Below are 115343 nucleotides of genomic sequence, written 5' to 3' on the forward strand. Positions count from 1 at the left end.
AAAGAGAGCTGCAGACGCGTGAATTATTAGACAGTCGCAACCATATTTTGGCGCAAGACATCACCTCGACATTTGACGTGCCCAGACAGAATCTATCTGCGATGGATGGCTATGCGATAGCTAAAGGTAGCGAGCTATCAATGGACAGCGCTATCGACATTATCGGAGAGTCTCAGGCTGGCTGCGCTTATGTAGGTGAGCTTATAGCAGGGCAAGGTGTCCGTATCTTTACGGGTGCAGTAGTGCCAGACAGCTGTGATACGGTCATTATGCAAGAGAACACCAATTTTGCAGATATCAAGGCTACTGTAGACAAGTCGCGCCCTTATCCCATAACGCTGACGCAAACGGCTAAAGTTGATAACAATATCCGCTCGCAAGGCGAAGAAATTGAATCGGGTGAGGCGGTGTTGAAAATAGGCAAGCGTATTAACCCTGCCGATATCAGCTTGCTAGCAAATTTAGGTATCAGCCAAATCCGTATATTTGAGCCGCTGACGGTAGGCGTTCTAGCCACTGGCGATGAGCTTGTGGCGATTGGCAATGAGCTGACCAGCCTAGCGCAAATATATAACTCCAATACCCCAACGCTCAAAAGCCTCTTATCAGACTTACCTATTACCATTCGTGATTATGGCATTGTTCCTGATAACTTAGAGCAGACGACCGCTGCTGTTCATGATGCCATGCAAGACTGTGATGTCATTATCTCGACCGCGGGCGTATCTGTTGGTGATTATGACTTTTTGACCACTGTGATTGAGCAGTTAGGTCAAATCAATCACTATAAAGTGGCGATGAAACCAGGCAAGCCTTTTGTGTTTGGTGAATTGAACAAAAATCTCGATAAGCCAGTATTATATTTTGGTCTACCAGGTAATCCGCTATCTACAGTCGTTGGCGCGCTACAGTTTGTGATACCAGCGCTGTGGCAGATGTCAGGCGCGGACGTTTTAGAGCAGCCTATGCAGTTGAGTATTCAAGCCACGCTCACTAATGACATCAGAAAGTCAGCAGGTCGTAAAGACTTTCAGCGCGGTGTGCTGTCACAGGATGCAGTAGGCAGTTATGAAGTCGAGAGCTTCACCAGTCAGCAGTCGCATAGAATAAAGCAGCTTAGCCGTGCCAATTGTTTTATTGTACTCGATAAAGACAGCGGCAATGTCTCCGCAAATAGTACGGTCACGGTGCAGCCTTTTCCTTGGTTATATAATTAATTTTCTATGTGTTAACTTACTATAAGATGAGTATTAAACCACTGATAATAATTTCTATAACAGTATGCCAAACGCAAATAATAAAGTAATGCTTATAGATAGTAAGCAAGACTGACGGTAGTAAAATATGAGTGATAATAACGGCAACATAGGCAGTGCTCAACAGTACTCGCCACTGGAAAACTATGAATCCCTGACGGATGGGTTTTCACGTCGTCTGACTTATCTGCGTCTATCTATCACTGATTTTTGTAATTTTAGCTGTGAATACTGCCTACCAAATGGCTATCAAGGCAAACGCCCTGATGACGAATTGAGTGTGCCTGAGATTGCCACCTTGATACGCGGCTTTGCCCAAGTAGGGACTAAAAAAGTCAGAATTACTGGGGGTGAGCCTTCTATTCGCCGTGATGTTGTTGAGATTATAAAAACGATTAAGCAAACTGATGGCATTGAGACAGTGGCGATGACCAGTAATGGTTATAAGCTCGGCAAGCATTTAGCCAGTTGGCAAGCTGCAGGACTGGATCAGCTTAATATCAGTATGGATAGCTTTGATGCCGAGACCTTTCATAAGATGACGGGCTTCAATAGTTTGCCGCAGCTGCTCATCGATATGGATACGCTACTAGAAACAACGGATATTAAACTCAAAATAAACGGTGTTTTGATGGCAGAGACAGCCTTTGAAAACCTCATGGATGCTATCGACTATGTAAAACAAAGAAAAGTCACCTATCGTTTTATCGAGTTTATGCAAACCAGTGACAATAGCGACTTGTTTTTTGCCCAGCATGCGCAGTCTGATATCATCACGGACTATCTATTGGAGCACGGCTGGCAACCACATGAGCGTGGGAGTAGCGATGGCCCAGCGGTAGAGTACAGTCATCCTGACTATGTAGGCCGTATCGGTATGATCGCGCCTTATGCCGCACATTTCTGTGATACCTGTAACCGCTTGCGAGTCAGTAGTCAGGGTAAAGTGCATTTATGTTTGTTCGATCAAGGTAATTATGATATTCGTCCGTATCTGCAACAAAATGATGTGCAAGGACTGGTAAATACCTTACATGACTTTATGCCGATCAAGCCTGAGCACCATCATCTGCACGACTCTAACAGTGGCATCATGCACAATCTATCAATAATTGGTGGTTAAGGTGTATAACCATTAAGCATGGCACACGACATTGAATAGCTAGAGTGCCAACGACATTTTTGAACATACTATAAAATCATATGTATAAAGGACTTCTTATGAGTAAACCTGCTGCAGAGTTTATCCCACTTAATATAGCTGTATTGACCGTATCGGACAGCCGTACGCTAGCACAAGACACCTCGGGGCAGTATTTAGCCGACAGTCTAGAAGCAGCAGGCCACCATCTGGCAGACCGTCAACTTATCACTGACGATATTTATCAGATTAGAGCGGTAATTAGTGGTTGGATTGCAGACCCGAAAGTCCATGCAGTGGTCACGACTGGCGGCACAGGTTTTTTCATTAGAGACAGTATGCCAGAGGCGGTAAATGTACTGTTCGATAAGTCTATCGATGGCTTTGGTGAAATGTTCCGTCTCATCTCAAAAGATGAGATTGGTATGTCAACAGTACAGTCACGGGCAGTGGCTGGCATGGCAAATGGTACAGGTATATTTTGCTTACCTGGCTCATCAGGTGCGTGCCGTACTGGTTGGGAAAATATCTTAAAAGACCAGTTTGATAGCCGTACGCGTCCATGCAATTTTGTGCCACACTTCTTGGCACAGAACCCAAGTCACGACTGATGTTATCAATGACGACTACTGCAAATCATTTAGATGGCTTGGCAGGCATTGTTATTTTGGCGGGCGGTGCCTCTAAACGTATGGGTACGCCTAAAGCGGAGCTCATTCTGCCGACAGGGGAACGCCTGCTCGACTATCATGTCCGTCATGCGCTTGAGCTAAATACGGCTGATACCAATCTGCCTATTATGATTGCAGACAATGGTCGCGGGTTTGATATTGATGCAGATTTAATGCGAAGCCGACCGCATTCGGCTGTTTCTCATATCCCTGATTATACTTCTAATGAGAGTGATGAACAGATTGATACGGCTGGTGCATTGGCCGCTATTGAGTCTGCCATGCAAACATTGATGAAGTTAAATGGTTCAGCGGCTGATTCAGCGACTATAAATAACAGCGAGCCATCATGGCTAATGGTCATTAGTTGCGATAGTTTGATACCGGCAACTGACTTGTGGCACGAACTGCAACGGGCGAGTGCTCAAGCCGCTGATAAAAATGTCATTTGCTTAACAGATGACAGTCACTTGTACCCACTATTAGGACTTTATCAGTTGAGTATTGAGCCTGACTTAAAAGCCTATATTGATAGTGGTCAGCGCCGAGTAATGCCATTTATCAAGCCTATGCTGCAGTCCATACCCTTTGCAGATAGCTGGCAGCACTTGACCAATTTTAATACGCCTGAAGATTTTGCACAGGCATGTACGGCTTTAAATAATTTATAAAAAAGTCTATCGAGAGAAATAATAAATGAATATCAGTAGCCAAGAAAACAGCCAATCTACCTTGTCTCATTTAGACAGTGACGGTGATATCACTATGGTTGATGTCAGTGGCAAGACCGCCACGACACGTGAGGCTCATGCTGTTGGACAAGTGCGTTTCCCAAGCGAGATTTATACCCAAATTAAAGCCGCTGATGGTATGACTAAAAAGGGCAGTATCACGCAAACGGCACATATCGCAGGTATCATGGCGGCCAAGCGTACGCATGACCTCATTCCACTGTGTCATCCATTACCGTTAGATAAGATCGGCTTGAGCTTTGAGTATGACGATGCCAGCCACAGTATTAGTGTGAGCGCGACGGTCAAAGTCACCCACAAAACAGGGGTTGAGATGGAAGCGCTAACCGCAGTCAGTGTGGCTTGTTTGACCATTTATGACATGACCAAAGCACTGTCACATGATATTGTTATTGATGGTGTTCGTCTGATTAAGAAGACAGGTGGTAAATCCGATTATCAGCATAAATAGCATCATCAGATTTTGTTTGAACATTTAGCCGTATAATAAATATGAAGCTCGATAGCTTGTAATAAATGGAAGGTTTTATGAGTACTACTGATGTTATGGATAATGTTGACGTAGAAAAAAACACTGAATCCTTGATGACTATTAACATTCTGTACTTCGCCAGTCTAGCTGATGAAGCGGGCTGTCATGAGGAAAAAGTGAGCATTGACTCATCAATGTCGCTTATTGATTTATATACACAGTTGAGTCAAACACATCGCTTCAGTCGTCCACAATCAGAGCTGCGAGTGGCGGTGAATGATTATTTCGCTAAGTGGACAGACCCTATTTCTGATGGCGATAGTGTGGTGTTTATCACGCCAGTCGCTGGTGGCTAAATAAATGGATAGATAGATGTATAGGCGTTCATAAGTATTTAACAGACAGTAGAATAAACAGAGAAAATACATGACAGATAATGTTCATAGCCATTCGATGACGATCAAGCGTAGTGTGAATGAAGTATATGCAGTCGCTGAGCGTGATGGTTTTGCTTTATTAGATGTAGCGATTGATGAAGACCGGCTCAAAAAAACGCTTGATGACGATAGCTGCGGCGCGTTTGTATGCTTTGAAGGTCGAGTACGCAATCATAATAATGCCACTAGTGTTGACCGTTTGACTTATTATGGTTATGAAGATTTGGCGATCAATCAGGGACGCGCGATCATAGAAGAAGCCAAAAAACGTTTTGAGATTACACATGCTATTGCGATACATCGTATTGGCGCTCTAGAAGTGGGCGATGTGGCCATATGGGTAGGCGTGGTTTCTGCCCATCGTTATCCCGCTTTTGATGCATGCCGCTGGATACTAGACACGGTAAAGTCAGATATTCCTGTGTGGAAACAAGAGTATTACGAGGATGACTCATCTAAATGGTTGAGCAATAATGGGTAAGTTAGCGGTTAAGTTATTGGTTAAGCCATTAGCTACTGTCTGTGCCTCCGCTTGTCTATTATTGACACTAAGCGCTTGTACACAAGACAAAGATATTGATATAGAGTCTGCTACCCACTCATCTGAGCATACGCTACGTATCGCTGCTGCAGCCAATTTGTCTGATGTACTGCCTAGTATTATTGATGCTTATCAAGCAGATAACCATTTAACTGAATCTGATATTGATGTGACTTATAGCTCATCAGGTAAGCTATACGCCCAAATAATTGCTGGTGCGCCTTATGATATATTTTTATCAGCCAATCAAGAATTTCCTGCCAAGCTTGCAAAAGAGAAAGAGGGTAGTCATTTAAATAATATCACACACCCTCCGTTTAGCTATGCGCAAGGTCAATTGGCGCTATATAGTGTCACTAAATTATTGAGTGAGCTCAATATAGAATCACTGGCTGATGTCTTTACGAATGATGCAAACGCTAAAATCACCATCGCTAATCCTGAGCTTGCCCCTTATGGCGCGTCTGCAAAAGCATATCTGCAGTCACAAAAGATATATGATAAATTAAATGCCGAAAAGCGCTTGATACAGTCAGAAAATATCGGTCAAGCCTTTCAATATGCGCATACTGGTAGCGTGGATTATGGATTTGTGGCGCAGTCTCAGCTCATCGCGATTAAAGCCAAGCCTGAGCAGTTTATGACGTTAAAGCCAGACACTTATCCTGCCATTTTGCAAGATGGTATCGTGATCAGTGACTCAGACATGGCCGTAGATTTCACTGACTATTTACGCTCAACAGCAGGGCAACAGCATTTCTTACAAGCTGGCTATCTGTCCATTGAGTAATTTGCTAGATTGCCTCTTATACCCATAGAACGAGCCGTGACATTATATGATAGACCCATCGCTCATGTCAGATATGCTCAGCCCACTTTGGGTCAGTATTAAGCTTGCTAGTGTCACTACCTTATGCTTACTATTATTTGCTACGCCTATAGCCTATTGGCTGGCTAAGCCAAGTCGTAGACGATCCATCGGACGGCTCAAAATCGTACTTATGGGCATCATTGCTATGCCTCTTGTGCTACCACCTACCGTTATTGGTTTTTATCTCTTATTGCTGCTTAGCCCTAGTATGGGTATCGGTAAATGGCTAAGCGAGCATAATATCAGCCCATTGATATTTACCTTTGAAGGGCTGGTGATTGGCTCTATCATTTACTCACTGCCTTTTTATATACAGCCTGTATATGCCCAGTTTTTGCGTATTCCGCAAAGCGTCGTAGAAGTGTCTCAGTTATTAGAACCCAATCGTATCAGACGTTTTATGAGCGTGGCCTTGCCGCAAGCTCGGGTAGGTATCATCCTTGGTGCTTTGGTGAGCTTTGCCCATACGATTGGTGAGTTTGGTGTCGTGCTGATGATAGGGGGGAGCATCTCTGGTGAGACTAAGGTGGTATCGATTGCGATATATGAGCAAGTAGAAGCGCTCAACTACGAAGCCGCACACATGATGTCTGGAATCTTGGTTATTATAGGTGTGATCATGGTAGCGTTGATTGCCAGTGTGAGCCGACTGAACCAGCGCACATAGTATGCGTTAAAGTCTCTTTTTGAGGTGTATTGTAAAGTCTATATATAAAGATGATGTATGCAGATAAATACTAGACAAAATCTATAGGCACAAAAAAACCTCAAGTAAAATAATACTTGAGGTTGAAACTTTTGTATTAAAACTAAGTTTTAAATATGGCGCAGCGGACGGGACTCGAACCCGCGACCCCCGGCGTGACAGGCCGGTATTCTAACCAACTGAACTACCGCTGCTAGTCGCTTTAGCATTTTACCTTTATAAAAGGTCCACTTTGCTAAAAGAGTGGTGGGTGATGACGGATTCGAACCGCCGACATTCTGCGTGTAAGGCAGACGCTCTACCAACTGAGCTAATCACCCTAAAATAAATTATATATAATTTATTTTTTACTGTCTCTAAAGCTGTCACCCTTTAGTTAAGTATTTTATTCAGTAAGAAGCTGTTTAAGTCCCCTTGCTGTGGGTGTGTATTATATAGATTTACAGATGGCTGTCAAACACTATTTTAAGTTTTTTCTAAAATAATTAGAAATTCCTTTTTGATATCTTCAATATTAATCTGTTAAGTCAATAATGACAAGGTGTTGCCAAGAATCTGCTAATTATTGTTATCTGTTGTTTGATAGTGAAAAGCTACTATACTATGCATACTTTGTTCGTTGATAGGGCTGATGGAGGCCAATATAAATACTTTTACTATTAGACAGACCTTTACCAACTGGTCATGGGGAGACCTTGCTGGTCTGGGTTTAGGACTGCATATTATACTGATGATAGTAATGACGCTGCGCATTGTTTCGGTGCAGCGTAATATTGGCGTGTCGATAGCTTGGATTGCGGTGCTCTATACCGTTCCTGTGTTTGGGTTTGTCGCTTATATACTGCTGGGCGAGCCTATGATTGGGCGCCGCTACCGCGATCGCGTAGATCAAGTAAGCACCATGATGAATGACATGGCACGGCGTGAGCATTTGGTTTTTGATAAAGGGCAAGAGCTATTGGCCACTCATTATCGAGGTGTTAGTCACATAGGAACACGCTGGACAGGGTTTGGTGTATTTCCCAATCATCAAATGCAGCTATTGACGACGCCTGCTTCGATTTTTCAGCATTTGATTGATGATATTCATGCAGCTCAGAGCATTGTGTTGATGGAGTTTTATATCGTATATCCCAAAGGTCAGGTATGGGAGGTGATAGAAGCATTGGCTGTGGCCGCGCAGCGCGGGGTCGAGTGTCACATATTAGCCGATAGCGTGGGCAGTCTCAGTTTCATTAATAGTAAGGCATACCATACCTTAGAAAAGGCAGGCGTGTTTGTTCATCAGTCGTTGCCAGTAGGACTGTTTAAAACCTTGTTTAAACGTTCTGATTTGCGCAATCATCGAAAAATGGTGGTCATTGATGAACACATTGGCTACATCGGTAGCTTTAATCTGGTTGATCCGAGGTTTTTTAAACAAAATAAAAATGTCGGTCAATGGATTGATGTTGCAATAAGAACGACCAGTCAGCATCCTATTAGTATCAACACCGCGATGGCTAAGGTGATAGTTACTGATATCGGTGCTGAAAATAATGACAATCTGGCTGAGCTGCATCTGCGCGTCAACAATTACACCCGTAAACTGTATGTGATGAACCCCACCATTAATGATTTGAACAGCCGAGTAAAAGTGCTGAGCGATGATATGGAGCATCACGATCAGCCAGATATCGGCGCGACCTCGATTGTGATACCGACCATGCCAGTCGTGAATAAGGTTCTCGCGCAGCTGATTCCTTCGGCACCGCAACTGACCGCTCATGTCATTTACAACACGCTGGTGACGGTGATTCATCGTGCCAATAAACGCATTCGTATTACCACGCCTTATTTTGTCCCTGATGAATCGCTATCAGGGGCGCTAATGATAGCGGCTAAGCGCGGGGTGGAAGTAACGTTGATTGTGCCTGAAAAAGTGGATTCATTTCTGGTGCAGCATGCCTCACAGGCTTACTATCAAGAGCTGTTAGACGCTGGCGTCACCATTGCCCTGTTCAAAGGCGGTTTGTTGCATGCCAAAACCGTGGTCATCGATGATGATTATTGTCTGTTTGGCACGGTCAACATCGATATGCGTAGCTTTTATTTAAATATGGAGGTCAGTTTGGCTATTTATACACCAGAGATGGTCGCTCAAGTGGCCTATTGCCAAGACATCTACTTACAAAACTGCCGTATCTTGAGTTTAGAGAATTGGCAGCAGCGCCCTGGGTCAAAACGATTGTTCGATAATGTCGTGCGATTGTTCAGTCCTTTATTGTAGCGCCTGAGATTTTGAGTTAAGGTAATTGGTCAGCAGTGCTCTATTATCGTGATGGACGCATCGCTTTTATGGTCAACTCATTTGCAAAAAGGACAGGCCCATTTATGTCTGCATCGCCCTTAACACCCCTTGATTATATTGCAGCAGGCTACTGGCAAGATTTTTTAGCTGGGCGCGCCATAGCAGGCGGTATCGCGTATGAAAAAGAGCTACGTGCTTGTGTATTGGACGAGTCGCTTGAGAGCTTGCAGCGTGTAGACACATTGTTGTCTCAGGTACGCCGTGATCTGATCAGAGGAGCGCTATGGGACGAGGTGACACTGCTGGCTGATGAGTATTATCGTAACTTTATCGTGTTTTTGGGTATTTATGCGGGCCGTGTGTTGGCATCTCAATGGCAGAATGAGCCGCAGTGGTACGGTCAGTTTGAGCTGCGTAAACGCTATCCTGATTTATCATTGACTAACGATGATTTTTATCAGCATATGGCAGTGGTCTATGGTGATAGTCATCATGATACCGCGGCAAAATCATTGTTTTTCGCGTTAGAACCCATCGGTCTGCGCCTGTTTGGTCATATCGATCGTCAGTTTGATTCGTTACAAGGCGCTCAGGTAGCGAGCGGCCTATATCGAGCAGTGATTGAAAGACTGCCAAACCTATCCAGCCACTCTAATGATACATCTGCCAATGTAGCTACACAGAATATTGCTGAAAGTAATGATGCAGATGTACACCTGAATACGCATATAAGCACCAGCCAATCGACTCATATGCATCAGCCAACACAACAGACCCTGAGCAATCATGATATCAGTAAGTCCAGAGAATCTATTGCTGTAGAAAGTCCCTCGATTGCCGCTAACGCCTATGAGGTACTGGCCATCCAAACGGCTATGGACGCAAAAACCCTCGTTCAGCCTGAATTGTCCGAAGCAGAGCCAAAACCAGAACGCACCGTCACTGATAATACGCCTCCTATCAATATAAAGTCGTCGCCAATAGAGCCACTACTAACGAAGCCGTCGCCCATATTAGATATGTTTGCGCAGCTACTCATAGAACTGGACGAGATTGAGGTAACACAAACATCTGGGCAGGATAACTATCAGCAAGCCTGTAAAGTGCTAGATCAGTTTGAGCAGCACATTGACAAGCAAGATAAGCCACGTGACCAGATTGTATTTTCAGATAAACATATAGTGGCAACAACCCAAGCACTGCAAAAACTACAGTCATCTGCCGAAGCTGGGCATACCGCGGCTATGCTGCGCCTTGCGATGTATGAGCTGCTTAATGAAGGATTGGTCACAGATAAACATGCTGCGATAGAGTCAGGGACAGCGTTGGTCAAACAAGCAGCGAGCAAGAATGACAGTCGTGCGCAGCGTTTGCTCAGTAAGATGTACTATCAAGGGATAGGGGTGGCGCAAGACATTGACAATGGCAAACATTGGTTAGAGCAAGCGGCAGACAATGGTCACACAGCCGCGGCGAGTTTGGTGCAGCAGTGGCAACAAGCAGAGGCCCTCATGACGACACGAAAGCAAGAGCAGCACAGTACCAAGCGTTATCTATGGTTATTTGCTGCAGTGATTGTGGTCGCATTATTGATCATAATTATTTTCTGATTGTTTTAGGGCATATTTTATTTAATGCATTCAGATGACTGTCGATTTTAAATAGGGCTATTAAATTAATGATATACCTTAGTTCGATGATTTTGATTCATTAACGTTTTAAAAGATTATTGTTACGCGTTAAATTCAGGTAAAATTGGCGCGTTTTTATACTTACTCTCTTATTGCTTGATCCATTACTAAATTGGGCTGCTTCATGCCATCATCTCATGTGCCATCTGATGTTTCTTCAAAATTGACCGACCCTTCGTTAGAGACTGGTCAAACCGTGCACGATACCCCGCTGTATTATCAGGGCTTAATCAGCATAATAAAGCCACTATATCGCCTGCAAGTATGGCGTCGATCTCATAAGCGCGATAATTATCAGCAAGAAATCGATCAGCGTTTTGGTAAGCAATATCCGCCGCGACCAGTGGTACAGGGTAATGGTCATCATAACAGCAGTCATAAAGGCGTTATTTGGTGTCATGCCGTCTCTTTGGGTGAGACCAATACAGTCGCGCCTTTGCTAGATGTGTTATTGGCTGAGGATTATCAGATATGGCTGACCAATACCACGCAGACCGGTTTTGCCCGTGGTGCCAGTCGTTTTTCAAATGAGATTGCCACAGGACAGATGAGTCACAGTTATGTGCCAGTTGATAGTCCCGCAGTGATTGAGACGTTCTTGTCCCATGTACAGCCTATTGCTGCCTTGTTCGTAGAAACGGAGCTATGGGCAAATATTCTGACCAAATTGTCCGAGCACCGTATCCCAAGCATACTCGTCAATGGGCGACTGTCGCTGTCTTCTTTTCAAAGTTATCAGAAGATTGGTGCGGTGAGTGCCAGCATGATGAAAAACTTGACGCTGATAATTGCTCAAGACAGTGACTCGGCCAAACGCTTCAGGCAACTGGGTGCTCATAGCGCACAAATCCGTGTGGCAGGTTCGCTCAAATGGGTGATTAATACCCCCAAGTCTGATGAAGAAACGGCAGATAAGAAAAAGCCTGTAGCACTGCAAAAATCCAAGCTGGCAGAGGAGTTTGGTACAGCATCTCGACCAGTATGGGTAGCGGCAAGCACTCATGATGGGGAGGAGGCGATAGCACTGTCATGGCAACAGCAGATATTGTCTAGCCCGGCGCTAGCAGATTCGTTATTGATTATCGTGCCGCGACATCCTGAGCGTTTTGACGCAGTTGCAACGCTGATCGAAAAGACAGGGTTAAACATGGCAAGGCGCAGTGATACAGACGCTATCAGTGCAGATACAAACGTCTATCTGGCGGACAGTATGGGTGAGATGATGACGTGGTACGCTCTGGCAAACGTGGCATTCGTAGGTGGCTCATTGGTCGATGTCGGTGGTCATAACCCTGTCGAGCCTGCGAGTGTCGCGACACCTGTTGTCATGGGAACGTATACCCAGTCTTGTCAAAACGTGGTGAATACATTGTCTGAGGTCGGGGCGCTGTATCAGCCAAACAATGACTGGTATCGTCCAATTACGATAGACAATCCAAGTAGTACATATCAGCAGGCATCTGAGCAATATGAGCCAGAGCCGAATAAAAAACGTTCTCGCAAACGCTCCGCTGATGATAATGCACGCCTCTATCAGCAATTGCATAACTGGCTGAGTGATTTGCCATTGTCGATTCAAGCAGGACAGGCGGGTGCGCAAATGACCATGCAGCAGCAAGCTGTATTGGTTCGGCAGTTCACGATGATCGAAGATGCGATTGAGCAGCGTTTGACTCAGAAGCCAAGCCAAGAACAACATCTGAGCCAAGAGCGGCACCTAAGCCAAGAGCGACTATGAACTGTATCTTATTGCCAGTTGAAAATATCTCATCAGGTATTGCCCATATCACTGCAGTGATGCAGATCAATCATGTGCAGACAGTACTGAAAGCCGCGGTTGGTGACACACTTAAAGTTGGGCAACTGGGTGGTAATCTGGGTACGGCTGTCATCGATAGCATGACGGCTGAGTGTATTCAGCTGATTAATGTGAAGCTAGACATCTGCCCACCAGCCAAACTGGATTTGACGGTGGTCTTGGCACTGCCGCGCCCTAAGGTGCTGCGTCGCTTAATCATGGATATGACCGCGCTTGGTGTGCGGGATATTATTTTGATTAACAGCTATCGAACCCAAAAAAGCTATTGGCAAAGCCCTATGCTCGAGCGTCTTGATGAGTTTGTGTTAGAGGGATTGCAACAAGGGATTGATACCATTACGCCTACTATTACGTTAGAAAAACGCTTTAAACCCTTTGTCGAGGACAAGCTGGCAGGCTGGATAAAAGGTAGCGCCATCGCCGCGCACCCTTATAGTTCGCAATCGTTTTCGCAGTTTTTGCAGCAGCAGCCGTCACTAGGACTGCCCAGCTTGGTCTGTATCGGTGCTGAAGGCGGGTGGATTGATTATGAGATAGCGCTGCTAGCCGCACAGCACTGTGATGCCGTACACATAGGGCCTCGCATACTACGCACAGAAGCAGCGGTCAATGCTATCTTGGGACAGTGGCTACTATAGACTGAGGTATCCAAAGCAAATCTTATTGAGTAATGGCAAAGGCTCAGCCCAAAGAAAGCGTTGATTAATCAAAATGATGCGTCGATTTGTGGGTTAAATAAATGGATTGATAATTAATCTCATTTCCATTAGTATGTGGCTTTGATATGTTACGGTCTTACTAGCGCTGATCATTGGTGTTTTGGGAGCTGTTTTGTGTCACCATCTATCTTACCTTTTTTTTATAGCACCATTATGGGGAAAACCATGTCATTGAACGCTATGAGCGCGACGCTAACGTCTACTAAGCTTATCTTACCTGTTGCCGTATTTGGCATGATGTTGGGTTTGGCGGGTTGTAGCAATTCATCTACCACAGAAGAAAGCGCAGAGACAGACACCACAGCGGCTGGCACTGAACAAGCTGCTATTGATGATGGTGCTACTAGCGCAGATGGTCAAACCATAACGATTTATTCATCACGTAATGAGCAATTGATTAAGCCATTACTTGATCGTTATACCGAACAGACTGGTGTCAAGATTGAGCTAGTCACAGACCAAACTGGTCCATTGATGGCACGTCTAAAAGCTGAAGGCCAAAACACGCCAGCCGATATGCTGTTGACCGTTGATGCTGGTAACTTATGGCAAGCAGCAGAGCAGGGTCTATTGCAGCCTGTGTCTTCTACCATATTAGAGGCCAACGTGCCTGCAAAATACCGCGATCCAAAAGGTCAGTGGACAGGCTTGTCATTGCGCGCCCGTACTATCTTTTATGACCCAAGCAAAGTCAGTGCCGACCAGTTATCTACGTACGCAGATTTGGCCGATCCAAAGTGGAAAGGTAAGTTATGCCTACGTACGTCTAAAAAGGTCTACAACCAGTCACTTGTGGCCAGTATGATGGAACATTTGGGCGAAGAAAAAACTGGAGAGATCGTTCGTGGTTGGGTCGATAATCTGGCCACTGACGTGTTCAGTGACGACGTGGCGATGCTAGAGGCGATCGCGGCTGGTCAGTGTGAAGTCGGTATTGCCAACAGCTACTACTATGGTCGCTTGCTTGATGAAAAACCAGACTTCCCAGTCAGTATATTTTGGGCAAACCAAGGAACGACTGGCACGCACGTAAATATCTCGGGCGCTGGTGTGGTCGCAGGGTCAGACAATCCAGACGGCACATTGAAGCTGATCGAATGGTTGTCATCTGATGAAGCACAAGGTCTCTATGCCAGCTCAGACAAAGAGTTCCCAGTGAAAGAAGGTATTGATGAGTCAGAGATGCTCAGATCATGGGGCCCATTTAACAAAGATGACATCAGTGTGCAGAAGTTTGGCGAATTGCAAACCCAAGCGATTCAATTGATGGACAAAGCAGGTTATAAATAAGCGTCACTGCCAATAATACCAATCTCAAAAACGATAGTAATTGAGAGGCGAGCTTAGATACTAGTCTAGACATTAGCTTAGATACTGGAACAGTAAGTTGATAAGTTGACTGGCTAAGTTCGACATGGCTCATCGTGTTTTTGAGGTTGGTATGACGTAAGGTTGCTATACGTATGACACGGTAATAATTTATGAGCATAACGCCAGACGCGTCTGTACATCAAAGCGATACAGTCGATGCTGCTATTAATACTACCCGTAGTAATAAGCATCAGACAGTCAGTCAAGACCATGCCGTGCGTAAACGTATCTTTTCAAAATCAGTCTTAGGGCTGATTTCGTTGTTTATGCTGGTGCCAATTTTAATCGTGCTGCTATCGTGGACACAGCCTGTTGCTGATATCTGGACGCACATGGCAGAGTATGTACTGCCACAAGTGCTCAAAAATACGGCAATTTTATTGGCGATGGTGACCATTATTGCAGGCACGGTTGGCACCGGACTTGCTTGGGTGACCAGTATGTACCGGTTCCCTGGGCAGCGATTTTTTTCGTGGGCGCTGATGCTGCCACTCGCGATACCAGCTTATGTGCTGGCATTTGTCACTGTCGGTATTGTTGATTTTAGTGGGCCGTTACAGACAGGGTTACGTGATTTTGGCATCAATACTGCGATTCCCTCCGTACGCAATGTATGGGGCGCAGGGCTAGTATTGTCGCTTGCCTTTTATCCTTATGTTTATCTGCTGGCGCGTCAAGCGTTCTTATCACAAGGCAGGCGAGCGATTGAAGCAGGGCAGATGCTGGGTTTAAGCCGCCGCCGTGTGTTTTTTCGATTGGCATTACCGCAGGCACTGCCGTGGATTATCGGCGGATTGTTATTGGCCAGTATGGAAACCTTAGCTGATTTCGGTGCGGTATCGGTATTCAATGTTGACACTTTTACTACTGCTATCTACAAGGCATGGTTTGGCTTTTTTAGTTTAACCACAGCCGCACAGCTTGCCGCATTGTTGATTGGTGTGGTTTTTATTGTGGTATTATTTGAGCAGTATTGGCAGGCCAAGCGTGGCAGCTCTATCACCCAAGGCAGCAACCAGCGTTTTGAGGTCAGCAAACCTGCCAAGGTTGCCATGACACTACTGTGTACGTTCATCTTTGCGATTGCTTTTTTGATACCGTTTTTACAACTGATTTATTGGACAGCATTGAATTTCAGGCAAGATTTTGATGCCCGTTATATTGATTTTGTGACCAATAGTCTGATGATTGCTGGTATGACCACGCTGTTTATTGCCTTTTTGGCGATTATTATTGCGTGGATTAAACGGCAGTACCCTGATAAATCGACCAAGCTGATGACCACTTTGGCCAACTTAGGTTATGTGGTGCCGGGGACAGTATTGGCTGTAGGCATATTTATTCCTATTGCATGGATCGACAATCAAATGATTGCGTTCGGTCTTACCTCGCATCAGATACTATCAGGCAGTGTCATCGTCATGTTACTTGCCTTATCGACACGTTTTATGACCGTCAGCTTTCAACCAGTGGATCGTCAGCTACAGCGACTAACAGTCAATCAGGAAGCCGCAGCCAAGCTACTCAGTGACAGCCCTTATCAGCGCTGGCGTCATGTGATGCTGCCTGTGCTCAGTCCTGGAGTTTTAACAGCATTGCTCATGGGTTTTGTTGAAGTCATGAAAGAGATGCCGATTACCTTAATGACCAGACGTCAAGGCTGGGACACGCTGGCAGTTCGAGTATTTGAGATGACCAGTGAAGGCATGTGGGGGCGAGCGGCATTGCCAAGCCTATTGATTGTGCTGGTTGGTCTACTCCCTGTTTGGATACTATTACGTCAAAGTGAGAAGCATGTCTAAAAAAAACCTTTGAGTATCTAGCTTGTTTGTCTATCATTAGCGCGTCTGTCTCTTTTTTCCTTACTGTATTTTGCACTGTTTTATGTATGATGCATTCATCAATAGCGAACGGGTACCGTCTATGTATACTGATTTAATAAACCCTCCATCAGATGCCAAGTCGACACAATCACAAGTGCCTCTCAATCCTGTGACAAAGTCGCCAGTTAAGAGACCGCAAAGCCCGTCCAAAAATGCCTTGAATCAAACCGATGCCTCATATCAAGACAGTAATCAAAGCAGCAATCAAGATAATAAGAAACACACTCACAAACAGACTGAGAAACCTATCGCTACCCATCCATATTTTAGTATACAAAATTTAGTCGTAGGCTATGACGATACTGTCGTCGTCAATGGTCTATCGTTGATGCTGGAGCAAGGAGAAATAGGTTGCTTCTTGGGCTATAGCGGCTGCGGAAAGACCACTGCATTACGTGCCATTGCAGGGCTAGAACAGAGTCGCGGCGGCAGCATATACCTAAACAATCAGCGCCTCACTGAACAGACAAAAAACAGCTCATTTACCGTAGCACCTGCCAAACGCGGTATGGGTATGGTGTTCCAAGATTATGCGCTGTTCGGTCATTTGAGCGTGGCAAAAAACATCGCCTTTGGCCTAAACAAATGGTCATCTGCTGACAAAAAAGCCCGTGTAGCTGAGATGTTAAGCCTTGTTGAGCTGACCGAGCATGCGGACAAACGCCCAAATGAGCTATCCGGTGGTCAGCAGCAGCGTGTGGCGTTGGCAAGAGCATTGGCCCCAAAGCCCGAGCTGCTGTTGCTCGATGAGCCATTTTCTAACTTAGATGTGGTGCTGCGTGAGTCATTGGCTATGAGCGTGCGTGATATTCTCAAGCGCACCAATACTACGGCTATTTTGGTCACTCATGATCAAAATGAAGCGTTTGCATTAGCAGATAAAGTGGGAGTGATGGATCAGGGCAAGTTGGTACAATGGGCGACGCCAAGCGAGCTGTATCACGAGCCTGTCAGTCCGTTTGTCGCGGAGTTCGTCGGTGAAGGCGCTATGATAGATGGCACCATCAAAGAAGGTCATGTCGAGACAGCACTGGGCAATATTTATCGGCGTATGGAAGTCTACGGTGAGTCAGGCGAACCAAAGTACTGCGAATACGATTATCCAAACGGCACACCAATCAAAGTACTGGTGCGTCCTGATGATATCATTCATGACGATGATAGTAAGCAGACGGCATTGGTTATCGGACGTGTGTTTCGGGGCGCCAACTACTTATATCGGTTGCAGTTAGATGACGGGCAGACCGTCTTATCGTTGGTTGCCAGCCATCACAATCATGAGATTGGCTCGCATATTGGTATCTTGCCGCTGCTAGAGCACGTCGTGGTCTTCGACGAAAAAGACATCAATGCCACCACGTGGTCAGAATACGACAGATCTGAAAGAATAGACGAGCATGGCTAATGGCGCTTAACTCTAGTCTGATGCTGAGCGAGTGGCTAATATATGCAAATAGCGTCCTAACCACTTGTATGGCTCTAATTGTGAATAGCGTAGCTCCATTCTGATCACAGCAACAGGGTCGTTATTACCACCGCGCTTGAGCGGGGTATAATCATGAAAGACGCGCAGACCGCTGGTGCGTAGGGTTCGGTATTGATGGGCAATGAGCCAAGATTCGACTTCTTCTTTAGCGACAGGATAATTAGGCGTTAGGCTTTTTTGGTTATCAGCTTTGTAGCCAGTATTATCCAACAAGTTAAAATTGCCCATTATCAGGTTACGATAATCGAAACTCGCAGGATTATAAAAGCACAGTGACAGCGCGCCATTATCAGTAAGATGCTGATCGAAAAAGTCCATGACAGCCGCAGGCTCAGCCAACCACTCTAGTAGCGCATGACAGAGTATCAAATCAAAATTAGCCACTTCGCTTTCAGACAGCTTTCCTGCAAGATCTTGATACGGGCAAACATGCCATGTGATATCTAACGCTTGATCACTCTTTTTTGCACTGGCTTTTGCTTTTTCTAGCATATTCTCAGAAATATCATTGATAGTCAGCGTATGACCAAAAGTGGCCAGTTCAACCGAAATCTGAGCCAATCCTGCACCCACATCTAAGATACGCAAAGGTCGACCAAGGTCTTGACTCATCTGTGTACAATATTCAAAGATATCACGGCGTAGCACTGCCAGTCGGATGTCACCCTTTAGACCACCATAGACTTTCTTTTCGAAATGATCCGCAATGGCATCAAAGCTGCGGTCAGTACGTGTGTCTGCTTGATGGACTTCTGCTTGATCAAATTCTGCTGGTATGGAGTGGTTTGAGTCAGGTTGGCTGTCTTGATGTTTCGTTGGCATAAGGTATTCAGATCAATAATTAAGAGGGTTAGAGTATAGTCAGCGAAATACCAAACCGCTACGGTGTTACTCTCCCTAGAGGTACGATATGTACAATCTGCGGTCGGCTGCCTTGTAGCTGTTTTAGATTTCTTTGACTATCAGAAAATAGTTAGTATTATCTATTTTTTCAAACGTCTGTTAATGACCCATTTGAAGATGATTTTCGCTAAAACAATAACGACAAATACGACGATAACAAACACCCACATACCATTGCCTTGTAGGTTTTCTTGGTAGGCTTTTGACAAGTATGCTGATAAAGCCATAGCGGCTAAAAGTGCTCCCCAACGGACATAAGGGACAGCGCGATTGTTATGGTTAGGAAAGCTAGTAACATAATCGCTCGAAAAGCTGTATAGCACCATCGCTAAAATCCAAACAATCGCAAGAATGATATCCATAATAAGAGTAGCCTGTTAGGTAGTGATGTACGTATCGTAAAAGATGAGTTAGTGTAGCGGTTAGAAATTTTTTGTCTAGTGTCACCAAAAAAATAGCATCATCGACGTGGTTTAAATCATAATATAATCATGAAAAAAGTCAGTCATTTATTTACACACCCTCTCAAAAGACGGTACTCACTGGATACTATTTTTTGAGGTTTTACGCTGTTATACATCAAAGGATATGATATGAAATCAATCAGCACAGTACTGCTAACCGTTATTTTGTCCCTGTCATTTTCTGGTCAAGTGCAAGCACGTAATACACCCTGTTCAGGAAAAATGGGCGGCGTATCACATTGTTCAGCAGATGGTAAGTTTGTCTGCAAAAATGGCAAAATCAGTCAATCAAAACAAACGTGTCAGTAGTGTTTTTTGGTATGAATTTATTGTGGCAAATATGACAACTAAGAAGCTGTATTGCTTGATTTTAATGGCAGTCAAAGCCCCCTAAATCAGCAAATTTGTGCTAAAATAGTTTCTTTTATTTACTATCAAAAATATCATCATTTTCCCAGTATTTTTCACGCTTTATCGTGCTGCTTTGCTCGCCATACAAATTGATTTTTATCAATGTTTATGGGGGACAATAATCTATCTATAAAGCCTGCAAAATGAATAACGGGGATATGAATGAAGGAGTGTATATGAGCGAGTCGGTCAGTCCTATTGGCATCGTAGATGAACTGAAGCAGTCCTATTTAGACTATGCGATGAGCGTGATTGTCTCGCGTGCACTGCCTGATGTGCGTGATGGGTTCAAACCTGTGCATCGCCGCGTGATGTATGCCATGCATGTGCTATCTAATGATTACAATAAGCCATACAAGAAGTCAGCACGTGTGGTCGGTGATGTCATCGGTAAGTACCATCCGCATGGTGACAGCGCAGTATATGATGCGATTGTCCGTATGGCGCAGGATTTCAGCTTGCGTTATCCTATGGTTGATGGTCAAGGTAACTTTGGCTCGATCGATGATGATCCTCCGGCAGCCATGCGTTATACCGAAGTACGTATGACCAAACTGACTCATCAAATGCTTGCTGATTTGGACAAAGACACGGTCGATTGGGAAGACAACTACGATGGCTCTGAGCGCATGCCAAGCGTCATGCCAGCGCGTATTCCTAACCTGTTGGTCAATGGTGCAACGGGTATTGCTGTCGGTATGGCGACCAACATGGCGCCGCATAACTTGACTGAAGTGATCAATGCTTGTTTGGCGTATGCCGAAAACCCACAAGTTTCAGCTGAAGAGCTGATGTCACATATCTCAGGTCCTGACTTTCCTACAGGCGGTATTATCTATGGCCGTGCAGGTATCTTAGATGCTTATCGTACGGGTAAAGGTCGTTTGCATATTCGTGGTCGTTACCATATCGAGCCGATGAGTAATGCTGGCGTCAACCGTGATCGCGAACGTATTGTATTCACAGAAGTACCGTATCAAGCCAATAAAGCCAAGCTGATTGAGCGTATCGCAGAGCTCGTACGTGATAAAAAAATCGAAGGCATTAGCGAAATTCGTGATGAGTCTGACAAAGACGGTATGCGTATCGCTATTGACTTGCGCCGCGGTGAGACGGCTGAAGTTATTGTTAATAACTTGTTTCTACAAACGCCACTTGAATCAAGCTTCAGTATCAATATGGTGGCGCTCGATAATGGTCAGCCAAAAATATTGACGTTGCGTCAGCTAATCGCTGCTTTTGTCCGTCATCGTCAAGAAGTGGTGACACGCCGTACGATTTATGAATTGAACAAAGCGCGTGTTCGTGGTCATTTGCTCGAAGGCCTAACGGTCGCACTTGCCAATATTGACGAGATCATTGCCACAATTAAAGCCTCTGCAAACCGTGGATTGGCACGTGAAAGCTTATTAAATAATACATGGGGCTCAGGCAGCGTCGTTGCGATGTTGACGGCTGCTGGTAGTCAATCAGTACGTCCTGATTATATCGAAGGCGAAGATCCTAAAGCACCGTTTGGCCTAATCGAAGGCGAAGCGCGTTATCGCTTGTCTCTTGAACAGGTCAATGCCATTTTAGACATGCAACTGCATCGTCTGACTGGTCTTGAGCAAGACAAATTGACTGAAGAATACCAAGACCTATTGCGTGAAATTGCGCATTTAGAGTCTATCTTAGGTGATTTCGATAAGCTAATGACCATTATCTCAAATGAGATGATTGAGATTCGTGATAACTTTGGTGACGAGCGCCGTACGGACATTATTGACTCACGTACTGACTTTAGCCGTGAAGACCTTATTCCAGAGCAAACGGTCGTTATGACGGTATCGCGTACTGGCTATGCCAAGACTCAGCCGATTGACGACTATGTCGCGCAAAAACGTGGTGGTAAAGGCAAGTCTGCCACGGCGATGAAAGAAGATGATGTCATTGATCATCTAGTCGTGACATCCACGCATTCTACCGTATTGTGCTTCACGGATAGTGGGCGTGTCTTTAGCTTACGTGGTTTTGAAGTGCCGATCGCCAGCCGCGGTGCTCGTGGTCGTCCACTCGTTAATTTAATTGGCTTAAATGGTGATGAAACCGTTACGACGATATTACCGATTCCAAAAATCGTAGAAGACACATCGGTCACAGGTGAGATATCAGACGCAGATATCTTAATAGATAGCGATGATGACTCATTAGATGGCAGCAACCAAGCAGAAGCGCCTTTTGTCTTCTTTGCAACGGCTAATGGTACTGTGAAGCGTGTTGAGCTTAAGCAGTTTGCCAACATCCGCTCGAACGGTCTCATTGCAGTTGGTCTAGAAGACGGCGATAAATTGGTCAGCGCTCGTATCACTGATGGTAGCCAAGAAGTCATGTTGTTTGCCTCAAGCGGTAAAGCCATTCGTTTCGATGAAAATGATGCACGTGCGATGGGCCGTACTGCAAAAGGCGTCCGCGGTATGCGTCTGGCTACTGACGAATTTATCAAATCATTGGTCGTTATCGAAGACGATGTACGTGAAATTCTGATTGCTTGTGAAAATGGCTTTGGTAAACGTACATTCATTGATGAGTTCAATACGCAAAATCGTGGTGGTGGCGGTGTGATCGCGATCAAGACCAGTGAGCGTAATGGTGCGCTGGTTCGTGCCACTAAGGTTGATCCTGAAGATGACATCATCTTAATCTCTGACAAAGGCACGTTAGTTCGTACGCCAGTTGAGCATGTGGCCAGTTCTGGTCGTAATACTCAAGGTGTCACTTTGATTCGTCTGTCAAAAGATGAAAAACTGGTCGCTATGGCGCGTGTCGAGCACCAAGAAGGCGATGATGAGCTTATCGATGCCATGAAAGAAGACGGTACGTTCGATGTAGAAGGTCAAGAGCAGATAGACATCGATGCAGCGACTGGTGACGCAGTGTCAACCAACGTTAGTGATGTTATTGATATTGCAAACAGTGATGAATTAGACGGCGAGTAAGTGTCTCAGTAGTTAGCTTTTTGATCTAGTCTTATATGATTGTTCTAGAAAAGCCTCTGACGTTGTCGTCGGAGGCTTTTTTGTTTTTCTGAGGATTATTAATTTTGAGGTCTGCTGTTAGCTCTTAAGTTATATAAACCCCAGCTTCTATAATTTTTTATAAATTACGCCCATAAAGTTATATTTTTAAGGCTGTTGTTATGTTTACGACCAATCAAACCTTTCAAGGTACCCTTGCATCGATATCATCGAGCTTTTTATTCGCGATGATGTTTCTATTCGGGCTTTTTATGCTGCCCCTAACTGGCACACAAGTAGCGTCATGGCGTGTGTTGATGATGCTGTTGAGTCTGATGTTACTAGTCAGTTTTACCAAGCAGTGGCAGCATGTTTTTGACTATATAAAGACGCTAAAAACAATCAAGGAATGGGCAATATTTATATTGCCAGCGCCAATCCTAGGCGGACAGATTTGGCTATTTATGTGGGCACCGGTGAATGGCTTTGGTTTGGATGTTACTTTGGGCTACTTTCTATTGCCGCTAGTGATGATAGTGCTAGGTCGGTTTTTTTACCATGAGTATATGAGCGTATTACAGTGGGTCGCCGCGATATTTGCAGCACTTGGCATCGGTTACGATATCATTCAGTATGGATCGGTCTCTTGGGTGACGATGTTTGTGTGCTTGGGTTACCCACCATATTATCTGCTTCGTCGCACGCTTTCTGTCCCGCCAATTACTGGCTTGTTGTTTGATTTGACATTATTAACACCAGTGGTGCTTATCCTGCTTTATGTGACTGATGGTTTTAGTGTGGCCGCTGAGGACATAAAATTTTGGTATTTATTGCCATTGCTGGGTGCTTTTAGTGCGCTTGCGATGTCATTGACAATGATTGCTAGTAGTAAGCTGCCCGTGTCATTATTTGGGGCATTAAGCTATGTAGAGCCTATGCTGCTATTTGTGTTATCTATTACCGTTCTCAGTCAGAGTCTTGAGGAGGGCGGTTCTCTCTTTATGTACGGCATGATTACGCTTGCGCTACTGGTTATGATGGCGGATAGTGCGACAGGCTATATGGTTCGTCGCCGTGATGATCATTTGCATGGTTATAGAGAACCGCAGATAGGGGGCTTTCCTCCACGGCGTCATTTTATCAATCAGCGTATCGATGGCGTGCTAACAGCCCATCGTTTTCGTAAGAAACGCCGCTATCAAAAAAAGATGAATAAGATACAGCAAAAAATAGAGAAACTTGATTTAAAATAATCAGTTAGGTGCATTTAATTTACTCAATGAAGAAGTTGAGTCAATAGGTGAACACTGGCATTGCTTATCTGTTTTGACTTTGACATAATGCCTACCATGATGTAAGCACCATACATTTAAAGCGTTTATCTTAGATTGCGCGACGACCTTATTTGCAAAAGCCTCAGACGTTCTCGTCTGAGGCTTTTGTTTTTTTTAAAAATTGCCAAGGATGTGCACCAATCGTTAAAGGCCGCTGCCATGATGACTACTAACCAAACCTCGCAGGGTACAATCACTGCCGTGGCTGCAAATTTTTTATACTCATTGTTGTTTCTATTTGGCTTACTACTGCAACCATTATCAGGGACGCAAGTCGCGTCGTGGCGCGTGCTAACGATGTTTTTTAGCTTGGTGTTGCTAGTCACTTTGCTAAAGCAGTGGCAGCATATTTTTGATTATCTAAAAACACTAAAAAACGCGAAAGAATGGTTTTTATTCATACTACCCACACCGATTTTAGGTGCACAAATCTGGATATTTATGTGGGCACCCGTGAATGGGCTAGGGCTAGAAGTAACGTTAGGCTACTTCTTATATCCGATGATTATGATTGTGGTTGGTCGGTTTTTCTATAATGAAGACATGAGCCTACTCCAGTGGGTTGCCATCGGATGCGCAGGCTTTGGTATTGCTTATGATATCTTTCAATATGGTGCTATCTCTTGGGCGACGTTGTTTGTCTGCTTGGGTTACCCGCCTTATTATTTATTGCGTCGTTATTTAGCAGTGCCGCCCATCACTGGTCTTATATCGGATCTTGTGTTGTTGTTACCAGTCGTATTGGTTGCGCTGTACATAAATGGTGGCTTTGAAGTCGCAATAACCAACCATAAGCTGTGGTATCTGTTGCCTTTACTTGGCATTATTAGTACCGCTGCGATGTCATTGACAATGATAGCGAGTCAGAAATTGCCAGTCTCATTGTTTGGAACGTTGTGCTACCTTGAGCCGATATTCTTGTTTGTATTTTCGATCGCAATTTTAGATCGCAGCCTACATGATGGTGGTTCTATGCTGATGTATGGCATGATTTTTGTCGCACTGCTGATTATGATTGTAGACAGTGCACTGGGTTATATGGCGCGCAAACGTGAAGACCGTTTACATGGCTACAATGAGCCACAAGTGGGTAGTTTTCCACCACGTCGTCGTCTCAAAAATCGCCGTATCAAGGGCGTACTAGTCGCACATAGATTCCGCCAAATTAAAAAATATCAGCAAAAGATAGATAAGATGACGCGTAAGATTGAAGCGTTGCATCTAGAATAATGCTGATCAGGTTAGCGTCATAATCGTTGATGGAGGTGACTTGGTAGGCAATGTTTTTCGTCGCAGTTCTACAAACTTGCTGTGTCAAAGGGATATAAATTAGGCTATTATCGAGGGCAGTGCTATCACGCTTTATTGAAAGCGAGGCATCCTCTCTAAGAGACTGTCTCTAAAAAATTAGGGCTGATTTAAAATAATATATGACTAGGACGGTTTATGTTACATCTTCATCATTTAGCAAACTCACGCTCGTTTCGTATCATCTGGCTGTTAGAAGAATTGAACGCCGATTATAAACTGACCTGTTATGAGCGCAACAAAGTATATCGTGCGCCTGATAGCCTAAAAAAAGTGCATCCGATTGGTCATGCTCCGATGCTAGAAGTGGATGATCGCGTACTGATTGAATCAGGTTTTATCATCGAGTATTTGATTAAACACTATGATAAAGAAAAGCAGTTCAAACCTGATGATAGTAATGAATCGGCATGGGAAGCATATACTTTTTGGCTACATTTTGCAGAAGCCTCGTTGATGCCACTATTGGTCATGCGTCTGGTATTTACCAAAGTCGTATCCCAATCACCGATGCTCATCAGACCCATTAGTAAAAAAATCCAAGGCCAAGTCGAGAAAAATATGATTGGCAGTGGTTTAGAAAAAATGCTGGGCATGATGGAGGCGCATTTGAATAAAAACCATTGGTTTGCAGGCAGTGAGTTCAGTGCCGCAGATATTCAGATGCATCTTGCCGTGATCGGGGCCAATGCTGGTGCAGGGTTAGACAAGAATAAGTATGCCAATATCCTAAACTGGCTCAAACGCTGTGAAGAGCGAGATGCCTTTAAACTTGCAGAAAAAAAGGGCGGTCGTCTAAATTTTTAGCCAATACTGGTATAATTACTGACCAATGCTCAAGCAGCCATATAAACCTAAGGCTTTGTTTATCCATAAACAAAGCCTTTTTTAGGATAGAACAATGACAGACTTAAAAAAATCGCATAATGAAACATCAGAGACAGACAATGATGCAAATCGCATTGCCGTCCATAGCATAGACGACAGACAAAAAATCGATAGCCAGCAGGTGTCTATCAAGTCTTGGTCACAAAAATTGCTCGTGGTTATACTATGCGCAGCGAGCTTTTATGGTGGTTGGAAATCTTATGAGTCCAATATGGTCAATGAGTGTACGGCCAATGGTGGGCAGATGGTTGAAGCGCAAAAAACCATGATGTGCCAATTGTCATAGCAGATAAATATCATGTGTAAGGGAGGTAATCTATGTTGAGGTTGACTTTTTTGGGTACCTCTGCCGGTGTGCCGACCAAACAGCGTAATGTAACCGCACTGGCGATTGAATGTCTGAATACGCATGGTACTCAGCCAAATGGTCAATCACGGGCTGCCAATCACAATAATCAGAACAAAAAGTCGCGTCCATGGCTACTGATAGATTGCGGTGAGGGGACGCAGCAGCAACTATTACATACCAAGCTCTCTTTGCATCAACTAGCCGCCATCTGTATCACTCATGTGCATGGCGATCATTGCTATGGCCTGCCAGGTCTATTGGCGAGTGCAGCCATGTCAGGCCGCCGCGATCCGCTGACCCTCATTGCCCCAAAAGCAATCGCGATATTGCTCGAAGCCATTACCTTAACCACGGAATTGTATTTACCCTTTGCTCTTAATTTTATAGCGATTGAAGAGGTGCTGTCTGAGCAAGGTAACACCAATAAGGTTAATATTCGCTTGAGCGACCAGCATCAGCTTGATATCGATATCACACCGCTATCACATCGGGTTGTGTCTCATGCATTTGGTATCACGCAGACCATCCATCATCGTACGCTTGATACAGGTAAACTGCTAGCGAAAGGCATCCCAGCCAGTGCATTGTGGGGTAAATTGCAGCAAGGTGAAGATGTCAAGACTGAGGATAATAGACAACTGTGCTCAGTAGACTATGTCGATAATGAGGTGCAGCGAACGCGAGTAGTGGTAGCTGGCGATAACGATACGCCAACGTGTCTCACGGATGCACTGGTTGATACGGATTTATTGGTGCATGAAGCGACGTATACGCATGATGTATTGACTAAGATTCAAGCCAAAAATCCAGAGTTTGATCCAATGCATAGTAGTGCGCAATTGGTGGCGGATTTTGTAGAAAAAAGTGGCGTAAATAATCTAATTTTGACACACTTTAGCGCTCGTTATCAGGGTTTTGATAATCCCAATAGCAAGACACCAAATATGGCATATATTCGTTTAGATGCTGAGAGCGTTTATAAAGGCAATCTATGGTTAGGCGCAGATTTTGACCAATATATGGTCGATGGTGCCGTTGACTTGGCAGGTAATCAAAAGGGCAGTCAAGAGGGCTGTCAAAAGAAAAACTGCGTGCAGTATATAGGTTCTGCACGCAGTGATTAGATATGGCTGAGCTTAGATATGATTTAGCGTTAAATATGACTTAGCGCTTACTGTCTTCAATTTTCAATTGCGTTATACCACTCCAGTATCGACTGAACTGGTATGCAACCCGTCCTGAGCGACCACCACGTTCAGAGGCCCAACGTAGCGCATCCTTTTTGATCTTGTCAGGCATGGTCTGACTTTCCAAAGCATTTTTAGCATCACTATCCATATCAGCTGATATTTTCTGCTGTTCTAAATTCAGATAATGCTGAACGATATGCAGATAAGTCTGCTGATCCATAGGATGGAAAGTGAGTGATAAACCGAATCTATCTGACAATGACACGGTCTCATCAATAGCCTCATAAGGATTAACTTCATCCGTCTGACCATTATAAATATTGACATTGTCTTTCATCATTTGCGGTAGCAGACGACGGCGATTACTGGTGGCATAAACTAGTAGCTTGTCTTGCTCAGAGTCTAGCGAGCCATCAAGCACGCTCTTTAGCGTACGATAGCTTTCATCTTGACCGTCAAAAGCTAGGTCATCACAGTATACGATGTAGCGACAATCACAATCTGCTGGTAGGGCATTAATGGCAGCGCGAATCTTATCTAATATTTGCAGATCGTCGCGAGCAACTTCAATAATACGCAAGCCTTCACTATGATAGGCTTGAAGCAAGGCGCGAATCAATGATGATTTACCGGCACCGCGTGTCCCCGACATTAAGACGTGATTGGCAGGATAACCTTTAATAAACTGACGGGTGTTTTGTACCAGTTTAGACTTTTGCGTATCGATACCATGCAAGTCATCTAAGCTCAAAAACAGGTTGACCGACAAAGGCTCTAAATTGCCAGTACGTCCACCAACCCAGCGATAAGCAAGTTGGTTCGGATCGATTTCAATCGTCGGTGTAACCTGCTCTTTTAAGTACTGACTGAGTAAGTCTAATAACGGTTGAGGTAGGGCATAAGTAGGCTGATTAGAGGGCGAGGTTGGGATTATTGGTTGTGACATAGTGGCTCTAGTAATTAAGGTTGTCTTTAATACCATACCCAAAAATATCATTAACGTGGCTAAACTTTTGGCGCCTACTGAGCGTAGTATTAGGGTGTGTCATCAATTAGCACATTAATACATTTAGTGGCCTTAAAATGGCTAAATTTTGCTAAACATCGTCAGAAATTTTGTCAATATGTTCATATTAACGGCAATTTTTTCCTTGTTTATCTACAATTTTTCTCATTTTAAGTCTCACAATCTAATTGATGACACGCCCTAGTCAAAATTATTCGCGCTATTATTATTTTTGGAAATGATACGAACGGGAAGGCAGTGATCTCACTATATTATGAGAAAAAATACCATGAGAAATAGTGCCAGTAATTTATTTACTATACAAGCGTTGCAGAGACAATTTCAGCAATTATTGCCCATTATTACGCAAGAGTTAGTCGCACAACATTTTAGTGAGATAGTACACCAGCGGATTGCTCAGCAAAGCACAGAACAAACGCAAGATGAGCATATGCAAAACATCGACAATACTTACTTCCAAGGTCTGACACGCGCACAACATCCACAGTTTGGTCATGTCATGATCAAATGGCAGTTTAGTGCTGACGCTTATCCTATCTCTCTCGATTTAACTCATGAAGCAGAGGTTTTAGTTGCTGTAAATGCTTCATCGAAAATCAAAGATAATGCTATTGCACCACCACTATTGGCTCATCATTGTGTAAATGTTCAAATACTAGAGAAGCCTCAAAAGCTGGTAATAGTAGTCATGGCTTATTATCCTAATGGTAGCTTGGCGAGACAGTTGAGTGGGCGAAAATATTTGACACTGATAGCTTCACAAAAGCATCATTTCATCACTCAATCCGCACACTTGATAGCCAATTTGCATCAGGCTAGCTGGCTACACAATGATATTAAACCTAGCAACATTTTGATTGAAGGTTCTGATAATGAGTTGCCATCAGATATCATGAGTAATAGTCTAACGCCTAATTTATTATTGACTGATTTTGCCTTGGCAGAGAGGTTTAACGAGCTAAAAGAAGGAAGCCCTGCTGGTACACCCGCGTATCTCGCACCTGAGCGCTGGCAAGGACAGAGTGCAACTATGCAAAGTGATATCTACGCTTTTGGCGTAATAATGGTTGAGATACTAACAGGAAAACGCCCGTTTCAAGTAAGTGACAATAGCAATGAGAAATCGAAAGCGTGGGCGATTCAGCATTGCCAACAACCCATTCCAACGTTACCAACAGAATATAGTCACTATCAATGTATTGTCGACAAAGCATTGGCGAAGCGTGTAGAGAGACGGTATCAGGAGATGGATAAGATATTGATAGATTTAAAGTTATTAGAAAATAGCTGAATTTATTATTTTATTTTAAAAAGTGATTGTTTGTAGTATTCACATGTTACCCAGTCGTTGTTTTTTATGTTTGAATGGATATTCAGGCTCATTTTAAGCGAAGTCGCTATAAACTAATTTGGGTTTCCGTATTTCATTACAATACAGTGAGAATATCATGGCTAAAGTACTTATCATTACCGGTGATTTTGTTGAAGACTATGAAAACATGGTGCCGTTCCAAGCGCTTCTAGCGATGGGACATGAAGTTGATGCGGTCTGCCCAGATAAGGTGGCAGGTGATAGCATTGCTACCTCAATACACGATTTTGAAGGTGACCAAACTTATACCGAAAAACGCGGTCATAATTTTGTCCTTAATGCATCTTTTGCCGATATCAATGTCGCAGATTACGATGCTTTGTACTTACCAGGTGGACGTGCGCCAGAGTACTTGCGTTTGAATGCTAAGGTCATTGCAATGATTCAGCATTTCGCAAATACTGATAAACCGATTGCGTCGGTTTGCCATGGACCACAAATGCTGACGGCTGCTGGCGTATTGAAGGGTAAAAAAGTATCTGCTTATCCTGCGTGTCAGCCAGAAATAGAAATGGCTGGAGCCGAATATGTCAAGTTACCTATGGATGGCGCTATTACCGATGGACAACTGGTAACAGCTCCTGCATGGCCCGCCCATCCAGCTATGCTAAAGCAGTTTGTTGCCTTGTTATAAGCTTTAATGAGTATCGAGAGAGGATGTTATATGTGCCAATTGTTTATTAGTGCTGACGACAGCTTGTGGAGCTCTAAAACTAAATCACTTCGAATTCAGGGAGTTGTCACCTCAATTCGCTTAGAGGTGTTTTTTTGGGATATATTAGAAGAGTTGTCATTTCGGGATCAAATGACGGTTAATCAGCTGATCACTAAGCTATATCTTGAATCTCTCGATGCTGATCATGATATTGGCAATTTCACCTCTTTTTTAAGGGTTTGTTGTTCTCGCTATTTATCCTTAATAGCCGATGGCGATCTTTCTCGCGAAACAAGGTTACCTTTAGAAAAAGTCGATGCAAAAAATATCATTAAACGTGAAACCCTTCGTAAAAATAAACGTAGTGCCTTATTCAATGACAGTGAGAAAAATCCATCTGTTCATTAGTGATGCCTATAGCAAGTGCATGAAAGCATTGGCGAATCGGGTAGAGAGACGCTATCAGAGTATGGATGAAGTGTTGAAGGATTTAGAAAGGTTATAAAAGTAGATTAATACATCTGGCGAGTTGTTTTATAGTTTTAATTTTAAATTCCAGACACAAAAAAAACCTGCTAAAAGCAGGTTTTGATATTTGGTCTAAGATGTACTATCCGAAAATGGTGGGGCTGGAGAGACTCGAACTCTCACACCTTGCGGCGCCAGAACCTAAATCTGGTGCGTCTACCAATTCCGCCACAGCCCCATTTTCCGTTACTCTATCATTATTAGTGTTTAAACTCAAACACAATATAGACAGTTAACTGATTCGGTAGTGCGTCTCAGTGGTTGGCTATTATATAGAGTTTGAATAGTTTGGCAACCCCTATTTGTAATTATTTTTAATTAATTTACGTTTATTTTCGATTTTTATTTTAAGTAATTGATATTAATAAATATTTAATTTAGAGGATTGCTACTCTATTTGCTCTTTAGATAGTATTGTTTGGGAAGATAGGTCTAACTGCTGCAATTTACGGGTGAGCGTATTGCGTCCCCAGCCAAGTAAGCTGGCGGCTTCTATCTTTTTGCCGCCGCTATGATTGAGTGCTGCCGTTAATAAGACGCGTTCAAATTCAGGCATTGCTGTCTGTAAAATGTCTGTTTTGCCGCTGTCTAAAGACTGCTGTGCCCAATCAGCCAATGCTTGTTGCCAATTTTGACCGATAGCAAGCTGAGTCGTCTTAGCATCGGTGTTTATATTATCAGGATTTATACTATCACTGTTTGGCCATTGGGTACTTTGCGTCGAGGCTTGAGGTGACAAGCTGTGGTCTGGTTGATGCCCTGCTGCATCGGACGGAACATTCTCAAGCAGTTCAGGTGGTAAATCGGTGGCCATGACGGTATCGCCAGTTGCCATGACTGTCAGCCACAAGCAGACGTTTTCGAGTTGACGGACATTACCGCGCCAGCCAAACGTTTGCATCAGTTGTAATGCCGCAGGATGTAAGTATTTGGGCGTCGTGTTCATTTGCTCAGCCGCGCATTGCATGAAATAGGTGGCCAAGGCAGGAATGTCTTCAGGTCGTGTGCGCAGCGGTGGTAGGGGTAGACGAATGACGTTAAGGCGATAAAATAAATCCTCACGGAAACGATTCTGCTTCACCAATTCCTCTAGGTTTTGATGGGTGGCCGCAATGATGCGGACGTCTACTTTGATAGGCTGCTGACCACCGACGCGATAAAACTCGCCATTGGCCAGTACCCGAAGCAGTCGTGTCTGCGTGCTAAATGGCATATCGCCAATCTCATCTAAAAATAACGTGCCGCCGTCAGCCTGTTCAAAGCGGCCCTGGCGAGTGGTGGTTGCACCAGTGAACGCGCCTTTTTCGTGACCAAATAGCTCGGACTCAATCAAATCATGTGGTATCGCTGCCATATTAAGAGCGATAAAAGGTTGCTGCTTACGGGGAGAATGCTGGTGCAGGGCACTGGCAACCAGCTCTTTACCGGTACCAGACTCTCCTGTAATTAACACCGAAATAGGCGATTGTGCCAGTCTACCAATGGCGCGAAACACCGTTTGCATGGCAGGTGATTGACCGATGATGCCACTAGGGTTTTTATTGCTTTTGGCATCGGTTGGCGTTCCGGTGTTATTTTTGAAGCTGTTAGCAAGGCTGCTAGCAGGTTTTTTATCAGAATTGACATCAACTGCCGTCTTAGGTTTTGCTTGAGTGGTTTTATGAGGCATTGCCTGAATAGCGGCAGGCGCGTTGGCACTTTCTTGGATATTGGTTCCATTTGGATAATGGCTGTTGTCAATATTTGATTGCTCGATGTTCGGCTGATAGTTGATCGCTTTATAAATCGTTGCGACTGCATCATCCAAATCAAACGGCTTGGGCAAGTACTCAAAAGCACCAGTTTGATAGCTATTAATCGCAGAGGTGAGATCCGAATGCGCTGTCATGATGACGATGGGCATGTCAGGGAAGTGCTGATGTACCCAATCACTAAAGGACAAACCATCCATCATTGGCATGCGAATATCGGTCAATATCACATCTGGTAGCTGGGCAACTGATTCTGGCTGCTTTAAGACATCATTGAGACGGGTCCACGCCGCTTGCGCTTGGGTAAAGCTGATAACGGTCAGTCCGGCATCCTCAAAGGTATCAGCTAATACCATACGTAGGGCGGAATCGTCATCAATCAACCATAACGTTGCAGGTTGGTCACTTGGCAGGTTATTTACAGTTACCATTGTGGGCTGAGCATTGCTTTTAGGTGGGTGGTTGTCGCTGTATTGAGTCATGTATCGGGCCTAATGAGCAATTATTTATGATAAGTTTGGGATGAGTTGTCTTATAATTTAGCAGCTTTATGCACAGATGTCGTTTATGTTTCGGCTAAAGGTTGATTAAAAGGCAGATATAACGTAAATCGAGTCTGCTTATCCTGTGATGATCCTGTCGAGCTGACATCGATCATACCATGATGATGACTGATGATATCTTGGACGATAGACAAACCAAGACCCGTGCCCGCTGCACGGCTGGTCACCATCGGAAAAAATATCTGTCCAATGAGCGCCGGATCAATCCCTGAACCATTATCCGTGATGGTGATTTGCATCACTTGCTTGTGCTGCTGTCCTACAATCGTATGCTGAAAGGCAACGCGCGTCTGAATATGTAGGGTCGGCTGGTAGTTGGGCTTAAGATCGGTTTGTGTATCGATTGATGCGGGTGTTTTAGATTTAGAATCTGCTGTGTTAGCAGGTTTTGACTGAGAGGGCTTTGATTCTGATTGCTTGTTTCGCTGTAGGGTTTGTTCAAACTCACTCATGGACTCACAGGCGTTATTGATTAAGTTTAAAAAAACTTGAATCAGCTGGTCTTTGTCAGCGGATAGCTCTGGCAACGACAAATCATAATCTCGCTGTAACACCACTTGCGGATATTGATTCATGACCAGTGTCAACACATGCTCTAGCGGCTCATGGACGTTTAGCGTCTGCCAGTTTGGCAATTGATTGGAGCCAAGCAGCTGTCCGATGAGATGTGTCAAGCGATCCGTTTCTGAGATGATGATATCGGTATAGTTACGCAGCTTTTGATTCATCTTTTGCAAACCATCACTGGTGTCAGCGCTAGAGGTTGATACCTTGCTGACGGTAGTAGGGTATTGATTGACAGTAGAGGCATCACTGAATTTGATAAATTGCCGCTGCAATAACTGCGCCGCCCCGCGAATACCAGCCAGTGGGTTTTTTATTTCGTGTGCCACCGAGCGCAGCATATGGCGAGCAACGGTATATTGCTGCTGTTGACGCTGCTCATCTGATATACGGCTTTGACGATCTTTACCCCACATCTCAATGATGAAATAGGGCTGCTGCTCATACATAACTGGTGTCACGCTATAGTCGACCGATAGCGACAAATTACTATTTAATGGCGTTGCAATGATGTGATCGTGATCAATAAAAGGCTGCTGGTAGTTTTGCGCTTGTGCAAATCGTTCTGTCAACGAATAGGTTCGCTCCTCAAGCGCCGCATGCTCATTCTCAAGTAACGCACTGGCTTTTGGTACCAATTCATCAGGTGCCAATAAGGTCAAAATAGACTGGTTAATCAGTCGGCCGCTACTAATGGCCAGCAGTTGCTCAGCTTGGGCGTTTAAGCGGGTGATCGATAGCTCATCATTCACCCATAATATAGCGGTAAATAAATGCTGGGATATAAATGCTAAATCAGGGGTTGTTTTGGTGGTAATAAAATCAGCCGTCATGGATAGTGCCCAAAAAAGTGAGGATGCTTAATATAATATTTAACCATAAATCAAGACTATAGAGCGGCAAAACTGGTGATTTTTGCAAAAAAAACGTACAATGCGCTCAGCCAATTTATCTCTAGCAAGGTCAGCCATGTCCAAAACTTCTACCGAGTCAGTGAACACGACAACGACAGCCGCTCTATCAGCCACACAAGACGCTGCGACAGAAACCGTCACTATCTTTAATCCTGCCGCGCCTGCCCTAGTACAAGAGCAGAGCCAGACAGATACTAGCCAACCTTATCACCATAAAGCCAACCACAATCAAAATCGTAGTATCGCACAAAGTAGTGATGTTACGACCGCCAATGCGACTGCCACTATGCCAGTCAGTGCGGCGCCAAAGATTGGTTTTGTGTCACTGGGTTGCCCAAAAGCACTGGTAGATAGTGAGCGTATTATCACTGAGCTGAGCCGCGATGGTTATCAAGTCGCCAGTGATTATGAAGGCGCTGATTTGGTCGTGGTCAATACGTGCGGCTTTATCGAGTCAGCAGTACAAGAGTCGCTCGATGCTATCGGCGAGGCCATCAGCAAAAATGGCAAAGTGATTGTCACAGGTTGTTTGGGCAAAGAAGCGGACAAAATCCGTGCAATGCATCCGGCAGTACTCGCCGTGACGGGCGCACATGCCTATGACGAAGTCATTACGGCTGTTGCGCAGCATGTGCCAAAGCCTAATCGCAGTAAAGATGCCAACTATGACCCAAAGATAGATTTGATCAATGAGGCGGGTATTAAGCTTACGCCAAGTCATTATGCGTATCTAAAAATCTCAGAAGGCTGCAATCATCGTTGCACGTTCTGCATTATTCCAAGCTTACGTGGTGATTTAGACTCGCGTCCGATTGATAATGTGATGAATGAAGCGTTGGCACTTAAAAACGCTGGCGTAAAAGAGCTTCTCATCATCTCGCAAGATACTTCAGCTTACGGGCTGGATCTGAAATATAAAACCAGCTTTTGGAATGGGATGCCGCTCAAGTCAAAATTTTATGACTTATGCCAAGCCTTGAACGGTCTGGGTATTTGGGTACGCCTGCATTATGTCTATCCATATCCACACGTAGACAAAGTCGTTGAGCTGATGGGCGAAAAGAAACTCTTGCCTTATTTAGACATTCCGTTTCAGCATGCCAGTCATCGTATCCTAAAAGCGATGAAACGCCCTGCACACAGTGAAAACACCTTAGAGCGTATCAAAGCATGGCGTGCTATCTGCCCTGATATCGTCATTCGTTCGACCTTTGTGGTCGGCTTCCCCGGCGAGACCGAAGAAGATTTTCAGTGCTTGCTTGATTGGTTGACTGAGGCTCGTCTTGATCGTGTGGGTGCCTTTACCTATTCAGAAGTCGAAGGCGCTGTTGCCAATGCCTTGCCCGACCATGTGCCTGAAGACGTTAAGCAGTCTCGCTATGAGCGCCTGATGACGCTGCAACAAGACATCTCAGCACAAAAACTGCAAGAAAAAGTCGGCAAAACCCTCATGGTATTGGTCGATGAGATTGATAGAGAAGAAGGTATCGCCATTTGCCGTAGCTATGCGGATGCGCCTGAAATCGATGGTCATGTCTATGTCGATGACATTACGGATCAGGTCAAAGTGGGTCAGTTCTTAACGGTCACAATCGATGATGCTAGCGAATATGATTTGTTCGGTAGTTATCAGGGGTAGAATACCTGTGTGACAGACACGCAAAAATTGCCCAATGGCGGGCAGTTTTTGCTACAATTAGCGCAATTTAGCCTTTTTAATACGTATGCCTATATAGGCGGCGTTATGGGCAAACTCGATTTGTATTTTACCGATAATGTTCTTTATAATTCAATGATAAAAGGTGACCTCATGTCTGACAAAAACCCGCGTTACGCTCGTATCTTGCTAAAACTCTCAGGCGAAGCCTTGGCTGGTAGCAAAGACATGGGTATTGATACCGAAGTGCTCGACAAAATGAGCTTGTCTATCGCTCATTTACGTGGACTGGGTGTCCAAGTGGGTATCGTGGTCGGCGGTGGCAATCTATATCGCGGTGCACAATTACAAAAAGAAGGTCTGGTCGGCCGTGTGACTGGTGACCAAATGGGCATGCTTGCGACTGTGATGAACGGTTTGGCAATGCGTGATGCGCTTGAGCGCCGCAATATCAAAACACGCCTGATGTCAGCCTTGCCAATCGGTGAAGTGACTGAGAGCTATAGCAGTCGTAATGCGATTCGTTATCTCAAAAACGGTGAGGTTTGTATCTTTGTCGCAGGCACGGGCAACCCATTCTTTACCACTGATACCGCTGCTTGCTTGCGCGGTATTGAGATCGAAGCTGGCTTGATCCTAAAAGCGACTAAAGTAGATGGCGTTTATGACAAAGACCCAAGTTTGCATTCTGATGCGGTCAAGTATGATGGCCTGACCTTTGATGAAGTGTTAGAGCAAAAGCTTGGCGTGATGGATTTGACGGCTATTGCGTTATGCCGTGAGCATAACGTACCGCTACAAGTGTTTGATATGACCAAACCCAATGCCCTATTGAATGTCATCATGGGCGAAAATGAAGGTACCCGTGTTTTTCATTAATCAGACAGCACTCAGGTAAATAAAGAGCAATCATTGGTAAATGGCCAGTTGCTTAGACAATTAAGACCTTACATAGTTAACAATAAAGAATTTATCGATAGCGATAAATAAGGACACACAATGATCAAAGAGATTAAGCAAGACGGCGAATCACGCATGCAGAAAACATTAGAAGCGCTTGAGAGCACTTTTAGCAAAGTTCGTACAGGTCGTGCCCACCCAGGTATGCTGTCAGGTGTGATGGTCAGCTACTATGGTTCTGATACCGCACTTAACCAAGTAGCCAGTGTCAACGTTGAAGATTCACGCACATTACTGGTTCAGCCATTTGACCGTACAATGGTACAAGCCATTGATAAAGCTATTCGCGAAGCAGATTTGGGTCTAAACCCAATGACCGCTGACGTGATTCGTGTGCCAATGCCAGCATTGACAGAAGAAACACGCCGCGATATGCAAAAACTTGCGCGCAGTGAAGCAGAGAGCAGCCGAGTCTCTATCCGTAATATTCGCCGCGACATGATGAACGACATCAAAGACTTGGCAAAAGAGAAAGAGATATCAGAAGATGACGAGCGCCGCGCGAGTGATGATATCCAAAAAATCACTGACAAATATATCGAAACCATCGATAGCCGTTTGAGCAAAAAAGAAACTGACTTGATGGCTGTTTAAAACTGGCTGTTGTGGCTTATCACAATAACTGGTTAAGCGTCACCCTTAATAGTAGACAGCCAATACTTCATTGCTATTGGCTTTTTACTATTATATTCACTATATTTTACCTGCCATAATATTTCGATTTTCAGATTTTTATTATGGTAAGTTTGTGAATTGTCCATATCGCACTTTTTAATCGCTGCTATGCACGTTATTATTATTCTACCTTAACAATAAGCACTCTCGCCTATGTCTACCTCAGCCGCTTTGGCTCCTGCTATTCTTCCTCGTCATATCGCCATCATTATGGATGGTAACAACCGCTATGGTAAAGCCAATGACTTGGGTAAAGGCCAAGGGCATGTGGCTGGCAAAGACGCGCTAGATCCCATCGTTGAGTACTGTGTTGATACAGGTATAGAGGTGCTGACCGTGTTTGCTTTTTCTAGTGAAAACTGGCAACGTCCACCTAGTGAGGTGGCGTTACTCATGCAGCTATTGGCCTCAACCATCCATGATCAAATGCCTCGAATGAACGAGTATCGCATTCGCCTGCGTTTTATTGGAGACCGCAGTCAACTCAGTCATGACTTACAAGTTTTGATGGCAGATGCTGAAGAAAAAACTGCAGCGTTTGAGGCCATGACCATGGTAATCGCGATCAGTTATGGCGGACAGTGGGATATTGCGCATGCGGCCAAGCAGCTAGCGCAGCAAGTGCAAGCGGGGACGCTAAACGCCGAAGATATCGATACAGAGATGCTAGGTGAGTACGTGCAACTGGCAGACACGCCAGCGGTAGATATGCTGATACGGACTGGCGGTGAGTACCGTTTGTCCAATTTTTTATTGTGGCAGTCGGCTTACGCTGAACTCTTTTTTACCCCGACACTATGGCCAGACTTTGCTGCAGAAGAGCTGGCGACAATGGTGACAGAGTTTGCCCAGCGTCAACGCCGCTTTGGCAAAACCAGTGAGCAGATAGTCATCGAACAACAGCAATAGTAAAATAGTCGTCTTCAAGGCGATATCATTTATATGCGGGCGGTGATGAATACTGCTTGCTTGTGATGTGATAAACCGTTTTAATTGGTGTCAATCGCTATCAGTAGGCCATGGTTGATTGGCTGTTATACTGCATTTTTGACCCTATGTTATTCATTATTATAAGGCTCGATAAGTATGTGGCAACGAATTAAGACGGCTATTGTTCTCGTTATTATCGTTGGTATTGCAATGTTTGCGAGCCAAACGCCTATTTTATTTGCGCCACTTTTGGCCGTTGGCGTGATTATCGCCGCGCATGAGTGGGCTAAATTGATGCCCAAATGGCGTCAGCCTGTAGTATTCGTGCTAATGGTTTTAGTGATAACCCTCATATCGCTGATGTTTAAAGTGACATGGCTGTTTTGGTGGGTGGCGTCACTTGTTATATGGCTGATGGCATTGTCTTGGGTCAGGGTCTTCCCGACACAGACGAGATGGTATGGTAAACAGCTGGCTCTGATGGGTGTGGTTATTTTGACCGCATCAATCACCGCGATGTTTTATCTCTGGCAGCTATCGGCATGGTGGCTACTCTATGTATTCTTATTAGTCTGGTGTGCAGACAGCGGCGCTTATTTTGTCGGTCGTAAGCTTGGTCGCCGAAAGATGGCACCCAATGTCTCACCTAATAAGAGTATGGAAGGGTTGGCAGGTGGTCTGGTCACAGGTCTGCTGGTCGTGATTGCGATTAGTGTCTTTAAACTGCAATTGACAGGTGTGCCACTCATTGCGTTTGTCACATTATCAGCGATAACGATTTTGGCTTCTGTACTGGGTGATCTGTTTGAGTCGATGCTCAAACGCCGCGCTGATGTAAAAGACTCTGGCACGATTTTGCCAGGCCATGGCGGCATACTGGATCGTATTGATTCGCTATTGTCAGCCACACCGATATTTGCACTGGGTTTTTGGGCGATACAACAGTTTGGCCTAATCGTGGTATAGCGCGATGGGGCAGAGGTCGCTTGTTATTTCATAAGTTGCCTCTGACTCCGTATCGCCACTCACTATGATTTTTGATGTTTATCACACCGTATTTTCTTCTTTTATTTATAAGTATCATAGGCACCACTGGTTATGACGCAACGCATCGCCGTACTAGGCGCGACAGGCTCGATTGGTGATAGCACGTTAGCTATCTTAGCGGCACAGTCGCACCAGTATGAAGTATATGCTTTATCAGGCCATCACCGTTTGGACAAGCTGTTTGCACTTTGTCAGCAGTTTTTGCCCAAGCGCGTAAGCGTGCCGACAGCAGCGGTCGATGATTTTGCTAAGCGTCTCAGTAGCGCAGGTCTTGATATCGACGTGGTAGGCGGCGAGCAAGGGCTGATAGAGATTGCGACCGACTCTCAAACCGATACGGTGGTTGCGGCTATCGTAGGCGCAGCAGGCTTGCCTTCTACTTTAGCGGCTGCACGTGCAGGCAAGCGTATTCTGCTCGCCAATAAAGAAGCCTTGGTGATGGCAGGGAAGGTCATGATTGATGCGGTCAAAACGCATCATGCTACCTTGCTGCCACTCGATTCAGAGCACAATGCTATTTTTCAATGTCTGCCATCCGCTATTCAGCAAGACAACACCCAAATCCACCAGTCAGAACATGGTGTACGAAAGCTGTGGTTGACGGCGTCAGGTGGTCCATTTTTACAACAGTCTTTTGCTCAAATGCAACAGGCAAGTGTGGCAGAGGCGGTCAAACATCCCAACTGGTCAATGGGTCAAAAGATATCCGTCGACTCGGCGACGATGATGAATAAGGGGCTTGAGCTGATCGAAGCCTGTCATTTATTTGATTTGCCCGAAGACAAAATAAATGTGATTATTCATCCGCAAAGTATCATTCACTCAATGGTAGAATACAGCGATGGCAGCTTTTTAGCGCAGCTCGGTAGCCCAGATATGAAAACGCCCATTGCACATGCGCTTGCCTACCCAAACCGTATCGACAGTGGCTCGCAGCCGCTAGACTTATATGCGCTCAGTGGTTTGGAGTTTATCGAACCTGATCTACAAAAATTTGCCTGTCTGCGTTTAGCTCGTCAAGCCATGCAAGCAGGGACGCAGGCGACTATTGTCTTAAATGCAGCCAATGAGGTCGCAGTGGCCGCATTTTTAAATGGACAAGTTCGCTTAACTGACATTGCAAATATCAATGAGCAAGCCTTAACGGATATACAGCTGCCACCACTAAGCGTGACGGCTGATATAGAAGACATATTAGCCATTGATCAGATTGCGCGTCATCTTACTGACAAGTTAGTGATGAAGTTAGCGCAATGATAGCCAAATCATAATACGAGTCTTTATTTGAAAAACGACTATAGTCAGTTCAATATAATTTCGATACAAGGAAACCGAGTGCAAGTTATACATTAGTATGCTTAGCGAGGATGACGATGTAACGGATTTATATAGACTTGACTATAGTCAAAAGACGATGTTCAGCATGCTTAAATACAGCTATTAATAAAGATGCTAAGAGACAATACTGAGAAACAATCATGACGTTTTTATTAACGATTCTTGCGGCCATATTTGTCTTAGGGCCACTCATTGCCCTACATGAATGGGGTCATTACATCGTAGCGCGGCTTTGCGGTGTCAAGGTGTTGACATATTCTATCGGTTTTGGCCCCAAATTATTTGGCTGGACGAGCAAAAAGAGTGGCATTGATTATCGTATCTCTGCGCTACCGCTTGGCGGCTATGTCAAGATGCTCGATGAGCGCGAAGGCGAGGTTGCCAAAGATGAGAAGCATCTGGCATTTAATCATCAGCATCCGCTCAAGAAGATTGCGATTACCGCTGCTGGTCCTATCATGAATTTCATCATTGCTATCGCTTTGTTTTGGGTGTTGTTTATGACCCCATCTGAACAATTAGCAACCAAAATTGGTAGTGTATTACCAGGCACACCTGCGGCAATCGCACAGCTGCCGGCTGGTGATAAAATCGTCGCTATCGATGGGCATGACGTTCAGACGTGGGAAGGGATTAACTATCGCCTTGCTGGGCGTATGGGGGAAACGGATAATGTCAGTATCACGCTACAGGCGGATGCTCAAAGCAAGCCATCGACCAAAACCTATCAAGCACCTATAACCGACTTTATGCAGGGCGATGCGCAGGGCAAAGATGCTTTGAGCAGTTTTGGTATGTTGCCATGGCAACCTGATATTGCCCCGATTGTCGGCGACTTAACACCTGATGGTGCTGCTAGCCGCCAAGGTCTACAGGTTGGTGATCGTATCACGGCTATTAATGATGAAGCTATCAAAGACTGGATCAGTGCCACACGTATCATTCGTGACAACCCTGAGACGTTGCTGAATTTTACCGTATTGCGTGATGACAAAGTTGTGCAGTTAGCGATCATGCCTCAAGGTAAAAAAGACAATCTGGGCAATGATTATGGGCAAATCGGTGCGATGGTTGAGCAGTCAGAGATCGTCATTCCTGATGCCTATAAAACCACGGTAGCTTATGGCCCTGGTGAGTCACTAGTTAAGTCATTTGAAAAGACGGAACAGCTAGCCGTTATGACGGTCAGCTCGATGGGAAAAATGCTGTCAGGTATGATTGGTTTGGATAATTTGTCAGGTCCTATTACTATTGCCAAAGTGGCCAAACAGAGCTTTGATATCAGTTGGCAGATGGTCTTGTCTACGGCGGCTTTAATCAGTTTGAGTCTGGCGGTACTAAACCTGTTGCCCATCCCAGTACTTGACGGTGGTCATATCGTTTATCACTTGATTGAGTTAATACGAGGTAAGCCACTCTCGGACGGGGTGCAACTGGTGGGTCTTAACATCGGGCTAGTCTTACTGGCAGGTTTCATGGTGTTAGCAATTGGTAATGACATCAGCCGGCTGTTTTAATCGATTTGTCGGTAGTATCTTTGATAAAGCACGATATACTAATGGTTTTACGACTGCTGGGCCTCAATTGTTGTTATGATACACGCAATACTTTGTGTCGCGGTCTCTGTACTAATCGTAATTTTTAGTTTATTTTGTGATGCATTTTATATAAAGTGTTCTGAGTCACCCACACATTGGTTACGACTTTGTGCGAAACGGGCTAGACAACCTATACTTTTTACCTTAACTTAAGCAATTTTTTATTGACGGATAGTGTTTATGCGTACGCCTTTATTTATGAGCGCGGCTGGGTTGCCGTTAGTTGTAGCGATGATGAGTATGCCAGTCCATGCTGCAGAATTTGTAGTAACTGACATCGGTTTCAACGGCTTACAACGTTTAACCCCTGATAGCCTCTATCCGGTCTTACCTATTACGGTAGGAGATACGGTAAATGACAGTCGCTTAGCCGCCAGTATTAAGGCGCTATATGCCACTGAGAATTTTGCCGATATTCAAAGCCGTGTCGAACGCGGTCAGCTAAGGTTTGATGTGGTTGAACGTCCGACCATTACTGAGGTCACTTTTGAGGGCAATAAGCTCATTCCAAAAGAGGGACTTGAGCAGGGACTGAAAAATGCGGGTCTTTCTGCTGGCGATGTACTAAAGCAGTCTACGCTACAAGGCGTGGCCAACGAATTGCAGCAGCAGTATATCAGTCAAGGGTATTACAACAGTAATATTGAAGTAGACCAAACCGTGCTTGATGGCAACCGTGTCAAGCTGGACGTGCGCTTTATCGAAGGCAAGCCTTCTAAAGTGGTCGATATCAATATTATTGGTAACAATCACTTTAGTGATGAAGAAATCAAAGACGTCTTTGCCGTAAAAGAATCGTCTTGGACACGCCTGTTATCAAAGTCTGATCGTTACGCTCAAGAAAAGCTGGCTGCCAGTCTAGAAAACCTAAAAGCCCTATATCAAAACGATGGCTATGTGCGCTTTTCAGTCGATAATGCGGTACTAAATATCAGTGAAGATAAAAGTAGTGTGTTTGTCGAAGTCAGTCTGACTGAAGGTGAGCAATATCAGTTTGGTGATGTAAACTTCTTGGGTAAACCAACGTTTGATACCAATGAGCTAAAAGAGCTGGTAACGTTTGACCCTAATGAAAAATATTCACAAGCCAAACTAGATGCCACGACAGCAGCGCTCAAAAGTCGCTATGGTAATGAGGGTTATTACCTAGCCCAAGTAAGACCAGTACCTCGTATCAATGACGAGACCAAAATGGTCGATATTGATTACTATATTGATCCGGCGCGTCCCATCTATGTTCGCCGTATTAACTTTACAGGCAATATTAAAACTCAAGACGAAGTATTACGCCGTGAGATGCGTCAGTTAGAAGGATCACTTGCCTCAAGTGAAAAAATCCAATTGTCACGCACGCGCTTAATGCGTACAGGCTTCTTTAAAGCCGTCAATGTCGATGTGAAGCCAGTTCCTAACCAGCCAGATCAAGTTGATGTGAGCTATACAGTAGAAGAGCAGCCATCTGGCAGCTCGACCATTGCAGCGGGTTATTCACAGAGTGGCGGTGTGACCTTTCAGTTGGATCTGACTCAGAATAACTTTATGGGTACTGGTAACCGTGTCAAAGCGGCGTTATCACGTTCAGAAACGCGTGATTCTTATAGCTTGGGCTATACCGACCCGTACTTTACAGAAAACGGTGTCTCCCAAGGTCTGAGCGGATACTATCGCAAAACCAAATATGATGATGATAACGTCAGCAATTATGTGACTGACTCATATGGTGCGACGCTTAATTACAGTTATCCTGTTGATGAAACCAAGCGTGTAAGTGCTGGTATCAATGTTGATAATACAAAAGTGCGTGGCGGTCGATATTTGGGAATCTCTAATGTTCAAGAGATTCTAGATGATGGTGGTACGCAAACATTTGATGATGATACTGATGGCGTTTCGACCTTTAAAAACGACTACCAAACCTATAACTTGTTACTTGGCTGGGACTACAGCACGTTAGACCGTCCAGTGTTCCCGACCAAAGGGATGAGTCACGCAGTTGACGCGACCATCGGTCTAGGTGATGCCAATTACCAAAAACTCGTCTATAGTGGTAACGTATACTACCCTCTGTATAAAGGTACCGTCGCTCGTGGTTATACCAAGCTTGGCTATGGTAACGACTTGCCGTTCTACGAAAACTTTTATGCTGGAGGCTACGGCTCAGTACGTGGTTACGAGTCATCTACCCTAGGGCCTAAATCACAAGTCTATTATGACGCGGTCACTGATCCAGATGATCAGACCTTTACCGCAGAAGAGGTCGGTGGTAACGCTCTAGCAACGTTCGGTGCTGAACTGATTTTGCCAATGCCATTTAAGGGTGATTGGGCAGATCAAGTACGTCCTGTGTTGTTTGCTGAAGGTGGTCAGGTATTTGATACGTCTGACAAAGAAGACAGAACGTTTAATGACTCAGATGTGCCATTACTGACTCAAGACAATGACTTCCGCTATAGTGCGGGTGCGGGTATCACTTGGTATACGCCAATTGGGCCGATATCACTTAGCTATGCCGTACCTTTCGGGGACAAAGAAGGTGATGAGACTGAAAAAGTCCAATTCCAGATTGGTAATACATTCTAAGAAGTCATCCTTGATTCACGCTGTTTGATCCGGTTCGTTTACGGGCTCAAACAAAAGATCATCACGTCTAGTAGGTCGTCAAAACACATGGTTATTTTGACGACCGTTTCATTTATAACCCTACTTTATTAATAATAATTATGATAACGATTGAGCAGCTTATCACTCGAATTGAGCAGCGTCAGCCTGTTGTAAACAAGGCTGAAATACATGCTGAGCAATTGTGTCAACCATTCACTAGCGTCGGTACCCTGACGACTGCTGATCAAAAGCAACTCAGCTTTTTGGCAGACCCGCAGTACATCACTAGTTTGGCCAGTAGTCAGGCAGGTGCTGTATTGGTTACCGAGGCATATCGTGACCAAGTACCTGATGACTCAATCGCCTTAGTCGTTGCCAGCCCTTATTTGGCATATGCTGCTGCCAGTCAGTTGTTTGCCCGTGAGTCACTATCTGAAGGCATTCACCCTAGCGCTGTGATCGCTGATAGCGCGGTCATTGGTGAGCAGGTCAGTATTGGGCCTTTTTGCGTGATTGGTGACAATGTGCAAGTGGGCGCTCGTAGTTCACTCGCAGCTCACGTGGTCATCGAGGCTAATACCAGTATTGGTACTGATTGTGTGATTAAGTCGCAAGTGGTCATCGGGCACGACTGCAGTATTGGAAGCCATGTGAGGCTGCATGCGGGCGTCAGTATCGGCTCTGAAGGGTTTGGGTTTGCACCCACCAAAGATCCTAGCACCACAGGCTGGGAGCGTATTGCTCAATTAGGCCGTGTTATCATCGGTAATCATGTACGAATCGGTAGTCAGAGCTGCGTTGATCGTGGCGCTATTGATGATACGGTCATCGGCAACCATGTTATTATTGATAATCTGGTACAAGTGGCACATAACGTACGTATCGGTGATGGTACTGCTATCGCTGCTCAAACGGGTATTGCAGGTAGTACTACTATTGGCAAACGCTGTATCATCGGCGGTGCAGTCGGTATTACAGGACACATCGATATCACCGATGATGTGACTTTGTCTGGTATGACCATGGCCACCAAATCCATAAAAACCGCTGGATCATACTCCTCTGGCACTGCTGCAATGCCCACTGCCAATTGGCGACGTGCGGCTGTACGCTTTCGTCAGCTTGGCAATAACTGATCGCCATATAACTCAATAAAAAACTTAAGATACAGCAAGGAAGCATCCTTATGAACAGCAATAACATAGATACCCCAACTGACGAAGATATCAAAAGCTTGGCTGAGCAAGGTCTGACGCTGCCATTAACTTACCATACTATTAAGCACTACCTGCCGCATCGCTATCCTTTTATGTTGGTGGATAGAATTGTGTGTTGCACCCCTGGTGAGTGCATTACTGGTATCAAAAACGTGACGATTAATGAGGAATTCTTCAACGGTCATTTTCCTGATGAGCCAATCATGCCAGGCGTATTGATGGTAGAGGCAATGGCACAAGTGTCAGGCGTGCTTGGGTTTATCAGTGCTGGATTAACCGCAGAAGATGGCTATTTGTATCTTTTTGCAGGGGTTGATAAAGTTCGCTTCAAGCGTCGTGTGATTCCGGGTGATCAGCTGATTATTCGTGCCAAAACAGTGATGCAGAGACATGGTATTTATAAGTTTGATTGTACTGTGCATGTCGAGGACGAGCTAGCCGCTAGTGCTCAAGTTATGATTGCACGTCAAGAGCAGCAAAAGGTCAAAGACGCGAAAGAGGCTTAATTTTTTAGTAAGCCAAAGTGCATACAAGCCTATATTAGATCGACTATTACAACTAGAATTAGCAGTTATATTTGACAACGCAGCTTAGTATTAGCCTCATGGTTAGGCCAGATGGGTTGTGTTTTGCTTACTATTTACTCGTATTAAATGATACAAGGGTCCACACTATGAGTCAGATTCATCCCACAGCACTCATCTCCCCATCTGCGCAGATTGATGAGACTGCTATTATTGGTCCTTATTGTATCGTTGGTGACGAGGTGTCAATTGGTGCACATACGGTGTTGCATCGTCATGTGGTCGTGACTAAGCTGACTCGTATCGGTGAGCACAATCAAATTTATCAATTTGCCAGCATTGGTGAAGATCCTCAGGATCTGAAGTATGCTGGTGAGCGTACTTGGCTTGAGATTGGCGATCATAATACGATTCGTGAAGCATGCAGCTTACATCGCGGTACTGCTCAAGATGGCGAGCTAACCAAAATTGGCAGTCACAACCTACTAATGGTCAATACGCATGTGGCACATGATTGTTTGATTGGCGATCACAATGTACTGGCCAATAACGTCGGTGTAGCAGGGCATGTGACTATTGGTGATCATACGATTATCGGTGGTAACTCAGGCATTCATCAGTTTTGTACAGTAGATGACTATAGTTTGATTGGCGGTGCCAGTTTAATTCTAAAAGACGTTGCTGCATTTACGATGGTATCTGGCAATCCAGCAAAAGCGCATGGACTCAATATTGAAGGTATGCGCCGCAAAGGCTGGTCAAAAGAGACCATCAATTTTTTACGCGAAGCCTACCGCACAATTTTCAGATCGGGCTTGACGACCGTAAAAGCGCTTGAGGTTTTGAGTAATGAGATGCTGCCAAAAGAGCCAAAGATTCAGTTGCTCATTGACTCTTTACAGAAGAGTCGCCGCGGCGTAGTACGCTAAACACCTATTGAAATACTATAAAAGGTAAGCCAAAGTATTGTATTTCACACTTTTAATGTACCAAACTTTTATCAATGAGAGATGATATTGCTAAAGGCCATAACCAATTGTTATGGCCTTTTATGTTTATGAGCACTTGACTTTTTTAGTCGCTTAGCAGAAACTTCACAATTATATATTGTTAGACTCTAGTAACTTATTTTAACCAACCGCTAATCTGTAGTCTCTTTAAGTATCTGTCTTAGACTTTCAATGAGTTTGATAGCTTAAAGGGAATTACTATTGAATTTTAGGAGCGTCGCATGGCAGAGCAAAGGGAAAATTGGTCTAGTAGGACGGGGTTTATTATCGCCGCTGTCGGTTCAGCCGTAGGATTGGGTAATATATGGCGTTTTCCATATGTGGCTTATGATAATGGTGGTGGTGCATTTATGGTGCCATACCTGATCGCTTTATTCACGGCAGGTATTCCACTACTGTTTTTAGACTATATTATTGGGCATAAATATCGTTCAGCGCCGCCGCGCGCTTATAAAAAGATGGTGAAGTCTGCTCAATTTATCGGATGGTGGCAGACGCTCGTCTCCTTCGTCATTGCCATTTACTATGCTGCCGTCATCGTTTGGGCGGGCAGTTATATGGTGTTCTCTTTTGGCCAGAAATGGGGAGAGGATACGACAACCTTCTTTGTCAGTGACTTTATCAAACACACAGGGGATCTAAACGCGGTATTTGTACCGCAGATGTTTATAGGTCTTATCCTTGTTTGGGCATTGGCGATGTTGATTATGTTTGGTGGTATCCGTAAGGGTGTTGAGCTTGCCAACAAAATCTGTATACCATTACTTATTGTACTGTTCGGTATCATGGTATTCAAAGCGCTGAGCTTACCGGGCGCTGCTGTTGGTTTGAACGCATTCTTTGAGCCAAATTGGGAAAAAATGAAAGATCCTAACGTTTGGCTTGCCGCTTATGGCCATGTGTTTTTCTCACTGTCAGTAGGTTTTGGTATCATGGTTACCTATGCCTCTTACCTTAAAAAGAATACAAACCTCACCGGTGCAGGCTTGGTTGTCGGTTTTGCCAACTCTTCTTTTGAGCTTATCGCAGGTATCGGGATTTTTGCTGCGATTGGTTTTATGGCAGTATCAACAGGCCAAGATGTTGCAGAAGTGGCTAGTGGTGGTGTTGGATTGGCGTTCTTTGTATTCCCAAAAATCATCTCTACGATGGGTGCTAGTGGTGATTTCGTTGGTTTCTTATTCTTCGGATCGTTAGTGGTTGCAGGTATCAGCTCTTTGATTAGTATTCTTGAAGTGCCTATTTCTGCCTTCCAAGATAAATTTGACTGGTCACGCAAAAAAGCCGTTACGGTAATCGGTGGTGTTTGTGCTGCTATATCTATTGTTGCCTTCTCTACCGGCAGCTCGCTGGTATTGGTCGATGTGATCGATCATTTTGCTAACAATATCGGTATCGTCGCTGGTGGTCTGCTGTCAATTGTCAGCGTCACTTGGTTTAACCGCCAAAAAATCCCAGGCCTACTTGATCATATCAACCGTATTTCTAGTGTTAAACTCGGCGGTGCTTGGGTATTCATGCTAACGGTTATTACACCGACTGTCCTTACGATTGCTTTGGGTCTAAAGCTGATCGATTTGGTTCGAGAGCCTTATGAGGGATATTCAACCTCTATCCTATTATTCTTTGGTTGGGGCGTTGTGGTATTCTTTGGATTGGGTGCATTCATAATGACTCGTATCAAAGGTCGATACGATGATGAGGATGACAAATCACGCTTACTTGATGATGCTCGCTAATCAGATTGAAATTTTAATAGGAACTTATTATGAGTACTTCAGCCATTATTTTTATGATTATTTCAATGCTGCTTATCTGGGGCGGTTTGATTGCCGCAATTTTACATCTAAGAAAGCATCCTGACATTCCTATGAGTGAATTGCCAGATGATCATATTTATTAGTCTCTAATAGCTAATGAACGTGTGAATAAAAAAATGCCAGTCAGATTTTCCTGACTGGCATTTTTGATTTTATATCTTAAAAAATATACATGGAGCAATCGTTAGCGCAAGTTGAGTTCGGGTACCGTTTGACCACGCTTACTATAGAACTCGATGACAAACTCATCAAACTTGTCTTGTTCAATGGCATCTCTCATGCCCTGCATCAAACGCTGATAGTAACGCAAGTTATGAATAGTCGCCAACTGAGCACCTAGCATCTCTTTGCATTTATTGAGATGGTAGAGGTAAGCTCGGCTGAAGTTCTGGCAAGTATAGCAGTCGCATTCAGGATCTAGTGGGCCTTCGTCATTGCGATACTGGCTATTACGGATACGTACCACGCCTGCGTTGTCTGTATCGCCTGTGACAAAGTAATGACCATTACGCGCGTTACGAGTTGGCATCACACAATCAAACATATCGACACCGCGACGTACACCTTCAACCAAATCCTCAGGCTTACCAACGCCCATCAGATAGCGCGGTTTATCCGCTGGCATATCATCAGGGAGATAGTCTAGGACATCCATCATCTCATCTTTTGGCTCACCAACAGACAGACCACCGATGGCATAACCATCAAAGCCAATATTTAGCAGGCCTTCAAGTGATTGCTGACGTAAATCAGGATACATGCTGCCTTGTACGATACCAAATAAGGCATTGGTGCTGCCCAGTCTGTTGTGCTCATCCACGCAGCGTTGTCCCCAACGTAATGATAGCTCTAACGATTTTTTGGCTTCGTCATGAGTGGCAGGATATGGCGTACACTCATCAAACTGCATGACGATATCTGAGTTTAAGCTATACTGAATTTGCATCGATTTTTCTGGAGACAGGAATACCTTAGCACCATCGATAGGAGATTTGAAGTCGACACCTTCTTCGGTGATTTTACGCATGGCACCCAGACTGAATACTTGGAAACCACCTGAATCAGTCAGGATAGGCTTGTCCCAATGCATGAACTTATGCAAGCCGCCAAACTTATCAATCACCTCGGTACCTGGACGTAACCATAGATGAAAGGTGTTGCCCAAAATAATATCCGCACCGATGGCCTCGATATCACGTGGCAGCATACCCTTGACCGTACCATAAGTACCAACAGGCATAAAAGCAGGCGTTTGCACGTCGCCATGATTGAGATGAACTGTACCACGGCGTGCACGCGTGTCACCGCTGGCCGTTTTGTGTAAGACAAATTGCATATGATTATCACTATTTACGCTATGAAAATGGCGATAATTATAGCATTGTTAGCGGTTTTTTTGGACATATAGTCAGAGAATCACTGAACTGCTACGGCGTTACCCTCCCTAAATGTACTACTTGTACCATTATCATTCGGCTGCCTTGTACCCGTTTTAGCGTTATTTGATTCTAAATATTAGGTGTCATCGGTATACGGTGTGATACACACTTTGATTAATATTGATTTGTCATAACCAAAAAACACAGATAGCACCCCAAAAGACACAGACAGCAAGTGTCGTCATTGATAAAGTACCAATCATACAGGTGGCGCACTCAAAGTCATCAGGCTTATTTTAAGAAATAGATTTATTTTAAGAAACTAGGAAGACAATATGAAAAAGACAGGTTACTTATTATTAATGGGCGGATTATTATTGATATCAAAAGGGGCGATGGCTGCTGAGACAGAAGAGCCAGAGTACACGTTATTGTCGCAAACAGGCGACTTTGAGCTGCGTCGTTATGACGAGCAGCTCGTGGCGCAAACGTGGGTGAGCGGCGATCAAGATTCCGCCAGTCGAGAAGGGTTCAAAGTGTTAGCGGACTATATTTTTGGTAATAACACAGCACCAACGGGCGGCAGTAGTAAAATTAGCATGACAGCGCCTGTGACCATGCAGCCCAATAATAAAAAAAGTGAGACCGACTCACAGAAAATCGCGATGATAGCACCAGTGAGTATGCAGCAGGAGGATGGGAAGTGGCGCGTGCAGTTCACTATGCCCAGTCAATATACGATGCAAACGTTACCAAAGCCTAATAATCCAAATGTTGAGATTATTGAAGTGCCTGCACAGACTTATGGTGTGATTAAGTTCTCTTGGCTCGCAGGAGAGGACAAAGTAGCGGAAAAAACCGCAGCGTTGCAAACATGGATGCAAGACCAGAATCTAACGCCTACAGGCGAGCCTGAATTGGCACGTTATAACCCACCTTGGACGTTACCATTTTTGCGCCGCAATGAGGTGATGATCGCTTACGAGTCAAAATAGTAACCGCAGCTCAAGGTATCATTTTTAATGAGTATGTTATTTATCTGCTCTAATGATTCATAGGTTTATAAAAATTAGCCCCATAAAAAAAGACAGCAATCGCTGTCTTTTTTGTATTCAAGATTTTGGGTAGCTTGTCTAGTTTTTTTGCTCGCGGATGATATTGAGCATACGGCGTAATGGTTCAGCTGCGCCCCATAGCAATTGGTCACCGACGGTAAATGCGCCTAAATATTCAGGACCCATATTCAGCTTACGTAAACGGCCCAACGCAACAGTCAAAGTACCAGTGACAGCCACTGGCGTTAAGCGGTTTATGGTTGCTTCTTTGTCGTCTTCAACCAAATCCAACCACTCGTTGCCGCTGTTTTTAAGTGCTGCTTCGATTTCTTCTAGTGGAATGTCTTTTTTGAGCTTGATAGTCAGCCCTTGTGCATGGCAGCGCATCGCACCAACACGGACACACATACCATCGATAGCAATCTTATCAGCTTCAGAATTACCAAGGATTTTGTTGGTTTCAACACCACCTTTCCATTCTTCTTTTGACTGTTTGTTTTCTAACTGAACATCAATATAGGGAATTAAGCTACCGGCTAGTGGCACACCAAAGTACTGGGTAGGAAAGTCATTCGAGCGCTGAGTTTGCGCGATTTTTTTATCAATTTCAAGAATGGCGCTAGCAGGATCAGCCAGCTCGTCTTTGACGGCATCATGTAATATGCCCATGCCGCTAATAAGTTCGCGCATGTTGTTGGCACCAGAGCCACTAGCGGCTTGGTATGTCATGGCGCTGACCCATTCGACCCAGCCTCTATTAAATAATTCACCGATAGCCATCAACATCAATGACACGGTACAGTTACCACCAATGAAGTCTTTTGTACCATTGGCTAGGGCGCTATCGATGACGGTACGGTTGACAGGGTCAAGGATGATGATGCTGTCATCTTTCATACGTAGTGTGCTTGCCGCGTCGATCCAATAACCACTCCAACCACCATCACGTAGCGGCTGATGCACTTTTGAGGTGTAGTCGCCACCTTGGCAGGTGATAATCACATCACAAGCAGCAAGTGCTTCAATATCATGAGCATCCTTTAGTTGACTGGTTTCAATACCCTCGAATGTGGGCGCATTGCCGCCAGCATTACTGGTTGAAAAAAATACAGGTGTGATGCCGTTGAAGTCGTTTTCTTCTTGCATACGTTGTATCAATACTGACCCGACCATACCGCGCCAGCCTACCAAGCCTACTGTCAAATTACTCATGAAATCCAATCCTATTTACAGTTATTTGTTGCATCGTCAACCAGTAACAATGCCGTGAATGGCCTAAAAAAGCAAGACGTTTTGGCCATTATTTGGTCGTTTTTCATGCACAATTAACTATGTTCACTATAACTTTAAGTTATTACTGTCAATTGGGATAGCGCTAGCATTGTAATTATTTATTGTCATTGCCATAGTATCGTTATTCACCAGTAGGCGAAAATTCTATGAAATGCTACAGTAACCTTCACTATCTACAATCAATAGCCAATCTTAGACAAAATACATAGATGGCAGCACGAGACTGAGTCTCATTTTTTGACATGCTTTGCTCCGCTGTTGTTCATCTTTTAGCTCATGATGTCTGTCGTTATTGGCATTATTATCACTTTAACAAACGGTTAGTAACTACTATGGATCTCTCACTCTTCTATTACGGTATACAGTGGTTGGCAGGATTCATCGCATTTGTCACGATTTGGGGCTGGATACCACTTGATAACTGGTGGGTACGTGGCGTTGAGTTTCCACGTATTCAGATCATGGTGCTTGGCATCGTTGCGTGGATTGGTATGCTAGGGTTTTGGTCAGAGTGGCAGACCGGGCAGTGGGCGCTGTTTATTGTGCTTAGTATTACTTTGGCGTTTCAATTGAGAATGATACTGCCTTATACCAAATTATGGAAAAAAGAGGTTCAAAAAGCAAAGGATAAATCAGACAAGCAAGCACATCATATAAAAATCATGGTATCAAACGTCCTTACCCCTAATGATGACACACAAAAACTGGTGGCGTTGGTTGAGCAAAAACAGCCTGATATTTTGATTACTTTAGAAACTGATAAAAAGTGGGAGAAAGCTTTACATCAAATCGAGTCTGACTATCCTTATACGGTAAAAGTGCCGCTTGATAATCTGTACGGTATGCATCTCTATTCTAAGCTTGAGCTGATAGATCCTGACATTAAGTATTTGATCATTGATGACATACCATCCATTCATACGCAAATGCGTCTGCAAAGTGGTCGAGTGATTTGGTTGTACTGCTTGCATCCTATGCCGCCCAGTCCAACAGAAGCAGACAAATCAACCACTCGCGATGCTGAGCTACTGATGGTTGGTAAGCACATAAAAGAAAACGATCAAACGGCGATATTGGCAGGTGATTTAAACGATGTGGCATGGTCAAAAACCACTCGCCGTTTTCAGCGCATCTCTGGATTGCTAGATCCTCGTATTGGTCGACACTTTATCAATACCTTTCATGTCAAATACCCGTTTTTGCGCTGGGCATTGGATCATATTTTCCATAGTGCTTGTTTTACGGTAGTAGATATCAAGCGTATGCCATCGATAGGTTCCGATCATTTTCCTGTGATGACAACTTTGCAGTATGAGCCAGAAGAGGCCAGCCAGCAAGAGGGTAATGCCCCTACTGCAGAAGCCAATGATATAAAAGAGACAGATCACAAAATACACGAGGGTAAAAAAGAAGGTAAAAAGGTTTCAGAAGAGCATCGGCAAGAGCAGCGCCGTTTTGTTTAAGATAGGGTATAGCTTGTGCGTTGAAAAGCGTAAAACTTGCCACTGTCACGTAAGCATATGCTTACGCTAAATAAGGTCTTTAGCTTCTATTCCTACCAAATTGATTGACCTATAATAGCAACCATCAACACAAGGATACGTAAGGATACAGTGTTGAGATGGTACTAATAAAGCACAGGTCAGCCCACTGTCTTATATTACTGTTCGCGACTTAGGATGAGTCGACAAGGAAGAAAGATAATAATAACGTGAAGTGTAAAAGCTCCGAACCAATCGCCCTAGGTTCGGAGCTTTTCTTTGTGCATGTTTTTTAGATGTGATGGGTTGCTGAGATATCAGTTATTACATTGAGTTATCTGTACTTGACCAACTTGCTGTCAACTATGCCGATTAGAGAAACATCAGCCATCGGCTGCATTGTTTGATGTGGCCAATCAGGGTTGAGAGGTTTGAGGTACATGTCATTTTTGCCTTCACCAATAACAACTTGCTTGAAATTAGCTTGCTTCTCATCATGACAGCGGATAATGAGTAAATCACCGTCTTTTAATTCTTCTAAAACTATATTGGGCTCTACATAAATTATTTCTTTAGGCTTAAATTCAGGCCACATACTTCTTCCTTGAATGATAAGTCCAAAAGCGCGTGCAGATAAATGAGGCAGACTTGGTATCCAATCGACTACATGGTTCAGTATCGTCAGTGGACTGTTAGAAAAGCTAGCAGCTGCTATCCAGCTGATTATAGGAGTCATCCCTTTATTTTTATATTCTATAAAGGTATCTTCAAAATGGGTCGCAGTTTCTAGAGGTAAGTCATCATTTTTATAGATATTGTTTTTTTGTTCGTCACCTACAAGTAGCCAATCAGTATTACAGCATAAGTAGGTAGCCAGTTTAGAGGCATATATACCTGAGGGCTTAGTATTACCACTTACCCAACTTGATATAGTCGCTTTACCTGCACCTGTTGCTCTTTTGATATCTGCCTGTATGATATTCAGTTCATACATCCTTTCGATGATTCTATCTGCTGTACTCTTCATGAATTAACCATTTTTTTGAAATGTTGTATATAATAAAAAAAAGGATACATGCATTTGCATATACCCTTTTATTATTTCAGCGACTCATTGTTTCTTAGCCAACTACTTGTACGTATGCACCGGCACGTAGCTCTTGTAGCCAGTCTTCTTTGGCTTGCGGTGCTAGACGTTGGTACAACGCTTGACGCGCCATATTGCGACGGTACTGCTCGCTAACATCTTGCTGACGTGTCTCGTCTACTTTCAAAATATGCCAGCCAAACTGGGTTTTGAAGGGTGCAGAATAATCGCCAACCGTTGTATTTTTCATCACGGTTTCAAATGGGCCGACCATATCTTCTTGGCTCACCCAGTCAAGATCCCCACCGCGACCCGCTGACCCTGGATCATCTGAATAGGTCGATGCTAGAGCAGAAAACTCAGCACCACTACGCAGTTGCTCATACAAATCATTGATTTTTTGCTCAGCTAGCGCATCCGTCTGTAGCTCATCTACTTTGACCAAGATATGACGAGTATGCCACTGCGGTATCAGCATCTTGTCGCTGGCTTTTTTGTCTGCAAGCTTGATGATGTCAATACCTTCTGGCGTCAATATAGGTTCGCTGACCGTGCCCACATCCAGTTTGGTGATTTGAGTTGATAGCTCTGTTGGTAGAGAAGCGGCTTTGTGAAAGCCCATATCGCCGCCTTGTAGCGGGATAGGATAGCTGCCTTGGCTTGCTGCAACGGCTGCGGCGACATCGACATTGGGTTCAAGCAGGCGAGTACGCAATGCTTGTGCGACTTTTAGTGCTTCTTCACGCTGAGCTTCTGATAGGCGGCTATAGTCGTCCATATAAGGAACGCGCACGTGGACTGTTTGATATTCGCTTTGGTTTAAGCGTTTTGCTTCAGGCGAGGCCAAAAAGGCATCAATGTCTTGCTCACTGATACGTACTCGACGTGTGATTTGACGCTGTTGTAATTCCTGAATAGCAGTATCTTCAATGAGCTTGGCACGTAGACCAGCATAACTGCCAGGCTGAGTGGCATCTAGACGTTGCTGCAATGCTGAGATACTACTGAGACCTTCAGCTTTAGCAATCTGACCAAGTCGTTGATTGATATCAGCATCGTCAGGTGATAAGCCGTTACGTTTGACCAGCGACAGCTGTAGCTCACGCAAAATAAGGGCATTTAGAACCTCAGTTTGCAGTTGTGCTGAGTTTGCAATCGGCTCTCCTGCGGCTTGGGCGCGAGCTTGGGTTTGTGCCACTGCATCGATCAATTCGCTCTTTAAAATAGCGTTGTCGTTGACCAAAGCAATGATGCCATCGGTACTGTTGGCAGGTGTCAAACGGTTGACAGAGCTTTGTTCAGTAGTGGCCGATGCTTTAGCGACGGCAGGTTTTACCGTTGCCGCGTGAGCGCTTAGTGTCAGTGCGAGACTGGCACTCATAGATAGCAATACTGCTTGGCTGATCTGACCTAAAGAAAAAAATCTCATGAAGTTCCTCATCAATATCATTGTATCGGATAGTAGTCAATCAACTCGATCCAATACGCTTAAATAGTAAAATATTTGGCAGCGTTGCCCATCATACATAATAGGGATAGAAATAATGTCTTACAAATACCGTTATAAGTAATGCTGTCATCTAAAGCACAGTTTTTAAAACAATTAGACTTGTATTGCTAAATCTAGAGCGAAACAGCCACCACCGATTTTATATAGGTCATCGGTGGCATGTGGTCTCGCGTAGATACTATCTTGGTCTTTCCAAGCTTAATCTTTCCAAGCTGTTTGCACAGGTTCAAACCCTAAAATCTTGTCAGAAAGTAATCTGGTCAAGCGACTACTACCGCTACCCAGACCATTCAATCTGATTTCTGCCATGATGGCTTGTGTGGGCTCGTCTTTGACATTTAGGTCATTATAGTAACGGCGACCATACACGGCAAAACCAAAACAGCAGTCTTCATAATCAACACCGAACAGTGAATCAAGCATCTTGTTACGATTGTAATCGTATTGACCTTGAGCCAATATCCGCCAGCTGTTATTGATGGGGAAAACAGCGGATGCAGTAAATGCCGATAGCGGCAACTGATCTGTGTTTTCATCGCGCTGGCGTTTGACAAAGCCCACATTGAACAAGCTGTTGTCTGATGGCTGATAGCGCAGTTCAGTTGTCACATAATTCAAATCATAGCTGTTGGTCAGCGCGCCACTGACATCAATCCAAAAATTATTATAAGGTTGAGTGCTAGTATCCCATACCATTCCAGAAGAAGAAGAGGTAAAGACAGGCTGCTCATCATTTAGTGTTACACGCCCGTCATCCATATAGAACTGCTCTGCAATGCTACCATCAAAACGTGTCACACCCGTTGCATCGATGTAACGATAGTTGACACCAGGCGTAATAGCGTGCAAATCCTGCAAACGATCATGACCTAAGAACCAACTGTCTGAAAACAGCTGTTCATAGTTGATAGAGGCAATACGAGTATTAAAGTTAGGGATGTCGTTTTGGTCTTCGTATGGCGAGTAGGTATATTTCAATCTTGGGCTTAGCAACTGATAGCCACCCATCGTATCGTCAAAAGCCCCAAAAGGCGACCCTGCTTGATAGAAATTCAGACCGGCATCGATGCTGGCTTGCGGGACAAATACAGACTGGTTACCGTCTTGTTCACTAATCTGATTATCGGCTAAGCTGTCCTCATCATAAGAGGTATAAAGATGCTGCAAGCTTAATTTGGGCTTAATGTAACCCCAAGAGGTCTGCATTGGATAGACGGCACTTAGCTTATTATAAATGCGCGCCCCACTTTTTTCGTTTTCAGAGCCATCGTCGATAGATTTTTTGAAGTAGGCAGAATCATGCACACCCGTAATATCAAAATTCTTCGCCCACGGTAGTCGATAGTCAAGTTTGAGCTGTGGCAATCGTGAGTAAGGTTTGTCTTTGTCTTCTAGTGCTTCACCATTATCAGTAAAGGCGTCTAGTGTCTGAAACGTCTCTACCTTTAGTTCGCCATCGACATAATCGTTATAGTAGTTGACTCGAGCACGGCGTGGCAAGTTTATGGTGCTGTCAGATAGACCTAGAGTGTCAAAATCATTCACATAGTCGGCATCTGATACATAGTTGTATTCGGCATCACCGCTTAACCGAGGAATGCTTTTTGATGACCAAGAATGATCATAAAAAAGGCTCTTACGGTCTTCGTCGTTATATTCTTTATCATTTGGCAGATACGAGCCGTTAAAAATACCTTCGCCGTAGTTCTCTGTCAGATAGCGGAATTCACCTGAGACCATAGGGTTACGGTCAGTATAAATATGCGTGTTGAGCGTCGCATCGTAGTTGGGCGCTAGATTGAAATAGTAAGGAACATCTACCTCAAGACCGCTTTCGCTACTGACACTGGCACTCGGCAATAAAAATCCGCTACTGCGACGACTGTCTATCGGGAAGTTAAAGTAGGGCAGATAAAAAACGGGCACATCGGCCACTCGAAAAGTCGTGTTATAGGCTTCACCGCGACCGGTATCTGTATTTAAATCGATGCTCTTAGCTTCAAACTGCCATTTACGGTTGGTTGGCGGACACGTACTAAACATGACTTGATCCAGCTCATACTCACTGTCGCTAGGCTTATTCAAGTGTTTGGCATAGCCGTGTGCTTGCAAATCAACGCTGGCAAAAGCCACATCATTTGCTGTGGATTGCCCCGTTTCGGTATTGTAATTCAGGCTATCTGCAACCCCAATCAAGCCACCTTGTGAGGCTTTATCGTTCAGTCTTCTTGACGCATTGCCTTTGGCATTACGCTGGTTTTGAGCGTTGCTACGCTGAGCGGTTTGTCCGATGGCTTTGTCAGTAAACATGACATTGCCTTGTGCCGCCGCAATGCCATTGCTCAAATCAAGCATGACCTTTTCTGCTTCGATATGCTGTTTGCCCTGATTGACAATGACATTGCCCGATAGCTCAGCATAGTTAATATTGTTGTAGTAACTATAATCTGACTCTGCAAATAAAGGCGCTTGACTGTTAGGGACATCGCTAACATTAAGCGCAGGCTGTCCGTTTGCACCACCCGCTTCGTTCACTGCCCGCTGATAGTTAGGGTTGCTGGTTGGGTAGACCCATTGACCTTCACAGCGCTGTGCACTGTCGACTGAGTGCGGCAATAGCTGCAAGTTCCGACCTACCTGTGGCGTGGTCTGTGCAGTAGGGGTCAATGAATGAGATACCGACGTATTTGAATTACGATCTCTGTCAGTCACCGCATTGTTGTCGATGGTATTTAATGTTGAGGTATCAGTGTCAGGCGTCAACTCATAAAATTCTGCCAAACGCATTAGGCTGGCTTGAATACTCTCATCATTAAAATCAAGCTTACCATTTTTGCGCGTACGCTTAGGGGTCTCTACAGCAGTAGGCATGACAACGTCATCCATACGCATACCATTGTTTACTTGAGTACTGGTTATTCGATTGCCGTTCGTTTGATCGTTGAGCTGTGCAGCAGGCTCTACCATATTGGTAGCAGCTAGCGCATCTGCATCATTATTGATGCGAGTTATCTCTAATGTATCGACATTGCCTAGAGTGTTATCTGAGGCAGTATCGTCTGTTAAAAAGCTATCTTGACTGATACTGGCGTCAGCTGAGATATCAGAATAGCTGTTGGTACTATCAGTCATCAATGGCTCGGTATTTCGCGTGTCAGCATCGCTGATAGCAGCACTCACAGCTAGACTGGATAAGCCTAGTGCACCGAATAAAATCAAGCGAATGCTTTGGTAAAGCGGAGAATATAACAAGGGCACACCTATGATTGCAGAGCCTATTGGATTGCGTTACTGAGCATTGTATTACGACAAACTGTGTTACTGCAGATTACGTTAATAAATGAGTCGCTGTATTGTCTAATAATAACAATACCGACAAAGAGTGTCTGACCGTGTATCGCTGAGAATGAGAAAGCAACCTTGCTCACTGAGCATGCTATCTCAAGAATATGGGCGTTTTACATATAATGACGACTAATCATAGTCAAAAAAAACCAAATCAGCTACACTATTTACCAAAATTTGTAATATAGCTGAACTGTTTTTTGCTGAGTACAGAGTTTTGGCTTAGCGCTAGCGCTTGAATCACCTCTTAATATGACTGTCACCGTTGCTATGACAGCGTAAGATGTCACTATTTTAGCAAGTATTTGCCTGACTTATCACTACTTTAATTATTTATGATTTATATTTAACTGGCGATGCCCATTATGACTGATAAAATCTCTTTAGAAACTGACATGACTGATAACAATCATGAGCGTAATCAGCAATTAAAATATTGGCTGCAGCAAGTATTTGCAGACAAACCTTTTGTCTTAGACAGCCTACCTGGTGATGCAAGCGCCCGTCGATATCATCGCATTCAGTTTGCGGACAATCAGGAAATAGCAGATGTGCGTTATATCGTGATGGATTCTGCTGATGAGCAGGATGCCATGCGCCAGTTTATTAATGTTGCAGAGCTGATGTCATCTGCCATCAATGTGCCGAGCTTTGTCGCACAAGACTTGGATAAAGGGTTTTTGGTGCTACAGGATTTTGGCACAGTAGAGTTCGCTCATTTGCTCACGGATGCGGCACCTGCTCAGATTAATGATCATTATCAATTGGCCATGCAGACATTGGCTGATCTACAAACTGTGCCAGTTGAGACCGCAAAATCTCAGTACCAGCTACCAGATTATGATGCTGAGTTATTAGATCGCGAGATGAATCTATTTAGCGAGTGGTTCATGCCTTATGTTGGCGTAGAGCTAGAGACAACTGTGTGGGGTAACCTAAAGTCAGCGTTAATGACTGAAATCTTACAACAGCCACAGGTCATTGTTCATCGCGATTATCACAGTCGCAACTTGATGCAAGACCAAGCAGATATCTCCCGCTTGGGTGTGATTGACTTTCAGGACGCTGTGATCGGGTCTTATACGTATGATTTGGTCTCTTTAGTACGCGATGCGTATGTTGACTGGTCGGAGAGTCAAATATCTAGATGGGTTGATGATTTTTGGCAGTTGCAACAGCAAAGAGCCATCGCCACCACTGACACAGTAGCCCAGCTCGAAAACGATATGAATGTGATGGGTGTACAGCGCCACCTTAAGGTGCTAGGCATATTTATTCGACTGTCTGAGCGAGATGGCAAAGACCGCTATTTGGCTGACATCCCTAAAGTGATGCGTGATTTGATTGCTGAATTAAACTGGCTGGCCGAGCAGGGTAGTCATGAGATAAAACAGGCAGTGCTACCGTTTAACCAGTGGCTGCAAGACACTGTTCTACCTGCGTATCAAGATAAATTCAAAATTGCCTCGCTATAAGCTGTATCAGAAAAACTGAACATTTAGACAATACAACAAGGAGCGCATATGTCGAATGCTATGTCCACACCTAACATTACGCAAGCCATGATTTTGGCTGCTGGCAAGGGTACCCGCCTGCGTCCACTGACACTTGAGACCCCTAAGCCGTTGGTTGAAGTTGGCGGACAGCCACTCATTGTTTGGCATATCAAAGCGCTACAAGCGGCAGGTATTACCGATATTACCATCAATGTATCATGGCTGGCGGACAAGCTCATGGACACGCTGGGTGATGGCTCTCAATACGGTGTCACACTGCATTGGTCTGTGGAAGATGATGAACCGCTTGAAACAGCGGGCGGTATTTTTCAGGCATTACAATCAGATAAGTTACGAGACGAGCCATTTATTCTCGTCAATTCTGATGTTTGGACGACCTATGATCTTGCTCAGTTGCGAGACTACGAATTAGGTGCTGATCAGCGCGCGCATTTACTACTGATTGACAACCCAGAACACAATGATGGTGGTGATTTTGCTATCAATAACGGTCTTGCTAGTGAGCAGCCTGTTGGTGATGCAGACAAGCATACCTTTGCGGGTATCAGCGTCATGTCGCCGAAATTGGTAGAAGGGCTAGTATCAGGACAGCCTGCCGCGTTGGCACCACTGCTCAAACAAGCCATGCTTAAGTTTCAGGTTACCGCTGAAGTCATTACCGACAATTGGATAGATGTGGGTACCCTTGAGCGCTTAGCCCAAGTAAACGAATTTATTGAACAAAACAATATCGATAATCATCAAGGTCGACCACGCTAACGTACAGAAAATCTAATAAAACCGCAGTCATAAAAAAACCGCAATAAAAAAAGCAGCGCCAATCAATCGGCGCTGCTTTTTTATTGTTATCAAGTATAACTATTAAACATTGTTGTTGATTATTAAGCCAACTCTTAAACACCCATGGCCAGTTTAATTAACTGTGCGATCGTAAATACCACCAAAAATCCAGTTAAATACAAGCCAAAAAACCATGCCCATTGGGACTGTTTTTTACTGATTTTTTTCATATAGATCTCCTGATTAGCTTCTGAGATGTGGTCACCACAAGTGAATAATGACACCCACAGTTTCTAGCTGATCTGCGAGGTACCGCCGTTTGCATTAGTACATCGGATTATGATCAGATTTACCTTTAAACGTATAGTAGGCAAAGGCGGTATAACTTAAGATAATCGGCAGCATAATAACAGCGCCAATCAACATAAAGGATAGAGACGTATCCGCTGCAGCGGCCTCATAAATCGTCATTTGATAAGGGACAATATAAGGGAACATGGCAAAACAAACGCCAATATATCCCATCAAAAATAAAACCACTGTCAATAAAAATGGACGATATTCACGCTCAGTCTTTAAGTCTTTACGCATGATAAAGAACAACAGCATGACGATGATAGGCATAGGGGCAAGGTAGAGTAGCTCTGGAAAACCAAACCATCCTTCAAGCGCATCGATATCAGAAAAATACATGAATGTCGTCACCACAATCATCGCAATGATTAAGGCTGTCAGCATCCAGCCAGATACGCGGCGTGCCCATACTTGTAGGGTGTGCTCTGTTTTTATGATAAGCCACGTCGAGCCCAGTAATGCGTAGCCGATAATCATGGCAAAGCCGCAAACGATAGAGAAAGGCGTTAACCAGTCAAATGGCCCGCCCGTGTACAAGCGATTGCTTGCCTCTAATCCTTGCACCAACGCCCCAAGCATAATACCTTGAGAGAAAGTCGCGACCACTGAGCCGACAAAAAAGCAAGTGTCCCACACATGGCGACGTGTCGAGGATTTAAACCGAAACTCAAATGCCACGCCGCGTAGAATAAGACCAAATAACATCGCCGTCACAGGCAAATAGAGACCGGTCATTATGATGCCATAAGCAACAGGAAACGCTGCAAACAGCCCGCCGCCGCCTAACACGAGCCACGTCTCATTACCATCCCAAAAAGGGGCGATAGAATTCATGATACGGCTACGGTTTTTGTCTGAGCCGGCAAACGGAAATAAAATCCCGCAGCCCAAGTCAAACCCGTCAAGCAGTACATAGACAAAGACCGCCAAAGCAATCAATCCGCCCCAGATAAGAGGTAAATCTAATACATCACCGAAGTTAAACATTAGCGTAATCCTCCATTATCGACGTCATTTGCTGGAGCATCTAGGCCCTCTTTTGTACTTTTTTCATGGTTGATATCACCACTTAACGCACGACCTTGACTCTCTGTTACTGAGTGCTCATAGAAATTATCCTCAGCAGGATCTGTGTAAGGCTTTGGCCCTTGAGCAATCAAGCGCAGAATATAAAAACTGCCTGCACCAAAGACAAAGATGTACAGCACGATGAATCCAATCAATGTCGTAGCGACTTGCTGTGCAGCGACTGGTGACATACTCTCAGCGGTACGTATAACCCCATAGACCGTCCATGGCTGACGACCCGTTTCGGTCACAAACCACCCTGCCAACAATGCAATAAACCCAAGCGGCGTCATCATCATCCACGCACGGTGGAACCAAACACTTTCGGGATTGAATTGTTGTTTTCTGAAATATTTATAGACGCTAAATAAGCCGACCAGCACCATCAACATGCCAATACCAACCATGATACGAAATGCCCAAAATACAATAATGACATGCGGTTGGTCTTCTGGTGCCCAGTTTTTGAGACCCTTCACTTCACCATCTAATGAATGGGTGAGAATCAAACCCGTGACATAAGGGATTTTTACTTCGTATTTATTGGTTTGATTTTCTTGGTCAGGAATCGCAAAGAGACGTAATGCTGCACCGCGCTCATCCTCCCAAATACCTTCCATCGCAGCCACTTTGGCTGGCTGATGCTCAAGCGTATTCAAACCATGCTCATCACCAATCAACACCTGTGCTGGTGCCACAAAGATGGCCATAATCATTGCCATACCTAGCATCACACGACCATGCTCACGGTGCTCGACGTGTTTCTTAGATTGGATATAGTAGGCACCGATACCACCAATGACAAAGGCAGTGGTCAAAAAGGCCGCCGTCATCATATGTGCGTAACGATAAGGGAATGAGGGGTTGAAGATAATTTCAAGCCAGTTGGTCGGATAAAGCAGGCCGTCTGCACCCATCATAAAACCTTGAGGGGTTTGCATAAAGCTGTTAGCAGCCAAGATCCAAAAGCCTGAAATCAGTGTACCGATAGCAACAATGGCAGTGGCGGCAAAATGCATGCGTTTGCTCACACGGCCCCAGCCAAATAGCATAATACCTAAGAAGGAGGCTTCTAAGAAAAACGCGGTCAATACTTCATAGGCAAGTAGTGGACCTAAAACGTTACCGGCTTTGTCAGAGAAGACGGCCCAGTTGGTACCAAACTGGTAAGACATTACCACACCTGACACTACACCTAGACCAAAGACCACGGCAAATATTTTTACCCAGTGCTTATAGACCTCAGCGTAGATAGGTTTGCCAGTTCTCAACCAACGAAACTCGAGTACAGCAAGCCAGCTGGCAAGACCGATGGAAAATGCAGGAAAGACAATATGAAACGAGATAACAAAAGCGAATTGGATGCGAGCGAGTGTCAGCGCATCGAGCTGGTCAATCATAAATGTAGCGAACATAAACGGTTACTCTCATCTGTTAGCTGAATAGCGCTGCCATCCGTACAACGCTCAAGTAACTGTCCGTAACTGTCCATCGATCAAAGGGGCAAGCATTACGGGCAATGGCTCAGTGACGTGGGCTTAGCAACGTTGGACATAAATTGCGACTAAGTTTGCGGCTCACTGTTTAGCTGAATTGAATAATTTATGTCCCTATAAATTCATATATTACAGTCATGTGCTATAGATATATTATGCGCTTACCTAGATATACACGCAAGCAACCTAAAAGGTCAGTTGCATACCTAGCAGTCATCGAAAAAAAGCACTATCAATGTTGAAAAATAAAATTAACATTATTAAAAACAAAGCATTATGTAGCAAGGGCTGCGTTCTTTAAAAATAAAACTCTGTGTTTAAAGAGGGCTATTCGTATCTCAAAAACCCTCATAAATAACAAAAATCTACATCATTCTTGTAGCTGCTTATGCAAAATTCTTCGCAACGTCAAAATAGTTTGCGGATTGGTTTGAATACTATGTCCACCATTGATAATCGTCTCAGAAGCGGCACCATCTAGATGCGCACTGGTGTAGGGAACAATACCATCTGACAGACGCTCGGTCAGTGCTTGACTGATATCCTCGTCGACGGTGACAGCCGCGACTAAGGGTTCGGGCGGCAGCTTTGATTCATCGCTTGAAGTATCAGTAATAGCAGTACTGTCATCGATACCCTCTTTTTCTGTGGCCGCTTGTGATAGGTCAATCTTGGCACCCTCTGGCTGCGCTTGTGCCAGTCCTTTGGTAATGTCAGCATCATTATTGGCAATAATGGAGTGATATGTAATACGATCATTAATGGCAATGTCTTTGGTTAACGCTATAAAAGAGGATTTATCACTGAGCTGGCTGGCACCGTTCTGTAAATAAAGCGCGCCCAATGGATTTTCTGCCAAATCGCCTTGCGTTGCGATGGTCGCCAAATTATCAGTAAACGTTTTTACCAATCCCACTGGCAAATAAACGATCCGGCGCAGCGCACGGGTGAACCAGCGATCTGCGTAATCAGTACCGCGAAACGGTGCTGACAAAAACACTGCCGTGTCTACTTGCGGTAAGGTTTGTAGCTCAAACCGTTTCTTTAGCTCTTCTTCGCCAAAGGACGCTTTTAGCGCATCACGGATTTTCTGTTTTTCATTATTAGAAAGTGTGTCTTGATCATTGAGCTTATCTAGGTCGTTGACCAAATTGTCATCAGATAGCATCATACGAGCGATGATAGCGCCCATACTATGACTGACAATGACGCTATTGCGACTCGCACGATTTTGCCCCTCTGGGTCTGTCTTGTCATACGTGCTACTGATTAGGCGTTGAATCTGATAGCGGTTTTCTAAGATAGGCAAGTTGGTTGGATAAAATATCTGCCACACCTGATAGTTGTCCCGCAGTTTGTCATCATTCAAAATATCGTTGGTCAGATTGACCCAAGTGGCAGGACTAGATGCCAGACCATGCAACATAATTAAGACGCGCTTGTCAGGGTCATAAGGTTCGAGCATAAATAGCTTGGGGAGCCGCTCTTCTGGCTGGCGCGTGATGAGATTGAGATAACCCACGCTATCTAACTGGTTCTCTGCTAGCCATAAACCATAACCGGCAGAAAAATTGGCCGCCAGTGGGTAGTCATCATTGAGAATATTGACGGTTTCGGTCTGGTAGGGATTGTACAAATGAATGTCCAATTGACGACTGTTCAGCACATCTAGCACGCTGTCACCACTTGGTTTTATTAGCCCAGTCAGCAATAGATGCCCAGTAGGGTAAATGCGTGAGCTGGTCTCGCTGTCATTATTGCTGCCCTCAGCATTGCTCTTGGTGCTTTCATCTTCACTTGCCAACCTGTCTGACAGCGTAGAAACCAGCAGCTGACGAATAGTGGTGGTATAACGATCATCTAATGAGGCAACCAAGCTGATACCTAAGCCTGGACGCTTGCTAATAGAGTTAAGGCCAGAGAGGCGCAACTCGTAAGTTGAGACTAAATCGGCGAGTGCCGAGGATTGTTTATTCGCATTTTGTAGATAGTTGTTTTCATTAGGCAGATAGATATCAAGGTTATAGTCATCTATGTGTACCTTCATGACTTTGACTTGATCAATCGCTTCACCTTTTAGAGGCGCACGATTGGCGATAGAGGCTTGATGATTGCTATCACGGTCAGTAGATGCGATAGGCAGATGCTCTATTTTTGTATTGCTAAGCAAATTATCTGAATTCTCGGTCGATCGATAGAGCTGCGTAATCACATCATTACTGGCGGCATTATAAATATCTTGGGTTTGGATATCGCTATCAGTTGGAATACGAGTCTGACTAGGTGTGCGGCTATCACTCTGTGCTGCGCCTTCAAAATCATGATCTAAGCTGTCATAAAATAAGTAGGTATAACTCGATTTGACGGCATCAAACAACCGTTCTTGATAAGCGGTTAGACACAGATTGGTATCTTCTTGCTTCGCTTTAGCGTCTTCATCGCTTAAAGGCGCATTGGCATAGTAAGGGTCAAGTGGTGGGCGATCGAGGGCACTGCGGCAGCTCTGTGAGTCAGCCAGTTGACGGGCTTTTGCATAGTGTAACTCTGCAAAAATTGCTAATGCCGGACGATAATGCTTGTTTAAAATACTGTCGGTTAACTGAGTCAAACATAAGTCAAATTGCTGCAGACAGGCTTGCTCATTAAGACCTGCTGATAGTAGGGCGGATGCGGTATCGCTACTCAGTTTGTCGTCAGTGACAATATTGCCGCGCTGTGCAGTGATGGTTTTGGCAGTGGCTTGTTTTTCCACTGAGACGACGCTACAAGCAGGTAGTAGCGTTGTCGCTACCAATAAGAGAACTGCGGTGATGGGCAAAGGGGTTTTGGTAGCGTGTGTTACTACCTGTTTGCCAAGGCTAGCAAAAATCATAGGTCAGTCCAATAAACCGTGGTCATGAGTGCGAACAATGAGCGTAATAGCGATATGAATGAGTGTAGCGCAACTTTTGCTATTAGAGGATTTTATTTCAAGTGCTATAACGAAGATCTATGTATCGGATAGTGTGGTCAAATTAGCGTTATTGATTCTAAACCTACTTAGGTTTTTAAAGCGTATTATCGTTAGGCACAAAAAAGCGCGTTTGCTTTATCCATAAAACAAACGCGCTTGGTATCTGATAACGACGTTACTTATAAACCATTAGTGTCCAAAAAACGGATTAGGCACCTGGTTTTACGTTGATATTAGGCGCAGCGATATCCCAAATGTAGAATTTACCATCTTCAATCATCTTAATCTGCTCAGGAATGACTTTGTTATCAGGATTTTGCCCTTCAAGGCGACGTAGACGCTCTAATGCATTGGCTCTACGATCACTCAATAGATCTGACTGTGCCAAGCTTTGCTCCGCTTCGGTATAACCCAAAGACACAGCGCGATCTAGATATTTCTGACCTTCTTTAAACCCGCCACCCTCTGACAGCATCATGCCATACAAAAAGTTCGCTTCGGCGCTACTCGGTTGCAGCTTGATAGCGCGGTCAACATATTGACCCCCGCGCACGGTATAGTCTGACCCTAAGTCAAGATTACGCCCCATACCGTTGAGTTTGGCTGCGCGTAGTAACACCTCGTAAGAGGCTTCTGGTGACTTAGCATACGGCTCAATCCAATCAGCCAATACTTTGATTTTTTCACGCGTGTAATGACGCTGCGTACGGTTAGGGAAGTTTGGCGGATAATGACGAGCATTAGGTGATACATCCGCGATGAAATCATCGAGCAAGCTGACATCAAGCTTGTTTGTGCCAAGGCCTTTTTGCTGAGGAACCAATACGGTGGTGACAAAGCTCATGTCTGACAGTTGTACTTGCGGCGTTGGTATATTAGGCAGCTGACCACTACGTAAGTCGATACCTGGGGCTGTCATCGGACCTGGCTCATAAACGCGAGTGGTGCCGCTCATCACAGGGGCGTCATTTGGCATCATCATTTGCGATGCTGGTGGAGTCATCTGTGGTTGTGCAACACTGACAGCCGCATTGTTTTGCGGTGCATTATTGAACTGCATGTTAGCTGTTGATTGGGCGTTACTCGCAGGTGCTGATGCTGTGCTTGGCTGAAATGGGCTAGTAGTCGCGTTAGGACGAGCCAATCGGATCACACGTTTACTTGAGTCCATCGCACTTGGTACAGCCATAGACGTCGCTGCGGTATCAGTTGCTGCATTGACTGGCGCAGATAGCATCATCGCGCAGGCAGCAGCCAGTGCAGTGAGTGTGGCAATCTTTGATGACTGGCTGTTAGAGAGAGTCGCTTTCATAAAAAATATTACCTTATTTGATTTATTTGACGGTTATTTATGCATTGATTGGTAGATTCTTTGGATATGTCTTTACGCTAAAATAAGACCATTACAAATACCCTAGCAAATTGAGCGTCAGGCTATCTGTGGTAGGACTGTTAATCATCAATGTGCATCATATCTAATGACATCAGTCACGCTATTGATGAAAGATACCATATCCACTATCACAAATGATATGCAGTGGCTTTCATACGATTGGCCATCCAGCGCATGGTATGGCGTATCGGTGGTGATAATGCTGCGCCGCCACTGGCGAGTGCCAGCTCACGATGATGCAACTCCTCAATATCCATCTGTGCCAGTATCTCTTTTGAACGTGTATCATGCGCGGGTAGTTGTCCGATATGGTCTTGCAGATGTTCGCTGACCTGCGCCTCTGTTTCTGCGACAAACCCTAAGCTAAACTCATTAGAGATTGCGCCTGCGACAGCACCTAGCCCGAACGACATGCCGTACCAAAGCGGGGTAAAAATACTGGCATGGCTACCAAGCTCACTCAAGCGAGTCTCACACCACACGAGGTGATCGACTTCTTCTTCAGCAGAGTGTTGCATGGCCTGTTTGACACCGCTATCTTTGGCAGCGAATGCTTGCCCATGGTACAGACCTTGTGCGCATACTTCGCCAGTATGGTTGATACGCATGAGGCCCGAGACATGTCTTGCCTCTGTAATGGTCAGCTCAGGAATCTCATCACTACTGACGGGTAGCGGACGAGTACTGAGGTTTGAATGCGGCACGACAGCTCGTAAGGCCTTGTCGACGCCAAGTAATAATTGGTCGATTTTAGATAAAGGGCGCAGGGCCATGGTTCACTCCTGATGGCGTTGAGCGTTATCGATAACATAGGGTATAGATTGCTACTGTTTTCAATATTAGCAACCAAAGCACGTTTCTAGCAGAACTGTTCTGGGTTAAATGGCTCTGGTAGCTATATATTTAACTTTTTAATAATACAAATTCTAGTGGGGCAATGTTTAACTATACAGCGTGCTCATCTTCGGTCTGAATCACCGCGTGTTTAATGTGCTTATTGAGCTTAATATATAAAAAAGCACCAAAGGCAATATTGAGTAGTCCTGTCACCATAAATAGCTGTGGTAGGCTCAGGCCTAAGGTATTTAAGATCACAATCGCAAAAATCGCTGAGGTGACCATAAATATCGCATTAAAGATATTGTTGGCACCAACCACGCGTGCACGATGGCTTTTGGGTGCATATGCTTGCATCGACGCATATAAAGGGACGATATACAAACCACCGCTGAATCCCAAAAAGAACAAATCAAGAAAAACGCGCCAGCTACCACTGATACCAAACAAATCGCTGATACCCAATAAGGTTCCATTATTCACATTTATATCGAGTGCGGAAAGTGAAAAGTACAAATCAACAGCAAAGATACTCAAACCAGCAATACCGAAAGGCAGTAAACGTAAGCTGACTTGGTTTTTGGTAAAGGATTTGCATAGCAGCGAGCCGATTGAGACGCCGACAGAAAACAAGGTCAATAGGAAAATCACTACCGACTCATCACCGTTCAAAATCACCTTACTAAATTCTGGCACTTGGGTCAAAAAAGTTGCCCCATAAAACCAAAACCAGCTATTACCCAGTACGACAAAAAACAAAAAAGGCAGTGAGTATAAATAGCGTACAGTAGACAAACTGGTGGTAATGATATTCCAGTTAATCTTCAGCGTCGGCTGCATCGCTGGCATGTTAGGGATGTAACGTGCGGCCAGATAACCAAAGACTGCGACGACCAAGACTGTGGCACTGATCCAATACAGTGATTGAGACAGTTGGGTGAGGACACCTGCGACAATCATACCAACAAGAATAGCCAGTGAGGTGCCCATCTGAAACAGACCATTAGCACCGACCAATTCGTCTTTATTCATGGCCTGCGGTAGATACGCGTATTTAATCGGGCCAAAAAAGGTCGAATGCGTACCCATCAAAAACAACGCCACAAACAATAACGCATACCACTCAAACACAAAACCAATTGCGGCAATGGCCATAATGACCAGTTCAAGCAGTTTAATAAACTGGGTAAGCTTTGATTTTTCGTACTTATCAGCAATTTGCCCTGCCAACGCCGAGAATAGGAAATATGGCAGTATGAATAACATCGCTGCTAGATTGTTTAAAATACTGACTTCCATTCCTAGCTGGCTAGCTGCGGTATAAGTCAGTACCAGAATGAGAGCTTGCTTAAAAATATTGTCGTTAAATGCCCCCAAAAATTGGGTAAAAAACATGGCACTAAAACGGCGGTGCTTAAATAACTGGAACTGACTGGACATGGATATTCCTACAGATAAATCGCGGCTGATAGAGTAAAGAGCAGTGCTAACTATGGTTATTTATATAGTCATAATCGTTAATATTATCAAAAACTTATAGAAATATAGCGTAGGTTTTATCGATATTAAGCCGTATAATAGCAAGGCTTCATAAAAAATACATGTGACGGGCGCTATGATTTCATAATTATCTAAGTTATGATTTGTAAATTTTGCATGATTGCTTTATAAGGTGTGGTGCCCATACCTCTGTGCATTACTATTTGCTAAGGTCGCTAAAATCATTTGTATCATGACACATCGTATGGTGATAGCGCACAGCACAAGATGGCGATCTGAGCGGTCAAAATTAAGAGCAAGGTAGTAAACCATTAATTGCAGCCAACTGCTATAAGTTTATTCACCGGTCAGACTGAGCGATGGTTTATCGCTGACACAGCTGCGCCGCGTGAGATGATAGGACGTAAATATGACCCAGCAGCCGTTAAGTCGAGCACCTCATGCAATACTGACACCGCATCATACCGTTATTATGCAAAACGATAGCGGTGTTCACTGTGCTCACAATACTGCGCCGCGTGTGCATTTTTCGCGTTCAGCGCTTTTTACAGCGCTTGCCACCAGCCTGATAGGCATTGCCCCTGCGGCATTGGCAGATACCACAAATTATAGCAACTACAGTAATGACGCCAATCAGCCCACGACCAATCAAGTCGCCGATGCTCAAGCAACAACGCTGTCAGCAGTTGACAATCTATCAGAAAGTAATCAACCAGCAGATGATATAGAAAGTGATAGCCAACTCGATGCTGCTCTAGATGCACTGCGCCTAAAAAAAGCGGTCGAGCAAGGTATCATCGAGCAATCGGTATTAGATGATTATAGAGAACAAACCCTCGGTATCAAAAAGACTAACGCGAATAGTGTCTCTTCTCAAAATAGTAGCACTCAACCTAATAATTCAAAAAATAGCAGCACTCAAAATAGTAATAGCGCTCAAGATGCAGACACGTTCGACGAAGATGCAGCACTGCAGGCGGCTGTCTTACAGCAACAGGGTTATCAGATGATGACGCCTGAACAGATTGATCGTGAGCTGGCTGCGCTGGATCTAGAAAATACGCAAGACATTAACGGCATAAACAATAGCAGTAACAACGACAGTGACTTTGATGTACCCGTTGCAATGCTCGCTGATACGTCACCGCCGATCGGGCTAGATATTGATCTGGATGCGACCAGTGTACCCACGCCGAGTAATCTTGAGAGCTTGGGTCAGAGTGACTCAACTATAGAACAGGCTGTTGCTACCACACTGTCGCGCCCAACCACAGTTATTGACTCTGTAAATAATGGGCGTGCCAATCAAGAAAACGGTACCAGTAACATAGACAATATCACTGTAGAAAACGCTATCATTAACGATGAAGTCATGACGGTTAGTGATGATGTAGCAGCTAGTGACAATATAAGCGATGAGACAGGTACCACAGCTGATATTATCAATCCTGATGACTACTTACCGGATTATCAAACCGATACTCAAGCAGTCGATCAAAGTATTAATGCCACTGAACAGAATAAGCCACGCGCGCGTAATAGAGGCAATATCGTAAAACGTCTCTATAATCGTTTCTTTGGCGATGGTGTCATAGCGCTACCAAATGTAGAAACCACTATTTATCTACAGCAAGCAGCCGATAAAAACAGTGACATTGAAGACAATGACATTGAAAACAGTGCCGACAGTGGTTTAATGGGTACTCGCTCAACGAGTCTTGACGCTACGAGTGATAAGGTAAAGCTCGTTGAAGCGGATACTGATGTGCAGCCAATGAAAAACATCAAAGCAGCACTCGATGAAACGACCGTGCAATCACTCGTTGACTTTACAGCGGCTCTGCCACGCTTACGCCAGACTGCGATGGATGCCGCTAAAGCAGTTGGTTACTACGAGGTTAACTTACGGCTGCGTCAGCCTAATCGAGATACGATCGAGGTCATCATTGAAGATTTGGGTGAGCCGGTACTCGTGGATAGCCGCATTGTTGAGATTCGCGGTGAAGGTAGTGAACAAGAAGAGTTTATCGCGCTCCAAGAAGACTTGCCGCCGCAAGAAGGTGATGTCTTTAATCACCGTGTCTATAAAAGCAGCAAGGCTGCGCTCGAAGCGCTGAGCAATACCTATGGGTATTTTGATCAATACTGGTTGAACAAATCGGTTGATATCATCTTGCCCGATAACAAAGCTGATGTATCTTTGGTCTATAACACTGGGGATCGCTACGCATTTGACGATGTTGTGTTTTTTACTTATGACGCAAAAACCAATACTTTGACACAAGATCCTGACAAGTTACCAGTTGAGTTGTCATTATTGCAGCAGTTATATGGCTTTACGCCAGGACAGCCTTTTTATCGTCCTGATGTGACCAAGTTTAGTAATGACTTATCAGCGACGCGCTATTTTAATACTGTCAATGTCGAATCGATATTGCCACCAGATGATAGCAGTAGAACCAGTACGTTGGCGTTCGATAACGCACCAAATAATAGCAGTAACACGTTAGATGATGATGTGGATAGCGGTAATGGTTCAGAAGCTGTTACTAATAGTGATAACGATGTGGTAACAGCATTTAAAAACGGTCAGGCCAGTGCAGAAAACACCAGTAATGACAACAGCGACATTGGTGCAGCGGGTAATAGTACATCAGGTAGCAGTAGCGGCGAGACGGTCAATCCTGCGGACATAGCGGCTATCGAGTTTGAAGCGGATGAAGCCACGCTCGATAAGCTAAAAGCCATTCAACAAAAAGCAGATCGTCTCAGCCGTTTGCCAAATGACCGCGTACTCGATGAGAAGCAACAAGAAACAGACAGTATATTGGGTAAAATCAGTGATTCAATCACCAATGTCGCACAAAAAATATTCCCTGATGAAGTCAGTATACTCGCTGATGAGAACTTTGTACCGCCAACCTTAGCAGGGCGCAAAACCCCGCAAGAAGTAGCAGAGAGTAAAAAAATACCGCTCTATGTGTTTGTCGCTGCCAACAAGCCGCGCGACGCGCAAGTTGGACTGGGTTATGGTACAGATACAGGCGTTCGAGCGACAGCAAAAATAGACTATAACCTCCTTAACCGTCAAGGCTATCAAGCAGGCGCGGAGACTGAGGTATCAAGAATTAGTAAAAACGTTGCAGTCTATGCGAGCAGGCCATGGAACCATCCGCTGAATGACAAGCTAGATGCGCGCCTCACCTATGAAGAAGAAGTCATTGATCAAGGTGAAGGCAACTTTGATTTATCGACCAAAACGCTTAAAGCTGCCTTGGCACGCAATATCCGCCGTGATAATGGCTGGAACCGAAGCTACTCTGTGCGCTATCGTTTAGATGAGCTTGAAACGGGCGTTGATGGGGCAGCACTTGACGACTTGCCAATCCGCTTCACCTCATCAAGTCCGAAACAAAGAGCGCTGTTGTTTGGTTATGGCATGAATAAAACCGAAGTCGATAACGCGACCAATCCAACGCAAGGTATCCGTCAGTATTATTCGATTGAAGCAGGCAGTGACGCCGCGTTAAGTGATACAGATTTGGCGATTGTACGAGCTGGTGTCAGTGGTATCTATAGCTTTGGTGAAGATAAAAAGCACCAAGTGCTGGGTAGTGTTAATACAGGCTATATCTGGGCAGATGATTTTTATGATGTGCCTTATAAACTACGCTTTTTTGCGGGCGGTGATCAAAGTATCCGTGGTTATGACTATGAGAGCTTATCACCATTAGACAAAGGTTATTTGACAGGTGGTCAAATACTAGCGGTCGGTAGTGCTGAGTACAATTACGAATTTAAACCTGGATTCCGCGGCGCGTTCTTTACCGATGTTGGTAATGCGTATGACAAAGACTTTGAAACAGAGACAAAAGTCGGTGTCGGTGTCGGTATCCGCTGGGCATCTCCAGTAGGTATGGTACGTGTTGATGTGGCCGCTGGTGTGACAGAGGAGAGTATTCCTGTGCGACTACATTTCTTTATTGGTTCCCCTTTATAATGGTATAGCGGCCTAGTCTTTTTACAATGGCACAGCGGCCTAGTTTTGTCATAGTACTATATAGTCGATTCAATTTAAAAATAGTACAAGGCAACCGAGTGTAGATGTATATTAAATACTTCAAGCGAGGTTAACGCAGTAATAATTTTATAGTGGAATGACTATAGTCTAGCCATTAAACCGCTTTATATATTATCCATCGTACCGATTGCTGGTCATCATTCTTTAACGTAGTTGAGTGTCATGCTGACAAAAAATACCCCGCCTAATCCTGCACCAGATGAAGATCCAGCACAGCGCGATGCGCGTGCGGTCAGGCGGTTTTATCCGCTCTCGTTTTTGCTCAAACTACTGGGGCTGATGCTCGTTATCCTTGCGATCATGTTTGCGATATTTTTCTATGCCGCAGGCACTGATGCAGGTACAAAGTTTATTTTAGAAAAAGTCAGTGCCGAGACAGGTATCGATTTTCAGTATGGACAAGGCAACTTGCGCGATGGTATCTGGGTGACAGATATCGATATCGAGGCCACAGAAGACCTTGAGATATTGGTAGACAAAGCTTATGTCAAGATAGGCTGGCGCGCGGTATTTGCAAAAGAGGTGCATCTGAGTGACGCCACGATACAAACCATTGAAATCATCAATAAGAAGCCTCCTACGGGTGAGCCGTTTGATTATAAGACTCTAAAACTGCCAGTCAATCTGCGTTTTGATCAAGCCACTATCAAAAAAGTCATTTATAAACAAGTCACCAAAGATCCCATCATCATCAATAACATCAAAGCACGTGATCTGACATGGGTGGGTAGTACTGTCACGGTCGGTCGCGGTGATTTACAGTATGCTGATATTGTCAAAGTCAGTGCCCTACAAGGTGAAATTGACCTGCAAGGCGACTATCCATTAGATCTGAGTGCGATTGCAGAAGTCAGTGCCCTCGAAAAAGCCTATATCGACCCGTTGAATATCACAGCAACAGGGACGCTAAAACGTACTGTGGGTAAAGTGCGTAGCCGTTATAACGATAACGACGTTCGCGGTGATTTCGTGGTGCAAGGATTGGATGCAGGATCGCCGTTTGATGCAAAACTCCAATGGGACGATATTTTTATCCCCTATGCAGAGGGTCAAGACATCCGCCTACAGAGCGGTATCGCGACAGCATCGGGTGTCATATCTGACATACGACTTCGTATCAATACTGACCTGACGGCCAAAGACATTCCCTCTGGCCACTATCAAGGCCGTGCGGTTATTGCCAACAGTCAGCTACGTATTGATCGCCTAGAAGCGGACGTGCCAGCGGGCCGCTTGGCGTTGCAGGGTATCTTGGACTGGAAAGAGGGTTTTGAGGCGACCATACGTGCGTCTGGTCGCAATTTTGATATTCGCCGTGCCATTCCTGATAAATATGCGGACTTTAAAGCCTACGCCCCAAAAACCCTTGATGGCAGAGTGTCCGTACGTTATCTACAGAAAAACAGCACGGGCAACACACAGATTGATGCTGACTTGCGTCAGCGTGATGGTGAGCATATTAATGCCAATATGATCTTTGGTAAAACATCAGCCAAGTCTACACAAGTAGCCCCTTTGTACATCGATGCGAAATGGGAAAACCTAATACGCCGTGATGTGCCCAATATTGGCAATATTGATAGTCCTAGCGGTCAAGCAGACGTCATTCTTCGCGGTTCACGTCTCTCAGTCGATGCCAATGCGGTCATCAATGAGCTCAATGCTGCTCCTAAAGGCAACTATGATGTGCGCTTACGTAAAGCAGGAGACATCATTGATATCAATCGTCTCAACTATAATGGTATTGTCGGCGACCTATCAGGGACTGGGCAGATTCAACTGGCCAATAAGAAGCGTCCACTGACCTGGCAGATCGATGCCAGTACCAAAGGCTTATTACCCAAAGAATACCGCAGCGACTTGCCGCTTGAGCGTCTGACCGGACGTATCAGTGCGCGTGGTCGATTGCTAAATATCACCAAAAGTGGTGTCAGTGGTCAGCGCCATGTCATAACACTAAACGACACAGATATGCAGGCACAGCTTGATACCACGCAAAACGGTCGTACCATCGGTATCAAAGGTAGTGGTGATGCGAGCGTCGATATCGTCGGCGGTGAGATGTCTGTCTTCGATGTACGTTTTGATGGTCAGGTCGATACGGCAGACGTACCAGCGGGCCGTCTCTCTATTGATGCTGCGGGCACACCAAAACTGATTCGTGTTCGGAAACTCAATTACAATGGTGAAGCGGGTGCAGTCAAAGCCAATGGTGTCATAGATTTACGTAAAAACATTGGTTGGACGATTGATGGCCGCTTTGATCAGTTCAATGTGGGTTACTTTTTGCCTAACAATCCAGCCATCATTACAGGGGATCTAAAAACCAGTGGTGAGTGGCAAAATGCGCCCAAAAATAGCGCAAATGTCACCGGTAAATTACAGCGTTTCGCGATTAATTTTGACGGTGTATTGGATGCTGAGCAATTGCCAGCAGGCAAGTTATCCATCGAGGCCAGTGGCGATAGCCAGTTGATTCGAATCAAGCGATTCCGTCACGTAGGCGCTGCGGGCAGTATCAATGCTAGTGGTACTGTCGATGTCCGAAAAGGTATTGCTTGGGATGTCAATGCGGTGATGGATCGCTTTAACATCGGGTATTTTCTAAAGGATACGCCAAGTCGTATTACTGGCACGATCGATACTGATGGTAGTTGGGGTGACACGCAGCAAATTATCAATATCAAGCAAGTAAACTTAAGTGGTATGCTAAAAGGTCAGCCGCTCAGTGCGAAAGGCAGACTATCGGCGAAGATGCGTTTACCAAAAGATTTGGCAAGCTATCTTAAACGACTACAAACACAAGATGCCCAAGCACAGTACAAGCAAGTCAACGCCTTAATAGATAGCTTAAATGCCAATAACTTGGTGCTGCGTTGGGGTGACAATTACGTCACTGCTAATGGCAATGCCAAGCAACTACAAACCAAAATCAACATCACTAGCTTAGACCAGCTATCAAGTCAGCTGGCGGGTAAAGTCACTGGTGGTGCGACGTTATCACAGCCAGCAGGTCAGGCGTTACCCACCATTTATATTGATTTGGTCGGAGAACGCCTTGCCTTGCCAGGTTTTGTACTGCGTCAAGGTCGGGTACGTGGCAAGCTGGTCAATTTAGCCAACAGTCCAAGTCAGCTTATCATTACAGCTGAGGGCTTGGATGCTGCTGGGCAAAGTTTTGATAACATCAAACTGTCGCTTAATGGTACCGAAAAAGCTCATGTCATTGATCTGAATGTTGCCAACAAGCGATTGGATGTGGGTGCGAGAATCAAAGGTGGCTTTGATCGAGACAAGCTCAGCTGGTCAGGGATAATCGGCAAAGGCCGTGTCAAATCAAAGTATGCGACCTTAAATCAGCTGCAACCTGCACAACTGATTGTGAACCTACCGAATGACCAAAATGGTAAAAACAGTGATCTAAAAGTACAGCTTGCCGCTCATTGTTGGCAAGCGACTGACCAAACAGGTAAGTTATGTCTGCGTGAAAATTTGGTGGCCTCGCCAGACAGTGGAGAGGTTAATATTGCGCTACAGAACCTAGATACGTCATTATTTTCGGTTTTCTTACCAAAAGATATCGACTGGAATGCCAAGATCAATGGTAAAGCGATTGTCGGTTGGAAACGTGGTCGTCCACCAACCATCAACACCACGCTGTATTCAGACAATGGCAAAATCGGTCTGCTGCAAGATGGTGATAGTACTCCTGTGACGTTGTCTTATAAGCGTGTCTCACTCATTGCCTTGTCAGTACCTGAAGGCATTAAACTGCGTACGGATATCAATACCGGTCGCGGTGCTCGCGGCTATGCCGAGGCTATCGTGGATCCTTATAGCACACCCAAGCCCATCTCTGGCGCGCTGGTGCTTAATGAGCTTGATCTGGCGATATTTAAGCCGTTCTTCCCTGGTATGCGTGTCTTAAAAGGTAACGTGACAATGGCAGGCGGACTGGGCGGTACACTAGAAAAACCGCAGTTCTATGGTGATGTCAAACTCTCTAATGGCCGTATCGCGATGCTGGATCTGCCCGTGAATCTGACCAATGTGAATACAGAAGCCAAAATTCGTGGCACACAGGCCACCATCGCTGGTACCTTTAATAGTGGTGAAGGAAAGGGCACTCTAGACGGTACGGTCAATTGGCAGCAGAAGCTACAAGCCAAGCTGAGTATCGTTGGTGAGCGCTTGTTGATTACGCAGCCGCCGCTACTGGTGGCTGAAATTGACCCTGATATCGACATCATCGTTCGACCAGGCGACCGCTATGTGGATATCAAAGGTGCCATTAGTGTCCCAACGGCGACGATTCGTCCGCCAGAGGCCAGTGAAGACATAATCACTCAGACTGAAGATGCGGTGGTGCTAGATCGTCGTTTGATTGGCAATATCGATGAAGTATTGGCTATCTCCAAGCCTTGGTCGATCAATGCGGATATTGGTGTCGACTTGGGTGATGATATTAACTTTCGAGGCTTTGGTGCGGTTATTCCTTTGGCAGGTGCTATTAACATCACCCAAAATGGCACAGGTATTATGCGAGCCAAGGGGGTCGTTCAGGTCTCACGTCGTACCAATATCAATGCCTTTGGCCAAAGCTTGGAGCTGAACTACGGGCAAGTGCGTTTCAATGGCGATGTGATGAAGCCTAGCCTCAGTATTGAAGCTGCCAAAACCATCAGTGGTAAAACCGTTGGCTTACGAGTCAAAGGCTCTACTGAAAGCCCCAATATCGTTGTCTTTAATAATGCCGGATTGACCCAGCAGCAAGCGATGAATGCGTTGGTCACCGGTCGTATCGATAATAAGAGCGCCACCCAGATCAGTGAGCAAGGGTTCAAGTCGCAGGTGACCAATAATTTAGCCGCCGCTGGATTGAGTTTTGGCCTTAGTGGCACACGTACTTTAACCAATCAAATAGGTCAAGCGTTTGGGTTGCAGAGTCTGACGGTTGATGCCTCAGGCAGTAGCGAGGACACCAATGTCAATGTCACCGGTTACGTGACGCCTGATTTATATATCCGCTATGGCGTGGGCGTTTTTAATGCTCAGAACAGTCTTTCTGTTCGTTATCAGCTCACACGCCGCATTTACGTTGAAGCCAGTTCAGCAGCAGAAAACGCAGTCGATGTGGTTTATAGTTGGCAGTTCTAAACGTCATGCTATAGTCAGAGAACGACTAAACTACTACGATGTTAGTCTGCCTAAATGTACTACTTGTACCATCTGCAGTCGACTGCCTTGTGGCAATTTTAGACTTCTTTGACTCTAAATGACTGTTGATAGCTAACAGCTATCTCAACTAATGATGACCATAGTAATTTTTAACCAATAAAAAAACGCCTTAGTATCTAAGGCGTTTTTTTATCAGTAGACATCGAGTGATGTTCATTCTATTTGGTTAGAATTAGGCGGTTATTACGAGTTAAGCGCAGACGATATTCTTCACCTTCATGTTCGATACGCACTTCTTTGGTCAAAGCAAACAGATGCTGTGACTGTAATGTAGGGAGACGGTTTTCGCGGCAATTCAAATAACGAGAGATGACCATGCTCATAATAAAATCCTTTTGATAAAAAATAGCTGAGTAGCGATAACAGTAAGTAATCGTCTTTAACGATAATAATTATCATTTAGATTGAATGTTTTTGCAAGACAATTGATAAAATAAAATGCAGTTATTATGTAAACTTATCTAAAGCAGTTGTTATAAAGCCTATCTTATTCGAGATGAACCATAATTATTGTATTTTAAATCAGTAACTTAAGTTATATTTCTACTATTTCCTAATATTTTCGTATGACTGAATATACTCTAATAAAAATAAACAACGAAGGACAAAACCATGCCAATCGAACCAAATAACCAAGAAATAAACCAAATCATAGATAAAAAAGTAGTCATCGTAAACGTTGCAGTCGCTGTTATTCATCATAAAGAGCAGTATTTGCTTGGGTTTAGAAATGCTACCCAACATCAAGGCAATCGCTATGAGTTCGTCGGCGGTAAGATTGATGCCAATGAGAGTGCAGAACAGGCATTGGTTCGAGAAGTCGCTGAAGAAACAGGTATTGCTATAGATAATGACATTATCGTCAAGCTTGGTCGTTTGCATCATGACTATGGTGACAAGCAGGTTGTACTACAGGTTTACAAGATTGAGCTGACAGCGCAGCAATACGAGCAGCATAAGCATTGCGAATATGGATTAGAAGGGCAGGCGCTGACATGGGTGGATAAGTCTAAGCTATTGGCAGGTGAGTATCCCTTGCCCGCTGCAAATAAAACGATTCTAGAGTGGCTGAGGTTGCCAACGCAGATAACCATTACCTATCCATTATCACATTTTAGCGAATGTTCTGATCCAGCGGCAGCATGGTTACAGTATCATCAAACCCATTTAGCACCAGAGTCTTTGGTTTATATTAGAACAAAAGAAGCTGATGCAGAGCGCTCAGGCAATCTAGCAGCGCAATTGATGCATGGTCGTCCAGACGTTCAAGTAATTGTACCTTATGGTACTGATAGCCAAGTTGTTGACGTTGATAAGTCAATACTGATTAAAGATGAAAATATCTCTCATCAAGTCGTTGCAAATCATTTGACCCATACGGCATTAATGCAATGGCTTGAAAGTGTTTCAGACACTTCTGAATCTGAGCATTGTTTATCGGATGACTTTCCATTGATAATCAGCTGTCACGATATTGGCAGTATTGAAGCGACCAACAAACTCGCCAGTGCTCGAATACAGCAACAGCTACCGCCAGTGATCGGTATTTTCATCTCACCAGTATTAGCCACTCATACGCATCCTGATACTGTACCACTTGGTTGGGAGGCATGGTCTACCTTAGCACAGCTAGCCGATATGCCAGTCATTGGTTTGGGCGGTCTATCACCCACGATGATAGATCAAGCGTTAGCACATGGCGGTATCAGTGTTGCTGGTATTCGTCAGTTTTTTAACAGTGAAAAATGAGAAGGAATTCGACTTATATTGAGCCTATTATTTGTTGAAAATTATCAGGAATATCACTGATTTTTCTGATATTTATCCAGTAAGTAACTATGTTTTTATTAGGTGTTTGTTCTAACGCATAAAGACCTAGTTACTTACAAACCGTTGCGTTTCCCTACATTGCGACACTGTTTTAATAGTCAAGTTGTCCTTAATATAGAATACCTAATTAAAGAGTGTTTACTCTATCATTCATAAGCAAACTGTTTATTATTCATTAGCAAATTGCCTATGAAAATATATTTTGACCCTTGCAATAACATCAAATTCTGTAGCGCTGGTTTACTTATTAGACACGCTTTTTGAATTTGGCGACGTTCAGAGAGTTAGACTAGATGGATAAATACACAAAGAATTTTTCACAGTCATTATTAATAACGGTAATTCTATGAAAGCCAACAAGTTACCTAAGTCAGGATGGTCTGATTCACAGGAAGCTGGTTCTCAATCTCAGCAGACTAGCCAGTCAAGCAGTTATTATCTGGATAAAGATAATGCGCAAAAGGCAGGCTATGCCAGCAATGATGCTAGCTACAACCATGACGAATCGAATGATGAGTATCCGAGCCATTCGGTAAAAGACACGTCTTCGCAAGATAGCTATTTTGGGTACAAGAGTGCTGTCAAAAGCCTGTTAAAGGCAAAAGAGTCTGCTATGTCTGATAACGACATTACAAAAAATAATGATTCGAAAAGCAGTCTTGAACAGTCCCAAGGACCAACTCTGCCTGCGCCACTGACCTTAGCATCTGTAGATGATCAAATAAAAACATCAAAAGATAAGTCTGAGCATAGAGATTCTGAACAAGAAACCGATTCGTCATCGGATACCACTCACTCATCATACAAAGAAATACCGGAGCGCGTATTTATGAATGGACTGATCAAACATACAGGCATTGCATTAGCGATTATTATACCGTTAGCAGCGTTCTCAGCTTATGCTGCGACGCCACCAGTCAATGCAGCGTCTATGGCTGCTACCAATGCAACGATGGATAAAATGACAACAGAGACGCTATCTATCGAACCAAGCGCCATCATTCATAAGTCTGCAAATACACCAACCACAGTGGATAGCGTTGACCTCGAAAAGTATGCTGGAACATGGTATGAGATAGGGCGTTTACCAATGTACTTTCAGCGTAAATGTGCAGGCGATGTTACGGCCAATTACGCCCAAAAAGCTGATGGAAAAGGTATAACTGTCACTAACAAGTGTATGGCGGAGGATGGCTCTGAGATTATAGCTGAAGGTCTTGCCAAGACAGCGGATGATACGGGCAGTAAGCTGAAAGTTACGTTCCTGCCTTCTTGGATTCGTTGGTTACCAGTTGGCCGTGCCGATTATTGGGTACTAGCACGTGATGCTGATTATAAAACGGCATTGGTCGGCACACCTGACAAAGATTATTTATGGCTATTGGCTCGTTCGCCTAATGTGAGTCAAGAAACCTATTCTAAATATCGTCAGATTGCACAACAACAAGGTTATGATTTAAAAGAATTTAAGCTCACACCGCAAACCAATCAGACGGTGAATTTAACACCATAATTGATATAAATGTAAAACGTTAAATTCGATTGTAGAATGAGTTTTTATATCTGATTGAGAACTGGTTACCATCAGGTTAGTTCAATTAATAAAGATTGATAGCAACTCTCATTCAAAAAAAACCTAATAAGGCAGCATATATGGCTGCCTTTATTTTTATTGCTGTCTATATATGAGTCTGTACATGAGAACCAAACCTATTATGCATACTAGCTAATCGGTTACTACTGGCAAAATGAGGCGTTTTAGGCTAAAATCTATGCGATTCAAATACTCTAGCGTCAATAACCCATATTGATAGTGGTTGATTATCATATTAGAGTCGCCATTTAGAGCATACACAACCCATCTATTTCATACTTCTTCATATTTTATTGATCATACATTACTGACCATAAGGATGTTTCTCGTGAGCAACGCTGATACCTTACGCCAATTACATCAAGACCACTTAAGCAACTATAATAATCAAGAGCAACAAGCGATTGAGCTAATGGGGTTATTGAATAAGCTCTATAATGCGCAAGACGTACAAGTGACCTTGTTCGGCGAAACGCTAGACTCTACCTCAGTTGGTCAAATACTCGCTTTGCATCAAAAAGTTGCGTTGCGTGACCATGGCGCTAAGTCTATTGATATCGCTGATACGTTAGCGATGGTAAAAGTCATCGCAGAGAGCAAAGATATCCAAGCCACTCGTATCGATGTTGGTCAATTGATTGCTAATGACACTGACGTACAAGCTGCGCTAAAATCTGTTAATAATGCAGGTGCCGTGAATGGCGCGACAGATGTTGTATTATATGGTTTCGGCCGTATTGGTCGTATCTTGACCCGTTTATTATTGGCGCAAGCATCAAGTGCAAAAGGTATGCAGTTAAAGGCTATCGTCGTACGCCCAGCAGCTGCTGGTGACTTGGCCAAACGTATTTCATTGCTTGAGCGTGATTCGATCCATGGTAGATTTTTGGGTGGCATTAGCATCGATGATGACAACAATGGCATGATTATTAATGGTCGTTTTGTACAAGTTATCTATGCTAAAGACCCTAGTGAAATCGACTACACCGCTTACGGTATCAACGATGCTCTCGTTATCGATAACACGGGTATCTGGAAAGACGAAGCAGGCCTTGGCAAGCATTTACAGTCTACTGGCGTGAGAAAAGTACTACTGACTGCCCCTGCTGGTGGTGACATCAAAAACGTCGTTTATGGTGTGAACAATGACACGGTTGGTGATGACACTATCGTTAGTGCTGCTAGCTGTACCACCAATGCTATTACGCCAACGTTGAATGTGTTGAATGATGAGTACGGTATCGAAAACGGTCACGTAGAAACCATCCATTCATTTACCAATGATCAAAACTTGGTTGATAACTATCATAAAGCAGACCGTCGTGGTCGTAGTGCTGTCATGAACATGGTTATCACGAGCACAGGCGCGGCAAAAGCAGTTGGTAAAGCATTACCCGCATTAAGTGGTAAGCTAACGGGTAACGCTATCCGTGTACCGACACCAAATGTCAGCTTAGCAATTTTGAACTTAACGCTTAAAACGGCACCAGAAAGTGCTGAAGCGTTGAATGAATTCTTGCGTAAAATTGCTAACAGCAGCACTTGGCAGTCGCAGATTGCGTATACCGATTCTACAGAAGCCGTATCAACAGATTTCGTTGGCACGACTCATGTCGGTATCATCGATGCGCAAGCGACTATTCTGACTGGTAATCAAGCCATTGTGTATGTTTGGTATGACAACGAAGTAGGTTATAGTACTCAGGTATTGCGTCTGGCGACACAGATGGCCGGAATTAGCTACACTCAGATTCCTGCATAGAACGCTAAATATAACAAACCAGTCTTCTGATATTGTGTAAATTGGTGCAGTCATACTGCAAAATTTGCCATAATAGCGTCTGGTTTGGATAGCTTGATATTGCGTTAGCTGTCATACTTAAACACCCGATAGTCCGATTGATTATCGGGTGTTATTTTCATATTGAATATCAAATACAAGTACAAGTAGCGTGCTTTTAGCACTTATGTTGTCCCAATATTTTTTGTGACAACACAGTAAAACCCCATAATATAACCGTTGGTTGTAACCAGTATATAAACTGGATTGTGAATTAAGGAAAGTAAAATGCGATTTATTGATGAAGCCGTCGTAACGGTAAAAGCAGGTGACGGTGGTAACGGAATCGCCAGTTTTCGCCGAGAAAAATATGTCCCACGTGGTGGCCCTGATGGTGGTGATGGTGGTAAAGGCGGAGATGTTTATGTCATTGCAGAAGATAATACCAACACCCTAGTTGACTATCGTTATACCCGTCGTCACGACGCCATGCGAGCTGAGAACGGTCACAGTAGAAACTGTTCAGGCAAAGGCTCTGATGATTTGTTTTTACCAGTACCTATCGGTACCACGGTCATTGATACCGAAACAGATGAAGTATTGGGCGATTTGATTGAACTTGGTCAGACGTTACTGATTGCCAAAGGTGGCGATGGTGGTTTGGGCAATACCCACTTCAAGAGCTCTACCAACCAAGCACCGCGTAAAGCGACGTCAGGTTTTGAAGGTGAGTTAAAAGTTCTTAAATTTGAGCTCAAAGTAGTGGCCGATGTTGGCTTGATTGGTTTGCCTAATGCTGGTAAATCTACCTTTATTCGTCAAGTTTCTGCTGCTAGACCAAAAGTGGCTGATTATCCATTTACTACCCTCGTTCCGAATTTGGGTGTGGTCGATATCGGTCGTCATCGCTCATTTGTGATGGCAGATATTCCAGGTTTGATCGAAGGTGCTTCAGAAGGCGCCGGACTTGGCATTCGTTTCTTGAAGCATGTGGCGCGTACTCGTCGCTTGTTACATGTGGTTGATGTACAACCAATTGATGGCAGTGATCCAGTAGCCAACGCTCGTGTTATCTTGAATGAACTTGAACGTTTTTCGCCTGAATTATCCAACTTGCCTCAGATTTTGGTATTAAACAAAATCGATCAGGTGCCTGAAGAAGAGTTAGATGAGCTCTGTACCCATATTGTCGCCGAGCTTGAGTGGACAGGTGATGTATTTCGCACCTCAACCTTAATGGGTGAAGGGACTGATGCGGTTAAATATCATTTGATGAATGAAATTGAACTAGAGCGTGAGCGTGAACTAGAAGATCCTATCTTCGCTGAAGCACAAAGAACCCGTTTTGAGCGCTTAGAAGTAGAAGTCCGTCTGAATACTGAAGCGCAGCGTGAAGCCTATCGTGCGGCTCGCAAAGCAGCACGTGAAGGGGTAGACTTAAATGACGATGATGACGACTTTGATGATGAAGACGGTGTCGAGGTGGTTTACGTTCCATAAGTGAACAAGCTTGAACTGATGTACCTGAATTTTTTAATCAATTCATAAGATAAAAAGGAGTTTATATGGCAGATGACATAGCAAACACGACCGAAGAAGCAAGGTTTATTAAACAAACTCGCAACTTTGATATTAAGCGCGTTATTGTCAAGATTGGCTCGTCGTTGTTAACCAATAACGGTCGAGGGCTGGATCGAACTGCCATATACGAGTGGGCCAAACAGATTGCTAAGCTGCACAAGCAAGGCGTCGAAGTGCTACTAGTATCGTCAGGTGCTGTTGCTGAAGGTGTGGTACGTATGAACCTTGAGGAGCGCCCTAAAAAGCTAGCTGCACTACAGGCCTGTGCTTCTATTGGTCAAATGGGTTTGATTGAAACATGGTGGTCAGCTCTGATTCAGCATGGTATCCAAAGCTCGCAGCTACTACTGACGCATGATGATTTGTCTAATCGTAGCCGTTATCTCAATACGACAGGTGCACTGACGCAATTATTAGAATGGCGCGTGTTACCTGTCATTAATGAAAACGACACCATCACCATTGATGAAATCAAGTTTGGTGATAATGACACATTAGGGGCAATGGCAGCAGCGATGGTCAATGCTGATCTGTATATTATCCTCACCGATCAAGATGGTGTGTTTACAGATAACCCACGTGACAATCCTAATGCAAAAATGATTCGTCAAGAGCGTGCGATGGCTGATTATTTGTTTGATATCGCCGGAGATGGCGGCAAGCTCGGACGCGGTGGTATGCTCACCAAAATCCGTGCTGGTCGTCTTGCTGCAATGGGTGGCTGTCCAACCGTTATCGTAAGCGGCGCAATTGATGACGTTATCACTCGTGTGGTATCAGGTGAAGCGGTTGGTACGCTATTGACGACTAACGATGAAGACAAGATTATTGCCCGTAAGCAATGGCTGGCGGCTCACCTGCGTATGTCAGGTAGCTTGGTTGTGGATGCAGGTGCTGCAAAGGCACTGACTGAGCATAATAGAAGTCTACTACCCGTTGGCGTTGTTGAAGTCCGTGGTGGTTTTGATGAAGGTGACGTGGTTGAAATTATTCATCAAGATACCGGTGAGCGTCTCGCAGTCGGGCAAGTCAACTTTTCATCGCAGGATGCGCATCGAGTAGCACGTGAGCGTACCGAACAGTTTGATAAGATTTTTGGTAGTAGTGAAGAGCGTGTGGTCATGGTACATCGTGATAACTTGGCATTAACCGTATAGTCAATTGATGACGCATCGTTTGTATTAGTGAGTAGGGCTTGTTTATGGTTTTAGACAAGCCTTACTTATTAGTGACAGACAGATAGGTCATACATGGTTTTTTACGTTCATACACAAGTATCAGTTTATGATGTGGCTATTATAAATGAGAGCAATACCCTTTAATCAGCATAGATGCTGACCCTGTATCATAGGTATTAATCAATTTTTATTTAATTTATTTAGCACAGTATTTTTAAAGAATGATAAATACTGTGTGTTTCGGAGATTTGTACATGAGTGCTTTAGACAACAGTGACTCGGCCCAGCAGCAGTTTGCGCCTCTAAAAAACGACAGATTGCTACGTGCGCTACGCTTCGAGCCTATCGATACCACCCCAGTTTGGATGATGCGTCAAGCAGGTCGTTATTTACCAGAATATAAAGCAACTCGTGCTGAAGCGGGCGACTTTATGAGTTTGTGTAGAGATACAGACCGTGCCACTGAAGTGACTTTACAGCCACTGCGTCGTTATGATTTAGACGCTGCTATCTTATTCAGTGACATCTTGACTATCCCTGATGCCATGGGACTGGGTCTATATTTTGAAGCGGGCGAAGGTCCTAAGTTTAAGCATCCTATTCGTACACAAGCGGATCTTGATAGAATACCAAAGCTTGATCCGACCGACTCTCTTGATTATGTCATGCGTGCGGTGACGAGTATTCGTAAAGCGCTGAATGGTCAAGTGCCGTTATTTGGTTTTTCTGGTAGCCCGTGGACGTTAGCTACGTATATGATTGAAGGCGGCAGCTCAAAAGACTATCGCTATACCAAAGGTTTTTTATACAGTAATCCTGATTTTTTACATCAACTATTGGATAAATTGGCAACGTCTGTCATTGATTATCTAGATGCGCAAGTAGTTGCTGGTGCCCAAATTTTACAGATATTTGACAGTTGGGGCGGCGCGCTTGGTCATCGTCAGTTTATTGACTTTTCTCATGCTTATAATAAGCGTATTGTCGCTGAACTAAAGGTACGCCATCCGGAAATACCAGTGGTATTGTTTACGAAAGGTGGTGGGCTATGGTTAGACATCCAAGCTGATAGCGAAGCCGATGCTTTGGGCCTAGACTGGACGATGCCGATTGACCGTGCACGTCAAGTATTGACTGACAGTCAGCGCCAGTTGACCAAGCAGCATAAAAAACTACAGAGTAGCAAAGCCATCCAAGGTAACTTGGATCCAGCAACCTTGTATGGTTCACCTGCAACGATTCGCACTGAAGTAAATGCAATGCTAGATAGCGCTTATGCGAGCGGCGAAAAAACAGGTTATGTTGCAAACTTAGGTCATGGTATCACCCAGTGGGTCAATCCTGACAATGCAAAAGTGTTTATTGATGCAGTGCACGATTACAAAATCTAAAGTTTGGATATGCAAAGCTTATAAGCGTCAACATAGACGTTATATTTATCTGCTATTTACTGAGTAAAAGAAAAAAGGATATCTTATGATTTCAGCAGCGATTGTTGGTGGTACAGGTTATACAGGCATTGAGCTGATTCGCTTATTATCTGCTCATCCTGAAGTATCTATTGATTTGCTAACCTCGCGTAGTGAAGCTGGTACTCGAGCTGATGAGATATTCCCAAGCTTACGCGGTATATCAGATATCGTCTTTAGCGACTTAGGTGACGATACGCTTGCGACGCTACAAAAGTGTGATGTGGTGTTTTTTGCGACACCACATGGCGTGGCAATGCAACAAGCTGAAGCGCTTACTCAAGCTGGTGTAAAGGTCATCGATCTGGCGGCTGATTTTCGCTTGCAGTCATTGACTGATTTTGAGAAATGGTACAAACAGTCACATGCGTGCCCTGAGCTATTAAAGACAGCGGTTTATGGATTGCCAGAGATTAATCGTGACAAGCTGGCAGATGCGTTAGTAGTGGGCAACCCTGGCTGTTACCCAACCACTGCCATTTTGGGTTTGAAGCCAATCATTGAAGCACAAAATAAACAAGCAGAACGTTTGATTGAATCTCGCATTGTTATTGATGCAAAGTCTGGTGTGTCTGGCGCGGGTCGTCAAGCCTCGCTTGCGCTCAATTATGCTGAATCAACAGATAACTTTAAAGCTTATAGCGTCGAGGGGCATCGTCATCTACCTGAGATTGAGCAGGGTGTTGCACAATTATTAGATAGTCAGTTTACCCATCGTATTCGTTTTTTACCGCATTTAGTACCGATGATACGTGGCATGCTCAGCTCTATTCACATGGAGCTCACGGATGCAGGTGCTATGATTGATTGGCAGCAAGCATTTGAAGCGTCTTATGTCTCAGAGCCATTCGTTGACGTCATGCCAAAAGGTATTTATCCTGACACACGCAGCGTGCGCGCCAGCAATCGTTTACGTATCGCTGTCCATCAGGACAATGACCGTGCTGAGCTGACGGTGATTGTAGTACAGGATAACTTGGTCAAAGGTGCTGCAGGACAGGCCGTCCAAAACATGAACGTTATGTTTGGGTTTGATGAATCGATGGGACTGAATTTTGCGCCTATCGTACCTTAGTACGAGATTTTTTGCGGCTAAGTCATTCATATTTATGCTACTAGGTATTGATTATAAATTCCGCTATAATGACTTGCCCTTACTCTTAAGAGATACTGTCTAAATGCGTTTTAAGCTTGTACTACGCTTTTGCCCACAGCCAACACGTCCATCGTGTCCAGATTTTGCTATTGATGATTTGCAGAGCAAGCAGTGTCTCCTGAGAGATGATGATGATTTTGTAAATGCTAAAAATATGACTCAGCGCGGTGCATCGACACTGGTATTGGCGTTATTTGTATTGGCAGTGCTTGTGACAGCTGTGGTCGGATTGATGTTCGGTCATAAACTTGGCTATCAGCGCGGCTTGCACTCAATGCAAACAGAAGCCAAGCAAGCGATTATTAATGGCAATGAAGCCACGAAATCGCTTGAAGATTTGCGGCTTAGCAATAAAATAGCGACCAATCAAGCAGCGACCTCTAAACAGGAGCTGGCTATCAGTTTGGCAAACTTGAAAGAGTTGCGTGAAAACCAGCAAGCCATGACAGTAGAAAACAAGCAAGTCACACAGCTTAATGAGTTCTATGCCGATTTTATTAGTGAAAAAGGCGGTATGCCTTTGCAAATATTGGGCGCCAAGATTGAGCCATTACCTGAAAACGCTTTTGAGTATGGTTTTGATATCGGTATGCTCAGCAGCGATGGTCAAGCCAAGCGCTTAAGACCCACGTTGACGTTATTGAATAACGATGATTTGGTAGAAGTACCATTAGATCCTACCAGCTATACAATTGAAGGTATCGTTCGCATACGTGGTCGTTTTGTGATGCCATCAGGATTTAGGCCGTTACAAGCTAAATTGACACTCCAGTCGGGTGCTCAGAAAATAGAGCAAATATATGATTGGAAGCTTGGGAGCCGTGTCGATAATATGTTGCCCTCGCTATTAGATTTACCAGATGTTGATCAAAGTCCTATTTCAGAGTAACTGCTGAATCTTGCCTTGACTGACTGACTGCCTTGCTTGAGAGTATTCATGCAGGGTTGGACATGTTGTATTTAAGGTATCAATCATTCATAGTCAGTACGCTTTTTAACATTGCCTAGGTGGGTACTACTGATTTCAATCCCTGTGCTCTAAGCGATATGGCGACTCTGTTCCAATAAATCTTCTTTCTTAAACTCATCTCACGATTGTATTCCGATTATGACAAAAAAAATGATATTACATAGCATGCCAACGATTGCTGATTGGCACCTGCCAAGTACGCCTGTTCACCGTGCACAAGATAGTGACACTGATGGTGAGACGTCACCACAAGCTGACGTGCTGGTTGCCGAACCAGAAGTAGCCAAACCACCTATGTATGCGGTAGTGATGTACAACGACAACTACACTCCGATGGAATTTGTGGTCTACGTACTGCAATCAGAGTTTCGTCATAGTACAGACTCTGCAGTCGAAATCATGCTGACGATTCATAACAACAGTAAGGGTATCGCTGGTATTTATCCAAAAGATATCGCTGAAACCAAAGCCAAAAAGGTAAACAGCTTGGCGCACCGTGAAGGTTATCCGCTATTAACTCAGATTGAGCCGCATCAAGGCGAATAACGGCCACTGCTATGCATTTATTTTTTACAAACCCAGTTTCTGTATAATTAGCGGGTTTTTGCATAATCCGATAGTGCTTATCAATAGCTCACTTTTATTGTGAGCTTATTATTTTCTGTCTTGTTACTATTCAAATCATTGTTAAATTGACCATATAAATCCTCATTAAATTATTCTAACTTTTTCTTCTCTTGTTCATTCTATTGTTATTTCTCTTTTTTTGGCTATCTATCTTCTTAAACGTGGATAATCTGCGTCCCAGCTCCCTTTGTCTGCTGTTAGCATGCTTTGATACACTTTAGTCTGCGTTAATAGATTGACTCTATCCAAATATCGTGTTGATATAAAGAAAAGCGAACCAGTATTGTTGCCATCATTGCCAACCGTCACATAAACAGCGGCAGTGGTTGAAAATTCTATGGTTCATACGATGTATCTGTGGTTTCTGCGTCTATTCGATTTCCAATAATACAAATATAGCCCTTGAACAATGCATCTATCGCCCTGATTTACTTACTAACTCATTCATAAAACTATCAATTATAAAGATAGATATAACCGTAGGAAGTTGTTATGTTAAGTCGTCATCTTGAAGTTTCTCTACGTTTAGCAATGACGCTTGCGCGCCAAAAATCGCATGAGTATCTCACTGTTGAACATCTATTATTGGCGCTATTAGAAAACACCCATGCTGCTAATACATTGACTGCCTGTAACGCCAACGTCTCGGCGCTGCGTACCGAGCTTGAAGTGTATATCAATAAGCACACGCCAACGGTCGATGCAGATACCGAGCAGTCACCGCAGCCAACGCAAAGTTTTGATCGTATTTTGCAGCGTGCTATTTTTCACGTGCAATCGATTGGCGGGGGTCGTCTGGTCGAAGGTTCTGATATCTTGGTATCGATGTTTTCAGAGCATGATACTTATGCTGTTTACTTGCTTAAAAAGCAAGGCATTAGCCGTCTTGAACTGACTCAATATCTATCGCATGGTCAGGACAAAGATGAGCCTTCTGAGTCACGTGCTTCTGGTACTGGCGAGCGTCGTAGCGCGTCTGAAAAAACCAGCAAAGACCCTTTGGTTGAATTTGCGACCAACCTAAATCAGCGTGCTGCTGAAGGTAAAACTGATCCGTTAATTGGTCGCGCTTCTGAGATCGAACGTGCCGCTCAGGTATTGTGCCGCCGCCGTAAAAACAACCCATTGCTAGTAGGTGAGCCAGGTGTGGGTAAAACCTCTATCGCTGAAGGTCTAGCATGGCTTATCATCAATGATAAAGCACCAAAACCACTGAATGGTTGTGTGATTTATAGCCTTGATATTGGGGCGCTTATTGCTGGAACCAAATATCGCGGTGACTTTGAAAAACGTATGAAGTCCCTCCTTGATGCACTGAAGAATAAGCCAAATGCGATCTTGTTTATCGATGAGATCCATATGATTATTGGCGCAGGTTCATCCATGAGCAGCAATATGGATGTGTCTAATTTAATTAAGCCTGCACTTGCCAACGGTGAGTTACGTTGTATCGGATCTACAACTTTTACTGAATATCGTCAAGTGTTTGAAAAAGATCATGCATTGTCACGCCGTTTCCAAAAAATCGATGTGAAAGAACCGAGCGTAGACGATACCATTGATATCTTACGTGGTCTGAAGCCTCGCTATGAAGAGTTTCATAACGTTGAATACACGGATCAAGCGCTCATTACCGCAGTGCAATTGTCAGCCAAACACATCCACGAGCGTTTTTTACCGGACAAAGCCATCGATGTGATTGATGAAGCAGGCGCTTATAAGCGTTTGGGTGTCGTCGCTGATGTAGATGATATCGATGCTGAAGAAAGCTTTATTGCAGACATAGAGCATGATTTCGATGCACAGATTGATGCCGATCTCGAAGGTATCGGTAGCGATACAGATAATGAAATGCAGAATGAAGCCGCAACGGCAAAGGCACGCGATGGTAAAAAGTCAGCAGATGGTATCAAGGTATCTAAAGCCCAACGACCACCAATGAAAATTGATGTGGCTGATATCGAAGCTATTATTGCTAAATTGGCACGTATTCCGCCCAAATCAGTGTCTAGTGATGACAAGAGCATTCTTCAGCACTTAGATCGTGATCTTAAACACTTAGTGTTTGGTCAAGACGAAGCGATTGCAACGCTTGCGGATGCCATCAAACTGTCTCGTGCTGGTCTAAAATCACCAGATAAGCCGATTGGTTCATTTATGTTTGCAGGTCCGACAGGCGTGGGTAAAACAGAAGTATCACGTCAATTGGCCAATCTATTAGGTGTGGAGTTGGTACGCTTTGATATGTCAGAGTACATGGAAGCCCATACTGCCTCACGTCTGATCGGTGCACCTCCAGGCTATGTTGGTTATGACCAAGGTGGACTACTGACGGAAAAGATCAATCAACATCCGCATTGCGTGTTATTGCTTGATGAGATTGAAAAAGCGCATCCTGATGTCTTTAACTTGTTATTACAGGTTATGGATCATGGTACTTTGACTGACAACAATGGCCGTGTTGCTATCTTTAAGCAAGTCATCGTTATCATGACAACCAACGTCGGCGCAGATAGTATTAGCCGCTCGTCAATGGGCTTCACTCAGCAAGATCATAGCCGTGATAACACAGAGTCACTCAAGCGTGTGTTTACGCCAGAGTTCCGCAATCGTCTAGATGCTATCATCCAGTTCAACCCACTAGACAGCTCAGTGGTAGTATCGGTGGTCGATAAGTTCTTGGTTGAACTACAAGTGCAGCTAGATGACAAGCAAGTGACGCTAGAGATTGATGATGACGTGCGTGACTACTTGGCTGATAAAGGCTATGACCGTCTGATGGGCGCTCGTCCAATGCAGCGTTTGATTCAAGATGAAATCAAAAAGCCATTAGCCAGCATGATTCTGTTTGGTGATTTGGTCAATGGTGGGGTAGTCCATCTGACATTAGAACCTAAAGCAGATGAGGCGCAGGACAGTGATACAGTGAAGCTTGGTAAGTCTTCTGATAAGGGATCTTCTGACAGCCGTATTATCTTGACTGTCGTCGAAACGCATGAGCCACGCTCAGACTCTGAGTCAGTAGCTAGCTAAGTTATTTAATGTCAATGCAATAAGACGGCTACGGTATTATTACGGTAGCCGTTTTTTTATTGCTATAATTCATTAACAAAGCTCATAGCGTTTTTTGTTAGTATAAATGCTTAAAAAAAGCCAATATATCTATTCCATAACAAATATAAAAAGGATACACCATGGAGTTGTTTGACGAAAAGCCAACCAAAACCGCAGAGCAAAAGCAAGCCATCTTAGACAATGTTCGCTTGCCTGAAGACTGGAAAACAGCATTGGCAGATGAGTTAACGTCTGAAAACATGGACAGCTTGCGTGCATTTTTAAAAGAGGCGTATCAATCAGATGATAGTATCTATCCGCCAGCCCCATTGATGTTCAATGCGCTTAATCTGACGCCTCTATCACAGGTCAAAGTTGTCATTTTAGGACAAGATCCTTATCATCGCCCAGGACAGGCAATGGGACTATCATTTTCTGTGCCAAAAGCCATTCCGAAACCGCCTTCACTTAATAATGTGTTAAAAGAAATGGCAGATGATATCGGCATCAAACCGTCGGCACATGGCGATTTGACCTATTGGGCACAGCAAGGGGTTCTATTACTGAATAGTTATTTGACAGTGAAAGAGGGTGAGCCAAACAGTCATCAAAATCAAGGGTGGGAGCAGTTTACCGATGCAGTGATTGATGCGGTCAATGAACAGACAGAGCATACTGTATTTATACTGTGGGGCAGTAAAGCCCAAAAAAAGGGCAAATATATCGATACCGATAAGCATCTGATACTGACTGCTGTCCATCCTTCACCACTCGCTGCCAACCGCGGTGGATTTTTTGGTTCTAAGCCATTCTCTAAAACCAATGATTATTTGGCACAGTATGGTCAAGCACCAATTGACTGGCAATTGCCACAATAAATGCTGAATACTATGAACCATATCCATACGATGAATAACAAGTTACAACCCTATTTTTTAGCAAATATGTCGTCAGCATATGATGAGGCACAGCATAATCAGGCAGCTTATTTTCAATTCAAAAATCACACGTTTTGGTCACAACAAGACATGATATGGATGAAAACTGCACTGAGACTTGCCAAACAAGGCGCTGAGCGCGGAGAGGTACCAGTAGGTGCTATATTGGTACATGATGAGCAAATCATTGGACAGGGTTTCAATGAGCCTATCGGACGTCATGATGCCACGTCACATGCAGAGATAGTGGCAATAAGAGACGCCTGCAATCGTCTTAAGAACTATCGATTGCCGTTAGAGACAACGTTGTATGTCACGCTAGAGCCTTGCACGATGTGTATTGGCGCGCTGATACATGCTCGCGTGGATAGGCTTGTATACGCCGCTAGTGAACCACGAGCAGGTATGGTTGGCAGTCAACTGGATTTGTCCATACAGCCTTTTTATAATCACAGTATCCAAGTTCAGAAAGGGCTGTGTAGCGAACATAGCGGTCGAATGCTAAAGGCATTTTTCCGTGAGCGTAGACGCGCTGCAAAAAAGAACAAACAAGCTGCTATCGCTGACAAGATGAATCGACAAGATATCAGTCTTGGTGCTAGTGATAGCTAGGATTCTTTGCTATAATATTGCCCTGTTTGATACCTAACGTTTTAGCGTGTAATTAAGCACTTGAAATAGCAGTAAATATTGCTGCATGGCTATGAAATAACCAGTATATAAGCGCCACCTACTATTGAGCGAGTATTATGACAGTCCCTGTATCCGACAGTTCAATAACTGATAACGATGATAGCCAAAAGCCGTCAATTCGCTATCCTGTTATTTGTATCGATGGACCCAGTGGCGCAGGCAAAGGCACGGTAACTTGGCGCTTAGCACAAGCTTTAGGTTATCAGTTATTAGACTCGGGTGCGTTGTATCGTATCGTAGGACTTAAAGCATTCGAAGCGGGACTGATCACAGCGGATGCAAGTCAAGTTATTGATGAGATGGCCGTGTTGGACCTGACAAAAAGTCTAAAAATAGCTTTTGTACCGAACAATGAGTCAGGACGCGTGGACATTATTGTAAATGGTCAAACAGTTGGCGACCAGGTACGTAACGAGACGGTTGGTGGCTATGCATCACAGATAGCTGTATTCCCGAAAGTTCGTCAGGCATTGCTACATCTGCAACAAGATATGGCGACCTTTTCAGGATTGGTCGCTGATGGTCGTGATATGGGAACGGTTGTGTTTCCAGACGCGGATGTGAAAGTATTTTTGACCGCTAGTGCTAAAGCACGTGCAGAGCGCCGTGTGGCCCAGTTGATGCAAGCTGGCCAAACCGCAGATTTTGATGCGATTTTGACAACGATTAAAGCCCGTGATGATCGTGATGAGAACCGTAGCACCGCACCATCAAAACCGGCAGTAGATGCTCTATGGCTTGATAGCTCTACGCTAGATGCTGATGATGTTTATAAGCAAATCAGTCAACATTGTCAGGATAAAGGCATATTTTTTAATAACGAATAAAAACAACATATTAAGTACTAAAAATTTGAACATAAGCTTTGATTTTAGTATAGACTAGTACAGTTAATATTTGGTATTTCACAGAGCGTAAATAGCGCTTGAGTTAAGACAGTTGTTGTTAGTAAGTTTGATAAGTTATGTGCTTATTGACAACAAACGTTTTTATATATGATTGTATGGGATATAAAACCAGTATTCTCGTTTTATACAATCATAAATTTGATCCGTACTGTGCTGGACAGGATACGGCTATACAAAGGTAGACATAATGGAATCATTTGCTGAACTATTTGAAGCGAGCATCGAAGAAACAGGTCTTGATATCGAGCGTGGCTCGGTTATCACTGGTACTGTTGTGGCCATCGATAACGACTGGATCACTGTTGATACTGGTCTGAAATCTGAAGGTATTGTCGCTCGTGAAGAGTTTTTAAGCGAAGAAGGCGAACTTGAAGTTGAAGTTGGCGATAGCGTTGATGTCGTGGTTGAAGCAGTTGATAACGGCATGGGTCAAACCTTGCTGTCACGTGAAAAAGCTAAGCGTGTTGAAACTTGGAACTTCCTTGAGAAAATTGCTGACAACGATGAAATCGTAAAAGGTATCATTTCAAGCAAAGTTAAAGGTGGTTTCACTGTAGATATCGGTTCAGTACGCGCGTTCTTACCAGGTTCATTGGTAGATGTACGTCCTATCCGTGATACGACGCATCTTGAAGGCAAAGAGCTAGAATTCAAAGTCATCAAACTTGATCAAAAACGTAACAACGTTGTTGTTAGCCGTCGTGCAGTTATGGAAGCTGAAAATTCAGCTGAGCGCGAAGAGCTATTGAACAAGCTTGAAGAAGGCATCGAGATCGAAGGTATCGTTAAGAACCTTACTGATTACGGCGCATTCGTTGACCTAGGTGGTATCGATGGTCTATTGCACATCACTGACATGGCATGGCGCCGTATCAAGCACCCATCTGAAGTAGTTGAAGTTGGTCAAGATCTTAAAGTTAAAGTATTGAAGTTTGACCGTGAGCGCAATCGCGTTAGCCTAGGTCTAAAACAACTTGGTACTGATCCTTGGGATAACGTTGGCGGCACATACCCAGTGGGTAGCGTTGTTAAAGCACGCGTAACCAACTTGACTGATTATGGTTGTTTTGCTGAGATCTCTGAAGGTATCGAAGGTCTAGTACACGTGTCAGAGATGGATCATACCAACAAAAACATCCACCCATCTAAAGTAGTTCAAGTGGGCGATGAAGTTGAAGTGATGATTCTTGATATCGACGAAGAACGTCGTCGTATCAGCCTAGGTATCAAACAAACTCTTGCTAACCCATGGGATGAGTTTGATAAGAAACATGAGCGCGGTGATAAAATCACTGGTACGATCAAATCAATCACTGACTTCGGTATCTTTATCGGTCTAGACGGTGGTATTGATGGTCTTGTTCATCTGTCTGATATCTCTTGGAACGAAACTGGCGAAGACGCTATCCGTAACTACAACAAAGGCGACACCGTTGAAGCAATGGTATTGTCTGTAGATGCAGAAGCTAACCGTATCAGCCTAGGCGTGAAGCAGTTAAGCTCTGATCCATTCAACGAATACCTAGTCAACAATGACCGTGGTGCTATCGTTACTGGTAAAGTAAAAGAAGTAGATGCTAAAGGCGCTACTATTGAGCTTGCTGACGAAGTTGAAGCATACTTACGTGCCTCTGAGATCCAACGTGACCGCGTTGAAGATGCGACTAAGCATCTGACTGTTGGTGATGACGTTGAAGCTAAAATCATCAGTGTTGATCGCAAAACACGCAGCATCAACTTGTCTATCAAATCGAAAGACGAAGCTGAAGAGCGTCAAGCAATCAAAGAACTAAGCAGCACTAGTACTACTGCCGCTGCCGGTTCTGAAGCTCAACCAAAAACTATTGGTGACTTGATCAAAGAACAAATGCAGTAAGCATTAAGTTATTGATATACAAGTAATAAAAAAAAGCGACTTCGGTCGCTTTTTTTTATCATTAAATTTTGATAATGATATTAATCAGGGATGTTTTTGCCAAAATTGGCAAACTCTTATTCCTATTTACCCCAATATCCGCTATCATTTGCAACATTGAGTAACAAGATGTGAGTCACGGTGTATTAGCAGTTTTAGTGTAATGCTAATAAATACATAGTGTTGAAAATAGCCCTTGGTAATTGGCTGTTAAAATAGGGCTCTGATTCATTATCAGTTTATCCATCAATCTACAAGGCAAGTGTAATAATGCAGCAAACGATCAACAAATCCGAATTTATTAGTAATTTAAGTGCGAACTGTGACAGTATGGCCGATACGGTTGTCGATGATGCAGTGCGTGAAATATTGAATTTGATGACGCATACTTTAGCCAACGATGGCAGAGTTGAAGTTCGTGGGTTCGGCAGTTTTTGTCTACATCATCGCCGTGCTCGTCTGGGTCGTAATCCTAAGACAGGTGAAAGCGTACCAGTACCTGCCAAAGCCATTCCTCATTTTAAGCCAGGCAAAGCGTTGCGTGAAGCCGTCAATGATACTGTTGCCAATATTTAATATTATTGACAGTTAATGTCATTGCACGTGATGATCCTAATATTATGACTCCAAACTAAGGTAACTGTCTCATGCGCTTTTTACTATTTGTACTGCTATTTCTGAGCTTTGCTTATTCGCTGGGTCTAGTATTGGCAAACAATACCGAGGTTGGAGTTAATCTCATATTTTCGCAAGCACCTACGATGAATTTGGGGCTGCTGCTGATTTTATGTCTGATACTCGGTATCGTGATTGGTATTCTCATGGCGCTACTTATCTTTCGAGTATTACAGAATAAATGGGAAATCTCGCGTTTGCAAAAAGCGAATACGAATTTGCAAGAGCAGCTCACTCAGGCCAATACAGTCATCGATCGTCAGGCAAGTGCTCCGACCGTAGAAGAGGCTGTTTATGGTGCAACGGCTACCAACGTGCAAGACAGTACAGATACTCACTTAAATGAAGGCGGTACGCTGTCTAAGCGTAAGCGAGATTAGTAACCAGACGTCGTGATGTCTCTACGCTTATCCACGCTTGAAAATACGCGACTTCGTTCACTCTGATATAAATATGGCAAAACCATGAACAATACAATAAATTCTCCAGTCATCGTGGCTTTAGATAACATGACTTCGGACGCCTCTTTAGCACTAGCTGACCAATTAGACCCAAAAACATGCCGATTAAAAGTGGGTAAAGAGCTTTTTACACGCTGTGGCCCCGATATAGTCAAGGCGCTACATCAGCGTAACTTTGACGTGTTTTTAGACTTGAAATTTCATGATATTCCCAATACTACCGCACAAGCGGTATTAGCGGCGGCTGAGCTTGGTGTGTGGATGGTGAATGTCCACGCAAGTGCTGGTTTAGAGGCGATGTCTTTAGCAAAGCAGCGTTTGCTAGATAATGATTTTGATACGTTATTGATTGCTGTCACGGTATTGACCTCGATGGACACTCAGGCGTTGATGCAGACAGGAATCACTGACAGTTTGGATGCCCAAGTCAGTCGATTGGCGCAGTTGAGCAAGCAAGCGGGTTTGGATGGCGTGGTATGCTCGGCTCAGGAAGCAAAGGCACTCAAAGCCCTTTGTGGTCAAGATTTTAAACTGGTGACGCCTGGCATTAGATTGGCAGACGATAGAGCTGATGATCAGAAGCGAATCTGTACACCAAGTCAAGCGCTAACGGATGGCTCCGACTATCTGGTTATTGGTCGTTCTATTACTCAGGCCATAGATCCTGCTGCCAAACTAAAGACTATACTTCAAAGTATACAATGAGTTATGAGCTCGAGGCATAGACAGTAAAAAGACAGCTTATATGGCTGTCTTTTTACTGTCTGGCAGTAGATAAAAAGGTGCTACACTATTTAAATTTATGCTGTTGCCACGATAAAAACATAATTGGCTCTAATGGGATACGCTTAGCTTGCCAGATAAAAGCAGTACAGATGCTTGTTTTTATCAAAATTTCAGTAATGACATGATTGAACGGTACGAGATAATATGAAATTACAGATACTCAGTGACCTACACATTGATAGCTATGCACGTCAGTTGCATCCTATTGGACATATTCCTAAAACGGATGCAGATGTGGTCCTAGTGGCGGGTGATACGGCAAATAGTGATAAAGGTATGCCATGGCTACAAGAGCAATCAGCACGCTTGCAAGTGCCAGTGATTACGGTTGCAGGCAACCACGAGTATTTTGATGAAGATGTATTGAGTTTTGATCAAAAGTTGAAAACATGGGACAACTATAACGCTGCGTCTAATCAAGGCGTTCGCGTATTACAGTGTCAGCATATTGATATCGGTGACGTTCGCATTTTGGGCTGTACGCTTTGGACAGATTATCAATATCACGCCAATGAAGACACGATGGCTGCTGCTCGACAGTTTATGCGTGATTATAAGCAAATTTATGCCGGTAACGAGCTATTTTCACCTGAGGTTTCTATGCAGATCCATGCAACGCATCGTAAGTGGCTACAGCAAGCATTGATAACCGCCAAAGAGTTGGGCAAAAAGACCATAGTAATGAGCCATCATAGTATCAGTGCACTCTCTGTGTCTGAAAAGTACGCCAATCTACCAAGTAATGCCGCTTTCGTCAGTGATTTGTCTAAATGGATGCATGAGGACTGGGCGCCTACATTATGGGTACATGGGCACACACATGAGGCATTTGATTACCGTATTGGTCATACTCGGGTCATTGTCAATCCTCGGGCATATCCCAATGAGGTGAGTAGTACAGCATTGGATTTTGCGTGGGATAGAGTCGTAGATATTGGCTAGTACGCACTTTTATGCGTATAAAGCGGTTTATTTACTACAGGTGGAGGAATATTTCTCTTTCACAATCACAAATACGCACTGCTTATGCCACGATCGAAAAATAAAATTCGCCTCAATTCGCTTAATAAGAATCTGATTTTCAAATCAGAAACAGTATTCACAATATATATTGCAACTGGATTTGTATAGTATTCATTCCTGACAAAAAATCTGCTACGCTTGCAGTATGAGTAAATATCTTAGCAATATCCCGCCCCAAAGCGCCATTGACAAGCTTGGCAGTCACACGCCAAGCGCGCCTGCGCCCTCACACCTGCCAGATAGTATGATTCCATCAGTCAGTTTATTGCCAGAAAATAAACGTCTGATTTTATTTACGAGACACTCTTTACGTGAGCGCTCTGATGGCAACGGTTTTGCCAGTTATCAGTTACCACTGACCCCTAAAGGCCGAATACTGGCAAAGTCTTGGGGGCGTTGGTTGGCAGGTCATCTTCCATACTCACTCGATGTCGATAGCATTTCAAGCCCAATTGGACGCTGTCTTGATACGGCCTATCTGATGCAGGAAGGGGCAGGGCTACGACGAGACATTACACATCAATCACTACTGGTTGAGCCTGGTAGCCTCGTCACCGAGCCTGAAATTGCCAATCCAGTGTTTAAAGAGATTGGCGTATTGAACTTTATCAATCGTTTTTTGCAAGGCAATCTTGAAGGCACCAAAAATGCCTATCAAGGTGGCCTCGATATTCTGTCACTTTTTTATCAAAATCAGCCGCAGTCAGGTCATTTAATGCTCGCGGTTAGTCACGATACCTTACTCTCTGCATTTTTGGCGGTGATGTTTGATGTGGTTGAAATTGACTGGAATGACTGGCCAAAGATGATGGAGGGTGTGTTCTTGTGGTTTGATGACAAGCCATTTGCGCAGAGCAGTGCACATTTTATCTGGCGCGGTAAGGTCTATACCCGCCCGATCAGCTCTCTCTTAGAGGACTACCAAGCTGCAGGTCATCACCCAAGCAAGTTGCTACTGCCGCCAAAGGTGAAATGGGACTGATTTCTAAGGCGTTTTATGATTATTATGCCTGCGTCTGACCCACTCTTTTCAACAACGTAAAATGATTCTGTCTTCTAGCCTTCTGTTCGGTTTTTTCCATAAGCAAACTGAGAACGATCTCCTACGCTGCGACCCTGTTGCCATAATTGCATGCCGTGTGATAGCTGATGGCTCTCCCATGCTTGTAAGGCATTAGGAACGTTATGATTATGGTCAACGAGTGCTTCGACCAGTGACATAGCATTTGCTGCCGCTTTTGCCGTACCCGCTGCTGTATGAGGCCGAGGAATAAAAGCGGCATCTCCTATCAGGGCTATGCTATCGAAAACCATCTGAGGCACTGCCAAGTCCAAAATGGACTGTACAAAAGGCTCTTTAGTTGCGGTGATTAGTTTTTTAAATGGCTCAGCGAGGACGCGTTCTGCGTAGTCTCGCATGGCTTGCTCTACAGTAGAAGACATCATTCCTGGTGGAACAGAGTGTTTTCTATGTTTACCGTTTTTATCAGTAAGTATATGGGCAAGTTCCGTCTTTTCATCGTAATTAACGTACCAAACCCAGTTGAATCGGCGTTTTCCTGAAACCAGCGACTCATTTTCGCCGGGAATGACGTAGGCCAAAATATGTGAGTTTGGAAAATCATAAAATACAAACCGTTCAGTAAATATTTCGGCCGCTTCTGGTGATAATTTAGCTTCTTCTATCAAACCTCTGTAGGCTACGTAACCTGCATATTGAGGCTGATACGTAGGGAGAAGCTGCTGGCGCACGGTTGAATTGGGTCCGTCAGCGCCAATCAACAAGTCTACAGCTTCACAAGCACCATCGGTGAAAGTAGCGGTGACTTTGGCACCTTTTGATTCTACTTGTACTAATACTTTTCCTTGATGATAATGCTCATCTGGAAAGTGTCTTCGCATCGAGCGATAAAGGATGTTCCAAGAGGTAAGCGTCTGACGCATGGCCATTCTTTCAATTTGGCCATTTTTTTGCAGGTAATAGCGTTCAAGGGCATCGACGCCCAGTTTGTCTGTCGCAATACCTGCTCTTTTTAGCGCCATTACGACATCAGGTTGTAAAACAATACCGCCACCTCTACTGTCTAAATCATGAGTAGAGCGCTCGTAAATATCTACTTGCCAGCCAATAGAGCGTAGTAGCGTGCCTGAAAAAAGCCCAGCTAACGAACCACCGATCACGATTGCGCGCTTATTCATTGATTCCACTGAGCATCTTCCAATTATTGACATACCAATAATATAGCATAAAAAAACCTTGCCCCAGTATTAGAACCAGTAGCAAGGTTTTAGTCATCACGCTGTCAAAGCGAGATGCGGTCTAAACGCGACCAATCTTAAGCTTGTAGGCCTTTGATTGTTTTGTTTAGGCGGCTCTTACGACGAGCAGCTTTATTCTTATGAATAATACCTTTGTCAGCCATACGATCAATAACTGGTACCGCTTTTTTGTAAGCTTCGGTAGCCGCGTCATAATCTTTAGCTGCGATAGCCGCATCAACACGTTTTAAGTAAGTACGAACCATAGAGCGTTGTGACGCAGAGTTCTGACGACGTTTGGTGTTTTGACGGGCGCGTTTACGAGCTTGTGCAGTATTAGCCACGCGTATCTCCTTGATAAAGACAGATAAAAGTATGAATGTTGATTGCAATAATGGGTTTAACAGTCATCGGTGACGAGCAGCCTCTCGTCAAACATGATGTCGATGTCTGATATTAAAGTATCTAATACGAATAGATCATCGCAAGCGCCAGAACTGTTTGGAATAATTAAACAGCGTTGACGTGTAAAGCCGGTTATCTTATCAAATTATTGAGCTAAGGACAATATATTTGATGATTAATGCCTGAAGAAGTTGTTTAGGGTCTGTTTAATATGCAAACATGGTGCTGGCAGTGACTATTTTTTAGACAATATGCAGTGAAATCTTTGATGCCTAGTCATTCTAGGTTAAATAATTTCGCCATATATTGGCAAAAACATGTAGTGGCAAAAAAGAGTACTTCCCTGAAAGGCTGATGCTAAAATCACCCCAAACGTTGTTGAAAACCTAGCCAAGGTCTCGATATTATCGTCAGTTTTTGCCTAGTTTGGTACAATTTTATCGATCAGCAGCCCTAATGTTTGAATATCAAACAGGCCCTAACAGAATAAAAGTACAGTTTGGGTAAGTTTACGAACCGTTCTCACATTCATGATAGTGGTAAACTGATAAAATCTCTTACAATAAATCTTACATAATCCGGTCGGTTGCCTGGGAATTTAGGTATGATACGGTAGCGATAGACCTTGATATAGGTATTTTTTCATCAATATAGATCATCTAACGTCATATAAATGGATAGGGTATGCAGCGAAAAGCAATTGTGATTGGCGCAACAGGACTGGTAGGGCAGCACTTGGTAAAACAGCTGAGTGAGCTCTATGATACATTGATTGTGATCGCTCGGCGTCCGCCACGCTATATCAATGCCAGCATGCGTTTTTATCAGGTCAATGACTTCGATAATCTCTCAGAAGTGTTTGCAAGTGTGGGCGCGGATCGAACGACAGATGCTTTTAGCTGTCTTGGGACCACCAAAAAACAAGCGGGTAGCGATGAGACTTTTCGAAAAATAGACCATGATTATAATGTGAACTTTGCCAAGCTCTGCCGCGATAAAGGCGTAGAGAACTTTTTCTTGCTCTCTTCTATGAATGCTGACATCGACAGTCGCTTTTTGTACAATCGGGTCAAGGCTGAGACTGAGCAGTCTATTATGTCATTGAGCTTTGGAAAGCTGGTGGTTTTTAGACCATCATTGTTGTTAGGTAAGCATAAGGGTCGCCCGCTTGAAAGCCTCGGCCAAAAAGCATTTAAGCTGATATCGCCTTTGGTCTCAGAGTCACTGTCGTTGCATCCCATTTCTGCTAAACGTGTTGCCAGTGCCATGGCTATGAGCGCCCATGAGATTTATCATCGGAGCAAATATCGTACGGAACCCCAAGCCATACATACCAATGTCATTGAAAATAAGCAGATGCTAGCGATGACTCGCGTCAAAAAATAAAGAATGACGTCCCAGGAGTTTTCATTAGCGTAGGTTTTTTATCAACAGGCGACTTTTACTAATCAGCAGCGTAGCTAACCAAATCACTAACAACAAGGAGTAAAACCAATGCCAGAATCGATAAAGATGGATAGAAACACTTTTGTGACGTGTGATTTGTTAGATACAAATCCTGAGTCGCAGGTATGTTTGCCAAATATTGAAGGCAAGTCGTTTCGTCAGTTTGGTGCAAAAAATAAATTTTGCGGTGAAATTGTGACGGTCAAATGTTTCGAAGACAATAGCCGTGTTAAGTCATTGCTGAATAGTGATGGTAAAGATAAAGACGGCAATGGCAAGGTGTTGGTTGTGGATGGTGGCGGCTCTATGCGCTGTGCATTGCTAGGCGACATGATTGCAGAATCAGCAATCGATAATGGTTGGGCGGGCGTGGTTATATATGGTTGTGTCCGTGATGTTGATGACTTAGCACAGATGGGTATCGGCGTCATGGCGCTAGGCTGTATCCCGCGTAAGTCAAATCGACGTGATGAAGGGCAAACAGATATCGAAATCAGTTTTGGTGACCTAACCTTAAACTCTGGTATGTTTGTTTACGCAGACAATAACGGTATTATCGCGAGTGTCAGCCCGCTCATCTAAACTTGGTTTTATGGGTACGAATAGAAAGCCTCAGCTTACCAGTTGGGGTTTTTTTGTGCGGCTATAACGGTCAGCGCTTAATGGTTTCACGTAGAGCGTGTTGCCTCTTTTATGATAAATGAGCTTGCAGGTGACAAACCGTTACGGCATAAGTTTTGGTAATTGCTGAAATATTCGTATAATAGCTTTCTGACTTTTAACTTTGATCCGACTCTCTATGCCTATCACTGCTTTAACTGACGCCTTTGACCCTATTAATCAGCAACTGTTTCCTATCAAAAACGCCGAGCGGCGTTGGCTGGCACCTGTGCACGGTGCGGTCAGTAGCTTGTGGCTGGCAAGCTTGGTTCAGGCATCTAGATGGGATATTGCCGATCGACTAAAGGTGGTGGTGGCACGTGACCAAAACCAGCTCAATCAGATAGAGACAGAGTTGGCGTTTTGCGGGGTCGATGCTTATGTGTTCCCTGACTGGGAGACATTGACCTATGATGAGCTGTCTCCGCATCAGGATATCGTCAGTGAGCGTATTAATCTGCTGACAGATATGCCAAGCTCAGGTGTCCTGCTCATCTCAATACAAGCGCTGATGCACCGCGTGGCGCCGCCAAGCTGGTTAATTGGTCAGCATTTTGATCTGAGTGTGGGTGACCTGTTCGATATCAGCACTCAGCGTGGGTTACTAGCAAAAGCAGGCTACCGAGCAGTTGACAATGTCTTTGAACCAGGTGAGTTTGCGGTACGTGGTAGCATCATTGATATTTTTGCCATGGGTCAGCCATTTCCGCTGCGCTTAGATCTGTTCGATGATGAGATCGAGACGATTCGTTTTTTTCATCCACAAACACAGCGTACGTTAACCAACGATGATCTCAAAGCACTGATGTCTGGTAACGACACCAGTATGGCAAAAGAGTCATTATCGCTACTGCATAAACTGCCCGATATCTCAAAACCGATTGAACAATTTCAAATATTACCCGCAAAGGAGTTTCCGCTCGATGAAGGGCGCGAAACCTTTCGCATGAATTTTGCCGCGATGTTTCCGAATGCCAGTAGCCGTAAATTTGAATTACACAAAGACGTAATGGCAGGCATAGCCAGTAGCGGGCTTGAATACTATCAGCCGTTATTTTTTAATCTAAAAGACTGGGAGTCCGAGAGTAGTTTATTTTCCTACTTGCCTAGTGATGCGCTATTTATCACTGATGAATTGATCAATGAAAAGCAGGCTGAATATTGGTCACAGATCCAGCGTCGCTACGAAGAGCGTCGTCATGACATAGACAAACCCATTGTGGCACCTGAATTGCTGTACCTACTGTCCAATGCACTGAATGAACAGCTAAACCAGTATCCACGAGTGATACTGAGTGCGCGTGATGAGCTTGCGATAGATAAGCAGCAGGGTTCGGTCGCACTGAGTGCACAAGAACCACCGCAATTGGCAGTGAATCATCAAAAATCTGAACCGCTAACTGAATTGTTAGAGTTTCTAGAGATACAAGCGCAAACGGCCACGCCTGTCCTGATTGTGGCTGAAACGGCAGGACGTCGCGAGATTCTGATTGAGCTGTTTAAAGGTAAGATTGATATTACCGCTTATGACAGCTTTGAGGCGTTTCTATTAGCAGATAAAACGAGCGCAACTCATACCAATCATTTGCCAAAAGTAGGTCTGACGGTAGCACCTATCGAGCGCGGCGTTTATGTGCCTGAGCGTTTGGTATTGATTAGTGAGACACAGCTATTCGGTCGTCAAGTACTGCAAACGCGCCGTCGCCGTCAAAGCGGGGTGTCAGAAGAGTTTTTGGTCAAAAGTGTTACTGAGATAACAGATGGTAGTCCGGTCGTCCATATTGAGCATGGCATTGGTCGTTATAATGGTCTGATTACGCTGGATGTCGGTGATGGTGAGCAAGAGTTTATTCATCTAAAGTATTCTGACGATGCCAGTATCTATGTACCAGTGGCCAATTTACAGATGATCAGTCGCTATAGTGGCGGTGACCCAGCGTTAGCACCACTGCACAAAATTGGTAGCGGTAAATGGGACAGAGCCAAACAAAAAGCCCTCGAGCAGATTCATGATGTGGCAGCAGAACTGCTAAATATGCAAGCAAGACGTGAGGCCAAAGTAGGCATTCATTTTAAAATAGACCTTTCTCAATACGAGCTGTTTTCTAGTCAGTTTGCTTTTGAAGAAACCCCCGATCAGGCCCATGCCATCCATGCAGTGATGGAGGACATGAGACAAAACCAACCCATGGATCGTCTCATCTGCGGCGATGTCGGCTTTGGTAAGACTGAAGTGGCCATGCGAGCGGCTTTTATTGCGGTTAGTGCTGGTTATCAGGTGGCTGTACTAGTGCCGACGACGCTGCTAGCAGGTCAGCACGAAGACAATTTCCGTGATCGTTTTGCTGATTGGCCAGTACGTATCGAAAGTCTGTCGCGCTTTGGTGGCAAAAAACACCAGGAAACAGTCTTGGCTGATTTGGCTGCTGGTAAAGTAGATATCGTGATTGGCACTCATAAACTGCTGCAACCCGATGTGAAATTCTCAAATTTAGGGCTGATGATCGTCGATGAAGAACATCGCTTTGGCGTGCGTCATAAGGAGCGTATCAAAGCCATTCAGACGGATGTGGATAGCATGTCTATGACGGCGACCCCCATCCCCAGAACGCTGAATATGGCGCTCTCAGGTATGCGTGATATGTCAATCATTGCTACGCCGCCTGCACGTCGTCTTGCCATCAAAACTTTTGTGATGCAAAAAACAGAAGCCCTGATGAAAGAGGCTATCTTGCGTGAGTTATTGCGCGGCGGGCAGGTCTATCTATTGCATAATGATGTTGCGAGTATCGAGCGTATGGCAGAGACTATTCGTGAGCTTGTACCTGAGGCGCGAGTAGGGGTGGCGCACGGGCAAATGCAAGAGCGTCAACTCGAACAAGTCATGCAGCAGTTTTATCATAAAAAATTCAACGTGCTCATCTGTTCTACTATCATCGAGACAGGTATTGATGTGCCCAATGCCAATACGATCATTATTGAGCGTGCGGATAAGTTCGGTCTGGCGCAGCTGCATCAGCTACGTGGCCGAGTCGGACGTAGTCATCATCAGGCCTATTGCTATCTGTTAGTGCCTTCTATCAAAGGGCTTAAAGGAGATGCCAAACGCCGGTTACATGCGATTGAGCGTGCCAATACGTTGGGCGCAGGGTTTATGCTGGCGAGTGAGGATTTAGAGATTCGCGGTGCAGGCGAAATATTAGGCAAGCAGCAAAGTGGTAATATGCAGGCCATTGGCTTTAGCTTATACATGGATATGCTTGAGCGGGCGACTAAGGCCATCAAAGCGGGCAAAGAGCCTGATTTGAACACACCGCTATCGTTGACCAGTGAAATCAATCTACACAGCTCTGCACTCATACCAGAAGAGTACTTACATGACGTACATCAGCGTTTATTGTTTTATAAGCGCATTAGTAATACGGATGACAAAGAAGCGTTGACTGACATTCGTACGGAAATGATAGACCGTTTTGGTACACTGCCAGATCAAACCAAACAGCTCTTTGCGATTCATGGATTGCGCTTGCAGGCAGAGCCATTAAAGATCAATAAAATTGATGCCAATGGCAGTAGTATGACGCTTGAGTTTGCACCAGATACACCGGTCGACGCCTTGGCCATTATTAAGCTGATACAGTCGAATGGGCAGCATTATCGTATGAATGGCGCATCTGGTATTCGTTATCAAAATGCTGATAAACTGGCAACGCCGCAAAAGCGAGTGACTGTTATCCAAGAGCTGCTGCGCTATTTTAGCGAGCATAGGGTGACGGAGTCCGCTTAATCTATTAAACACTGAGTGTCGAGCAAAGAAGGGCATTAGATAAGTGACGTTTATCATGCCAGTGAGGCAAGTTGTCATACAATCTGTCATGGCGCTATTTTATCAACCAGATAACTGATAAAATAGCCAAACTGCGTTTTACCCTTTTATATTTTATGTGCTTTTATTTGAATTAAACAACAAGAGAACCGTCATTATGTTCCAACTTCATCATAAACTTGCTGCTGATAGTTTTTTAGTAGGGGACTTCCCACTGTCTACTTGTCGTTTAATCAATGACTGCCAATTTCCTTGGTTAATATTAGTGCCGCGCGTATCAGGTATCAAAGAGCTGTATGAGTTATCTGAAGCCGATCAAACACAGTTTTTACGTGAGTCAAGTTGGCTATCGAGTCAGCTGGCCAAAACTTTTCAAGCAGATAAAATGAATGTAGCAGCCCTTGGTAATCAAGTGCCCCAGCTTCATTTTCATCATATCGTCCGCTATCAGAATGATATGCAATGGCCTAACCCAGTGTGGGGTGTTCCTGCTATCCCTTATACTAAAGAGGTGCTAGCACAGATGCAGCAAACACTAATGATGGCGCTACGTGGTCATCATCAAATGCCTTTTGATTGGCAAATGTAGTCAGACAGTAAGAACGAGGCTTTTAGGTTTTGGTCTCATAATATGAGAGATGGCCAATTTTCGTAAGCCGATACTCATATATAGCTGCTGCGTATAGAACAGATAAGAGAAGCCAGATACCGTAGGGTATCTGGTTTTTTTATTAGGTTTTACTTGAGGTAAAGCTAATAGTGACTTATTAAGCCATAACATTGGACAAAGGGCGTTTTTTTGAGCACCAGTGGTCTAGGTTTCATCTGTTTTAAAAAGTATAATATATTATTAGATATATCTTATAATGATTTGTCATAAGCGAAAATCATGTAGCTATGTTACTCTCAAGTACTATCATCTCATCGATAGTCTATCTAGTTTAAGTGAATACTCCCTATGCCCTTACCAGAGACATTAAAGCTAAAAATGTTGTCAAAGGGTAATGGTATCTGCCAATTCGACTATCCAGAAGTTTTCGTT

The 115343-nt window shown here is 44.2% G+C and carries 87 protein-coding genes and 3 tRNA genes (1 of these 90 only partly in view); 68 read left to right on the forward strand and 22 right to left on the reverse strand.

Features of this window, described 5'->3' with window-relative positions; genetic code table 11:
* From glp to modB, 9 genes are all read left to right on the forward strand, one after another.
* Positions 1–1217: the 3' portion of a gephyrin-like molybdotransferase Glp gene (gene glp / locus I6E86_RS03260; protein ID WP_197175269.1), read on the forward strand. 79 nt of this gene lie to the left of the window's left edge; the window shows 1217 of its 1296 coding nt (coding positions 80–1296); its start codon lies off the left edge, out of view; the stop codon is at positions 1215–1217.
* Positions 1218–1344: 127 nt separating this feature from the next.
* Positions 1345–2379 (forward strand): GTP 3',8-cyclase MoaA, encoded by a 1035-nt coding sequence (gene moaA, locus I6E86_RS03265; protein ID WP_197175271.1) that lies wholly within the window; start codon positions 1345–1347, stop codon positions 2377–2379.
* A gap of 98 nt (positions 2380–2477) precedes the next feature.
* Positions 2478–3008, forward strand: coding sequence for a molybdenum cofactor biosynthesis protein B (gene moaB, locus I6E86_RS03270; protein ID WP_197175273.1), 531 nt, complete (start codon positions 2478–2480; stop codon positions 3006–3008).
* Positions 3009–3016: 8 nt separating this feature from the next.
* Positions 3017–3739, forward strand: coding sequence for a molybdenum cofactor guanylyltransferase (locus I6E86_RS03275; RefSeq protein WP_227680516.1), 723 nt, complete (start codon positions 3017–3019; stop codon positions 3737–3739).
* Between the two features lie 25 nt (positions 3740–3764).
* Positions 3765–4271: a cyclic pyranopterin monophosphate synthase MoaC gene (gene moaC, locus I6E86_RS03280; protein ID WP_197175277.1), complete on the forward strand. Its 507-nt coding sequence runs from the start codon at positions 3765–3767 to the stop codon at positions 4269–4271.
* A 77-nt stretch (positions 4272–4348) separates the two neighbouring features.
* Positions 4349–4648 (forward strand): MoaD/ThiS family protein, encoded by a 300-nt coding sequence (locus tag I6E86_RS03285; RefSeq protein WP_227680517.1) that lies wholly within the window; start codon positions 4349–4351, stop codon positions 4646–4648.
* Between the two features lie 70 nt (positions 4649–4718).
* Positions 4719–5210, forward strand: a complete 492-nt coding sequence (locus I6E86_RS03290; RefSeq protein WP_197175280.1) for a molybdenum cofactor biosynthesis protein MoaE — start codon at positions 4719–4721, stop codon at positions 5208–5210.
* Positions 5203–6060, forward strand: coding sequence for a molybdate ABC transporter substrate-binding protein (gene modA / locus I6E86_RS03295; RefSeq protein ID WP_197175282.1), 858 nt, complete (start codon positions 5203–5205; stop codon positions 6058–6060). The genes I6E86_RS03290 and modA overlap by 8 nt, the downstream gene beginning before the upstream one ends.
* 46 nt (positions 6061–6106) lie before the next feature.
* Positions 6107–6808: a molybdate ABC transporter permease subunit gene (gene modB / locus I6E86_RS03300; protein ID WP_197175284.1), complete on the forward strand. Its 702-nt coding sequence runs from the start codon at positions 6107–6109 to the stop codon at positions 6806–6808.
* 156 nt (positions 6809–6964) lie between these two features.
* On the opposite strand, the gene I6E86_RS03305 is transcribed toward modB, so the two are convergent.
* Positions 6965–7041, reverse strand: a tRNA-Asp gene (locus tag I6E86_RS03305).
* Positions 7042–7091: 50 nt separating this feature from the next.
* Positions 7092–7167 (reverse strand) — tRNA-Val (locus tag I6E86_RS03310).
* A 311-nt stretch (positions 7168–7478) separates the two neighbouring features.
* Between I6E86_RS03310 and I6E86_RS03315 the strand changes: the two genes are divergently transcribed.
* The 7 genes from I6E86_RS03315 (at position 7479) to I6E86_RS03345 (ending at position 18025) form a co-directional block, all read left to right on the forward strand.
* Positions 7479–9116, forward strand: coding sequence for a cardiolipin synthase (locus tag I6E86_RS03315; RefSeq protein WP_197175286.1), 1638 nt, complete (start codon positions 7479–7481; stop codon positions 9114–9116).
* Positions 9117–9220: 104 nt separating this feature from the next.
* Complete coding sequence (locus I6E86_RS03320) at positions 9221–10747, forward strand: tetratricopeptide repeat protein (protein WP_197175288.1); 1527 nt, start codon at positions 9221–9223, stop codon at positions 10745–10747.
* Positions 10748–10952: 205 nt separating this feature from the next.
* Positions 10953–12566, forward strand: a complete 1614-nt coding sequence (locus I6E86_RS03325) for a 3-deoxy-D-manno-octulosonic acid transferase (RefSeq protein WP_197175290.1) — start codon at positions 10953–10955, stop codon at positions 12564–12566.
* Positions 12563–13285 (forward strand): 16S rRNA (uracil(1498)-N(3))-methyltransferase, encoded by a 723-nt coding sequence (locus tag I6E86_RS03330; RefSeq protein WP_197175292.1) that lies wholly within the window; start codon positions 12563–12565, stop codon positions 13283–13285. Before I6E86_RS03325 ends, I6E86_RS03330 begins: the two co-directional genes overlap by 4 nt.
* Before the next feature lie 246 nt (positions 13286–13531).
* Positions 13532–14656, forward strand: a complete 1125-nt coding sequence (locus I6E86_RS03335) for an extracellular solute-binding protein (protein ID WP_194363244.1) — start codon at positions 13532–13534, stop codon at positions 14654–14656.
* 191 nt (positions 14657–14847) lie between these two features.
* Positions 14848–16539, forward strand: coding sequence for an ABC transporter permease (locus I6E86_RS03340; protein ID WP_197175294.1), 1692 nt, complete (start codon positions 14848–14850; stop codon positions 16537–16539).
* A 121-nt stretch (positions 16540–16660) separates the two neighbouring features.
* Complete coding sequence (locus I6E86_RS03345; RefSeq protein ID WP_197175295.1) at positions 16661–18025, forward strand: ABC transporter ATP-binding protein; 1365 nt, start codon at positions 16661–16663, stop codon at positions 18023–18025.
* Positions 18026–18037: 12 nt separating this feature from the next.
* Here I6E86_RS03345 and I6E86_RS03350 read toward each other — a convergent pair whose 3' ends face one another.
* Both I6E86_RS03350 and I6E86_RS03355 read right to left on the reverse strand, forming a co-directional pair.
* Positions 18038–18928, reverse strand: a complete 891-nt coding sequence (locus I6E86_RS03350; RefSeq protein ID WP_197175297.1) for a methyltransferase domain-containing protein — start codon at positions 18926–18928, stop codon at positions 18038–18040.
* A gap of 161 nt (positions 18929–19089) precedes the next feature.
* Positions 19090–19371, reverse strand: a complete 282-nt coding sequence (locus tag I6E86_RS03355; protein ID WP_197175299.1) for a hypothetical protein — start codon at positions 19369–19371, stop codon at positions 19090–19092.
* A 231-nt stretch (positions 19372–19602) separates the two neighbouring features.
* Between I6E86_RS03355 and I6E86_RS03360 the strand changes: the two genes are divergently transcribed.
* From I6E86_RS03360 to I6E86_RS03390, 7 genes are all read left to right on the forward strand, one after another.
* Entirely contained in the window at positions 19603–19782 is a 180-nt protein-coding gene (locus I6E86_RS03360) for a hypothetical protein (RefSeq protein WP_197175300.1), read from the forward strand.
* A gap of 278 nt (positions 19783–20060) precedes the next feature.
* Positions 20061–22862 (forward strand): DNA gyrase subunit A, encoded by a 2802-nt coding sequence (gyrA, locus tag I6E86_RS03365; RefSeq protein ID WP_197175302.1) that lies wholly within the window; start codon positions 20061–20063, stop codon positions 22860–22862.
* Positions 22863–23062: 200 nt separating this feature from the next.
* Positions 23063–24133 (forward strand): EamA family transporter RarD, encoded by a 1071-nt coding sequence (gene rarD / locus I6E86_RS03370; RefSeq protein ID WP_197175304.1) that lies wholly within the window; start codon positions 23063–23065, stop codon positions 24131–24133.
* Positions 24134–24373: 240 nt separating this feature from the next.
* Positions 24374–25444, forward strand: a complete 1071-nt coding sequence (gene rarD / locus I6E86_RS03375) for an EamA family transporter RarD (protein WP_197175306.1) — start codon at positions 24374–24376, stop codon at positions 25442–25444.
* A gap of 216 nt (positions 25445–25660) precedes the next feature.
* Positions 25661–26329, forward strand: a complete 669-nt coding sequence (locus I6E86_RS03380; protein ID WP_197175308.1) for a glutathione S-transferase — start codon at positions 25661–25663, stop codon at positions 26327–26329.
* Positions 26330–26423: 94 nt separating this feature from the next.
* On the forward strand, positions 26424–26696 hold the full coding sequence (locus I6E86_RS03385; RefSeq protein WP_197175310.1) for a hypothetical protein: 273 nt from the start codon (positions 26424–26426) through the stop codon (positions 26694–26696).
* A gap of 32 nt (positions 26697–26728) precedes the next feature.
* Positions 26729–27883 carry a ribonuclease Z gene (locus I6E86_RS03390; RefSeq protein ID WP_197175312.1) on the forward strand — a complete coding sequence of 385 codons (1155 nt, stop codon included), beginning with the start codon at positions 26729–26731 and terminating at the stop codon, positions 27881–27883.
* A gap of 40 nt (positions 27884–27923) precedes the next feature.
* Here I6E86_RS03390 and I6E86_RS03395 read toward each other — a convergent pair whose 3' ends face one another.
* Positions 27924–28895, reverse strand: a complete 972-nt coding sequence (locus I6E86_RS03395) for an ATP-binding protein (RefSeq protein ID WP_197175314.1) — start codon at positions 28893–28895, stop codon at positions 27924–27926.
* Positions 28896–29229: 334 nt separating this feature from the next.
* Between I6E86_RS03395 and I6E86_RS03400 the strand changes: the two genes are divergently transcribed.
* The 3 genes from I6E86_RS03400 to I6E86_RS03410 all read left to right on the forward strand — a co-directional run bounded on the left by I6E86_RS03400 (position 29230) and on the right by I6E86_RS03410 (position 31411).
* A complete protein-coding gene (locus I6E86_RS03400; protein ID WP_227680518.1) occupies positions 29230–30267 on the forward strand; it encodes a serine/threonine protein kinase in 1038 nt (345 codons plus the stop codon).
* A gap of 154 nt (positions 30268–30421) precedes the next feature.
* Positions 30422–30982 (forward strand): DJ-1/PfpI family protein, encoded by a 561-nt coding sequence (locus tag I6E86_RS03405; protein WP_281269538.1) that lies wholly within the window; start codon positions 30422–30424, stop codon positions 30980–30982.
* Between the two features lie 30 nt (positions 30983–31012).
* A complete protein-coding gene (locus tag I6E86_RS03410; protein ID WP_197175317.1) occupies positions 31013–31411 on the forward strand; it encodes a ribbon-helix-helix domain-containing protein in 399 nt (132 codons plus the stop codon).
* Positions 31412–31624: 213 nt separating this feature from the next.
* Here I6E86_RS03410 and I6E86_RS03415 read toward each other — a convergent pair.
* The 3 genes from I6E86_RS03415 to I6E86_RS03425 form a co-directional block, all read right to left on the reverse strand.
* Positions 31625–31709: transfer RNA gene (locus I6E86_RS03415), tRNA-Leu, on the reverse strand.
* A gap of 210 nt (positions 31710–31919) precedes the next feature.
* A complete protein-coding gene (locus I6E86_RS03420; protein ID WP_197175318.1) occupies positions 31920–33764 on the reverse strand; it encodes a sigma 54-interacting transcriptional regulator in 1845 nt (614 codons plus the stop codon).
* Between the two features lie 83 nt (positions 33765–33847).
* Positions 33848–35242 carry a two-component system sensor histidine kinase NtrB gene (locus I6E86_RS03425; RefSeq protein ID WP_197175320.1) on the reverse strand — a complete coding sequence of 465 codons (1395 nt, stop codon included), beginning with the start codon at positions 35240–35242 and terminating at the stop codon, positions 33848–33850.
* A gap of 136 nt (positions 35243–35378) precedes the next feature.
* Here I6E86_RS03425 and rimO point away from each other — a divergent pair, with 136 nt between their 5' ends.
* The 13 genes from rimO (at position 35379) to I6E86_RS03490 (ending at position 50783) form a co-directional block, all read left to right on the forward strand.
* Entirely contained in the window at positions 35379–36962 is a 1584-nt protein-coding gene (rimO, locus tag I6E86_RS03430) for a 30S ribosomal protein S12 methylthiotransferase RimO (protein WP_197175322.1), read from the forward strand.
* Positions 36963–37133: 171 nt separating this feature from the next.
* Positions 37134–37859: a UMP kinase gene (gene pyrH, locus I6E86_RS03435; RefSeq protein WP_194362879.1), complete on the forward strand. Its 726-nt coding sequence runs from the start codon at positions 37134–37136 to the stop codon at positions 37857–37859.
* 120 nt (positions 37860–37979) lie between these two features.
* Positions 37980–38534: a ribosome recycling factor gene (frr, locus tag I6E86_RS03440; protein WP_197175324.1), complete on the forward strand. Its 555-nt coding sequence runs from the start codon at positions 37980–37982 to the stop codon at positions 38532–38534.
* A 234-nt stretch (positions 38535–38768) separates the two neighbouring features.
* Positions 38769–39524, forward strand: coding sequence for a polyprenyl diphosphate synthase (gene uppS, locus I6E86_RS03445; RefSeq protein ID WP_197175326.1), 756 nt, complete (start codon positions 38769–38771; stop codon positions 39522–39524).
* A gap of 177 nt (positions 39525–39701) precedes the next feature.
* Complete coding sequence (locus tag I6E86_RS03450; RefSeq protein ID WP_194362882.1) at positions 39702–40511, forward strand: phosphatidate cytidylyltransferase; 810 nt, start codon at positions 39702–39704, stop codon at positions 40509–40511.
* Positions 40512–40643: 132 nt separating this feature from the next.
* Positions 40644–41849 carry a 1-deoxy-D-xylulose-5-phosphate reductoisomerase gene (ispC, locus tag I6E86_RS03455; RefSeq protein ID WP_227680519.1) on the forward strand — a complete coding sequence of 402 codons (1206 nt, stop codon included), beginning with the start codon at positions 40644–40646 and terminating at the stop codon, positions 41847–41849.
* Positions 41850–42070: 221 nt separating this feature from the next.
* A complete protein-coding gene (rseP, locus tag I6E86_RS03460) occupies positions 42071–43447 on the forward strand; it encodes an RIP metalloprotease RseP (RefSeq protein ID WP_197175328.1) in 1377 nt (458 codons plus the stop codon).
* A gap of 261 nt (positions 43448–43708) precedes the next feature.
* On the forward strand, positions 43709–46108 hold the full coding sequence (gene bamA, locus I6E86_RS03465; RefSeq protein WP_197175330.1) for an outer membrane protein assembly factor BamA: 2400 nt from the start codon (positions 43709–43711) through the stop codon (positions 46106–46108).
* 140 nt (positions 46109–46248) lie between these two features.
* Complete coding sequence (gene lpxD, locus I6E86_RS03470; protein ID WP_197175332.1) at positions 46249–47265, forward strand: UDP-3-O-(3-hydroxymyristoyl)glucosamine N-acyltransferase; 1017 nt, start codon at positions 46249–46251, stop codon at positions 47263–47265.
* A 50-nt stretch (positions 47266–47315) separates the two neighbouring features.
* Positions 47316–47852 carry a 3-hydroxyacyl-ACP dehydratase FabZ gene (fabZ, locus tag I6E86_RS03475; RefSeq protein ID WP_194362887.1) on the forward strand — a complete coding sequence of 179 codons (537 nt, stop codon included), beginning with the start codon at positions 47316–47318 and terminating at the stop codon, positions 47850–47852.
* Positions 47853–48019: 167 nt separating this feature from the next.
* Complete coding sequence (gene lpxA / locus I6E86_RS03480) at positions 48020–48799, forward strand: acyl-ACP--UDP-N-acetylglucosamine O-acyltransferase (protein ID WP_197175334.1); 780 nt, start codon at positions 48020–48022, stop codon at positions 48797–48799.
* A 302-nt stretch (positions 48800–49101) separates the two neighbouring features.
* The gene (locus I6E86_RS03485) at positions 49102–50619 is read left to right on the forward strand and encodes a sodium-dependent transporter (protein WP_194362889.1); all 1518 of its coding nucleotides are present in this window, start codon (positions 49102–49104) and stop codon (positions 50617–50619) included.
* A gap of 29 nt (positions 50620–50648) precedes the next feature.
* Positions 50649–50783, forward strand: coding sequence for a methionine/alanine import family NSS transporter small subunit (locus I6E86_RS03490; RefSeq protein ID WP_194362890.1), 135 nt, complete (start codon positions 50649–50651; stop codon positions 50781–50783).
* Positions 50784–50884: 101 nt separating this feature from the next.
* Here I6E86_RS03490 and tgt read toward each other — a convergent pair whose 3' ends face one another.
* A complete protein-coding gene (gene tgt / locus I6E86_RS03495; RefSeq protein WP_197175336.1) occupies positions 50885–52036 on the reverse strand; it encodes a tRNA guanosine(34) transglycosylase Tgt in 1152 nt (383 codons plus the stop codon).
* Positions 52037–52414: 378 nt separating this feature from the next.
* Between tgt and I6E86_RS03500 the strand changes: the two genes are divergently transcribed.
* On the forward strand, positions 52415–53074 hold the full coding sequence (locus tag I6E86_RS03500; RefSeq protein ID WP_197175338.1) for an SOUL family heme-binding protein: 660 nt from the start codon (positions 52415–52417) through the stop codon (positions 53072–53074).
* Positions 53075–53212: 138 nt separating this feature from the next.
* Here I6E86_RS03500 and asd read toward each other — a convergent pair whose 3' ends face one another.
* Positions 53213–54346: an aspartate-semialdehyde dehydrogenase gene (asd, locus tag I6E86_RS03505; protein ID WP_197175340.1), complete on the reverse strand. Its 1134-nt coding sequence runs from the start codon at positions 54344–54346 to the stop codon at positions 53213–53215.
* Between the two features lie 413 nt (positions 54347–54759).
* On the opposite strand from asd, the gene I6E86_RS03510 reads away from it, so the two are divergent.
* The gene (locus I6E86_RS03510) at positions 54760–55890 is read left to right on the forward strand and encodes an endonuclease/exonuclease/phosphatase family protein (RefSeq protein WP_197175342.1); all 1131 of its coding nucleotides are present in this window, start codon (positions 54760–54762) and stop codon (positions 55888–55890) included.
* Positions 55891–56242: 352 nt separating this feature from the next.
* Here the strand turns inward: I6E86_RS03510 and I6E86_RS03515 are convergent, their stop codons facing one another.
* The 3 genes from I6E86_RS03515 to I6E86_RS03525 all read right to left on the reverse strand — a co-directional run bounded on the left by I6E86_RS03515 (position 56243) and on the right by I6E86_RS03525 (position 61757).
* Positions 56243–56935: a S24 family peptidase gene (locus tag I6E86_RS03515; RefSeq protein ID WP_197175344.1), complete on the reverse strand. Its 693-nt coding sequence runs from the start codon at positions 56933–56935 to the stop codon at positions 56243–56245.
* A gap of 94 nt (positions 56936–57029) precedes the next feature.
* Complete coding sequence (locus I6E86_RS03520; RefSeq protein ID WP_197175346.1) at positions 57030–58424, reverse strand: peptidylprolyl isomerase; 1395 nt, start codon at positions 58422–58424, stop codon at positions 57030–57032.
* A 279-nt stretch (positions 58425–58703) separates the two neighbouring features.
* Positions 58704–61757, reverse strand: coding sequence for an LPS-assembly protein LptD (locus I6E86_RS03525; protein ID WP_197175348.1), 3054 nt, complete (start codon positions 61755–61757; stop codon positions 58704–58706).
* Positions 61758–62215: 458 nt separating this feature from the next.
* Here I6E86_RS03525 and I6E86_RS03530 point away from each other — a divergent pair, with 458 nt between their 5' ends.
* Together I6E86_RS03530 and murU are read left to right on the forward strand one after the other, a co-directional pair.
* Positions 62216–63325, forward strand: coding sequence for an aminoglycoside phosphotransferase family protein (locus tag I6E86_RS03530; RefSeq protein WP_197175351.1), 1110 nt, complete (start codon positions 62216–62218; stop codon positions 63323–63325).
* A gap of 48 nt (positions 63326–63373) precedes the next feature.
* A complete protein-coding gene (gene murU / locus I6E86_RS03535) occupies positions 63374–64126 on the forward strand; it encodes an N-acetylmuramate alpha-1-phosphate uridylyltransferase MurU (protein WP_227680520.1) in 753 nt (250 codons plus the stop codon).
* A gap of 345 nt (positions 64127–64471) precedes the next feature.
* On the opposite strand, the gene cydB is transcribed toward murU, so the two are convergent.
* The 6 genes from cydB to I6E86_RS03570 all read right to left on the reverse strand — a co-directional run bounded on the left by cydB (position 64472) and on the right by I6E86_RS03570 (position 73688).
* Positions 64472–65488 carry a cytochrome d ubiquinol oxidase subunit II gene (gene cydB / locus I6E86_RS03545; protein WP_197175355.1) on the reverse strand — a complete coding sequence of 339 codons (1017 nt, stop codon included), beginning with the start codon at positions 65486–65488 and terminating at the stop codon, positions 64472–64474.
* Entirely contained in the window at positions 65488–66984 is a 1497-nt protein-coding gene (locus I6E86_RS03550) for a cytochrome ubiquinol oxidase subunit I (protein ID WP_227680521.1), read from the reverse strand. The genes cydB and I6E86_RS03550 overlap by 1 nt, the downstream gene beginning before the upstream one ends.
* A gap of 451 nt (positions 66985–67435) precedes the next feature.
* Complete coding sequence (locus tag I6E86_RS03555) at positions 67436–69937, reverse strand: esterase/lipase family protein (RefSeq protein WP_227680522.1); 2502 nt, start codon at positions 69935–69937, stop codon at positions 67436–67438.
* Positions 69938–70226: 289 nt separating this feature from the next.
* Positions 70227–71330 carry a tetratricopeptide repeat protein gene (locus tag I6E86_RS03560; protein ID WP_197175356.1) on the reverse strand — a complete coding sequence of 368 codons (1104 nt, stop codon included), beginning with the start codon at positions 71328–71330 and terminating at the stop codon, positions 70227–70229.
* A 209-nt stretch (positions 71331–71539) separates the two neighbouring features.
* Entirely contained in the window at positions 71540–72178 is a 639-nt protein-coding gene (gene coq7, locus I6E86_RS03565) for a 2-polyprenyl-3-methyl-6-methoxy-1,4-benzoquinone monooxygenase (RefSeq protein WP_197175934.1), read from the reverse strand.
* Between the two features lie 178 nt (positions 72179–72356).
* A complete protein-coding gene (locus tag I6E86_RS03570; RefSeq protein WP_197175357.1) occupies positions 72357–73688 on the reverse strand; it encodes an MFS transporter in 1332 nt (443 codons plus the stop codon).
* A 469-nt stretch (positions 73689–74157) separates the two neighbouring features.
* On the opposite strand from I6E86_RS03570, the gene I6E86_RS03575 reads away from it, so the two are divergent.
* The gene (locus I6E86_RS03575; RefSeq protein ID WP_197175364.1) at positions 74158–77748 is read left to right on the forward strand and encodes an autotransporter assembly complex protein TamA; all 3591 of its coding nucleotides are present in this window, start codon (positions 74158–74160) and stop codon (positions 77746–77748) included.
* A 243-nt stretch (positions 77749–77991) separates the two neighbouring features.
* Positions 77992–82986: a translocation/assembly module TamB domain-containing protein gene (locus I6E86_RS03580; RefSeq protein WP_197175373.1), complete on the forward strand. Its 4995-nt coding sequence runs from the start codon at positions 77992–77994 to the stop codon at positions 82984–82986.
* Between the two features lie 239 nt (positions 82987–83225).
* Here the strand turns inward: I6E86_RS03580 and hemP are convergent, their stop codons facing one another.
* Positions 83226–83384 (reverse strand): hemin uptake protein HemP, encoded by a 159-nt coding sequence (hemP, locus tag I6E86_RS03585; RefSeq protein WP_227672156.1) that lies wholly within the window; start codon positions 83382–83384, stop codon positions 83226–83228.
* Between the two features lie 295 nt (positions 83385–83679).
* Between hemP and I6E86_RS03590 the strand changes: the two genes are divergently transcribed.
* The 19 genes from I6E86_RS03590 (at position 83680) to I6E86_RS03680 (ending at position 106687) form a co-directional block, all read left to right on the forward strand.
* Positions 83680–84816 (forward strand): NUDIX domain-containing protein, encoded by a 1137-nt coding sequence (locus I6E86_RS03590; RefSeq protein WP_197175374.1) that lies wholly within the window; start codon positions 83680–83682, stop codon positions 84814–84816.
* A 427-nt stretch (positions 84817–85243) separates the two neighbouring features.
* Positions 85244–86410: a lipocalin family protein gene (locus I6E86_RS03595; RefSeq protein ID WP_197175376.1), complete on the forward strand. Its 1167-nt coding sequence runs from the start codon at positions 85244–85246 to the stop codon at positions 86408–86410.
* Between the two features lie 400 nt (positions 86411–86810).
* On the forward strand, positions 86811–88253 hold the full coding sequence (locus I6E86_RS03600) for a glyceraldehyde-3-phosphate dehydrogenase (RefSeq protein WP_197175378.1): 1443 nt from the start codon (positions 86811–86813) through the stop codon (positions 88251–88253).
* A gap of 306 nt (positions 88254–88559) precedes the next feature.
* Entirely contained in the window at positions 88560–89771 is a 1212-nt protein-coding gene (gene cgtA / locus I6E86_RS03605; RefSeq protein WP_197175386.1) for an Obg family GTPase CgtA, read from the forward strand.
* Positions 89772–89836: 65 nt separating this feature from the next.
* A complete protein-coding gene (gene proB, locus I6E86_RS03610) occupies positions 89837–91009 on the forward strand; it encodes a glutamate 5-kinase (protein ID WP_197175388.1) in 1173 nt (390 codons plus the stop codon).
* A 275-nt stretch (positions 91010–91284) separates the two neighbouring features.
* Positions 91285–92421: a uroporphyrinogen decarboxylase gene (hemE, locus tag I6E86_RS03615; RefSeq protein ID WP_197175390.1), complete on the forward strand. Its 1137-nt coding sequence runs from the start codon at positions 91285–91287 to the stop codon at positions 92419–92421.
* Positions 92422–92506: 85 nt separating this feature from the next.
* The gene (argC, locus tag I6E86_RS03620; RefSeq protein ID WP_197175392.1) at positions 92507–93574 is read left to right on the forward strand and encodes an N-acetyl-gamma-glutamyl-phosphate reductase; all 1068 of its coding nucleotides are present in this window, start codon (positions 92507–92509) and stop codon (positions 93572–93574) included.
* Between the two features lie 103 nt (positions 93575–93677).
* Positions 93678–94544, forward strand: a complete 867-nt coding sequence (locus tag I6E86_RS03625; RefSeq protein WP_197175394.1) for a hypothetical protein — start codon at positions 93678–93680, stop codon at positions 94542–94544.
* A 231-nt stretch (positions 94545–94775) separates the two neighbouring features.
* Complete coding sequence (locus tag I6E86_RS03630) at positions 94776–95171, forward strand: ATP-dependent Clp protease adaptor ClpS (protein WP_197175396.1); 396 nt, start codon at positions 94776–94778, stop codon at positions 95169–95171.
* Between the two features lie 573 nt (positions 95172–95744).
* Complete coding sequence (gene clpA, locus I6E86_RS03635) at positions 95745–98285, forward strand: ATP-dependent Clp protease ATP-binding subunit ClpA (protein WP_197175398.1); 2541 nt, start codon at positions 95745–95747, stop codon at positions 98283–98285.
* A gap of 161 nt (positions 98286–98446) precedes the next feature.
* Complete coding sequence (locus I6E86_RS03640; protein WP_197175400.1) at positions 98447–99184, forward strand: uracil-DNA glycosylase; 738 nt, start codon at positions 98447–98449, stop codon at positions 99182–99184.
* A gap of 66 nt (positions 99185–99250) precedes the next feature.
* Positions 99251–99856 carry a tRNA adenosine(34) deaminase TadA gene (tadA, locus tag I6E86_RS03645; protein WP_413786985.1) on the forward strand — a complete coding sequence of 202 codons (606 nt, stop codon included), beginning with the start codon at positions 99251–99253 and terminating at the stop codon, positions 99854–99856.
* Positions 99857–99993: 137 nt separating this feature from the next.
* The gene (cmk, locus tag I6E86_RS03650) at positions 99994–100764 is read left to right on the forward strand and encodes a (d)CMP kinase (protein ID WP_197175402.1); all 771 of its coding nucleotides are present in this window, start codon (positions 99994–99996) and stop codon (positions 100762–100764) included.
* A gap of 268 nt (positions 100765–101032) precedes the next feature.
* Positions 101033–102721, forward strand: coding sequence for a 30S ribosomal protein S1 (gene rpsA, locus I6E86_RS03655; protein WP_194362916.1), 1689 nt, complete (start codon positions 101033–101035; stop codon positions 102719–102721).
* Between the two features lie 309 nt (positions 102722–103030).
* Positions 103031–103336: an integration host factor subunit beta gene (locus I6E86_RS03660; RefSeq protein ID WP_194362917.1), complete on the forward strand. Its 306-nt coding sequence runs from the start codon at positions 103031–103033 to the stop codon at positions 103334–103336.
* Between the two features lie 71 nt (positions 103337–103407).
* Complete coding sequence (locus tag I6E86_RS03665) at positions 103408–103815, forward strand: lipopolysaccharide assembly protein LapA domain-containing protein (protein WP_197175404.1); 408 nt, start codon at positions 103408–103410, stop codon at positions 103813–103815.
* 84 nt (positions 103816–103899) lie between these two features.
* Positions 103900–104601 (forward strand): orotidine-5'-phosphate decarboxylase, encoded by a 702-nt coding sequence (pyrF, locus tag I6E86_RS03670; RefSeq protein ID WP_197175406.1) that lies wholly within the window; start codon positions 103900–103902, stop codon positions 104599–104601.
* A 225-nt stretch (positions 104602–104826) separates the two neighbouring features.
* Positions 104827–105624, forward strand: coding sequence for a metallophosphoesterase (locus tag I6E86_RS03675; protein ID WP_197175408.1), 798 nt, complete (start codon positions 104827–104829; stop codon positions 105622–105624).
* A gap of 226 nt (positions 105625–105850) precedes the next feature.
* The gene (locus I6E86_RS03680) at positions 105851–106687 is read left to right on the forward strand and encodes a histidine phosphatase family protein (protein ID WP_197175410.1); all 837 of its coding nucleotides are present in this window, start codon (positions 105851–105853) and stop codon (positions 106685–106687) included.
* A gap of 74 nt (positions 106688–106761) precedes the next feature.
* Here the strand turns inward: I6E86_RS03680 and I6E86_RS03685 are convergent, their stop codons facing one another.
* Positions 106762–107904, reverse strand: coding sequence for an FAD binding domain-containing protein (locus I6E86_RS03685; RefSeq protein WP_197175412.1), 1143 nt, complete (start codon positions 107902–107904; stop codon positions 106762–106764).
* A gap of 137 nt (positions 107905–108041) precedes the next feature.
* The gene (rpsT, locus tag I6E86_RS03690) at positions 108042–108308 is read right to left on the reverse strand and encodes a 30S ribosomal protein S20 (RefSeq protein WP_194362923.1); all 267 of its coding nucleotides are present in this window, start codon (positions 108306–108308) and stop codon (positions 108042–108044) included.
* Positions 108309–109053: 745 nt separating this feature from the next.
* Between rpsT and I6E86_RS03695 the strand changes: the two genes are divergently transcribed.
* The 4 genes from I6E86_RS03695 to I6E86_RS03710 all read left to right on the forward strand — a co-directional run bounded on the left by I6E86_RS03695 (position 109054) and on the right by I6E86_RS03710 (position 114890).
* On the forward strand, positions 109054–109755 hold the full coding sequence (locus I6E86_RS03695; protein WP_197175414.1) for an NAD-dependent epimerase/dehydratase family protein: 702 nt from the start codon (positions 109054–109056) through the stop codon (positions 109753–109755).
* A 108-nt stretch (positions 109756–109863) separates the two neighbouring features.
* On the forward strand, positions 109864–110397 hold the full coding sequence (gene rraA, locus I6E86_RS03700) for a ribonuclease E activity regulator RraA (protein WP_197175416.1): 534 nt from the start codon (positions 109864–109866) through the stop codon (positions 110395–110397).
* Between the two features lie 217 nt (positions 110398–110614).
* Positions 110615–114262, forward strand: coding sequence for a transcription-repair coupling factor (gene mfd, locus I6E86_RS03705; RefSeq protein ID WP_197175418.1), 3648 nt, complete (start codon positions 110615–110617; stop codon positions 114260–114262).
* 196 nt (positions 114263–114458) lie between these two features.
* Positions 114459–114890 carry an HIT domain-containing protein gene (locus I6E86_RS03710; RefSeq protein WP_045445060.1) on the forward strand — a complete coding sequence of 144 codons (432 nt, stop codon included), beginning with the start codon at positions 114459–114461 and terminating at the stop codon, positions 114888–114890.
* The last annotated feature ends 453 nt before the right edge of the window (positions 114891–115343 follow it).

Origin of the sequence: Psychrobacter sp. SWN149, from assembly GCF_015864565.1 — a bacterium.
Lineage (GTDB): Bacteria > Pseudomonadota > Gammaproteobacteria > Pseudomonadales > Moraxellaceae > Psychrobacter.

Coding starts and splice junctions, on each gene's coding strand:
- lpxA (WP_197175334.1), top strand. CDS start 48,020: ATGAGTCAGATTCATCCCACAGCACTCATCTCCCCATCTGCGCAGATT.
- I6E86_RS03595 (WP_197175376.1), top strand. CDS start 85,244: ATGAAAGCCAACAAGTTACCTAAGTCAGGATGGTCTGATTCACAGGAA.
- I6E86_RS03575 (WP_197175364.1), top strand. CDS start 74,158: ATGACCCAGCAGCCGTTAAGTCGAGCACCTCATGCAATACTGACACCG.
- I6E86_RS03695 (WP_197175414.1), top strand. CDS start 109,054: ATGCAGCGAAAAGCAATTGTGATTGGCGCAACAGGACTGGTAGGGCAG.
- I6E86_RS03500 (WP_197175338.1), top strand. CDS start 52,415: ATGAAAAAGACAGGTTACTTATTATTAATGGGCGGATTATTATTGATA.
- rimO (WP_197175322.1), top strand. CDS start 35,379: ATGTCCAAAACTTCTACCGAGTCAGTGAACACGACAACGACAGCCGCT.
- clpA (WP_197175398.1), top strand. CDS start 95,745: ATGTTAAGTCGTCATCTTGAAGTTTCTCTACGTTTAGCAATGACGCTT.
- I6E86_RS03390 (WP_197175312.1), top strand. CDS start 26,729: ATGTTGAGGTTGACTTTTTTGGGTACCTCTGCCGGTGTGCCGACCAAA.
- argC (WP_197175392.1), top strand. CDS start 92,507: ATGATTTCAGCAGCGATTGTTGGTGGTACAGGTTATACAGGCATTGAG.
- I6E86_RS03675 (WP_197175408.1), top strand. CDS start 104,827: ATGAAATTACAGATACTCAGTGACCTACACATTGATAGCTATGCACGT.
- pyrF (WP_197175406.1), top strand. CDS start 103,900: ATGAACAATACAATAAATTCTCCAGTCATCGTGGCTTTAGATAACATG.
- lpxD (WP_197175332.1), top strand. CDS start 46,249: ATGATAACGATTGAGCAGCTTATCACTCGAATTGAGCAGCGTCAGCCT.
- gyrA (WP_197175302.1), top strand. CDS start 20,061: ATGAGCGAGTCGGTCAGTCCTATTGGCATCGTAGATGAACTGAAGCAG.
- I6E86_RS03315 (WP_197175286.1), top strand. CDS start 7,479: ATGGAGGCCAATATAAATACTTTTACTATTAGACAGACCTTTACCAAC.
- modA (WP_197175282.1), top strand. CDS start 5,203: ATGGGTAAGTTAGCGGTTAAGTTATTGGTTAAGCCATTAGCTACTGTC.
- cgtA (WP_197175386.1), top strand. CDS start 88,560: ATGCGATTTATTGATGAAGCCGTCGTAACGGTAAAAGCAGGTGACGGT.
- fabZ (WP_194362887.1), top strand. CDS start 47,316: ATGAACAGCAATAACATAGATACCCCAACTGACGAAGATATCAAAAGC.
- moaB (WP_197175273.1), top strand. CDS start 2,478: ATGAGTAAACCTGCTGCAGAGTTTATCCCACTTAATATAGCTGTATTG.
- I6E86_RS03600 (WP_197175378.1), top strand. CDS start 86,811: ATGTTTCTCGTGAGCAACGCTGATACCTTACGCCAATTACATCAAGAC.
- frr (WP_197175324.1), top strand. CDS start 37,980: ATGATCAAAGAGATTAAGCAAGACGGCGAATCACGCATGCAGAAAACA.
- I6E86_RS03330 (WP_197175292.1), top strand. CDS start 12,563: ATGAACTGTATCTTATTGCCAGTTGAAAATATCTCATCAGGTATTGCC.
- I6E86_RS03665 (WP_197175404.1), top strand. CDS start 103,408: ATGCGCTTTTTACTATTTGTACTGCTATTTCTGAGCTTTGCTTATTCG.
- I6E86_RS03380 (WP_197175308.1), top strand. CDS start 25,661: ATGTTACATCTTCATCATTTAGCAAACTCACGCTCGTTTCGTATCATC.
- I6E86_RS03320 (WP_197175288.1), top strand. CDS start 9,221: ATGTCTGCATCGCCCTTAACACCCCTTGATTATATTGCAGCAGGCTAC.
- hemE (WP_197175390.1), top strand. CDS start 91,285: ATGAGTGCTTTAGACAACAGTGACTCGGCCCAGCAGCAGTTTGCGCCT.
- I6E86_RS03345 (WP_197175295.1), top strand. CDS start 16,661: ATGTATACTGATTTAATAAACCCTCCATCAGATGCCAAGTCGACACAA.
- I6E86_RS03570 (WP_197175357.1), bottom strand. CDS start 73,688: ATGTCCAGTCAGTTCCAGTTATTTAAGCACCGCCGTTTTAGTGCCATG.
- I6E86_RS03290 (WP_197175280.1), top strand. CDS start 4,719: ATGACAGATAATGTTCATAGCCATTCGATGACGATCAAGCGTAGTGTG.
- I6E86_RS03360 (WP_197175300.1), top strand. CDS start 19,603: ATGAAATCAATCAGCACAGTACTGCTAACCGTTATTTTGTCCCTGTCA.
- I6E86_RS03630 (WP_197175396.1), top strand. CDS start 94,776: ATGATATTACATAGCATGCCAACGATTGCTGATTGGCACCTGCCAAGT.
- I6E86_RS03400 (WP_227680518.1), top strand. CDS start 29,230: ATGAGAAAAAATACCATGAGAAATAGTGCCAGTAATTTATTTACTATA.
- I6E86_RS03560 (WP_197175356.1), bottom strand. CDS start 71,330: ATGAAAGCGACTCTCTCTAACAGCCAGTCATCAAAGATTGCCACACTC.
- mfd (WP_197175418.1), top strand. CDS start 110,615: ATGCCTATCACTGCTTTAACTGACGCCTTTGACCCTATTAATCAGCAA.
- cydB (WP_197175355.1), bottom strand. CDS start 65,488: ATGTTTAACTTCGGTGATGTATTAGATTTACCTCTTATCTGGGGCGGA.
- I6E86_RS03550 (WP_227680521.1), bottom strand. CDS start 66,984: ATGTTCGCTACATTTATGATTGACCAGCTCGATGCGCTGACACTCGCT.
- I6E86_RS03580 (WP_197175373.1), top strand. CDS start 77,992: ATGCTGACAAAAAATACCCCGCCTAATCCTGCACCAGATGAAGATCCA.
- I6E86_RS03685 (WP_197175412.1), bottom strand. CDS start 107,904: ATGAATAAGCGCGCAATCGTGATCGGTGGTTCGTTAGCTGGGCTTTTT.
- rpsA (WP_194362916.1), top strand. CDS start 101,033: ATGGAATCATTTGCTGAACTATTTGAAGCGAGCATCGAAGAAACAGGT.
- I6E86_RS03450 (WP_194362882.1), top strand. CDS start 39,702: ATGTGGCAACGAATTAAGACGGCTATTGTTCTCGTTATTATCGTTGGT.
- tgt (WP_197175336.1), bottom strand. CDS start 52,036: ATGCAATTTGTCTTACACAAAACGGCCAGCGGTGACACGCGTGCACGC.
- I6E86_RS03285 (WP_227680517.1), top strand. CDS start 4,349: ATGAGTACTACTGATGTTATGGATAATGTTGACGTAGAAAAAAACACT.
- modB (WP_197175284.1), top strand. CDS start 6,107: ATGATAGACCCATCGCTCATGTCAGATATGCTCAGCCCACTTTGGGTC.
- moaC (WP_197175277.1), top strand. CDS start 3,765: ATGAATATCAGTAGCCAAGAAAACAGCCAATCTACCTTGTCTCATTTA.
- I6E86_RS03510 (WP_197175342.1), top strand. CDS start 54,760: ATGGATCTCTCACTCTTCTATTACGGTATACAGTGGTTGGCAGGATTC.
- I6E86_RS03680 (WP_197175410.1), top strand. CDS start 105,851: ATGAGTAAATATCTTAGCAATATCCCGCCCCAAAGCGCCATTGACAAG.
- I6E86_RS03555 (WP_227680522.1), bottom strand. CDS start 69,937: ATGATTTTTGCTAGCCTTGGCAAACAGGTAGTAACACACGCTACCAAA.
- I6E86_RS03515 (WP_197175344.1), bottom strand. CDS start 56,935: ATGAAGAGTACAGCAGATAGAATCATCGAAAGGATGTATGAACTGAAT.
- rarD (WP_197175306.1), top strand. CDS start 24,374: ATGATGACTACTAACCAAACCTCGCAGGGTACAATCACTGCCGTGGCT.
- I6E86_RS03335 (WP_194363244.1), top strand. CDS start 13,532: ATGTCATTGAACGCTATGAGCGCGACGCTAACGTCTACTAAGCTTATC.
- I6E86_RS03395 (WP_197175314.1), bottom strand. CDS start 28,895: ATGTCACAACCAATAATCCCAACCTCGCCCTCTAATCAGCCTACTTAT.
- I6E86_RS03275 (WP_227680516.1), top strand. CDS start 3,017: ATGACGACTACTGCAAATCATTTAGATGGCTTGGCAGGCATTGTTATT.
- I6E86_RS03385 (WP_197175310.1), top strand. CDS start 26,424: ATGACAGACTTAAAAAAATCGCATAATGAAACATCAGAGACAGACAAT.
- I6E86_RS03355 (WP_197175299.1), bottom strand. CDS start 19,371: ATGGATATCATTCTTGCGATTGTTTGGATTTTAGCGATGGTGCTATAC.
- uppS (WP_197175326.1), top strand. CDS start 38,769: ATGTCTACCTCAGCCGCTTTGGCTCCTGCTATTCTTCCTCGTCATATC.
- hemP (WP_227672156.1), bottom strand. CDS start 83,384: ATGGTCATCTCTCGTTATTTGAATTGCCGCGAAAACCGTCTCCCTACA.
- I6E86_RS03490 (WP_194362890.1), top strand. CDS start 50,649: ATGAGTACTTCAGCCATTATTTTTATGATTATTTCAATGCTGCTTATC.
- I6E86_RS03325 (WP_197175290.1), top strand. CDS start 10,953: ATGCCATCATCTCATGTGCCATCTGATGTTTCTTCAAAATTGACCGAC.
- pyrH (WP_194362879.1), top strand. CDS start 37,134: ATGTCTGACAAAAACCCGCGTTACGCTCGTATCTTGCTAAAACTCTCA.
- bamA (WP_197175330.1), top strand. CDS start 43,709: ATGCGTACGCCTTTATTTATGAGCGCGGCTGGGTTGCCGTTAGTTGTA.
- I6E86_RS03340 (WP_197175294.1), top strand. CDS start 14,848: ATGAGCATAACGCCAGACGCGTCTGTACATCAAAGCGATACAGTCGAT.
- I6E86_RS03660 (WP_194362917.1), top strand. CDS start 103,031: ATGCAGCAAACGATCAACAAATCCGAATTTATTAGTAATTTAAGTGCG.
- rraA (WP_197175416.1), top strand. CDS start 109,864: ATGCCAGAATCGATAAAGATGGATAGAAACACTTTTGTGACGTGTGAT.
- I6E86_RS03520 (WP_197175346.1), bottom strand. CDS start 58,424: ATGAGATTTTTTTCTTTAGGTCAGATCAGCCAAGCAGTATTGCTATCT.
- I6E86_RS03420 (WP_197175318.1), bottom strand. CDS start 33,764: ATGACTCAATACAGCGACAACCACCCACCTAAAAGCAATGCTCAGCCC.
- murU (WP_227680520.1), top strand. CDS start 63,374: ATGTCGAATGCTATGTCCACACCTAACATTACGCAAGCCATGATTTTG.
- tadA (WP_413786985.1), top strand. CDS start 99,251: ATGTCGTCAGCATATGATGAGGCACAGCATAATCAGGCAGCTTATTTT.
- proB (WP_197175388.1), top strand. CDS start 89,837: ATGGCAGATGACATAGCAAACACGACCGAAGAAGCAAGGTTTATTAAA.
- I6E86_RS03625 (WP_197175394.1), top strand. CDS start 93,678: ATGCGTTTTAAGCTTGTACTACGCTTTTGCCCACAGCCAACACGTCCA.
- I6E86_RS03530 (WP_197175351.1), top strand. CDS start 62,216: ATGACTGATAAAATCTCTTTAGAAACTGACATGACTGATAACAATCAT.
- rseP (WP_197175328.1), top strand. CDS start 42,071: ATGACGTTTTTATTAACGATTCTTGCGGCCATATTTGTCTTAGGGCCA.
- I6E86_RS03350 (WP_197175297.1), bottom strand. CDS start 18,928: ATGCCAACGAAACATCAAGACAGCCAACCTGACTCAAACCACTCCATA.
- rarD (WP_197175304.1), top strand. CDS start 23,063: ATGTTTACGACCAATCAAACCTTTCAAGGTACCCTTGCATCGATATCA.
- cmk (WP_197175402.1), top strand. CDS start 99,994: ATGACAGTCCCTGTATCCGACAGTTCAATAACTGATAACGATGATAGC.
- moaA (WP_197175271.1), top strand. CDS start 1,345: ATGAGTGATAATAACGGCAACATAGGCAGTGCTCAACAGTACTCGCCA.
- I6E86_RS03710 (WP_045445060.1), top strand. CDS start 114,459: ATGTTCCAACTTCATCATAAACTTGCTGCTGATAGTTTTTTAGTAGGG.
- I6E86_RS03425 (WP_197175320.1), bottom strand. CDS start 35,242: ATGACGGCTGATTTTATTACCACCAAAACAACCCCTGATTTAGCATTT.
- ispC (WP_227680519.1), top strand. CDS start 40,644: ATGACGCAACGCATCGCCGTACTAGGCGCGACAGGCTCGATTGGTGAT.
- I6E86_RS03590 (WP_197175374.1), top strand. CDS start 83,680: ATGCCAATCGAACCAAATAACCAAGAAATAAACCAAATCATAGATAAA.
- I6E86_RS03410 (WP_197175317.1), top strand. CDS start 31,013: ATGTGCCAATTGTTTATTAGTGCTGACGACAGCTTGTGGAGCTCTAAA.
- I6E86_RS03640 (WP_197175400.1), top strand. CDS start 98,447: ATGGAGTTGTTTGACGAAAAGCCAACCAAAACCGCAGAGCAAAAGCAA.
- asd (WP_197175340.1), bottom strand. CDS start 54,346: ATGAGTAATTTGACAGTAGGCTTGGTAGGCTGGCGCGGTATGGTCGGG.
- I6E86_RS03485 (WP_194362889.1), top strand. CDS start 49,102: ATGGCAGAGCAAAGGGAAAATTGGTCTAGTAGGACGGGGTTTATTATC.